The sequence below is a fragment of the Halomonas sp. AOP25-F1-15 genome, assembly GCF_052378675.1.
In the GTDB taxonomy this organism is placed as follows: Bacteria; Pseudomonadota; Gammaproteobacteria; order Pseudomonadales; family Halomonadaceae; genus Vreelandella; species Vreelandella casei.
Map to the genome: position 1 here is coordinate 457,755 of NZ_JBQSXV010000001.1, position 113,837 is coordinate 571,591.

Below are 113,837 nucleotides of genomic sequence, written 5' to 3' on the forward strand. Positions count from 1 at the left end.
CGCTGATTATCTACCGGGGTATTTCCTCCTTCGATGCTGAGTTGAATTATCTGCCGCAGCAGATATGTTTTTTTGTCGGTGAGCGCTTTCTAGTCACACTTCACCCCGGTGAGGCGCTCAGCATTGAGCGGCTATTTAATGAGCACGGCAAGAAACTGCTGGCGCATTCCCCTGAGCATGTCGCGCTGCGAGTGATGTATATTTCAGCCGGCTTTTATATCGATAGTCTGCTCGAATTTGAAACTGAGCTAAGCGATTTGGAGGATGAGCTACTCGAAAATGGCAACGATGCGCTCATGCGCAAGATCATCACCTATCGCTCTCGGCTGGTGAAAATGCGCCGAATCTTTAGCTACCATCAGGGAATTACCCAGGAGCTAACGGCTTACGACTACGAGCATGTGCCCCGCGAAGAAAGCGAGACGCTCCACGCGATTAATGATGTGGCGGATCGTTTCGAACGTCTCTATACCTTGACCCAGATGTACTATGAAATTTGCGGTGACTTAATCGATGGCTATATTTCTATTTCATCTCATCAGCTAAATATCACTATGCGTGTGCTGACGGTGATTACCGCGATCTTTGTGCCGTTGACGTTTATTGCCGGCATTTACGGCATGAACTTTGCCAATATGCCCGAGCTGCGCTACGAGTATGGCTACTTTTTTGTATGGGGAGCCATGTTGGGCATCGCTGGAATACTGGTTTGGTTATTCAAGCGTAAAAACTGGTTTTAACGCCATACAACGGAGTCAATCTATGGCCGACACTGCACACAAGGTACCAACGACGATGGCTGCCATGCTCTTAACCGGGCATGGGGATATCGATAAATTGGAATACCATCAGGATGTCGCTACGCCGCAGCCCAGGCAAGGCGAGGTGTTGGTGCAGGTAACCGCGACGGCCAAGAACAACACCGATCGAAAAGCCCGGGAAGGCCTTTATCCCACCAAAGATAAGGGCGACGTCACTTCCTTTGCCATGGGCGGCACGCCGACGCTTACCTTTCCGCGTATTCAAGGCGCTGATGTGGCAGGCCGCGTGGTAGCCGTCGGTGAAGGTGTTGGCGCTGAGCGTATTGGTGAGCGCGGGCTGCTCGATTTTAATATCTACGCTGACGAGCGTCGCGATATTAATCTAACGCCGGATTATTACGGCCACGGTGCTGACGGTGGGTTTGCTGAATATATCGCCGTGCCAGCCGATCAGTTTTACGCTGTGCCGAATCCTGAGCTGCGCGATGCTGAGCTGGCGTCAATGGGTATGTGCTCGTATCAAACTGCTTACCACATGATGACAGCTGCCAGTATATGTGCCGGTGAGCGGGTACTGGTAAGCGGTGCCAGCGGTGGCGTGGGTACGGCGCTCATTCAGCTGTGCCGAATCGTTGGGGCCATCCCTTACGCCGTCAGCCAGCTAGATAAAGCCGATGCGCTAAGCGCCTTCGGCGCAGAGGCGGTGATTGATCGTGGCGACTTGCCGACGTTTGTTGAGCGAGTGCTGGCTACCACTAACGGCAAACCGATTGATGCAGTGATGGATCTGGTCGGGGGTGAGATGACGAACCTGTTTATCGATACCATGATTGTCGATATGCAGGGCCGTCAGAGCTATCCGCGTCTTTCAATAGCCGGTGCCAGCGGTGGCAATCTCAGCGAAATGATGTGGACCCGTATTTATCTCTACCAGGTGCAGATTTTTGGCGTCTCTCACGGTACTCGTGAAGAGGCTGAGCAGCTTGTCGAATGGATTCGTAGCGGCCTACTCAAACCGGTGCTTCATGCAGCGTTTAAACTTTCTGACCTGCATGCTGCCGAGCGTTATTTTGTTAATCGAGGTGGCAATTATCTGGGCAAAATTGTGCTGGTTCCCGATTCACAGTGGGCTTCCCACGGTGCGTCGTTCGCTCTTGAAAACACCTCTTCCGATGCTCAGGAGCAACGCTAGTGCATAATTTTCATACCATTCAGTTAATGGATACTCACGCCGGTGGTGATGTTAGCCGTATTGTTACGGGTGGTATTGATAGTTTACCCGGTGCCACCGTTCGCGAGCAGATGGAGTACCTGCGCGATGACGCCGACGGATTGCGCCGCCTGCTACTAGAAGAGCCTTACGGCGTGCCGGAAATGTCGGTCGATTTATTGGTGCCAGCCTGCCATCCGGAGGCCGTCGCGGGTTACATCATTATGGAAGTGATGGGTTACCCCATTTACTCTGGTTCCAATACGCTGTGCACGGCCACCGCCGTACTAGAGAGCGGTATTGTGCCTAAGCAAGAAGGTATTCAGCGCTTCAAACTAGAAGCGCCCGCGGGCCTGGTGCAAATTGAAGCGAAGGTGCATAACGGCGTTGTCGAATCGGTCACCTGCAGCGGGTTGCCCAGTTATATCGACACCTATCGCGATACGATTAACGTGCCGAGTATTGGTAATGTGACCTACTCAATCGCTTATAGCGGCGGCTTTTATGCGTTGGTAGATGCGACTGAGCTTGGCTTTAAGCTAGTGCGTGATGAGGAGCGAGCGTTGGCTGAGTGCGCTTATAAAATTGTTGAGGCAATTAAAGCGCAGCGCGGCTTCTCCCATTACACGCTTGGAGATGTGGGGCCATTGCCATTTTTGCACTTTATGGGCCCTGAGGAGAAGGTCGGGGAGGGGTATATACGCTCACGTTCCACCACGTATGTTCACCCTGGTGTTATCTGCCGCAGCACCACAGGCACCGGTACGTCGGCACGCTTAGCGCTAATGAACTATGAAGGGCGGCTGAACGTGGGGGATAAGCTAGAAACCGTTTCGCTGCGTGATACGGGCTTTATCGGCACCTTCACGGGCACGCATCAAGAGGGCGATTATCACGTCGTCGAAAACACCATCACCGGTCGCAGCTACGTGTTGGCTCACTCTGATATTGTTATCAACTGTGATGACCCCATGGTGGCCTGTGGCGAGCTACATCATATATTGCGTGACCGCCATCAGCGTACAGAGTCTGGGACGTAGCCTTCTGCTTCCAGCCGTTCCCATACCGGGGCTTGTTCAGCCTCGGTCATAGCTCCCCAGCAGGCTATTTCATCTAATGTACGTCCGCAGCCTTCGCATACCGATGTTGACGATTCTATTTGGCAGATTTGAACGCAAGGCGAAATAGGCCGCACCTTAGCGGGTGTATGGGCTTTAGTCATGATTGAAAGCTCTTTGGCATTAAGTATCGAGCGATGGCTTATGAAGCAGATACCTTGCCGCGCAGCGATTTGACTTTACCTTTGCGGGTTTTGTGGTCAACCCGGCGGCGTTGTGAGCCTTTAGTGGGCTTAGTGGCACGGCGAATTTTTTGCGGTTTGGTGGCACTCCGTATCAGCTCTCTTAAACGTGCCAGTGCATCTTCTTTATTTAGCTCAAGCTTGCGATGGCTCTGAGCTTTAATAATCACCACGCCTTCTTTGCTAATGCGCTGATCGGACAACGCCATTAGCCTTTCTTTGTACAGTGGTGGCAGCGTGGAGCTCAGAATGTCGAAGCGCAAGTGTACGGCTGAAGCGACCTTGTTGACGTTCTGGCCGCCAGCGCCTTGGGCACGAATCTGGCTAATACCAATCTCCCAATCAGCCAGGGTAACGTCGCTAGAAATGGTGAGCATTCATGTCCTCTGTATTACTCATGAACCTATAAGGCTAGCACAATTGGCACAGAGGCGGGGCTTATTGGCTGAATGATACTAACCAACTCTAGCCAGCTAAATTATTGACTGACTGCCCATTGATATAAGCCAGTAGGTTGCTAAACGCATCGCCAAAGTAGAGCTCATAGCTGTCTTTTTCGACGTAGCCTAGGTGCGGTGTGGCGACTAAGTTGGGCAATTCGAGCAGAGAGCTTGTGACGACAGGCTCCGTATCGAAGACGTCAACCGCGGCTTGGCCTGGGCGTCCGGCGCGCAGCGCCTGTTCAAGCGCCTGTGGTGCCAGTAGCTGAGAACGGCTGGTGTTCACCAGTAGGGACGTTGGCTTCATTTGGGCGAGTAATTCAGCGGTGACGATACCCCGAGTGTCATCGTTTAAACGAAGGTGAAGACTTAATACATCGGCGCGCTGGAAGAAATCCGCCTGGCTTTTGGCCACGTCAAGGCCAGCCTCAATAGCACGCTGGCGGGTGCTTTCTCGCCCCCATGCCAGCACTTTCATGTCAAACGCCTGGCCATAGCGTGCGACTAAACTGCCAATTTTCCCATAGCCAAAAATACCTAGCGTGCGTCCCTTGAGGCCCGTGCCTAGCGTACGCTGCCAGCGGCCTGCTTTTAGGTTTTCAACCTCTGCGGGAATATTGCGCATCGCGGCTAGCACAAGTCCCCAGGTTAATTCCGCGGCGGCGTTAGGCGAGCCGGTGCCCGCCATCACGGTCACACCGTGGCGACGGCAGGCCGCCATATCAACATGTGCCGCGCCACCGCCCGTTTGGCTAATCACTTTGAGGTTGGGCAGGCGCTCAAGTAGGGCCGCCGTGATGGGCGTGCGTTCGCGGATAAGCACGAGTGCCTCTGCGGCCTTCAATCGCGTGCTTAGCGCATCCAGGTCGGTAAGGGTGTCATGATAAATCGCCACATCATGGTCTTCTAACTGCTTGAAGGCGTCTAAGCTGCGTACACAGTCCTGATAATCGTCTGGAATGACAATGTTCATTGCGAGAGCTCCTTGCTTGGCAGAGGGGCGCGGGCGTCATCAGTACTATTTTTATCAGTACTATTTTTATCAGTATTATTTTTATCAGTACTATTTTTATCAGTACTATTTAATCGGTATTGCCACCCAAACAGCCCGACAATCAGTGCAATACCTGCTATATCGGTCATCACTTGACCATTAATCAGCATCAGTGCAGCGGTGAGTAATAATCCACGCTCGAGCCAACTGCATGGGCGTAAAAAGAAGCCAATCGTTGATGCCGCAAGCGCCACTATACCGATAATGCCAGAACCCACGGCAAGGGCAATCTCAAGCACGGTTCCATCGCCTAAAAGAGGTGGATGGTAGATAAACATAAAGGGAATTAAGAAGCCGCCGAGCGATATTTTGGTCGCCGTCAGGGCCGTTTTAAACCAGTGTGAACCCGCGATAGCGCCGCCAATATAGGCCGCTAGCGCAACGGGCGGTGTCACGCCGGAAAGGATTGCAAAGTAGAGAATGAATAGATGCGATGAAAGGCTGGGCAAGCCAGCCTCAATAAACGCAGCCGCTACAACAGACGCAGCCAGCATGTAGGCTGCCACGGTAGGGAGCCCCATGCCGAGAATGATCGCCACTACCATTGCCAACAGTAGTGTGATTAATACATCGCCGCCGCTGACGACGAGAATCACAGATGAGACTTTAAGCCCTAGGCCGGTAAGGCTGATGACGGATGCAATAATCGCAACGCTACCGATGATAACGGCGATCATTGCAGCGGTCATCGCACCCGCTTCTAAGGCAGCGGGAATCGACTTCAAGCGATCCGTAAAGCTGCCGGGGCTGCGCCAGGAGAATAGGTAAATTAGTAGTGCTGTGAAATAAGCGGCGACGGCGGCAGTCGTGGGGGTATAGCGCAGCACCAGCATGGCGATGAGTACAATGATCGGCAGCAGCAGTGTTTCAATGTTGAACAGTCCCTCGCGTAATGTAGGGCGCTGGTCTTTGGGTATAGGGTTTAGCCCAAGGCGCTTAGCTTCGAAGTGAACGCTCATCCAGATGGCTAGATAGAAAAGTAGGGCGGGGATAAGGGCAGCACCGATGATTTCTAGGTAGCTCACCGAAATAACATCAGCCATGACGAAGGCCGCGGCACCCATGATAGGGGGTAATATTTGTCCGCCGGTGGATGCAGAGGCCTCTGTGGCTGCTGCGAAGCGTGGGCTATAACCGCTTTTTTTCATCAGGGGGATGGTGAATACGCCGGTAGTCGCTACGTTGGCAGCGGTGCTGCCGCTGATACTACCAAATAGGGCACTGCATAGAGTGGCCGCTTTAGCGGGGCCTCCGGCCATGCCGCCAGTCAGCGAATTAGATAAACGCATAAATGTATCGCCACCGCCAGTGGTTACCAACAGCGCGCCAAACATAATAAATACCACGATCACCGTTGAGGAAGTGCGCATCAAACTGCCGTAAATCCCGGTTGGGCTCATGTAAAAAGTGGCCACTAAGTCGGCCCAACCAAACCCTCCATGCCCCCATACACCGGGTAGGTAGTTGCCAAAATAGGCATAGGAAAGCGCAATAAGTACCAGGATTGGAAACGCAAGGCCGATGGCACGACGGCAGGCCTCAAGCAAAAGTAAAATGGCCAGAACCCCGAACACCAAATCATAAGTGGTCGGCATGAGGTAACCCAGCTCATAGATAATCCGATCAAACTGCATGATGTAGTAACCGCTAACCGCGATTGCCAGTATCACAGGGATGACATCAAACCAAGGCAGGCGGTGATTGTCTTTCGCACGGCAGGAGTAGCCCAAAAAGATTAGCGGCAGAGCGAACAAGAGGTGTATAGCATTTTGGGTATTAACGGCCCCCGTTATGGCGGCATAAAGGTGAAAAACTGCCATCGCCACTGCCATTGATCGCATCACCAAAAACCAGACACCCGTAAGCTGGCGCTTGCCCGAGTCTTCTGAGTACTTCTCAACGATCTTATTGCTTCCAGGGGTATCCATCGGATGACTCCCACGCTCACGTGTCTTTTAGCAACCACTGCAGGCGTGTATAAATATGAGGATGTTTAAACATCCGCAGGCTATTAATCGCCTGCGGGTGCCAGCAGAAATTAGCGTGCTTCGGGAGGAATAACGTCTTCTGGGATTTCAAGGCCCAGCTCTTGGTAATAGCGCAGCGCACCCGCATGGACCGGGAAGGTGGCATTATCAATGACGTCTTGCGGGGTCATTCCCTTGGCAGGAGCAAAAGAAGCCGCTACCTGTTCGTGGTTGTCCCAATAAGCTTTGGTGATGTTATAAACAATATCATCATCAAGAGAGCTATTGGCCGATACGCCCATATAGATTCCCAAGGATGTTGCCTCATCCATGCCGCGGTAGGTGTCTGCAGGGATAATTGATGGCGATAAGAAAGGAAGCTCGGTTGTGACAGTTTCAAGCTGCTCTTCTGACAGCGAAAGCAGCTGCAAGGGGCGCGAGGAGTGAACTTCTGTAAAAGCCGGTATGGGGGGAATGCCGTTATAACTAAAACCGACCAAGCGACCATCAATGACCCCTTCGGCTGCATCATCAATACGCATGCGCTGAAAGTCAGGCTCTACGCCTAAAATATCAAACACTAGCTCAGTGATGTACTCGCCGCCGCCGCCAATACTGCTGGGATTGAAGCGCTTGCCCGCGAGCTCTTCGAAACTCTTGATGTCGGAGTCTTGACGAACGGCCCAGTGCATTGTGGAGGGAGCAATCCAGTATACGAGGCGTACGTTTTCGTTGGGTGTGCTTTCGAACCGACCAATACCGTTGTACTGCTCGTAGCCTACCAAGGCTTCGGTGAAGGCAAGATCAAGCTCATTGCGGCCTAAGCGAATAGCATTTTCTCGCGTGCCGCCGGTTTCGCGCACGGTAATTTCATAAGGCGTGTTAGCACTGATAACCCGTGCGCCCTCTGAAATACCAAAGAACCAGCCAGTGCCAGTAGGAACCGCGCCCATATTTAAGGCATCTTGTGCTTGAGCAAGAGGGCTAGAAAGCGTGCCTAAGGCCAATATAGATGCAGGAAGGAGTAAGCGTGCTTTCAGCGTGAAAGGAATCATTGTTATTACCTCAAGCATTGAGATGCTTTTATTGTCTTGGAGTGTTCGATTCGGTGATGGCGCGTTAGCGTTCTGAGCTTCAGTCGCTTAGCTTAAGCGCTAAGTGCCACTTTTTAATTGTGCTTGCGAGACAGCCGGCTTTTATTATACATAACCATCCCAAGACTATAATTACCTTTTATCAGTGCGCTTGGATATTGGTGATTGATGAGCCTGCTTTCGTAAAGCGAGAAGGCTGGCGCTGTATGAGTGCTAAATGCCTGGCAGCATCGCATTGTTCTGTCTCTTTTATGCTTGATTTGATGGTTGTGAAAATTTAGCAGATTCAACAAGATGGTCGATAAATAGCCTGGCGGCCATGGATGTTCGTTCTATATTGTTGACATAGATACACAGTGGGCGTTTTGCCCAGTCATCTCGAATAGGCAGTACACGCACCTGTAGCCCGCCAACATATTGGCGAATAGCACCTCGGGGAACTACGCCAATACCTAACCCTGCCTGAACCATCAAACATAGCGCGTCGTAACTGGTAACCTGAATACGTAACCGTAATGGCCTATTAGCTAAACTGGCCGCTTTCAACAGCTGCAAATTGATGGCGCTTGATGAGTGCAGACCTACATAGGCATGCTCAAGGCTATCGCGAAAATCGATGACGTCGCGATCGGCAAGTGGGTGATTTAACGGCGTGACAAGCACTAGCTCATCCGTGTGGTAAGGCAACTCTGCTAAGTCATAGCCATGAGGCAGCTTTGCGCATATGCCAATATCGGCGCCATTTGCCATAATTTCACGGGTAATAACCGGGCTGACTTTCTCTTCGAGCTGCACACCGATATCGGGATGCTTTTCAAAAAATGCCTGCGTCTCGCCAGGTAAGTACTGAGTGATGGCGGACATATTGGCAAAAATGCGAATAATACCCCGTTCACCGCTAGTGTAATCGCGCATCTGAAGCTCTAAGTCTTCAAGGTTATGCAGCACGCCTCGCGATAAATGCAGTAGTGCATTTCCCGCGGGCGTTAACTCTACGCCACGGTTGTTGCGGTGTAGTAGCGGCGTGCTGAAATGTGTCTCTAGTTCGCTTAGGCGTTTGCTTACCGCAGATGTCGCAATGAACTCTGCATCAGCAGCACCCGTAATAGTGCCCGTCTCTGCTACCCGGACAAACAGTCGCAAGGACATTGGGTCGAGTTTCATTTTGAGCTCCTACTTTTTGATATGGCTGCCAATGACCGTGAGCGATGCCGGGATTACTGTATGCAACGAGGCTCGATTTTTGACCAGCGTAGGCCTATATTGGCTTCCGGCTTATTAAATTACACACAAGATGATGAGAACTGCTGGGCAGCAGCTATTTTAGCGACTGAAGAGTGAGCCACAAATGAGCGACTACTTGCTAGATGAATCCCCATTAAGTCCAGGTGTTATATACCGCTTGCTGTCTGGCACTGTTTGCCCACGCCCTATTGCCTGGGTCGCGACTCAAGATAAACACGGCAATGCCAATTTGGCACCGTTTTCCTTTTTTAACGTAGCCAGCGTCAATCCACCTGTGCTGGCATTTTCACCTTTGTTAGACGGTAGTGGCGAACTTAAAGACACGGTTCGCAATTTAAACGACGTCGCGGAATGTGTCGTGCACGTGGGCAGTGAGGCGCTAGTCGAAGCACTCAACGTCACCAGTGCAAGCGTGCCACCAGACGAGGATGAGTTTGCGCTGGCCGGATTAGAAAAAGCTAGTATGCCCGGTGTGAGCGTGCCCCGGATTGCCAACGCGCCGGTTGCTTTTGGCTGCAAGCTGTTCGATATGATTCGATTTGGCGACCAGCCCTTAGCAGGCACCTTAGTGCTTGCCCAGGTGGTCTCGATTCATATTGATGATGCACTGTGGGACGGCCGTCATGTTGATATGGAGCAACTCAAGCCCGTGGGCCGATTAGCCGGCAGCGATTATCTTCGTATCAGCGATCGCTTTGCTATTGAGCGTCCTGCTTAGAAAAGACTTTCTATTGCTATTGGTTAAGTAACGGTAGCTGAAGAAGTTGCCCTGTAGTAGTGGACTACTACCCCTTGCCGGTAAGCGCTTGCTAGTCTCGTTTCACACCCTAGGCGTGTGCTCAATCGCTCGACCAATAACGATAAGGAGTAATAAGATGAGCAGTAAGCGCATTTTAATGATTACCGGCGATTTCACTGAAGATTATGAAACGATGGTGCCTTTTCAGGCGCTCATGGCCATTGGACATCGTGTGGATGCGATCTGCCCTGGAAAAGCCTCGGGCGACACGGTGGCTACCGCGATACATGATTTCGAAGGTGATCAAACCTATTCTGAAAAGCCTGGCCATCGCTTTGCTCTAAATGCCGATTTTGCGAGCACTAACCCCGCCGACTACGATGCGCTTGTGATACCCGGCGGCCGCGCGCCGGAATATCTGCGTTTGAATAAAGACGTGCTGGCGATGGTCCAGCACTTCTTTGAAACCAACAAACCTGTCGCCGCCGTTTGTCATGGTGCACAATTGTTAGCCGCGGCTAACGTGCTAAAAGGGCGTCAGTGCTCTGCTTATCCGGCCTGTCAGCCAGAGGTAGAGCTAGCCGGCGGCCACTTTGTCAATCTAGAGGTAACCGAGGCAGTGACCGATGGTAACTTGGTCACGGCGCCCGCCTGGCCAGCTCATCCGGCCTGGCTCGCCCAGTTTATGGCGTTGCTTAATAAGTAAGCCTGAATGGCAAGATAACGACGTTCGCCCAGCACCGTGCTGGGCGAACTATGCGCTTGCCCGCTATGCTATTAGCAAGTAACCCGCACTCATTAAGCCGCTAAGAGATAACGCCCATGTGTAAGCTCTTTATTAACGCTGACCCCGAGCTATGGCGTAGCGCTACGCGCTCGCTACGCATTGACGGGATGGTGACCAGCGTACGCATGGAGAATTACTTCTGGCAACTTCTTGAAGAAATTGCCCTGCGTGATGACATGAATACGGCCCAGATGATTACTCGGCTTTATCACGAGTCCATCGATGCTGGGCACGATTTGGGCAACTTCACCTCGTTTTTACGCGTTTGTGCGCTGCGCTATCAGGCGCTTCAGTTGACCGGCGATATTCCTACGCGGCACCAGGTGCCCATCGCCACCTTAGACGCTGAGAAAATCCTAGCGCGTGAAGGTGGCCACCGGCTCGACTCAATACATTAAAGCGTTAGTTGAGACGCGCTTTTAATTCATCCAAAAAGGCTTGGATGCGCGCAGCGTTGGTACCCACATCGCTGGCACCTATTCTTGATGCCGAGCGCATATCTACCTGCACAGCGTTCTCGCGTTCCGTTAAGCGAATGACAACGTCATCCTCAAAACCAAACCAAGGTGTCGTTGCCGTGGCCTCTATGTGATCGTCGCTAATCCTGGCGATTCGCCAGCCAGCTTCTTCTGCCTCTGCTTGTGCCGCAGCCAGCACTGCCTGAGGCGTTGCTTTCAAAAGGAGAGGCTTGATCGCCGGATAAGCTGCTTGCTGTTGCCGAGCGGTTGCTTCGCCGGGATAAGCGAGTGCATTAGGCGCTGCTTGGCGAGCGCTTGCTAGTGCTTCAAAAGCAGGCGGATTTTGCATATCGGTGGTGATATCGTGAATGGCGGGTAGAGACTGGGCACGTTGCCAGTGCTGCCAAGGCATATAAAGTAGCGCTGCCGCACTAAAAATAACGAGTGTTGCTATCACGGCTGGCGTGGAGCGGCGTTTGATCGCGCTAACGAGAAGTGCCACAAGGCTTAATGCAACCGCCGCCCCAGCGGCATAAACGCCGTTGCGTAGTAAGATAAACGCCTCACTTAACGAGATATGTTCACCGCGGTATGCTGGGCCTGATCCGGCCATCATCATGGCTGCTACGACGAGCAGTACAATGCTTAACCCTGCTAGCACACCTGGCCAGCGGCTACGGTTGGGGTGAGAGGTTTTTTGGCGTGTTGTCACGTTTTCTCCTTATCACATCGTCTTCAGCTATTGTTAACGCAACTGCGCCATCAATGAGATTTTTATGACCGCTATAAAAACAGCGCTGCGCGAATTGCTCGTGAGCGCACCGCGTGAGGCACTGCCTATGACCTATCAGCAGGTCGCTTCAGCACTATCGCTAACACCGCCTCGCACCATTGGCCAGGTTACTCAGTCACTTGAGCAGCTAATGCGTGAAGACGCTACGCAAGATAAGCCGTTCATGGCCGCATTAGTGGTTAGCCGGCGAGGCGAGGGGTTGCCTGCAGCAGGCTTTTTTGAGCTAGCTGTTGCACTCGGGCGCTTTCCTGCTGATCGTGCGCTGCATGAGGCGGCGTATCACGCTGAGTTTCAGCGAGCGGCCAGCGAACGCAGCCAGCATCAATCTTGACGCTGCCTGGGTCTCTGGCGCAGTGGCTCTAACAGCTCACTAAGGCCATTATGGTCAATTTCCTGCATCAACTGTAGCAGTTGGCCGATCTCACCTGAAGGAAATCCCTCCCGAGCAAACCAGTTTAGGTAAGGGCCAGGTAGGTCGGCAATGAGCCATCCCGCGTGCTTTCCAAAAGGCATGGTGCGTGTCACTAGCTTTTCCAGGTCTTCTGGTTTCATACGCTGAATTCCATCCGTTTTCATTTAAGTGATGCCATATGTTTCTGATGTGGCATATTTTTGTTAGACTTTCGTCGACAAATGATACCTATCTCGATAAAGGGCGACTATCTTTTCGGCACGTTCTTTATGTACCGCCAGGGGCATGACATGCAAAAACGTTTTAACCTTTTACTCTGCTCGCCGCTTTTAGCGCTAGCGGCTATGCCCATTTCAGCCGATGAGCCTGTTGACGTCGTGTTGATTGGTGGCGGTATTATGAGCGCCACGCTCGGCACCTATCTACAAGAGTTAGAGCCTGAGTGGGATATCCAGCTTTTTGAGCGCCTTGATCAAGTGGGTCAAGAAAGCTCAAATGCTTGGAACAACGCCGGCAGCGGCCACTCCGCCTTTATGGAACTGAATTATACGCCGGGCGATGGCGATCACGTCGAAATTGAGCGTGCGATCAACGTAACCGAGCAGTTCGAGCTTTCTCGTCAATTCTGGGCGCATCAGGTAGACCAGGATGTTTTGAGTGATCCGACCGCTTTCATCAACACCGTTCCGCATCATGCGCTTGTTTGGGGTGAAGATGATGTGGCGTTCCTACGCGAGCGTCATGCCAGCATGGTGCAAAATCCGCTTTATGCTGATATGGAATACTCTGAAGATCGTGACGAGATCGCTGGGTGGATGCCCCTCGTGATGGCAGGCCGTGATGACAACACTCCCGTTGCGGCAACGCGAATGCAGATGGGTACAGAAGTTAATTACGGCGCCCAAACAGAGCAGATGATTGAATCGCTGAGCGACAACGAGCATTTCACTTTGTCGTTGAACAGTGAAGTCCGTGGGCTTGAGCGCAATGACGACGATTCATGGCATGTAACAGTTAAAAACTTAGAAAGTGGCGATGAAACCAGCGTTGATGCTCGATTTGTCTTCATTGGTGCCGGTGGCGCCGCGCTGCCGCTTCTCCAGGCATCGGGTATCCCTGAAGCGAGTGCTTATGCAGGCTTCCCGGTAGGTGGTCAATTCCTTTACACCACGAATCCTGACGTTGTCGCTCAACATCAAATTAAAGTGTACGGAAAGGCCGGTGAGGGCTCGCCGCCCATGTCAGTGCCGCATTTAGACTACCGTAATCTTAACGGTGAACCGGCGTTGTTCTTTGGCCCGTTTGCGACGTTCTCAAGCAAGTTCCTCAAAGAGGGCTCCTGGACGGACCTGTTTGGCTCAATGACGTTCAACAATACTTGGCCAATGATGGAAGTCGGCCTGGATAACTTTAACTTGGTGCGCTACTTGGTTGGCCAGGTGCTGATGTCTGATGGCGACCGTATGGAAGCCTTGCAGGCCTTTTATCCAGAAGCCAACCCAGATGATTGGGAGCTGTGGACAGCGGGGCAGCGTGTCCAAATTATCAAGGATGATCCCGAAGACGGTGGCACCCTGCAGTTTGGTACAGAGGTTGTCATCTCTGCTGACGGCACCATGTCAGCCTTAATGGGAGCTTCGCCAGGCGCCTCGACGGCACCTTCTATTATGCTGAATTTGCTGGATACGGCCTTCCCAGCACAGATGGAAAGTAGCGAATGGCAAGATGCTCTGCGCCAGATTGTGCCTTCATACGGCCAGCATCTCGCAGAAAATCCTGACTTGTTGAGTGAGGTGCGTGCTTATACTGCGAGTACCCTAGAGCTGGACGAGCCAGCAAACTTGGCCGCTGCCAATGGCAGCGATGAAGCGTTGGAAGAAGAAGCAAACACCGACGCTGAGCCTCAACCCAACGGCGCCGGAGACGAGATTCAAGGTGACGTTGAAGAGGACGATGCTGAGATGAACGACGCACAGGACGCCGAGCAGCAAGACGTTACGACAGACGCGTAATGCGTGTGCTCTAACGCGTTTAACGTATAGATGCGCCAGCCCTTTTGGGCTGGCGTTTTTTTTAGGTTTTTTTAGCTTAGCCAATCACTGTTAAAGCGCTGTTTACGTCAGGCTTCAGCGCTAGAGAGAGGGCTGCTCGATGATGTGAGCGGTATCGTTAATTAAGTCGGCGAGCGCAGCCGCGGGCGGACTTAAATGCCCGCTAGCCCGGTGGATGAGCCCAATGTCGCGGTGAAACGTCCGCTCGGCTAAATCAATAGCCCGTACTTCTTTAGGCCAGCGTTTAAGTGCTCCCGACTGCGGGGCCAGCGCCACGCCCACCCCATTGGCCACTAATTGCACAATGGCATCTAACTCATCAACCTCGCATACCTCGCGGACATGGCAGTGGTTATCTCTTAAAAAGCGGTCCACCTGGCGGCCGCCAAAAGATGCGCGGTCATAGCGCACAAAAGGGTGAGTAGCCAGCATCTGTTGCCAAGGCTCAATCGGTAGTCGGCGCGGGACTATTAAACGAAAAGGCTCATGGGCAAGCGGCGTCCAGCGTAAATCGCTATGCAGCGAAAATGGCGGGCGAATGATCACCGCCATATCTAGCTCACCGGCATCGACCTGGTTCATTAACGCCATGGAAAGACCGGGGACTACCCGAGTGCAGCATTCAGGAAATCGGCGATGAAAGTTCGCCAAAATGTCGGGTAAAAACGTACGCTGAATAGAGGCAATAGCGCCAATGTTCACGCGAGTGTTCAGCTCTTGACCGGAGGGCGAAACCCCTAAGGTGCCATAAAGCGCAAGCAGCGTGTGGGCCTGCTGCAACGTTTCTTGGCCGCGTTGAGTCAGTATCGCCACGCGGCCTTTGCGTTCGAATAAAGCCACGCCAAGGGCGCTTTCCAAGCGTTTCATCTGAGCGCTGATCGCGGCTTGCGTCAGGCCTATTTTATTACCTGCCGCTGCGAAGGTGCCTTCCTGGGCAACGGCAATCAACGTTTTGAGCTCACGAATCATTCATAAATACTTTTTGTGGGTTGGTTAAAAAACAATTGATTTTATTTTTGCATATCACGTCTTAGGATAATGACACCGTGGCCTTGCAAGACGCTAGCCATTTTACCTAACGTAAAAATTTAGGAGATGCTCATGAGCCTTTCACCTTTTCACCTGGCAATTCCCGTGTACGACGTAGCGCTTGCAAGAGCCTTTTATAATGACGTGTTTGGCTTGGAAGAAGGGCGCTCCAGCGAGCAGTGGGTCGACTTTAATTTCTTTGGCCACCAGCTGGTCATTCATGAGCAGCCCAAAACGGCGGGCCAAGAGAGCGCGCATACCAATCCCGTTGATGGCCACAACGTGCCAGTGCCGCACTTTGGTGTGATCTTAACGTGGAGCGAGTGGGAAACGCTGGCTGAGCGTTTAAAAGCACGCGATACACAGTTTGTAATCGAGCCTTACGTGCGCTTTAAGGGTGAAGTAGGCGAACAGGCCACAATGTTCCTGCTCGACCCGTGCGGCAATGCGCTTGAGTTCAAAGCATTCAAAGATATGAGCCAGGTGTTCGCGAAGTAAGCTCCGAGCGGTATATCAACACTCTGTTCAGTTTTACGCCCGTAAGGCCTGCTCTTGGCGGCGATGCTGCAAGGGCGGTTCGCCAAAGTAGCGCTTATAATCACGGCTAAACTGAGAAACGCTGCGGTATCCAACGGCCGCAGCGGCTTGATTCACATTATGATTATCCTGCACGAGCAGTTGCTGCGCTTTGATCAAGCGAAGTCTTTTTAAGTACTGAGCGGGTGACGAGCGCGTCATCTGCTTGAAGTGCTGGTGAAACGTCGATGCGCTCATATTGGCCTGTTGGGCCAGCTGCTCCACGCTAAACTCACCGGCAACATTAGCATGCAGCTTCGAGAGCACCTGCACGATGCGTGAGTAATGGCCGTGCCCTAATACCAACGCCCTCAGTGCGGGTCCTTGCTCGCCCTTCAGTGCTTCAAACACTACATCGCGAATGCGGGCTTTGCCCATCGTGCTGCGCTCTACCTGTATTGGTAACGAGCGAGCTAAGCGAAGAACGGCATTTTGCATGCCCTCCGTCATGGCGACAGACGCCATTGGCAGCGGCGCCTGGGAATGATGACCAATATCGCCCATGGCAGTCACCATCTCGCTTAATAGTGCAGGATCAAGTCGAACGGATATGCCCAGCAAGGGAGATTCCGGTGAGCCGTAGGTTTCACATTCAAACGGCAGCGGCAGTGTTTGCACTAAGTAATGACCAGGATCGTAGTGGATTTCTCGATCGCCCAGATAGCCCGTTTTACGTCCCTGCGCAATGATGATTAAGCTTGGCTCATAAAGCAGTGGCGTGCGCACTTGATGGCGGCTGAGGCAGAGTAACGACACGCCAGGAAGAGGTGTTGCGGCCATGCCATCGCCCTCAACGAGGGGCTGGATAACATCAGTCAGCGCATTGCCTGCCTTGGCGGTAGAGGGCATGATTGCTTCTCTCTCTTTATGGTGGATTTTGTATAATAATAACGATTTTGGCGTTTTTTTTGTTATTTAATTACGCGCATGCGTAGGAATAGGCAAAAATGGCGTAGCTTTGTTTATCGCTATCCTCTCTGATTAGGCCAATAATAATGGCCGACTTTAAAGACCCTGTCTTGAAGACCCTGTCTTGAAGGCCCGTTCTTGAAGGACAAGTTTTGACGATGAGGAATCCACCGATGAGCCAAGCGCTACCCCAAGTACTTTCCTATGCGGCGTTTGCTGCCGACAAGCCGCTAGCACCTTTCACGTTTGAGCGTCGCCAGCCACGCTCAGACGACGTGGCGATTGAGATTCTTTACTGTGGCGTCTGCCATAGCGACCTGCACTCTGCGCGTAATGATTGGGGCATGAGTCAGTACCCCGTTGTTCCCGGCCATGAAATTGTCGGCCGCGTAACGTCCGTTGGCGACAGCGTCGTGCGCTTCAAAGCCGGCGACTTAGTCGGCGTAGGCTGCATGGTAGATTCATGCCGCACCTGTTCTGCCTGTAAAGATGGCGTAGAGCAGTACTGCCTGGAAGGCTTTACCATGACGTACGGCGGTGAAGATCGCCAAGACGGCACCATGACTCAGGGCGGCTATTCCGACGCTATCGTGGTAAGTGAGCACTTTGTACTGCAAATGCCTGATGGTATTGATCTGGCATCTGCGGCACCGATTCTATGTGCGGGCATCACTACCTATTCTCCGCTCAAGCACCACGGCGTAGGAAAAGGCCATAAAGTCGGCGTGATTGGAATGGGTGGCTTAGGCCATATGGGCGTTAAGCTGGCGAAAGCGCTGGGTGCTGAAGTGACGGTATTTACGCGCTCTGATGCAAAGGTTGAAGAAGCGAAGCGCAACGGTGCGGACCATGTCGTGGTTTCTAGCGATCAGGCGCAGATGGACGCCGTGGCTGAAAGCTTCGACTTCATGCTCGATACCATCCCGGTTCAGCACGATCTAAACCCTTACTTAACGTCGCTGAAGTATGACGGCACGCACATTATCGTTGGTTTACTTGAGCCGATTGAGCCTGCTATTGAAGCGTTCAATCTGGTCTTTAAACGTCGCGTTGTGGCGGGTTCTTTGATTGGCGGTATCGCTGAAACTGAAGAGCTGCTAAAACTTTGCGCCGAGCAAGGCATTACTTGTGATATCGAAATGCTCGATATCCATAAGATTAATGAAGGCTTCGAGCGCATGGAAAAAGGCGATGTACGCTATCGTTTTGTGATCGACATGGCGACGCTGAAAAACAGCCCGGCTTAAATTATTTTTCACCTGCTCGCTAAGGGCAGGCGTAAACGATATGCCCCGAGTCCTTGAGAGGACTCGGGGCATTTTTTTAGTCAGCCTTATTCGGTGCGTTTCTTGTCAGCGTGCTTCTCGGCGCGCATTTCGCGCTGCAAATACACCTGCTAAAAGCATCACACCGGCCAGCAGCCACGCAGGCCAGCTTCCGGTACGTGTAAACGGCGTTAAGCCTTCCATAGCGTAGAACTCGCCCTTGAGCGAGGCTGTTTGAAACTGCGGAGCGCGTTCAACGATACGGCCAGTGGGATCAATAATCGCCGTAATGCCGTTGCTGGTCGCGCGAAGCACGTAGCGGCCATTTTCTAGCGCGCGTAGCCGTGCCATCTGCAGGTGCTGATTAGGGCCGATAGAGGCGCCAAACCAGGTGTCGTTGGAGACAGTTACGATGACGTCGCTACTTTGCGCGCGACGGGCTACTAGCCCTGGGTAAATGATTTCGTAGCAGATTGCGTTACCAATATAGGTTCCCGCTGCCTGCATGGGCGCTTGTTCCGTCGCTCCTTTGGTAAAGGAGGACATGGGCAGGTCAAAAAAGTTAATCGCCCCGCGCAACAAGCTTTCCAGCGGCAAGTACTCACCGAAAGGCACTAAATGCTCTTTCTGATAGCTGCCTTCGACATTGCCAACGCCAATCACGCCATTGAAGTAGCGTTCCTGCTCATCGAGTTGCACGACGCCGGTCATCAGGGCAACGTTGGGCGGTAGATTCGCTTGCACTCGTTCCAATACAGGTCGAGCCTGAGTTTCCGTCATCGGTAGGGCCGTTTCTGGCCAGATGATTAGGTCAACATCATCGGCAACGTCGCGGCTCAGCTGGCTATAGGTATTAGCAGCTAGGCGTTGGCCTTCTGAGGTCCACTTTACAAGCTGCGGTAGATTGCCTTGCAGTAATGCTACCCGCGTTGGCTGGCTGGCTTGCGTGGTCCACAGCGTGGGAAGTGCTAAAGGAATTAACCAAATGGCGGCGAGTGGGGCAAGCGTCCACCACTGACGGCGCAGCAATAGCTCCGCTGCGAGTGCGCCGCTGAGTGCAATTAACAGAGACAGTAAATAGACCCCGCCAACGGGCGCCCAGGAGGCTAGCGGCGAGTCAACGTAGCCAGAGCCCAGCAGTAGCCAAGGAAAGCCAGTAAACAGATAGGTGCGCAGTATCTCGCCCAGTACCCAGGCCCCAGCAAAGCTAATAAACGCGAGGCGAGCGGATGTAAAACGTCTGTAGAGCCAAAACGTGCCGGCAAAAAATAGCGCCAGAACGGTAACAAACAGGGCCGTCAGAAATACTGCCAGTGGAACCCCGGTATAACCGTAGTCATGAATCGATACGTATACCCACGACGTACCGCTGGCGAACAGTGCAACGCCATATAGCCAGCCTTTAAGGGCCGCTTGAGCAGGCGTTAGCGTGTGCAGCCCAGCGTATAGCAGTGCAATCGCAATAGGCCCTAGCCACCATAGTTCGAAAGGGGAGGCGGTTAGCGTAGTGAAGCCGCCTGCCACCAGCGCGGCAAGCAGCTGTAACAAAAACGCGGGGGGTAAGCCCATAGCGATGACCTATCGTCGGTAAAATTTGAGGGAGTGGGTAGAAAGACAATGAAATGGCGTGGACTAGGCCTGCTTGTCTTCTTGATCGTCGTCTTCATCTTCATCACGACGGTGATCACGATACGCCTCAAGCAGGCGAATACGCCGAGTATCGGCGTTGAGAATCACAAACCGCCAGCCACCGAGGATGGTATGTTCGCCGCGCCGGGGCAAATGACCGAACTGTTGCATAACCAGGCCGCCGACGGTATCAAATTCGTCATCGGAGAATTCAGTACCAAAGCGCTCGTTGAAATCTTCGATGGGGGTCAGTGCGCGAATGGCGAAATGGTCATTTTCAATCTCGCGAATATCGTCTTCTTCATCGGTATCGTGCTCATCTTCGATATCGCCGACGATCTGCTCAAGAATATCTTCAATCGTAATGATGCCAGCAGTGCCGCCATATTCGTCTACGACCACCGCCATATGGTTATGCGTATCCCGAAACTCTTTCAGCAAGCTGTTAAGACGCTTTGATTCGGGAATAAACATGGCAGGGCGCAAGATGTCGTCTAACTTAAAAGCGTCGCGCTGGGCCTGCGTCTGCGACAGCAGCGGCAGTAAGTCTTTAACTAGCAGTATGCCCTTGATGTCATCCAAATTTTCGCCGATCACCGGGTAGCGGGAATGGCCAGTTTCTTGGATTAACGGCAAATAGCCGTCGCTTGCTTGATCTAGGGCTATTGCTGACACCTGCGAGCGTGGGATCAGCACTTCACGTACCTGCTGATCGCTAATATCAAGCGCGCCTTCAATGATCATGATGGCATCTTGATCAAGCTTTAATTTGCCTGCGGTATGGCGTAAAAACGTCATCAGCTCATCTCGTGAGCTGGGTTCGTCATTGTCTCCGGAAAGGGCGCCAAAGAGTTTCTCGAGCCAGGATTTTTGACTAGGGGTGCTCGATCGGTCTTCGCTCATGCGTCAAATCTCTTGTTTGCGGACAGACAGTTGCAATGTCAGGTGGCTAATTTATCAATGAAGCTGTTGTATCAGCTGAGCAAGGATAGTACCAGATTCATTGCAGGGTGATTGGACACTCCAATAATTAGGGCAGCCGCTTGTTAACGCTCTGAGCGACTATCGTCATCGCCAGCACCGGTATCCGTCTCATAGGGATCGGGAATATTCAGCTCTGCTAGTAGCTCACGCTCGAACTGCTCCATCTCTTCCGCTTCCTGATCGTCAATATGGTCATAGCCCATCAGGTGCAGGGTGCCATGCACAACCATGTGCGCGTAATGATGCTCCAAAAGTTTGCCTTGCTCGCTGGCTTCCTGCGCTACGACCGCGTGACAAATCACTAGGTCGCCCAGCAGGGGTAGCTCAATGCCCGGCGGGCTTTCAAAGGGAAACGACAGTACGTTAGTGGTTTTGTCTTTGCCGCGATAGTCACGGTTAAGCGTCTGGCCTTCGAGTTCATCCACAAAGCGAATGGTCAGCTCACGTCGCTGATCATCAGGGTGGTGCGCAAAAACACAGCCCACCCATTGGGTGAGCTGTATCAGCGAAGGAAGCAGCGGTTCGTCGATAGCCGCCTGGCGATCAATCACTATCTCGCTTAGTGCGCTTTCGCTCATCGTGAGCGGTCCCATGAATCTTCTCTGGCATGTATACGCGCATCGCGTTCTTGCTGGCGTGCTTCTTGCCGGGCGCGTTCTTCGACTTCCTGCTGGGACTCAAACATATCGTAGGCTTCGATAATGCGTTGAACCAGCGGGTGGCGTACGACATCTTTGGCAGCAAAGTGAGTAACGCCGATGCCCTGGGTATCTTTTAACACGTCGAGTACTTGGATCAGACCGGAGCGCTGGCCTTTGGGCAGATCGACCTGGGTAACGTCGCCCGTTATCACCGCCGTGGAGCCAAAGCCAATCCGGGTTAGGAACATTTTCATCTGTTCCGGCGTGGTGTTCTGGCTCTCATCCAAAATAATATAGGAATTATTGAGCGTGCGGCCGCGCATATAGGCCAGCGGTGCAATCTCAATCACCTGGCGCTCAATCAGCTTTGCAACCTGCTCAAAGCCGATCATTTCGTAGAGGGCATCGTAAAGCGGACGCAGGTAAGGGTCGATTTTCTGGGCCAGATCGCCCGGTAGAAACCCTAGTTTTTCACCGGCTTCAACCGCTGGGCGTACCAGCAATATGCGCCGGACTTCCTGCTGGTTGAGCGCTTCGACCGCCGCGGCTACCGCTAAATATGTTTTACCCGTACCCGCGGGGCCCACGCCAAAATTAATGTCGTGCTCACGGATACTGCTAACGTAGCGCTGCTGATTAAGCCCACGAGGTTTGATCATAGTGCGCGGTGTGCGCATGATCACTTCATCGCTACTGCCGGTGCTTTCCTCTTCGTCTTCCAGTGCTTCAAGCCCTGATTCCTGAAGGAAAAGATGCACGGTATCCGCGTCAAGATCATTGGCTGCTGTTTCGCGATAAAGATGTTCCAGCACGTTGGCCGCGGCCTTAATACGGTTGGCAGCGCCGGCCAGCTGAAACACATTGCCCCGGTTGCGCAGCGTCACGTCCAGGCGGCTTTCAATCAACTTCAAATGCTCGTCCTGCTGGCCGCAAAGGCTAGCAAGGCGCTGCGGATCATTGGGTTCAAGGCTTAAGGTGAGAATGCGATTGGCCTGAGGTGTTGGCTGGCTCAAGAGTGGGGAACCCCTCGTTAGTGTGTGTGGTGTTCAGCTTACTGCCCCGACCGGGATCGGGGCAATTACCTGTGTTAACGATTGTGCTAAGCAAACGCTCAATAGCGCTCGGGCGACGCTAGCTCACCGCGTAGCGAGTTGGGGAAGGCTTCAGTGATTTCAACATCAACAAAGTAGCCGATTAGCTCGGTAGGGTTGGCTGCCCGGAAGTTAACCACGCGGTTATTCTCGGTGCGTCCAGAAAGCTGGCCGGGGTCACGCGGCGAAAAACCATTCACCAGTACACGCTGGGTGGTTCCCATCATGCGGCGGCTGATCTGCGCCGTTTGCTGGAGGATCCGTTCTTGCAAGATGGCCAGGCGCTGCTTTTTAACACTCTCGGGTGTTTCATCGGGTAGGCCTGAGGCGGGCGTGCCTGGGCGTGCCGAATAAACAAAGCTAAACGAGTGATCGAAGCCGATTTGATGAATTAGATTCATCGTGGCTTCGAAATCTTCTTCGGTTTCGCCGGGAAAGCCAATAATGAAGTCAGAGGAGAAGCTAATATCCGGGCGGTTGGCGCGGATACGCTCCATCTTATCAATGTATTCCGCCGCCGTATGGCCACGCTTCATCGCCGTGAGAATACGGTCAGAGCCGGACTGAACCGGTAGGTGCAGGTGGCTCACAAGTTCAGGGATATCCGCGAAAGCATCGATGAGGCTTTCAGTGAATTCAACCGGATGTGAGGTCGTGAAGCGCACGCGGTCAATGCCGTCTACCGCCGCCACGCAGGCAATTAACTCGGCTAGGTCGATCTCATCGCCCAGCTGATTTTCACCGCGGTAGGCGTTAACGTTCTGCCCCAGCATATTGATTTCGCGCACGCCTTGATCGGACAGGTGTATGACTTCATCCATGACCGCTTCAAAGGGGCGAGAAACCTCCTCACCACGTGTGTAGGGCACGACGCAGAAAGTGCAGTACTTTGAGCAGCCTTCCATAATCGATACAAACGCCGAGGCGCCATCAGAGCTTGGCTTAGGCAGGTGATCGAATTTTTCGATTTCTGGAAAGGTAACGTCGACTGCGGCAATTTGATTATTGCTACGAGCATCCAGCATTGAGGGTACGCGGTGCAGCGTTTGCGGCCCAAATACCATGTCTACATGCGGCGCACGTTTGCGAATCGCTTCGCCTTCCTGGCTTGCCACGCAGCCGCCAACGCCAATCACCAGGTCGGGATTCGCATCTTTGAGCTTTTTCCAGCGTCCCAACTGATGGAAAACCTTTTCCTGCGCTTTTTCGCGAATTGAGCAGGTGTTCAACAGAATAACATCCGCCTCGCGCTCATTGTCCGTGAGTTCGAGCTGGTGAGATTCACCGAGTAGATCCGCCATACGGGAGGAATCATACTCGTTCATTTGGCAGCCGTGCGTTTTGATGAAGAGCTTCTTCGCCATCGGTACCTGTCATCTATGAGTCGTCGGGGGACGAGGATGAATGGAAAGTGATCGTGCGGCCCATGTTTGTCATCACCAGGCCGCAATCTTTAATAGCGGCATTATACGGATACAAGAAAGCAGCGGCTAGCGTTCCTCAATAATCGATACTTGACCATCACATTTCTATGGGTATACTACGCACCGTGTTTGAGCAGTTCCTCGATAGCTCAGTTGGTAGAGCAAATGACTGTTAATCATTGGGTCACAGGTTCGAGTCCTGTTCGAGGAGCCAATATTTTGCGTAAAGTATTTGGCAAAAAAGTACTTGGCAAAATTTTTGAAAACGCTGTGTTAAACACGACAACTTATTATGTTCCTCGATAGCTCAGTTGGTAGAGCAAATGACTGTTAATCATTGGGTCACAGGTTCGAGTCCTGTTCGAGGAGCCAAGTTGTACTGCCTTATTTAACTATCGCTGACGGCTTACCGTTAAAGATAGCGCAAGATTCCTCGATAGCTCAGTTGGTAGAGCAAATGACTGTTAATCATTGGGTCACAGGTTCGAGTCCTGTTCGAGGAGCCATCTAGTACGCCTCGCATCATTTACGTCTTTGTAAGCTAGCAACCTTTCCGCTGTACTGTATTCTTACCCCTCATTAACTGCATCGCTATATCTTAGCCCGCTGCCGAATGGCACCAGGGTGTTTTATGCTGTTTAGCAAACGGGTATGTGACGATTGAGTGCTTTAAATAATGTTTTGATGTCGTCAATTTAGCCATTAAAAAACGCCGGCCCGTTGACGGTGCCGACGTTCGTTAGCCCTGATGAATTAGCGTTTAGCGGCTAATCTGCGGTTGTCTTGGAGCTTGGCGTAGTCAAGTAAGATTTCTGCAGATTCAAGCACATGAGCGCGATCGACGGACGTTTTTTCGTCTTCTTCGCCTTCGCTCTCAGTCTCAGCATCTGAGTCCTCTGTCGCACCTTCTGCGCTTTCTGCGCCGTCTACGCCTTCGCTGCGAGCATCCATCCACTCGTCTAGCTCATCAAGACCCAGTGCACGACGGCGCTGGTTTTCCAGAGAGAGTTGCTCGGCTTCTTGCGCTTCCATTTCGCGCTTACGCTGCTCGCGATTTAAGCTCACGCTGGTGTGCTGCTCGCGTAGTTGGCGGGCCAGCGTTGACTGGCGCTCCAGGTAGCGGAAATTCGGATTGTTCTGCGCCCGGGTGTCGTGCTGGGCAATGAGTTTGTCCAGCACGTTTTCTGGCTCACCATAGCGACGATACTGCACGTTTTGTACGGTATCCCACTCTAGCGCGTTATCTAGGCTGCTTTCGCCAATCCGCTCGGGATCAATCAAACTCGGAAAAATAATGTCCGGTTCAACGCCGCGATTTTGCGTGCTGTCGCCAGAAATGCGATAGAACTTGGCGCGCGTTAGCTTAATTTGCCCGTGGCTTAGATCATTAAGCGTTTGCACCGTCCCTTTACCAAACGTTGATGTACCCAGAATCAGGCCGCGGCCATAGTCCTGTATGGCGCCAGCAAAGATTTCAGACGCTGAAGCAGAGAGACGGTTGACGAGAACGCCTAGCGGGCCGTCGTAGTGAGTGCCGGCTTCAGTATCGCCATACAGCTGAATACGGCCTTGAGCATCACGTACTTGCACCGTTGGGCCGCGATCGATAAACAGGCCGATCAGCGAATTAGCCTCTTGCAGTGCACCGCCGCCGTTGTTGCGAAGATCCAGCACAATGCCTTCTATGCCTTCTTCTTTGAGGCGATCGATTTCTCGCGCTACGTCACGCGTAGTGCTGCGATATTCTTCTTCACCAGCTTGGAATGCGTCAAAATCAACGTAAAAGGTAGGTACGTTGATCACCCCAAGGCGATGGGGCTCACCGTCGCGTTCGACCTCAATCACTTCGCCGTGAGCGGCTTGATCTTCAAGGCTAACGGTGTCGCGAGTAATTTCAACGGTTTGTGAGCGCGTCATATCAACTGCCTGAGCCGGCACTACATCCAGGCGAACGACAGAGCCTTTAGGGCCGCGAATGAGATCAACGACGTTGTCCAGGCGCATACCGACGACGTTGACCATCTCACCGTCTTCTTGGCCAACAGCAATGATGCGATCTGCTGGCTCCAAGATGCCTGCGCGTTCTGCGGGACCGCCGGGCACCAGGCTTGCGACTTTGACGTATTCACCGTCAGATTGAAGCAGCGCGCCGATACCCTCCAGTGAAAGACTCATCTGAATATCGAATGACTCGCTTTGACGAGGAGAAAGATAGCCAGTGTGCGGCTCAATGCTGCCAGTGACTGCCGCCATGAGTACGCCGAAAACGTCTTCGGGTTCAGTCTGGTCTATGCGAGTGAGCTGACCTTCGTAGCGTTGACGCAGGTTGCTTTCAATCTGCTCGTTATCCTGATCGGTTAGTGCAAGCGTGAGGGCATCATTTTTGAGGCGTTTGCGCCACAGGTCGTCCAGCTCGCTTTGACGCGTAGCCCACGGAGCGTCTTCACGATCAATCTCTAGACGCTCATTGCTCTCAAAATTAAAGTCTAGCCCTTCATCAAGCTGTGCAAGCAGTGACTCCAAGCGCGAACGCTGCCGCTCACTGAATGCATCGTATAACGCGAAAGCCTCGTCCAAGTCGCCGTTGAAAATAGCGTCTGCCATGTCGGATTCTAAGTGACGGTAGGGCTCAATATCACTACGTAACAGGTAAGCTCGCTGATTATCTAGAATGTCTAAATAGCGCTGGAAGACGTCTTCTGACCACGCTTCATCAAAGTTAATATCAGCATAGTGGCCATAGCGGAGTGAGTCCGCGATTTCCACAGCCGCCTGGCGTTGTTCGTCGGTCGGCTCAAGTTGCGCTAATGCTGCTGGGCTGGTAATAACCAGCATGACAGCTAGGGCGACCGAACGCGAAAGCGTTGCAAACAAGCTCATCAGTCAAGCTCTCCCGGATTTGTGTACACTCATTCTTCCCTAGACTCGCGTATGACCCATGAGTTGCGTAGGGCCGAGGGATATTGTAGCAGGTCGTTTGCACGATGAGACTCAATCATTACTGTTATGAGGATTTCCATGTCCGAGACTTTCAACGCTGATCGTTTAACGCGTCTATGCGATTTTCTGCGCCGATCGCCGACTCCATGGCATGCCGCAGGCAATATGGCGGCACGCTTGGAGCAAGCTGGGTTTCAGCGGCTGGAAGAGAAGGCAAATTGGCAGTTGACGCCGGGCAAGCGCTATTACGTCACCCGCAATGACTCGGCGATTATTGCTTTTCAGCTGCCAGTGTCTGAATTAACCAGCCTGCGCATGATCGGCGCACATACCGATAGCCCTGGGCTGCACTTAAAACCTAACGCGACACAGCGGTCTGCTGGCTGGCTACAGCTGGGCGTGCAGGTGTACGGCGGCGTGTTGTTAGCGCCATGGTTTGACCGGGATTTGGGATTAGCGGGCAGGGTGCATGTACGTCATGCCGATGGGCGCTTAGAAAGCGTGCTGCTTAACGTTGATCAGCCGATTGCTATGGTGCCGAGCCTAGCGATCCACCTTGATCGCGATGTGAACAGCGGACGCGCGTTGAATGCTCAAACGCAAATGGCGCCCGTGCTGATGCAGAGCGAGACGGCCACACTCAGCGAGCTGTTGGCGCAATGGGTAAGCGAGCAGCATGGCTTAAATGATATTGAGATCGTTGATTTTGAACTAAGTTTTTACGATGTACAGCCGCCGTCTTTGGTCGGCGTAAAGCAACAGCTGGTGGCAAGCGCACGCTTAGATAACCTGCTTTCTTGTTTTATTGGTTTGGAAGCGCTGTTGGCCTGCGATGGCGCTCAGGGCACGCTATTGGTCGCCAATGATCACGAAGAAGTTGGTAGCGCTAGCGCCTGCGGCGCCCAAGGCCCATTTTTAGCAGACGTGCTCAAGCGCATTAATGCTCAAGTGGGTGGCCGTGAGGGTGACAAAGGCAATGAGGAATCGCTGATCCAGTTGATTCAGTCGTCTTACATGATTTCGTGTGATAACGCCCACGCACTGCATCCTAACTTCCGCGATAAGCATGACGAGCGGCACGGCCCTGCGATTAACGGTGGCCCGGTGATCAAGGTGAATGCCAGCCAGCGTTACGCCACCAATAGCGTGACAGGGGCGTTGTTTAGAGATGTGTGCCGCGAGGCGAGTGTGCCGGTACAGTCGTTTGTAACGCGAGCGGATATGGGCTGTGGTAGCACGATTGGGCCAATCACCGCCACAGAGTTAGGTGTTCCCACCATTGACGTTGGCATCCCTCAATGGGCAATGCACTCCATCCGGGAAACGGCAGGTACTCACGACGTTGAGCACTTGACTCGCGCGCTGACGCTATTTCTAAATCGAGCGGTCTTGAGCTGACGCAGGTAGCCGAAGCAGGTAAGAGCCTAAACAGATAATAGCAAAGCAAAAAGCCCGCTGATGTGATCAGCGGGCTTTTTTGTACTGCTTAAATGCGTTTGGTGGCTACGCCCTGATTTGAACAGGGGACCCCATCATTATGAGTGATGTGCTCTAACCAGCTGAGCTACGTAGCCTTTCAACGGGGGCGAATGATACCAGAGATATTTCGCTCGTCAACTGCTTCGTGCCAAGAATCATATCGGCAACCTGTCCAGCGTGGTCGATAGTGTTTTTTACTCACTCTTGTTTTGGCTCACTGCTCGAGTGTTTTTCTGGCGTTTCAGCAGTGTGTGAAATATGCGGGCGATCAAGGGCATTGCGCCAGGCGCGATGTAAGCCACGTTGAACATCGTCGAAGACCTGCTGAGAAATTAGCCGGTCTTGTACCATTTCTTCCATGCTCTCAGTACTTCGGCGGAGCGCAAAAAGTCGTAGCATGCGCTGTTCGAGACGATACGCATGGGGGCCAAACTGTGCTTCCGTTTGCTGGATCGCCTGGTCAACCGCGGTAATCCGGACGTCGAGTATCTCATCGAGCAAGGCGCACATGCGCTCACCGAAGAGTGGCGTTAGCCGCTGCGTATTGTAGTGGCGCAGCTCCTCAAGCGCGGCACGACGGCAAATCAGCAGCTCAAAACGGTTGGTCAGCAGCCACGACAGCGGCCAGCGTATGCGTAGGTGGCGGTTGAGCCAGATGCTTGGTTTTAGCCAGAGGCTGGTGGCCAGAATTTTACGTGCTTCTCGGTTGTATCCAATACGGCCGTCTGAGCGGACGGCATCAATAGTTCTGCCACTGTTATGCATCATGGCATCCAGGTTGTGAATGCTGGTGACGCCGCTGCCGTAGCGAGGAATAAGGTCGCGTTCTCGAATTGCCAGCGTGACCAGGGCGATGGTCATTCGGTCACGCTCTGGAAGGGCTTGATCAAGATCGAGCGGTGCCGTTTCAATGGCCATGTCGCGGTGATAGCGCGCAATGACTTCCTCAGTGATTGACGGAGCAATATGAAGATTGTGCGCGGTGCGCTTGACAGCATTTTCGACATCCGTGGTCGATAGACGAATCGCTTGCTGCTGAAGAGCGCTGTCGTGGTGGCTTAACTTATTGAGCTTTAGGCAGCGAATAACGCCGCGCAGGCTGGCGCCGTTAACTAATAGGCTGAATAGCACGAAGCCGGTAGCCAAAATAGCCACGAAGTGGCGGATCTGTTCGGGGAGTGCCGTTTGCTCCGCTATTCCCAGGGCCAGCACGAGCGTCACCGCACCGCGCAATCCCCCCCAAGTAATGGCTAGCTTGTAGCTGGCGCTGATAGGGGCAGAAAGTTTGAGCCGGCTGAGCAGTGGCAAAAAGCCGAATAAAGCCACTAGGCGGGCCAGTAGGGTCGCAACGATAACGACGGCGAGCATTGGTAGCCATGCAAGCGTAATGCCCTCCAGCATTTTCGGCACCTGCAGTGCGGCTAGCAGGAACACGGTGGCACCAGCGAGCGAGGCAATTTGCGCCCAAAGTAGCTGTAAATACGCCCAGTTGGCGGGCGAAGTGCGCGTTCGCCCTAGCCCGCTGAGCACTAGCCCCGTGGCCACCACCGCCACAACGCCCGATACCCCAATGCTTTCGCCAATAAGGTAGACGGGGTAGGGCAACGAAAGCGTTAGCGCCGTTTGTGCTTTGCCATCATTGCCAAAAAATGCCAGTACAGCAGCGCCAATTCTTCCGGCCGCGGCGCCAAACAGTAGGCCTCCACCGAAGTCGGCCGCGAGGGCCCAGGCGCCTGCTTGCCACGTCGCAGCGGCGGCATTGCCGGTGAGCGATGCCACCAGCACGCCAACGATAGCAATGGCGGCAGCATCATTAAGTAGGCTTTCTCCTTCAACTAAGCGTATCAGTCGTGCCGGGGCACCCACGCTGCGAAAAATCGCAATCACTGCCGATGGGTCGGTCGTCGCAATGACCGCTCCCAACAACAGGCCGGTCGAGAGTGCCACGCCGCTCAATAGCCACACCGAGACGCCGACCATACCGGTGGCAATAAAAACAGCGACCACTGCCAGCAGCAAAATAGGTGCCGCATCCGGCATCATTTCGCGGACATCAACACTCAGTGCCGCTTGAAAAAGCAAGGGAGGCAGGAATATCCACAGGTAGATTTCGGCAGGTAGTGATGCGGTCAATAGCGGGTCGAACTGATGGATCTCTGGCCACAGTGTTGACAGGGTGGCGTATGAGAAGCCGAGCGTCATGCCCACTAGCGCCAATAATGTCGCTTCAGGAAAGGCCGTGCGCGCAGAGAACCACTGCACAAACGCAATAATGGAGAGTAGTAAGCTACCCAGGATCAGTAAATTGAACAGTATTTCCATGGATAATACGTTCCAGCCAGATAAAGTCTGGGGCAAGTATCGATGGCTTGAGGCGATGCTTTCTTAAGCACATCGTTTATCAGGCGTGCCGCACGGCCCTGAGCGCATTGATGCGCCTAGGGCCTGCGGCGTCGTGACAATTAGACGTTGAAGCGGAAGTGAACTACGTCGCCATCTTTAACAATGTACTCTTTGCCTTCCAGACGCCATTTACCGGCATCTTTGGCGCCCTGCTCGCCGTTTAGCGAAACAAAGTCGTCGTACGCGACAACTTCGGCGCGGATAAAGCCTTTTTGGAAGTCGGTGTGAATCACGCCGGCGGCCTCAGGAGCGGTGGCGCCTTCTTTAACCGTCCATGCGCGGACTTCTTTTACGCCGGCGGTGAAGTAGGTTTGAAGGCCCAATAATGAGTAGCCTGCACGAATGACGCGATCCAGCCCCGGCTCTTCCATGCCCATTTCGCTTAAGAACATAGAGCGTTCTTCATCGTCCAGCTCGGCGATTTCAGCTTCCAGCTGATTGCACACGGGTACCACGAGCGCGCCTTCCTCAGTGGCGATTTCATTAACAATGTCCAAATAGGGATTGTTCTCGAAGCCGTCTTCGTTGACGTTAGCGATGTACATGGTGGGTTTCAGCGTTAAGAAGCCAAAGCTCTTCACCTGGCGCTGTTCTTCTTCGCTCAAGCCAAAGCTGCGCAAAGGAAACCCTTCCGCTACGTGCGGCTGAATGCGGTCTAGGATTGCCTTGGTAGCAATTGCATCTTTGTCGCCGCCTTTCACCGAGCGAACGAGGCGCTGGCTGGCTTTTTCAACGGTATCGAGATCGGCAAGGGCGAGCTCGAGGTTAATCGTTTCAATATCGGCGCGTGGGTCGACGTGGTTGGCTACGTGAATGACGTTGTCATTATCGAAGCAACGCACAACATGAGCGATGGCTTGGGTTTCACGAATATTGGCCAGGAATTTATTGCCTAAACCTTCGCCCTTGGAGGCGCCCGCGACCAGGCCGGCAATGTCGACAAACTCCATCGTGGTCGGCAGTACTTTTTGCGGCTTGACGATCTCAGCAAGCTTGTCGAGACGCGGGTCCGGCATCGGAACGATACCCACGTTCGGCTCAATGGTGCAGAAGGGGAAGTTCTCTGCATCGATGCCTGACTTTGTCAGTGCATTAAACAGTGTGGACTTGCCGACGTTGGGCAGACCGACGATGCCGCAGTTGAAACCCATAAAATGTTCCTGAAAAGTGTTTGTGTAAATAAGGCGGTGAGGCGTGAAAGTAATCGCTATTCTACGAGATGCGCTAGCCGTCAGCCACCGACTTAACGATGGCCTTTCGAAAGCTTACTCTGGCTTAAGGCTATGTAACTTATTCATGGCTTTTGCCCAGTCACCTGATAGTGCTAATGGCAGGGTGGCGATGCACTCATCCGTGGCGCGAACAATGGCTTCTTGTTCGGCCTTGCCGGGGCGCCCTAGAACATAATTGGTCACCTGGCGTGCTTCACCGGGATGGCCAATGCCAATCCGTACGCGATGAAACTGCTTCTGATCACCTAATGCGCTGATAATGTCGCGCAGCCCGTTATGTCCGCCGTGCCCACCACCCGTTTTGTAGCGTGCTTGGCCGGGAGGCAGGTCGAGCTCATCATGAGCGACCAGTAAGTTTTCAGGCGTAAGCTTAAAAAACTGACACAGTGCTGCCACGGCGGCGCCACTGCGATTCATAAAGGTAGCGGGATTGAGTAGATGTAGCTCATGCTCGCCCATCCGCACTTTTGCATAGTGGCCGAAAAACTTTTTTTCCGGGCGCAGTTCACCGTGGGCACTTTGCGCAATGGCATCGACTAGCCAGAAGCCGGCGTTATGTCGCGTGGCTTCATATTCAGCACCTGGGTTGCCTAGCCCAATAATGGCCTTTACCTGGCTCATCTTCCCACCTCCAAAAAATTTCCAGAAGAAATTTTCGGCGTCGCGTAAGCGGCGGCCCGAAGGGCGGCTACCAGTGGTGGCTTGCCGCAAAAAAAATCAAGCGCCGAGGCGCTTGATTTTAACATCATGTCAGCATCACGAGGGCCATGCAGGCATGGCCCCAATAGAGTGCTTAACAGGGTACTTACTCGGCGCTGGAACCTGCTTCGCCTTCGCTTTCACCGGCTTCGTCTTCTTCTTCAGCACGCTCTTTTACTTTAGAGATGCTTAGTACGGCATTGTCGTGCTCTTCACCGTGAGACAGGTCAACAGAAGTGACGCCGGCCGGCATGGTGAGGTCTGACAAGTGTAGCGTCGTACCCAGCTCAACCGCTGCGATGTCGACTTCGATGAAGTCAGGCAGATCTTTCGGCAAGCAGCTGATCGCAATGTCGTTGGACAGTACGTGGAGTTCGCCACCTTGATCTTTGATACCGACACATTTCTCTTCGCCCGTGACGTGCAGCGGCACGTTCATGGTGATTTCGTGAGTAGCATCAACGCGCAGGAAGTCAGCGTGGGTCAACAACGGCTTGAAAGGGTGGCGCTGCAGATCACGAACAACAACCTGCTCTTCTTTGCCGTCGATCATTAGCTTGATCACTGAAGAGAAGAAAGTCTCGTCTTCGATCGCTTTGTAGAAGGCTGTTTTTTCTACAGAGATAGACTGCGCGCCTTTCTCGCCACCGTATACAACGGCTGGCACTTGCTGGTTCGCACGACGCAGGCGGCGGCTCGCACCTTTCCCCAGGTCGTTACGAACGCTAGCTTTTAGGATGAAATCAGACATGGAATTGCCTCTTAGTTTAAGTAAGGAAGGCGCTGCCGACCGCGACCAGATGACAGCGTTTCCGTGGCCCCAAAAGGGGGCTATATCGTCAGACGATCAGTGGAACATCGCGCTGACGGATTCTTCGTTGCTGACGCGACGAATCGCTTCTGCGATCAGGCCGGCAACGCTCAACTGGCGAATTTTTCCGCTACGACGTGCAATGTCAGAAAGCGGGATAGTGTCGGTCACCACCACTTCATCCAGTACGGAGTTGGTAATGTTGTCGACCGCAGGGCCAGACAAAATTGGATGAGTTGCATAAGCCACAACGCGCTTGGCGCCATGCGCTTTAAGCGCTTCACCGGCTTTGCATAGCGTGCCTGCGGTGTCGATCATATCGTCGACAACGACGCAGGTGCGGCCTTCAATCTCACCAATGATATGCATCACCTGGGCTTGGTTAGCCTGAGGGCGACGCTTATCAATAATGGCAAGATCGGCATTTAGCTGTTTGGCGATGGCGCGAGCGCGAACAACGCCACCTACGTCTGGAGAAACCACGACTAAGTCACTGTAATTCTGACGCTCTATGTCATCCAGCAGGATGGGTGAGCCATACACGTTGTCGACCGGTACGTCGAAGAAGCCTTGGATCTGGTCAGCGTGCAGGTCCATGGTCATCACGCGGTCAACGCCTGCTTTAACCATCATGTCGGCAACGACTTTGGCAGAAATAGGCACGCGAGCGGAGCGTACGCGACGGTCCTGGCGTGCATAGCCAAAGTAGGGGAGTACCGCAGTGATGCGGGCTGCTGAGGCGCGACGAAGAGCATCGACCATCAGAATCAGCTCCATTAAATTATCGTTTGTCGGTGCACAGGTAGACTGCAGAATGAAAACGTCCTTGCCACGTACATTTTCATTGATCTCGACTGCGATTTCGCCGTCGCTAAATTGACCCACCGTGGCGTTACCCATCCGGCTGTCCAAGCTCTCGGCAATTTTTTGAGCGAGCTCGGGATTGGCGTTCCCAGTGAAAACCATCAATTTTGACACGCGCAGCCACCTTTGCAGTATTGGGGATCGGGGGATAAAACGCTGACCAACCCTAGGTTGGCTGGGGTACCAGGATTCGAACCTGGGAATGCCGACACCAAAAACCGATGCCTTATCACTTGGCGATACCCCAACAATAAACGATTGCGATGACAGGGCGCTTTCAGCTGCCCAGAGCTTTTGTGAAATAGCCCAAGTCATCATGTAGGGGGGAGGTGTTGAGTCCGTGCGCTACCCACGTAGGCCAGCGTTTAGCTGACAAATGAGCGATTGCCTGTGCGGCCTGTTGCGTCTGAAACGCAGCAAACAAACAGGCACCCGTGCCGGTTAGGCGACTAGGCGCATACTGTCCGAGCCAGTCGAGCGCTTCCGCAATCGGCGGATAACGCTTCTTTACGACGGCTTCACAGTCGTTGCGCCACTCCGGTGCTCCCCCCTGCAGTGCGCGCGCCATAGTAATGGGGCGGCTGTCACGTGTCAATTGCGGGTCTTGGAAGACGCTGGGAGTAGAGACGCTAATGCCCGGATGAATAATCACGAACCACGGAGCATCAAGCGTGACCGGAGTAAGTTGTTCACCAACGCCTTCTGCCCAAGCGGTGTGCCCATGCACAAAAACCGGTACGTCGGCTCCCAGCTGCAGTCCGAGCTCGGCTAACGCGTTAAGAGACAAGCCTAATTGCCAAATATGATTGAGCCCCACCAAAACAGTCGCTGCGTTGGAGCTGCCGCCGCCCAGCCCACCGCCCATCGGCAGGCGTTTTTCAACGTCTAGAGTAATACCCAGATGCGAGCCGCTATATTGCTGCAGTAGTCGCGCGGCGCGCACGATCAAGTTGTCATCGTGATCAACGCCGCTAACCTCACTGGTGAGGTGGATTTCACCATCATGCCGAGGCGTAAAGGTAATATGGTCGCAGAGGTCAATAATCTGGAATAGCGTTTGCAAGCTGTGATAGCCGTCTTCACGACGGCCCACAATATGCAGCATTCGATTAAGCTTTGCCGGTGCTGGTAGCGTTAGTGATGCGATCATTTAGGCTCTTTTGCATGCGCTTAATTACTCGCCGCTGGCTTGCCATTGATTCACCACTAGGGTGATGCGAACGTCGTCATAGTGCATGACTAGCCGGCGAGGCAGCCATAGTTCATCGACTCTTTCCCAGTCACGGTAATCGATTTCCCAGCCGTCTTGAGTCAGATGGCTTGGAAAGCCGAGTTCGTCGGTTTCGATTTGATAACTGCCATGTTCACCGGGTAGGCCGCGCACCCAGTCGGGCATGGCGCTGACCGGTAGTGCCCAGCCAAGCTGCTCTTCCATGAGCGCTTCGGGCGTTTCAGCTTCAAAACGTCCGTCGCTGTTGGAGAGTGAAAAACGTCCTTCACGGCCTTCAAGCACGTTGCGTCCGCCGCCAAAAGGGCCGCTGATCAGCATGCGGAAATAGTGAGGGTGCTGGTTCCAGTCAAGGTTGGCGCTTATGTTTTCTTCCGGTGTGCGCAGGCCAGCCTTGCCTACCAGTGTCCAAGTATCAAACGCTTCAACGTCGGCCTGTTGGCGCTCCCACTGGCCGGATTGGCGGCCGCTTTCATCGATGGGGCCTTGGGATGCACAGCCAGCGAGTAACAGCAGCGCCATGCCCGTCAGCCAGAGGCGTGAAGAAGGAAGAGAAAGCGGAAGGCGGGATGAAAGGGACGTCATTGTCAGCATAAACAGGCTCCATGTTAAATAAGGGTAAGTGCAAGATGAATTTTTTAGTGTAAGGAGTAGGGTACCATTATTGATCAATACCCTTCTCAGTCAGCACGTTGATTTTAACGTGCCATTGATGATTTTTGTTAAGGCGTTAGCTCCGGGTGACGCTGCAGTAGCTCGTCAATTAGCGGATGCCGATCGGTTCGCTGCATGACTTGCTGGAGAACTCGGCGCGCTTCTTCATCACGCCCTAGCGCCTGGAGTACTTCTGCTAAATGCGCCCCGACCTCTTGGTCCGGTAGTTGCGCGTAGGCGCTTTCTAACCAAGATAATGCTTCTTCTAAATTGCCAAGGCGGTAGTAGGCCCAGCCCATGCTGTCGAGTACGGCAGGATTGCTGGGCTCTGCCTCATAGGCACGTTCAATAAACTCAAAGGCCTCTTCCAGGCGGTCAGGCAGATTTAACTCAATCAGAGTGTAGCCCAGTGCATTAAGCGCTTCGGCATTGTTTGGGTCAGTGACCAGCACTTGGCGTAAGTCGCTTTCCATGCCGGCAATGTCGCCCGTTCCCCAGCGGCGCATTGCTCGCATATAAAGTAGCGCTTCGTCGTCAGGCGTGCGTGTTATTTCTCGATCTAGCAGCGCTGCAGCATCTTCTCGCTGATTCGCTTCATCCAGCAGTTGCACTTCGAGCATTGCCAGCTCAGTGAAATAACGCTCCGAGCGCATTCGTTCAATGCGTAGAAAGGCGCGGGCATCAAGCAGGCGGTCTTCTTCAAGTAGCATTTGGGCCGCTGTCGCACGCGCGGGCATAAATTCATCGCCCTCGCTGACTTGACGGTAATACAACAGGGCGTTGTCGATATCGCCCTGCGCCTGGGTGATGGCGCCCAGCAGGTAATACGCTAAGTTGGGTACGTCGGGTTGGCCGATCAGCGGCTGGAGTAAACGTTGGGCGGGGGCGGGGTGGCCCTCTTCAAAATAAAGCTGGGCGAGGGCTAAACGCAGCTCTTGATTGCCGCCATGGCTTTCTAGCAGCGCATCCGTTTGAACTTCGGCAGCGCTGATATTGCTAAGCCGAATTTCCGCCTGCGCTAATAGCAAAATAAAGCGGACATCGTCAGGGGCCAAGCTAAGGCCCTGCTCGGCAGCTTGCTGAGCCGCTTTAAGATTACCTGTCTCAAAGGCTAGCCGCGCTTTCGCGAGCCATAGCGCGGCGGACTCAGGTTCGAGTGCTTCTACTTGGTCAAGCCGCTGCTGAGCGCTGGCGGTGTCGCCAAGCGCCGCTTCAATCAATGCGGTCGCCAGCACTACATCGCTGTGATGCTCTAATTGCGCGGCATTGGGTTGGGCTAAGTGGTCGCGCAACTGCTGGGCGATTAACGTTAATGGCGCATTTTCAGCGACGGCAATCTCTGCAAAGGCGGTTAAATCGCCGTGGCCGCCTGCTTCAGCAATTGAAAGACGCTGGGCTAGGCTGTCGAGCCAATCACCGCGCTGCAGTGAAAAAGCCGCCAGTAGGCGATTAGGTGTTTCTGCTTGAGGCGCCAGCTCGCGCCAGCGCAGTGCCGAGGCTTCTATTAAAGAGGTTTCATTGCCAAAGCGGGCGGCGAACGTAGCCCGCTCAGCGAGCGCAGGCTCTTGGTAGCGCTGCGCGGCATCCAGATAACCTTGGCTGGCGTAGCGGTAGTCGCCTCGCTGGCCAGCAAGCTCTGCCCCTAGCAGTGCACTGAGCCCTGCCGCATCGAGCCCGCGGGTGATCGGCGGCGCGGTGCGCATTGGATCGTCTGTCCATGGGCCTAGCGGTCCATCCTGCGAGCTGGGTGCCGATTGGCAGGCGCTTAGCAGCAGCGCAGCAGCGGTCATGGATAATAGGGTCGAACCCCTTAAAATAGAGCCCATCGATGTGGTGCCCAGTAATGTAGAGCGAAGTCGCATGCGTCTCTCAATTAAGTGGCCGAATGCTCAGCATAGCGGCTTGCCTGCCTGCGGCAAAGTGGTGTGAGCCAGATGATAGCCTGCTGTGATAGAATGTTCCTCCTTGAAAAAGTGATTAGCCATCTTTATGCATACTGAATGTGCCTCACTTAGACCATAGCTAAGACTTGTTTTAGCAAGCCCCAATTGACGTTACAGCTGCCTGCTTAGATCAGCGGCTGACGAAAAGTCCGACACACTAGCGAAGACGCATAACGCATGACGCTTCTTGCCCTGGGAATAAATCATCGTACCGCCACCGTGGCCGTGCGTGAGCAGGTCGCTTTTACGCCAACGCAGCTTGATGCCGCGCTGGCCGAATTGCGTGGCCTGCCGCAAATTAGTGAAGCGGTCGTGCTATCCACCTGTAATCGCACGGAGCTTTACTGTGTCACGGATGCGGCTGGTGAACAGGCAGTATTGAATTGGCTTGGGCGCTTTCATAATCTTCGCGTCGATGAGCTGACTCGCTGTGCCTATCATTATTTAGACAACGATGCGGCGCGCCATTTGATGCGCGTAGCCGTTGGCCTGGACTCTATGGTGCTGGGCGAGCCGCAGATCCTGGGGCAGTTAAAAGATGCCTATCAGCAGTCACGTCAGTCCAAAGGTTTGGGCGGCGAGCTTGAGCGACTCTTCCAGCATACTTTTGCCGTCGCTAAACAGGTACGCACCGAGACCGGTATTGGCAAAAACCCTGTTTCAGTGGCGTATGCCGCTGTCAGCATGGCCAGCCGTATTTTTGATGATTTCAGCCGTTCGCGGGCGCTATTGATTGGCGCCGGTGAAACCATCGAGCTAGTGGCTCGGCATTTAAATGAGGCGGGCGTTCGTCAGCTGACCGTTGCGAATCGTACTCGTGAGCGCGCCGAGCGTTTGGCAGGGCCCTTGGGTGCGTCGGCGATTACCCTTCAAGAAATTCCTGAAGCGCTTGAACATGCCGATATCGTGATCTCCTCTACCGCATCGCCGCTACCTATTCTGGGCAAAGGTATGGTGGAGCGGGCGCTTAAAAAGCGTCGCCACCGGCCGATTTTTATGGTGGACATTGCTGTACCTAGGGATATCGAACCCGAAGTCGGCGAGCTGGCGGATGTATTTCTCTACACCGTTGATGACTTGGAAGAAGTGATCCAAGAGAATCGTCGTCATCGCCAGGTAGCCGCAGACCAAGCCGAATCATTAATTGAGCACGGCGTCGGGAGTTGGCAGCACGAGCGGCGTATTCGTAACGGCGGTGAGTTGATCCGCGACTATCGCCAGCAGGGTGAGGCGCTGCGTGATCTTACCCGCGACCAGGCCTTGGCGCGGCTGGCAAGTGGTGAAGACCCCGCTAAAGTCATTGAGCGCTTAGCGCACCAATTGACCAACCGCCTGCTTCATCAGCCGACACAGGCAATACGCGATGCTGCGTCTGAAGAGCGCCACGAGCTGCTGAATGCGGCGACGCGCCTACTTTTGCCCGCCAAACCTGCCTTTGAAACCACGCCTGTGCCTAACCGTCAGAAGGATGATACGCCCGCATGAAAGAGACTTTGCGCCAACGCTTAGACAGCTTTACGGAACGCTTTGAAGAGCTGGCGATGCTGCTGTCTGATCCAGAAGTGATCAATAACCAGCAGCGTTTTCGCGACTACTCGCGTGAGTATTCCGAGCTTGAAGAGCTGGTAGCTGCCTGGCAGCAGTATCGTGACGTTGAAGCCAATATGCAGGATGCCGAGCAGCTTAGCGGCGATAGTGATGCGGATATGCGTGAATTGGCCGAGATGGAGCTAAGCGAAGGGCGCGATCGGCTAGCTGAGCTGGACATTGAGTTAAAGCGTTTACTTGTGCCTAAAGATCCTGATGATGGGCGTGGGGTGTTTCTGGAAGTACGCGCGGGGACCGGCGGCGATGAGGCGGCGATTTTTGCCGGCGACCTATTTCGCATGTACTCACGCTATGCCGAAAAGCGCGGTTGGCGAGTGGAAGTGGTCAGCGCCAGTCACGGCGAGCAGGGTGGTTACAAAGAGATTATCTCCCGTGTTAAAGGCGATGGCGTATACGCACAGCTGAAGTTTGAATCCGGTGCTCACCGGGTGCAGCGCGTACCCGCAACCGAATCACAGGGGCGTATTCATACCTCTGCCTGCACGGTCGCGGTGATGCCAGAAGTCGATGAGGTCGGTGATATCACGATTAATCCCGCCGACCTGAGAGTGGATACCTACCGCTCCAGTGGCGCCGGTGGTCAGCACGTTAACACCACCGACTCAGCAATCCGCATTACCCATTTACCTACCGGCGTCGTGGTGGAGTGTCAGGAAGAACGTAGCCAACATAAAAACCGCGCCAAAGCGATGTCGCTGCTGGCGGCGAAATTGAAGCGCAATGCCGTCGATGCTCAGCATCAAACGCAGTCGGATGCGCGGCGTTCGCTGGTAGGCTCTGGGGATCGCAGTGAGCGGATCCGCACCTATAATTTTCCGCAAGGGCGGATTACCGATCACCGGATTAATTTGACGCTTTATAAGCTCAACGAAGTGGTGAGCGGCGAACAGCTTGACGATGTCATCAGCCCGCTGATTCATGAGTATCAGGCGGAACAGCTTTCTGCTCTTCAGGACGCCTAATGCTGTTTGATGCGCTGCTTAAACAGGCCGCTCTGCGCTTGCAGGCGGCGGGCTCGCTTTCACCGCGCGTCGATGCAGACGTGCTGTTAAGCCACGTTACAGGGCGTGATCGAACCTGGCTTTATACCTGGGGCGACCAGCGCTGCCCGGCTTGGGAGCATGCGCGTTTTGATGCCCTCGTGGCGGCACGCGCCCAAGGGACGCCTGTTGCTTACTTAATTGGCGAACGCGAGTTCTGGGGGCTGCGTTTAGCCACCTCGCCCGATACGTTAATTCCCCGGCCCGATACGGAAACCCTAGTAGCGCAGGCGCTTAGCCGAGCGACAGCATCGGCAGGCCGCCTGCTTGATCTTGGTACAGGCACTGGCGCTATCGCGTTAGCGTTTGCCAGTGAGCGGCCAAGTTGGGAAGTGCTCGGCATGGATGTGCGCGTCGAAGCGGTGGCATTGGCCGCCCGTAATGCACAGTCGCTTGCGATTACCAATGCCGCGTTTTGCCAAAGCGACTGGTTTAGTGCTTTAAGTACCGATGAGAAGAGCGTGGCGTCGTTCGATATGATCGTGAGTAACCCTCCTTATATTGCTGCCGATGATCCACATTTAGCGCAGGGCGATGTACGCTTTGAACCTCGCTCTGCACTAGTGGCGAAGGCCGATGGCATGGCCGATTTGCTGCATCTGGTAAATGCCGCTCAGCGCTATTTGGCGCCGTCCGGCTGGTTACTGCTTGAGCATGGCTACACCCAGGCGGATAAAGTACGCATGGCGCTCAGCAGCGCGGGCTATCAAAACGTTGAAAGTGTTTGTGACCTAGGCGGACATGAACGCGTTACTCTTGGGCGCTTAAAATAACGGCCTGATTATTAGCAATGGATTCTGGCATGAAACCTAAAAATAGAACGCTGGACCGTATCGATCTTAAAATTTTGCGCTCCCTGCAAGAGAATGCGCGCATTTCCTACGTTGATTTAGCCTCAGAGGTTGGGTTGTCCACAACGCCTTGTCTTGAACGCGTTAAGCGACTGGAGAAGGCCGGCATTATTCGTGGCTACCAAGCGATTCTTGATCCACGAGCCTTAAAGGCCAATTTATTAGTCTTTGTTGAGATCAGCTTAGAGACACAGTCGCCTGCCGTTTTTGATGAGTTTCGTCGCGCGGTCGAAAAACTCCCCCAGATCCAAGAGTGTCATCTTGTCTCAGGCCAGTTCGACTACATCTTAAAGTGCCGTATCCCCGAAATGGCCGCCTATCGGCAGCTATTGGGAGATGTCGTGTTAACGCTACCGGGTGTAAAAGAATCCAAAAGCTACGTGGTGATGGAAGAGGTAAAAGAAAGCTTTAATTTACACGTTCCCGCCTATGAGGAATTTGAGGATAAGTAAGCCCATGATGGATGACCAGGCGCTGCTGCGCTATAGCCGCCAGATCATGCTGCCCGAGGTTGATATAGAGGGCCAAGAACGCCTGCAGTCGGCCCACGCGCTGATTGTTGGCGCAGGCGGCCTTGGCTCACCGGTTGCGCTCTATTTGGCGGCTGCGGGCGTGGGGAGCATCACCATTGCCGATGCTGATCACGTTGAGCTTTCCAATCTTCAACGCCAAATCGCTCACCAGCAGGCTAGCATCGGTGGCAATAAAGCGCGCTCAGCTCAAGCCAGCATGCAGGCGCTTAATCCGCACTGTCGCGTTATCGCGTTAGATCAGCATATAGCAGGTGGCGCACTTGAACGCTTAGTCGCGTCTGTGGATGTCGTGCTGGACTGCACCGATCGTTTCTCAAGCCGCTATGCAATCAATGCAGCATCACAAATGACCGGTGTGCCGTTGGTTTCTGGCGCCGCCATACGATTTTCTGGGCAACTGGCGGTATTTGACCCCCGCCGAGCTGATTGCCCCTGCTACGCCTGCCTTTATCCGCCGGATGATAGCGGCGACGAAGCGCTCAGTTGCTCAGAAAGCGGCGTCATGGCGCCTCTTGTCGGCTTAATTGGCTGCTTTCAAGCGGTGGAAGCTTTCAAACTACTCAGCGGCGCCGGCACAGCCCATCAAGGGCTATCCACGTTTGATGGTTTGAGCGGCCAATGGCGCCATTTTCAGGTTCCAAGAGACCCTGCTTGCCCGGTATGTGCATCGCTTCGATAAGGACAGTTGTTGGGCTACTTTACGCGCGGGCTGAAACGCGCAGACGAACATAGTCGGCTGTCCAGTTTCCTTGCTCATCACGCAGGCTGTGCTCAAGAAGCATCAAGGTATCCTCTAGTACGGCTTCGCGTACGCTCTCATCCAAACCATGCATAAACGGGCTGGCAAATGTTTTTAACCATCCTGCCATGCCGGTCGGTAGCGGCGTTGGGCGAGGAATCAGAGCGATACTCTCAACCTCAAAGCCGGCACGTTCTAACTGCTTCGTATACTCGGTGGGGGTAGGGAAATACCATGGATGACGGCCTTCTATGCTAATGCCACGCAGGTGCAGCGCAGCGATCAGTGCCGTGCAGATCGCCGCTACATTACCGTGGCCGCCAAATTCGGCTACCAATCGACCGCCGGGTTTTAATGCCCGTTTAACGCCCACTAAAACCGGCTGCGGATCAAGCATCCAGTGCAGAGCCGCATTGCTGAACACTGCGTCAAACTCATGGTCAAAATCCAGCTGGTGGGCGTCAACGATTTGCGCGGAAATGCCACGCTGACGTGTTGCGTTTACCATGTCTTCTGACGCATCGACGCCTAGTACATTGGCGCCAAGCTGCACAAGGCGTTCGGTTAAGGCACCGTCACCGCAGCCAAGGTCCAAAATGCTTTCACCGGCTTGAGGCGACAAAAGCTTAAGTACGTCGCCGCCTAGCTTGGGTACAAAGTCAGCATTCTCGGCATAGCCACTGGCATTCCACTTTTGGCCAGGCGCATTTTGAGGTGTATGAGTCATGTCTGCTTTCTAAGCCTCGTGATTATTTCATCAAGTGTCAGTCAGTATGCAGCATACGCTAGTCCTGCCAGGCTGTGAGATACTGTTGACCCATATCCAGTCGTTATATCGGTAAGTGTTAATCAGAAAAGTGCTATTCAGAGAAGCGAGGTTCCATGAACGACGTTATTGAACTGTTAAAATCCCATCGCTCGGTCCGTAAATTTAGCGATCAACCGATTCCGCGAGAGCTACTGTTAGAGCTGATTCAAGCGGGGCAGGGCGCAGCAACCTCCAGCCATGTTCAAGCCTATACCGTTATTCATGTGAAAAATGCGGCGAACCGCGAACAGATTGCGGAGTTGGCCGGTGGGCAAAGTTATATTACTACCTGCGCAGACTTTCTTGTGTTTTGTGCCGATATGAAGCGGCCCACTGAGGCATCTGAGCTCACGGGTGCCAACGTCATTCGCGGCATGACCGAGCAACTGTTGGTAGCGACGGTAGATACGGCGCTAATGGCGCAAAACGTAGCAGTGGCGGCTGAGTCTGAAGGGCTGGGCATTTGCTATATTGGCGGCATCCGCAATAATCCCCAGGCGATTAGTGATCTGCTGCGACTGCCTGAGCACGTTTATCCCGTGTTCGGAATGTGCCTTGGCTATCCTGATCACGCCCCTGAAGTTAAGCCTCGTTTAGCGGTGGAGGCCATTCTGAAGGAAGACTACTACACTGAAGACAGCGAGCAGGTTCAAGCTTTTGACGCGACTATGCAGGCTTACTATCAAGCGCGTAGCAGCAGTAATAAAGACACTGACTGGTCGCATAATCTTAAGCCACTGTTCGATAACAAGCTGCGTCCTCATATGCGTGATTTCTTGATCAAGCGCGGCTTTGAGATGAAGTAAGCCGTAAGGGTATGTGAGGTGCAGCATCCTGCTGGATAGGCTGTTCGGAAAAGAGAGCGATCAACTGCTTATTGGACGCTCTCTTTTCTCGTTTTTAGGAGCTCTACCGTATGCGTGTATTTTCCAATCCCGTCGGTGCAGGCTCTCTTTGGTTCGACAACCTCGCGACTGCTGATGGTACTCCTGTTGCTTATGATCCCCAGGCAAGGGCCTTTGTACCCATGCCGCCTTTCTGTATCAATCGGGAGATCATCGGCTGTAATTGGATTGCACCTAAAAAAGGTGCTTTTTGCCGCTCTTGTGCGATGACGGCGCTAGCACCAGACCCCAAGCTTCCCGATGCGATGGCTAACTGGGCGAAAACGGAAGCAGCAAAACGCTGGGTGCTGGATAACCTAGGTCGCTGGCACTGGTTTCGCCCTGAAGACGCAGGCGCACCGCCGGTTTTTCATTTGTTAGCCGAAGGGAAGACACCGGTGCCCATGGGGCACATAGAAGGGGTGGTGACCATCAGCGTGGCAGAGGTAGACCCTGTATTGGTCACAACGCGTCGTGAGGCATTAGACGAGCCGTATCGAACCATGATCGGCCACATGCGCCATGAAATATCGCACATGCTCTGGTGGCGGCTTAGTCTGCGAGAAGATTTTCTTGATGCCTTCCGCAAAACCTTCGGTGACGAGCGCCAAGACTATACGGCTGCGCTTCAGCGCCACTACAAGGAAGGCCCTCCCTCGAACTGGAAGGAGAGCTTCCTGACCACCTATGCTTCTGCGCACCCTCATGAAGACTGGGCTGAAACGGCTGCACATCTTCTGCATTTAACCGATATAGCCGATAGCTTTGCTGCATCCAATCTTTCTTCCCCGGAGCTCCCTAGCCATCAGTGGGAGCCATATGCAGAGCCGAATGCTGAGCGTTTGATTTACGTGGCAGCGGGGCTCACTGTCGGCGTTAATCATATAAATCGCTCTATGGGTTTGCCCGATCTTTATCCCTTTGTGCTTTCAGAAGCCGCCCGACATAAGCTTGCTTTCGTCCATGAGTGGCTGCGTCGAGGTGCGCAGGGGCTATAAGCGTATTTTTAGCAGCATTAGCTAGCTTGATTGAAACTGCTGAGCCTTACAGCCAGCAGCTCCTTAAGCTGTGGATCTAAGGCTTGCCTAATGTACGAATAAAATGGCATTAGATCTTTGTGCATTGTTTCTTCAGCTTTAGCGTGATCGATGTAGAAAGCATTGCGCTTACCATGCATTTCGATAGTTTCTCCCACTTTCGTAAACTTAAAGCCAGACATAGAAAGGAGCCGTGGAAGTCGTGGCTCCATCATGGCAAAGACATGTCGCTTGTTCATTAGACCTACAAGCGAGTATGTTGAAAGAAATAACGCAATGACGATTAAGCGAAATGTTTTTCTTTCTGCATTAGTAAATTGATAGTCGATATCATTGAGGTCCAGCGTCTCATATTTAATGGCTTTATGGCGAAACGCCCTGGCAATAGCAAAACGCGATATTTCACAAATACTGTTATAAGGCAGCTTTGCTGGATGTAACGTTTTATGGGGTAAGTGTTGCTCGCCAAAATCTTGTAGAGGGAGCCGTTTTATATTGTCGTCAGTACAGGGGGCGGGGAGCACTAGACGAAGACAGCCAGCCGCTAGCCCTGAACGACGATGCTCTATCAAACAGTGAATTGAATGAGTGTCGTGAATGTCGAGCTCAAGGTTGTTACTCGATGATTCAGGTGCTTGATAGCCAATTTCCTGACAATAAACGTCATGACGAAGTTTGTATATTCGGCGCTTTTCAATGTCCGTAATGGCTATTTTGAAATTAAAATCATTTTTAAAAGAAGCGAAAAAATCATAAGCGGTAGTGCTGCTATTCTCCTTTTGTTGATTTTTTTCCATCAATGATTTTCCTTGGCTAATAGAGTTATTAATATAAATTAAGAAAAGCGCTGGTCTAATTTAAATATTTATCTGATGGTGGCAAGTCAGAGAAAGCATTGCCAATGGCGACTGGCTGACCAAGATAGAATCCCTGACCATAAGTGATGCCATAGGATTTTAATAACGGTAACAAAGCTTCTTGATCGACGAATTCAGCGATAGTTTGCTTTCCAAAACCTTTGGCTATGTCAGCAATAGCACGCACAATCACGCGGCTATCGGGGTTGGTCAGCAAGCTGTGAATAAAAGAGCCATCAATCTTGATGTAATCAATGGGCAACTGCCCTAAATAATGGAGGCTGCTGAAGCCGATGCCAAAGTCATCTAGCGCGATGCGACACCCCAGCTCACGTACGGATTGTAAAACGCCACGTGCCGTCGAGAAATCGGTCACAGCCACTGTTTCAGTTACTTCCAAAATAAGATGATGAGGGTCTGCGCCGCTAGCCGCCAGCTCGTCTGAAAGATACTGCTTTAGTTCCTCGTCGTGTAGTGACTGGCCTGAAAGGTTAACCGCCAAGGTAATGCCTCGTTTCTGCAGTTGACTAAGTGCCTTCAAACTTTGACGTAATACCCAGCGGTCGATGAGAACGATTTGACCGCTTTGTTCGGCAACGGGAATAAAATGTGCTGGTGAAATTAGACTGCCGTCGATATCACGCATACGTAGCAACACCTCATGGTGTTTCACGTCGCTATCTTCTAAGCGCATAATCGGCTGTACCATCAGCTCGAAGCTGTTTTCTTCAAGCGCGTTGCGTATGCGCTCAACCCAGTAAACCCGCTCCTTGAGCTCGTCTTTGGCATTCTCCGCTTGGGAAAGTAAGTGCCAATGCTGAAGGCCATTTTCCTTGGCTTTGTACATCGCGACATCTGCACTGGCCATCATGTCCGCGGGCGTATGGCCATGCGTTGGGAAGAGGGCAATGCCGATACTGGCGGTAACACGATGACGCCGTTCTCCTGCGGTGAAACCGAGATCTTCAAGCAGTTGCACGATATATTGCGCGATCTTGACGCTTTGTTCTGCGTTGGTATCTTCTAGCAGCAGAGCAAACTCATCACCACCTAAGCGGGCAACAACGCCATGTCGACCAAGGTTATGAAAGAGAGTCTTGGCCACTTCGCGTAGCAGCTGGTCGCCCACATGGTGCCCACTAAGCTCGTTAATTTCTTTAAATTGATCTAAGTCCAACAGCAGCACAGCACCGTTAGCGTGCATAGTGCGTTCCATGGCAGCTTGCAGCGAATTTTGGAAATAACGACGATTATACAGCTCGGTGAGAGGATCTCGTTCGGCCAGCCAAGTTAAACGCGCCTCGGCAGCCTTGCGCTTCGTTATATCAAGCCCCACCGATATTCTTGACGGTTGCTCGTTGCTGCCAGCCTGCAATGGAGCGTGATACCACACGATGGTATGCAGGCTCTGGTCTGGCATTAGCAGCGTTTTTTCTTCTTGCTGAGAAACGTTTGGCGTATGGGCTGTTGAACTGCCAGCTTCAAAGATGTCACTAAAATTGCGTCCGAGTAAGGACCGTTCATCGAGTCCTAGCATCAACTGAGAGTATTCATTGACCAAACTGATACGTCCTGTGATGTCCTGAGCCACGATAAACACCTGAGCCGTATTCAACAGGCTGTTAACGAAGTCACGTTCCTTTGCTAGTTCTTCAATACGCTCCGCTAGTTGTTCGCCACGCTCCTGAACTTGCGTCTCTAATGTTTCGAGTTGATGGGAAAGTGCCAGTGTTGTGCTTTCTAGCACGTCAATTTCGTCAGGAAGACGCCGCTGTCTTTCGGGAATGGCGGAACGTATATCGCTGAACTTGCCTCGTGCCAGTGTCGGCAGAAGCCCTGCCACTCGACGTAGCCGAGCCATGGGGCCAAGGAGTATGAATAACAGCAGTAACTCCGCTAAAATCCAACCAAGGACGCCAACGAACAGCAGGGTGCGCGTGTCCTGATTAATCGTATCAATTTGTTCAGTGATATCGGATATCAATAAGAAGTAGCTGTTATTAATAATATCGGCATCTTCTTCCATATTGACGGCACTTAATTCTAAACTTCTCCCATCACTTTCAAAAATGGCCGGCGCTTCTAAAAGGCTAGGTAACGACAAAGTCTGTGCGGCCTGTTGTAAGAGTGCCAAGCTATATTCTTGACGCGTTAGCGCTGTGATACGACCATTCCAGCGTTCTAAATAGCGTTCATCTGCAATATCGCGCTGATCATCCGCCCCTGTGACGACCAGTGCCACTTCACTACCTGAAACCTCGTTGGCCTCCCTGGTCACATCGGCTAATGATCGGGTTAATACGAGCATGCCGACGCTTTCACCCTCGACTAATACAGGCACCGCAGCAAACTGCTGACAACTGGTTGAGCACCGCAATGTGGTGAGCGGTATCTCGGTATTGATCACTCGCCTGACCCAACTCAATATGGGCAACTGGCTTTCGCTTGCCCCCATTCCCCAACTGCCTAGAACTTGACCGTGGGTGTCCATCACCAGAACTTCATCAATGCCCGCTTCAAGTTGTAGCGCGGGCCATTGCGAATTTAATGCTTGCCCGACCGTTTCTGAATCCCCCGCTTGCAGTGGAGGCCCCAGGCTTGAAGAGGCCGCTGTTAACCCTGCTAATTGGCGAAGATTTTCTGATGAGTGCTGTAGGGCTAAACGAATTTCACGCTGTTGGCGTTCATGGTGTTGGTCTCGGCTCTCCTTAAACTGGCGAGTTAAATTGTCGTGGCCTAGGACGGTAAACAACGTCACTAGTGCCAGAAGCAGTAAGCTGCTTAGCGTAATGACACGCCAAGTTAGACTGAATCGATGAGATTTGTGAATAGGAACAGTGGTTTTGATCACATTCAGCTTCCTAACCTAGTGAGCATGACGTCAGAAACGAAGCGATAGTTGGAATAAGAGCATATTCCAACGACGGCTAGTCTGTGATGAGTCAGGGTTATCTCGGATAGGTAGCCAGCCAGTGCCATCGACATGGTGGTACTCGCCTGCCAGCATTATTCTTGGATGCGGGGTCCACTGAAGGCCAAACGTCAGGTCATCTGCAAATTGGGTGTGGGCTGGAATGGCACCACCGGTGCTTTCTTCAAACGACCGCCCTCTACGATCATCGCGATTATTGGTCAAGCTGTCATACCGAGCTAACCATTGCCAGTTACTGGCAAACCGACGCGTGTATTGGATATACCAGCTTTCTCCAATGACATCATTAACCCAGGGGTTTTCTACCCCGCCAAGTTTGGTTGGTCTAAGCGCGAACTCGCCGGTCAAACTCCAAAGCTCTTCGTTGTATTGCAAGGACAAGATAGCGGGGCGGAAGCGGAATGCGACATCAGACTGCAGCGGCGTACCTGAGTCAAAGCGCGCTTTTGCCTGTGCAGCACTCAACGCTGCAACAATACGGCCGCCGTCATGCTCATAACGAATCTGCCCAATAGCAGACTGTTTAGCGTCCAAACTACCTGGCACATTTTCTAGTCGCAGGGCGCTTTGTAAATCGTCACCCGCTTGAGCCTGGCCAATCCCTACTTGAGTACGTATCACGCCAGCAGATAATCGTGCCTCGTGATAAAGGCTTATGCCATCACCGGAAAGCGCTAACGACCGCGTACGATCAAAATAAATGGATTGGGGCAATAATATACTTGGGCGAGTAAAGGCTACGTCGCGTGTCTGATTATAAAATCCTAACGGGTTTTTAAAGCGTCCTACCTGAACACCCAGCGTGTGTTTTTGGTCGGAGATTAGCTGGTAATCAATGAGACCGTAATCGAGCACGGGGCTTGCATCGCCACTATCGCCACCTGCTCGTCGGCTGAGTACCTGGGCAGCCATCAGCACATTTTGATGCGGGCGTAATGATGCATTCAGGCCTACTTCAGTAAATTCCAGGCTGCCTTCATTATGGCTACTAGGGCCAAAGAAGTTGTTATCGTCAGTCACGATCAGCGCTTGGCTAAGAAAACCATGCACCTGGAAAGTATCCAGAATGTCCTCGTTGCTCTGGCTTGGAGAGGGAAATACCAAGGCCAGTACAGCGACTAGTGCCGCGGTTGTGCGGTACTCATTCCATCGAAATGACTTGGACACTATCATCCAGATACTCCCTTTCAAGATAGCCAATGGCGCCGGGCGTTGTTGCAATGCGCTGGCGCATCTCCTCCTGATCGCGTACAGAGTTAGGAGCCTGTCCGGTGCCTGAAAATACCATTCGGTCCCAGGCCAGCTGTAGCTGATGTGGGTAAACGGCCAAATGTTCTTTAGCAAAGCGGGCATGCACAGGGTCGTTATTATTCAACACAAAGACTCGCACAGCTTGTCCGCTTGGCCATGTACGTTGACGCATGGCGAAAATGGCGCGGGTGGCATCAGTATTGAGTCCGCGAGTAGCAACATCTGGGTGTGCAACCAGAAAAATAGGCGCTTCCCGCGCCATGGCAGTAGTGCTCATAAACGTGATGCACGCCATTACAACGGTGGTAATCACCGTTAATAACGCTACCCGCGCTATGAAGCGTGTCAAGAAAGATGATGGCATTGGTATACTGGCGGCTTGAGAAACGCCAGGATCATGCACCATACAGGTTCTGACTGCACTTTATATGAGTATGGTTGTATGGCGATCTCCCTTTTTAGCTTTTTTGAAATATCGTTTTTTATGTCGCGCGCTTAGGGTATAACGAAATGATAAGCCTCAGAAAAATACCGCTGTGTCGTTGTTACGGAATATACGCAAACACTACATCAATTCAAGAAAAATAACAGGAAGTTATGTCAATGATAGACGATCATACATGGTGGAGGCTGTGGGGTTGACTCAACGGATAGCCAAAGCTCATTCACGCACATAACCGATTGAAATTTTTAGAATTACACTTGTAGGCACTGCTCTGACCCGCTATTGCATTTTGCCTGCGGCAGTATCTACCTAAAATGCTTTTAGTTCGCGGTTAACTGTCTATGTGACACTGCGATAAAGCCCCTCTAAATAGGACGATCCACCATGTTCACCGGCCTAAGTGCGTTTCCGCTAACCCCTATGAATGAAAAGGGTATCAAAGAGCGTGAGCTAATATGTTTAGTGGAGCACTTAGCCAACGCTGGGGTGGACTCCATTGGCGTGCTGGGATCGACCGGCAGCTACGCTTATTTAAGCCAAGAAGAGCGAGCGCGTGTGGCCCAGCTTAGCGTGGAAAGCGCAGCCAGTGTGCCTGTTGTGGTGGGTATTGGTGCACTACGTACCCGCGATGTGTTGGCCAATGCAGAAAACGCCCAGAAAGCAGGTGCCAGTGGGGTGCTGCTAGCCCCTGTTTCCTACCAAAAGCTTACCGATAATGAGGTGTTTGATCTTTATGAAACGGTTTGTCGTTCGCTGAGTGTGCCGCTTTGCGTTTATGACAACCCTGGCACTACCCATTTTGAATTTAGCGATGAACTGCATGGCCGTATTGCTCAGCTATCGCAGGTACATTCAATAAAAATTCCGCCCGTTGCGGATGAGGTAGAAGTAGCTCGCGCCCGCGTCGAGCGGCTGCGTAAGTTGATTCCTGACGGTGTCACCATAGGCATCAGCGGTGATGCGGTGGCAGGAGTAGGATTACGGGCAGGCTGTGATGCCTGGTACTCCGTTTTTGGCGGGTTGTTTCCCCAACAGGCGCTGGCCATTACAGGTGCCGCTCAAAAAGGGGACATGCAGCTTATTCAAACGCTTTCGGAAGCTCTTGAACTGCTATGGGCACTTTACCGCGACTATGGAGGCAGTTTGCGAGTGGCGGCGACCATTGCTGAGATAACCGGCAAAGCGAGCCAGCCCTGTTTGCCGCAGCCACTTAAAACGCTGCAAGGCGACGATCGGAAAAGAGTGGAGCACGTGTTGGAGCAGCTTGGCTTAGCATAAACCTGCGTAACAAAAACGCCCGGTCAATACCGGGCGTCATGACAACGAATGGAACGCTTAGTCCACAAGCTCAAGCAGGCGATCAGGATAGTTAGTGAACAGACCGTTCACGCCCATTTCCATTAAGCGCTCCATCTCATCGGTTTCATTGATGGTATAAACATGCACCTGTAGATCGTTTTCATTGGCTTGACGAATAAAGTCAGCGTCAATGACTTGCTCACCTTCGTAAATGAAGTTAGTGCCAATACCCGCTGCGTAATCCGCGATATTCTGGAAATCTTCATCAGTGATTTCTTGTGGCCCCGGCGTTACGCCGGTCCATTCCACAAGGCGCGTATTATCGTCGTCGCTGGGGTAGTACCACACCAGTTGAATGAGCGACACGTTCTCGTTTAATGCGTGTACTTTCAGCAAGCTATCTTGCTCGAAAGACTGTATCAACACGCGACCACTTTCAATCATGTCGTGCTCTTCAAGCGTGGCGACCAAGGCTTCTTCTAAGCCCGGATTCAACTGAGGCGACTTGGTTTCCAGGTAGTAGCGGGCATCGTGGCCAAAGCGTTCAAACACCTCATCAAGCGTGAGTATTTGAGTGCCTTCAAACGCTTCATCGGCTTGATCTGGATAGGCGTCGTTAAACCATGAGCCGGTGTCCAATGCCTTAAGTTCTGCCAGGGTGTGCTCGTTAATACCGCCTTCGCCGTTGCTGGCGCGGCTGATATCGTCATCGTGAAAGGCCACCAATTCGCCATCGGATGTGATTTGGACATCGAATTCTAAATAATCAGCACCCCATTCGTGGGCGAGTTCCAGCGCCGCCATGCTGCTCTCCGGCGCATGTCCGCTGGCGCCACGGTGAGCAATCACTTGAAATGTCTCAAGATCCTTTAGCTGCTGCTCCAGTGGCGCGGTATCGGCTAGGGCGCTACCTGAGGCAAGCGTGACTGCTAAGAGGCCCAGGGGGAGCGAGGCAGTTAATGGATGGTGTTGCATAGAAGCTCCTAAGTTGAATGTTTGTTCAGTAACCTTACACGGGTGCAGCGAATCAAGCCAAGAGAGGGCCGTGCTGAGCCTTGTGTTGAAAGTTGAATAAAAGGCTCTTTGGGTTCAATGATTAAAGTCCGTTTACGCACAAAGAACCGCTAGGCTTTATAGTCGCTACGCGTATTTAAAACCTAGCGCTGAGACGCAGTAATGATCACAACACCAGGATGGTTATCGACGAGCATCAGTTTTCTAATAGCACTGCTGGTAGGTGTATTACTGGGCAGCGTAGTCCAAACCCAGATCAACCTTGCCGCGCTTCAGGGCATGGGAGTACAGATACCTGCAATGCTTGACACCACCGTTAATGATTTACTCACCTTTGCACCCCTCTACGCGCTGTTGTTCTCCGTAGGCTTTATATTTTCTCAAACAGCAGCAGTGCGGCTCTCACGCTGGTTAGGTGGCAGGTTCCAGGCGTTACTAAGCGCTGGCGCCGCAGCGGTACTGATGACGCCGCTCAAGGCGTACCCAGGCACCGTGTCACCTTGTCACCGGTGCTGGCGTGGACGCCCTCTATCGCCCCGTCCGGTATGGCGCTTTACACCGGCGAGCTGTTTCCCGAGTGGCAAGGTGATCTGTTAGTCGGTGCTCTTGTTAATCAAGAAGTGCGCCGGGTGCGCCTATCTGATAACGGTTCAAACGCGGAGGATATAGAAGGTCTTTTTGGCGAACGGGAAGAATGCATTAGAGATGTGCGAGTTGGCCCAGAAGGCGCAATTTATCTACTGACCGACAGTCCGGAAGGCCGGTTGTTACGCGTCACGCCAGTGGAGTAGAAGGCCGGCCAGCCGTCAATTTTTAAGCGCTATCACGTGTCTCTTATAACGTTGAATTACTGCGTCCAGAGGCATCGATCACCGCATAATGTACGCCTTGCTGTTGTTCGGTTGAGAGGTTCTGGTATGAACAGCTAAATAGTCGCCGTGCGTACTGCTCAAAAAGGTCGGCAATGCTCGGCGGTGTGCTTTTAATTTGCTTAGCCGTCGCCAATCCCGTCACGCTTGTTAAGTTTCTATACTTAGCCATAAGCTGGTTGCGCATTGCATAGCAGTGCTCCGCTGCTTCAAGCGAGTTGATTCGACCTACTGAAAGGTCCACTTTAGCGGCTGAGGAAACACGCTGAATATCGGCTATATAACATGCTCGGGTATGAGCATCGTTAATAGCTGCAACATTGGTATGGCGTTTTGCCTTAATCATCGTTGTCTCCAGGTGCTTGATCATTATGGCGTTACCATCTCAAGCTCTCGCTTAAGCCATGTCGCAAGTGATTCGCTGTGGCGATGGTGGATGTTGTGAGCATTGGTTGGCACAGGTAGCCATAGGCAGAGCCTGGCGGGAGTTTCGATACCTCCCCAGGGCGCCACAAGCCTGCCACTTCTCAAGTCATCTTCCACTAATAGCCGCGGCGCAATAGCGATACCCAGTCCGGCCACTGCTGCTTCCATTAAGTAGTACAGATGATCAAATCCTTGGCCTTTGCTTAGCGCCTGCTCAAGCTGCGCCAGCTCAAGCCCATGAGCGTTGGCCCATTGTGGCCAGGCTTGGGGGCGAGAGGCGGTGTACAGCAGCTTGGTTGAGAAGAGCGTCTCGGGCCGTTTTGCATCAAGCTGGGCTGCTAACTCTGGGCTTGCCACGGCGCAGATATGTTCCGCCATGAGCTCGATAATCTCAATATCTGCGGGCCAAGGCGGTGTGGAAAATGCCAGCGTGGCACTGGCGTTTGCCTGCTTGCCAGGCTGCTCGGTTTCACTCACAACCACTTGAAGCTTCAACTGAGGGAGTGCTTCGTGAAGCCGATCCAAGCGGGGTATGAGCCACCGCGCCAGCAAGCTGCCTGGGCAGGCGAGTGTGAAGGGCTGTTGTTCCACTTCATTCTTGAGCGCTGCACAACTATCGCGAAGGCGAGAAAATGCTTCACCAACACCGCTTTGTAGCCGCTCGCCATGCTGAGTAAGCACAATGCCACGGCCTGCTTTGACGAAAAGCGAGACGCCAAAATGTTCATCTAAACTTTTTAACTGGCGACTAACTGCGCCGTGGGTAACGCTTAGTTCCTCAGCAGCGGCCGTCACACTACCCAGCCGGGCCGTGGCTTCAAAGGCGCGCAGGGCGCTAAGCGGTGGCATGCTATGTTGCATGGTATGTCCTGCTGACAGTTGACCTGAGATCACGTATTGCTGATATCTTATCGATTTTTATCTCCCCCTGCCTGCGTTACTTTCACTGCACTGTTTTTACTGAACGGTTTTCACTGAACTGTTTTTACTGAACTGTTTGATAACGCATTCAGAGGTCGTGATGAATCAACCTGTAGACTTATCCAAGAGCCTGCCCGATGCCAACGGCCTGTTTGGCAGCTTCGGCGGCCGTTTTGTCGCCGAAACACTAATGCCGCTGATTTTAGAGCTGCAAGATGAATATTCCACCGCTAAAAATGATCCTGAATTCCAGCGCCAGCTGGCCTATTTTCAGAGCGATTATGTGGGGCGGCCAAGCCCGCTCTACTTCGCTGAGCGGCTGACCGAGCACTTCGGCGGCGCCAGCATTTATCTTAAGCGTGAAGAGCTTAACCATACCGGCGCGCACAAGATCAACAACTGCATCGGCCAGGTGCTGCTTGCCAAGCAGATGGGCAAAAAGCGCATTATTGCCGAAACTGGCGCTGGCATGCATGGCGTGGCCACGGCCACGGTGGCGGCGCGTTTTGGCCTTTCATGCGTGATTTACATGGGTACCACCGACATCGAACGCCAGCAGCCTAACGTTTTCCGCATGAAGCTATTGGGGGCCGAGGTAATACCGGTGACTTCTGGCACCGGCACGTTAAAAGACGCCATGAACGAGGCACTGCGCGACTGGGTCACCAACGTTGACGATACCTTCTACATTATTGGCACCGTTGCTGGGCCCCATCCATACCCTGCCATGGTGCGCGACTTCCAAGCCGTGATTGGCCACGAAACCCGCACGCAAATGCTCGAGAAGCAGGGTCGTCTACCCGATTCGCTGGTGGCCTGTATTGGCGGTGGTTCAAACGCGATGGGCCTGTTTCACCCGTTCCTTGATGACCCTGGCGTAAAGATGATTGGTGTAGAAGCCGGTGGCAAGGGCGTTAAGAGCGGCCTGCATGCGGCTAGCCTCAACGGCGGCACTCCCGGCGTGCTTCACGGCAACCGTACCTATCTGCTGCAAAACGAAGATGGCCAGATTAGCGATGCCCACTCGATTTCCGCCGGGTTGGACTACCCCGGCATTGGGCCAGAGCACGCCTGGCTGCACGAGCAGGGGCGCGTAGAGTACGTTTCTGCCACCGATGATGAAGCGCTGGAAGCCTTTCAGGTTTGCTGCCGCCAGGAGGGCATCATTCCCGCCCTGGAAACCGCCCACGCCTTAGCAGAAGTGGCCAAGCGCGCACCCACGCTGCCCCGTGATCACTTAATGGTGGTGAATTTAAGCGGCCGTGGCGACAAAGACATGATGAGCGTGGCCCACTATTTAGGAGATAAGTTCAAATGAGCGCAGCACAGGACAATGCGATGAGCGATGCCACGCACAAGGTTTCACGTCTTGAAGGCTGCTTCGCTAAGCTCAAGCAAGCCAACCGCCCCGCGTTGGTGAGCTATCTTACGGCCGGTGACCCGGACGCCGACACCTCGCGCCGCCTGCTACACGGTTTGCCAGCCGCTGGGGTGGATGTAATCGAACTGGGGATGCCGTTCAGCGACCCCATGGCCGATGGCCCCGCGATTCAAAAAGCCGCGCTGCGTGCCCTGAATAACGGCCAAACCCAAGTCAAAACACTGGAAATGGTGCGCCGCTTTCGGGAAGAAAACAGCACCACACCGATTGTATTGATGGGCTACTACAACCCTATTTATTGCTACGGCGTTGAGCGCTTTCTTGCCGATGCCGTACGCGCCGGGGTGGATGGCCTGATTGTGGTTGACCTGCCCCCAGAGCATGATGACGAACTCTGCCAGCCAGCGGCTAAGCACGGCATTGATTTTATCCGCTTGGCCACGCCGACCACCGATGCCAAGCGGCTACCCAACGTGCTGGCTAACGCGTCAGGATTTATCTACTACGTCTCAGTGGCGGGCGTGACCGGCGGCAGTGCCCCCACGCCGGAGCGTTTAGAGCGCGCCGTTGCCGACCTGCGCGAACACACTGAGCTTCCTATTGCCGTTGGCTTTGGCATTCGCACGCCAGCGCAGGCCGCCGCCATTGGCCGCTACAGCGATGCGGTGGTGGTGGGCTCCGCGCTGGTCGACTGTATCGAACACGCTAATACGCCCGACGAAGCTGTTCAGCGGGTACACGACCTAGTGAGTGAACTGGCCGCAAGCACCAGGGCGTGCCGGATGGTCAATGAGCTGCTGAGTGATTAAACGATGCCGCCATTAGCGCGCAGCGTTTGACCGTTGACCCAGCCACCCTCAGGAGAGGCAAGGAACGCCACCACATGGGCGATATCGTCAGGCGTGGCGAGGCGCTCAAGTGGTGGCATCTTGGACATACGCTCAATCAATTCGTCAGATTTTCCATCCAGGAATAAAGAGGTGGCGGTGGGGCCGGGGGCAACCGCATTAACGGTAATTGAACGGCCACGCAGCTCTTTGGCGAGAATCGCGGTCAATGTTTCGACAGCCGCTTTGGTCGCAGCGTAAATACCGTAAGTTTCAAGCTTTAAGCCCACCACGCTGGTCGAAAGGTTGATGATTCGCCCACTGTCTCTCAGGCGGTTAGCTGCTTCTCGCATGGTGTTGATCGAGCCTTTCAGGTTGGTATCGATCTGCTTATCAATCCAGCTATCGTCCGTCTGTGCCAACGGCGCAAGCTTCATGATACCGGCATTGTTCACCAGTACGTCGATATGGCCGAAATCAGCCTCTATGCGTTCAAACATCTGGCGTACCGCTTCGGAATCTGCAATGTCTGCTTGTAGCGCTAGTGCTTTGCCTCCCGTGGACTCGATATCATTCACCACACTTTCTGCGGCAGCGGTATTACCGGCATAGTTAACGATGACCGCGAAGCCATCTTGAGCCAGGCGTGTTGAAATGGCGGCACCAATGCCACGAGAGCCACCTGTTACCAGCGCTACTTTTGGGTCAGCCATTATTTTTCTCCATCTTTATTTAAGTAAAAATTAGTGCCTCGTGGATGACGCGCGGATAAGTACAGAAAGCTTGGTATGGCATGCGGTCATGCTAAATTAGTCGTCATTGCTTGCTGATAGATTAATAATAGTACGCCCATGAAAAGGATTCGGGCATTCGAATAAGATTAGCCAGGGTTTAAATAGCCGATTTATCTCCAGCGGCTTAAGAGTCTGGTTTTCTAGTAGCGAGGTACAAACAAGTGGCTTTTTCAGATTTAGAAAGAGATGCTCTTTTGAGCGTGAAGGGTGTTGGCCCCACCGTCATTAAACGTTTTGAAGAGATTGGTATCGATTCATTCAGTGATCTTGCCGTCCACCGTGCCGACGAGATAGCCGAAATGGTTGCATCCATGCTGCAAACAACTTGCTGGAAAAATAGCCCACAAGCAAAGTCAGCTATTGCCGCCGCCATTGCAAGAGCGCAGCAAGGGTTATAAGTCCAGCCATGTGAAGAGTGATTTCTGATTTACAGCGAGTCGCCTTGTCGGTGATAACTGAATGCTTTGTTGATGAATTGATCACATGCTTGCATGTGAGGCATGTCGACATGAAGCCCCGAGGTGCCATTAATATCATTGCACCCTGAAGAATGAAAAAACAAAGGAGCAGGCAATGAATCAACACGAGAAGCTCAATTACGTCGAGTTTGCTGCGCAAGACTTGGCCGCGACAAAAGCTTTTTTCTCAGCGGCATTTGGTTGGGCGTTTGTCGATTACGGCCCTGAATACACCGCGTTTTCCAACCAAGGGCTCGATGGCGGTTTCTATCAAGCGCAGGCCTGTAACCAAACCTCAAGCGGCGGTGCACTGCTGGTTTTCTATAGCACGGATATTGACGCAACGCTCAACAACGTTGAGAAGAGCGGCGGTGAGATCACGCGGCCTGTTTTCGAGTTTCCCGGCGGCTGTCGTTTTCACTTTCAGGAACCCAGTGGCAACGAGTTTGCGGTTTGGTCAGAGGCACGCAACTAGCGCATAGCTAAAAGTTGATTGTTACGGGCCAATGGATATTGAACATGGTGAACTCGATAGCAACCAGCCAAGTTAGGTCGCCGTAAAAGTGATAGAAGTGATAGGGGTGAGAAGCGTCCACACATCCCATGGCGCTAATCAAAAGATAACAGCGAGAAGCGCCCCAGCCAGGGCGCTTTTTTTATAGCTGTTTGGAACCTCGCGACAATACTTACGCAGCGATATTAATCCCATATATTCAAAATAAGAATATTAAATATTTTTTTTATTCTTTTTTGAAACTCCATATTGCACTAAAATGGTGCTCTTTCTGAGCCGGGCCGCTGGGTGCCTGCTGCCTCGTTAGGCTACCAATAGGAATGTCACCATGAGTGAGCAAGCAAGTGATCAGGAGGGCGTGCACTTCAAACGCAGTATGCAGACGCGCCATTTGGTGATGCTCTCTTTGGGGGGTGTGATTGGCACCGGGCTATTTTTAAGTTCCGGTTATACCGTGCAGCAGGCAGGGCCTATCGGTGCGGTATTGGCCTACTTGGTGGGCGGTATTATTGCGTGGCTGGTGATGATGTGTCTCGGCGAACTGGCCGTGCATATGCCGGAGTCGGGGGCTTTCAGCGCCCATGCCAGCCGTTATATCGGCCCCGGCACCGGCTATATGGTGGCTTGGATGTACTGGCTTACCTGGACGGTGGCGTTGGGGTCAGAGTTTACCGCCGCGGCGGTTTTTATGGGGCGCTGGTTTCCCGATATCCCCGGTTGGTACTGGAGTGGCCTATTTGCGGCGATCGTCTTTGGCGTCAATGCGTTTACCACTCGCTTCTTTGCCGAGTCTGAATTCTGGCTCTCATTGATCAAAGTGATTGCAGTAGTGGTATTTGTATTGGTGGGCGCGATAGCGATTATTGGCTGGGTGCCGTTGCATAATGAAGCGGGTGTTGAGGTCGCCTCACCGGGCCTCTCGGCACTATGGGGAGAAGGCGCCATGCCGCCCAGCCTGATGGCCATTGGCACCACTTTGCTAGCGGTGATGTTTGCCTTTTCCGGCACCGAGCTAATTGGGATTGCCGCCGGGGAAACCGTCGACCCGGCTCGCAATGTGCCCAAAGCCATTCGCGCGACCCTATGGCGATTGATCCTGTTTTTCGTGGGCACCATCGTCGTGATTGCAGCGCTATTACCTCAGGATCAGGCTGGGCTCAGTCAAAGCCCTTTTGTGGCCGTCTTTCAGCGGCTCGGTGTGCCGGGCGCAGCCGATATTATGAATTTTGTGATCATTACCGCGCTGCTGTCAGCGGCCAACTCTGGGCTTTATGCCTCCTCACGCATGCTATGGACGCTCTCGGATCAAGGCACCTTGCCAAAATCGCTAAGCCGACTCAATAAGCGCGGCATTCCGATGAATGCCGTATTACTCAGCATGGTCGGTGGCCTGGGGGCGCTGTTTTCCAGCATTTATGCCGCTGAGAGCGTTTATCTGGTGTTAGTTTCGATTTCCGGTTTGGCCGTGGTGGTAGTGTGGATGGCCATTGCCCTTAGCCAGTTTAATTTCCGCCGCCATTACCTGCGTGAAGGCGGGCGGCTGGAAGATTTGTTGTATCGCACGCCGTTCTACCCCTGGGTGCCGTTAATCGCATTTGCGGCCTGTTTGGCAGCGTGCATTGGCATCGCCTTTGACCCACAGCAGCGCGTGGCGCTCTATTTCGGTGTGCCCTTTATTGCCCTGTGCTATCTGGTGCATTTTGTGCGCCACCGTGGAGCTGCTGATCGTTCCGCGACGTCAAACAGCGCTGTGAAGTCACGCCCTTAAGGAAACGTCCCTATGAGTGAATTGAATCCGATCAACGCCCTGTTGGCAGAAGTGCCCTTTATAGTCATCGACGGAGCCTTGGCCACTGAGCTGGAAGCGCTAGGCTGTGATTTAAATGACACGCTCTGGTCAGCGCGCTTGCTGGCCCAGGCTCCGGAGAAAATCCGTCAGGTTCATCAGGCGTATTTTGAAGCCGGGGCCGACTGTGCCATCACCGCCAGCTATCAGGCCACAGTGCCGGGTTTTATGCAGGCGGGGATGACGGAAGAAAAGGCGCGAGCGTTGATTCAGCTATCGGTCACGCTGGCGCAAGAAGCGCGAGATGCGGTCTGGCAACCCGGTCAAACTGACCGGCCCAAGCCATTGGTGGCGGCCTCCGTCGGACCGTATGGCGCCTATCTAGCCGACGGCAGTGAATATCGAGGCGGCTATGACCTCAATCGCGCCGAGCTGGTTGAGTTTCATCGCGAGCGTTTTACGCTGCTGTTAGACGCGGGCGCTGATCTATTGGCCGCTGAAACCTTGCCCTCCCTGGAAGAAGCGTTGGCCATTACCGATTTGCTGACCGAGCACCCCGGCGCCCAGGCCTGGATCACGTTCTCAGCGAAGGATGGTCAACACATCAGTGACGGCACGCCAATAGCCGAGTGTGCGGCCGCTCTCGCCAACTGCCCCGGCGTGGCGGCCATCGGTGTGAACTGCACTGCGTTGGCCCACATCGAATCGCTGATTAAAGAAATCCGCCGTGCGTGTGATCTACCAATAATGGTGTATCCCAACTCGGGGGAAGTGTACGACGCGGTGACCAAAACCTGGCACGCCGCCGCCTGCGAGCATGCCTCAAGCAGCCCTTCTGGCTTGGCGCAAGGGGTTGAGCGCTGGCTAGCCGCCGGGGCATCAGGCATTGGCGGATGCTGCCGAACAGCGCCCAAGGATATTCAAGCGCTGGCGCAGTGGCGGCGCGCGCGCTCAATCACCGTATGAGTCAGCGTAAGGCGTGGCTTTTCTTATGACCGCTGTGAGGGCGAAATGAGCAATAGCACTATCACTATTGGCTTGGCGCAACTGCCGGTAGCAAAAGGCGCAGTGGCTGAGAACCTTGAAACTCACCTTGCCTATATAGACCGCGCGGCCAAACAAGGCGCCGATGTGGTGGTCTTCCCTGAGCTTTCGCTGACTGGCTACGAGCTTGAACTGCTGGAGCGGCTTGCGTTACCCAAAACGTCAGGGGTATTCAGCACATTAGGCAAGGCGGCCGCCCGTCATAACATCGTGGTTATTGTGGGCTGCCCGCTGGTAAACCCAGGCCACAAACCCTACATCGGCGCCGTGATCGGTTTCCCCAGCGGAGAGTGTGAGTTTTACGCCAAGCAGCACCTGCACGACGGCGAAGATGCTTACTGCTCGGCGGGCAATGAAAGCTATCTATTCAGCGTCAACGATGCGCGCATTGCTCTGGCAGTGTGCGCCGACTTCGCCCACCCCGCGCATAGTGACGCGGCCGCCGCCCAGCATGTGGATCTCTATATCGCCAGCGCGCTGATTTCAGAGGCGGGTTATAAAGCAGATGCTGAGCTGCTTTCAGGTATCGCCCAACGCCACCAATTTCCCGTACTACTTTCCAACCACATATCCATCACGGGCGGCTGGCAAACCTGCGGTAACAGTGGCGGTTGGAACGCACAGGGCGAGCGCGTTGTCGTCGCTAACGGCTGTGAGCACGGCATAGTGCTGTGCCATCTTCTGCAAGGGAAGCTAACCAGTAGTTAAGTAGTCTCGGCGAGTGTATGAAATCGTCGATGATGAGCGTGTCGTTTACGCTGTTATTCAGTTTTCATTAATACATAATTCGCAGGCTATCCTGTCACTCATCAACAGCTAACCGCTGAGCACGTTTTGACGCCCGATTAAGAGAGCTAGCATGCACTACCGCACCATGACCATTGAAGACTACGATGCTGCCGTAACCTTATGGCGCAACACTGAAGGCGTGCGCTTGCGCGATGCGGATTCCCGTGAGGGCATCGATAAATACCTGCGGCGTAACCCCGGCCTGAGTCTTGTGGCTGAGCAGGGGGGCGATGTGGTGGGTACTATCATGGCGGGCCACGATGGCCACCGCGGCTTTATTCAGCACCTGGCAGTGGCGGCAGGCTGCCGTCAGCAGGGCATTGGGTCTGAACTAGTTAACCGCTGCCTGGATGCGTTACGAGCCGAGGGCATCCAGAAGTCGCACCTGATGCTATTGGTGGGGAACGACGCTGGTAAACGCTTTTGGAAGAACCTGGGCTGGGAGTTTAGAACCGATATTGAACTCTACTCGTTTATCCTCAGCGGCGGCCCCAATGCTTAACACTCGTGCAGGCTGCGCATCAGTCAATTTATGCACAGCCAGATTGGGCATCGTCAGCCCGTACAACAGTGCTACGCTTATTTAATAAAGAATTCCAAGGAGCGGTATGCGCCACGCTGAGCTAAACGATCACGGCACGTCAAACGACCACGATGTGCCACGCTTTACCACTCCCGCCGGTGAGATCATCGGTTGGCGGGACCGCGGCGTTATCCGTGCCACGGGCATTCGCTATGCCCGTACCCAGCGCTTTTGCGCCCCAAAAGATGAGCTGCCATCAACCGCGCCCATCCAGGCCACCGAGTGGTCGCCTTGCTCGCCGCAAAACATCATTCCCGAACTAAACGCTGTGCTGGGGATTAGCGCCCAAGAGTTCTCCGCCTGCGAAGGCGCGCTACATTTGTCGGTTACTTTGCCGGAAAGCCCCTCGGCTACGCCGCGCCCCGTGATGGTCTGGATACACGGTGGTTCTTACGTGTTTGGTGCCGGGGATCTAGCGGTGTTTGACGTACGCCCGCTTGCACTTGAGCAGGACGTGATTGTGGTATCTGTAACCTACCGGCTTGGCCTGTTAGGTTTTCTGGGCGGCTACGCTAACCGGCCCGCGAACCTGGGCTTGCTCGATATGATCTCAGCCCTACGCTGGATAAACACCAACATCGCGGCCATGGGCGGTGACCCCGCCAATATCACCCTGTTCGGACAGTCCGCCGGGGGCGACGCAGCGGCGCATCTGATGATTGCCGAAGGCACCAAGGGATTGTTCCAGCGCGCCATTATTCAAAGCGCGCCGCTGGGCATTAGCCGTGGCCGGGCAAACATGTACGCCAAGATGAGCCAACAGGCGGCCACGGTAAACGACGATGTACCGCTTGATGAGATTTTGCGCCTACAGACGCAAATAATGGAATCCGTCCGTGGTTTTGGCCTGAAAGCGGCCATGCCGTTTGGTACCCAGTACGGCCACTACCCGCTGCCTACTGAAGCCGAGGCCGGTGCGGCCTGGCGTCGCGCGGCCGCAAAGATTGACCTGTTTATGGGCTACACCGCGGAAGAGAACGCGCTGTTTGTGGTGATATCGCCCAGCCTAATGCGGCTTCGCAACACGCCCTTGGTGGGGGAGGCGCTCAGCAAGGCGATGGTGGCCGTCACCACACGCAAGGTCTACATACGCGATGCGCACACGTTTGCCCGCCGCCATGTGCAGGCGGGTGGGCGCGCTTACCTGTATCGGCTGGATTGGTGCAAGGGCCGCTACCCGTTTGGCGCCGCCCACACGATCGACCTGCCGCTGCTACTGGGCGAGCCATCCAGCTGGCAACATGCCGATTTGGTAAAAGGCGTGGACGAGGCCACCCTGCTTGAACACGGCCAGCGCATGCGTGCGCTATGGGCCGCCTTCGCCCGTAACGGCGAACTTCCGGCTACCGGCCACATTGAACCGCAGGTGCTTGAGTGGTGGGAGGTGACCTAGGCTCTGTCTGAAAAGTGCCTGCGTTCAAGAACGCATTTGCCGACTGGCACCCGGCGGCTGGCCGGTGACGCGCTTAAAAGCACGACTGAATGCCGCTTGAGAGGTATAGCCGAGTCGCTGGGCGACAACATCGATGGGCACTCTTTCGTGGGTTAACCATTGACTGGCAAGACGCATCCGCAGCTCCGTGGCATAGCGCAGGGGCGGCATGCCGATGGTGGTTTGAAAGCGTTGTGCGAAGACGGAGCGAGAGACATGAGATTCCGCCGCCAACTCTGCAACAGTCCATTCACGGCCAGGCTGGCGGTGCAGCGCCAGTATGGCGCGCGCAAGACGCGGATCACGCAATGCGGCAACCAGACCAGAGGCGTTTTCACAGCCGGACTCAATCCACCCGCGCACGATCATCGCGGCCGCCACCTCCGCGAGCCGCGCCAGAATGCCTGCAAAGCCGATTCGACCGGCGCAGATTTCGCGTTTCATTGAATCGAGAATAGGCAGTAAGCCGGGGTAGCGATCTGTCTGCGTGTCAGCCACCATGAAGGTTGGCATCAATTTACCCAGCCCCTGCATTCCGCCCAGATCGAACTCCATGCAACCGTAAAAGATAACGGCGCTGGGCGTAGAGTGCGTACTGGGGCAGGTATTGACCCCGCTAACGGCTTCGCCAAGGGGCGCGGCATCGAACTTATCGATGCTCTGAAATGACGCCTCCGCATCCGATAGAAGCTGATGTCTCCCACCTTGAGGTATAAACACAGCGCTTCCCGCGGGCAGCTCATGCAACTCACCATCACCCGTACGCAAGAAGGCTGTACCAACAGCCTGGAAGTGGAAGTAGGCGTATCCTGGCTTTGCTTCGAAGCCTAGGCCGAAAACGGGGCCTGTCTGAATGCGACGGTATTGAACGCCACGCAGGCGCATACCTGTCAGCAGTTCGCTGATCAGATCAGACGATAGGGCAAATTGGTCTTTCTCTGTCATGTTAGGCGTTTCGATCAAAAAGTTGAGGTTTATGATCATAGATCATCCAGGGTTTGAGCTCTAGACTTCCCGCTACCGTTTTTTTCAGGGATTTTTCGAGATGACCAATGAGGTTTGTGATGCCGGGCAAACGCCCAATGCTAGCAATGCGTCTGTTTTAGAGCCTGCAGCACCCGCGTGGATGGCCGTGTTTTCACTGGCAATGGGGGTATTCGGGTTACTGACGGCGGAGTACCTGCCCGCTAGCCTGTTGACGCCGATGGCCGCCGATCTTGGTATATCGGAGGGACTGGCGGGTCAGGCCGTGACGGTGACGGCAGTGGCGGCCTTGTTCGCCGGGCTGCTGGTACCCAGGTTAACGCGGAGATTTGATCGGCGCGTTGTCTTGCTGGCGTTTACCCTACTGATGATCGCTTCCAACCTGCTGGTGGCGTTGTCCTCCAGCCTGACCGTATTGCTGGCGATGCGCATTCTGCTGGGCGTCGCATTAGGCGGCTTTTGGAGCATGGCGGCAGCCGTGGCTATGCGGCTGGTGCCAGCAAATTTGGTGCCGCGAGCACTCTCTATAATATTCAGTGGCATCGCTATCGGGACGGTGGTTTCGGTGCCGTTGGGCAGCTACTTGGGTGGGCTATATGGCTGGCGCAGTGCATTTTTAGCCGCAGCGGCGGTTGGAGGGCTAACACTTGTCTTCCAGTGGTTCACGCTGCCCCGTATGGCACCACGCACCATGACGCACACGGCGTCGGTTCTGGAATTGCTTCGTCGCCCAGGGATAGGGGTCGGGATGATGGGCTGCGTACTCGCCCATACAGGCCAATTTGCATTGTTCACCTATATTCGCCCTGCGCTGGAAAGCGTCGCCGATATTGATGTTGACGGTCTGTCTCTGCTGCTCTTGGGTTTCGGTGTCGCCAACTTCATCGGTACGCTGCTGGCTGGCTGGATGATGGAGCGTAGCCTGCGTGCTACTTTGGTGCTCATGCCTGCGTTAGTCGGCTTGGCGGCCTTCGGTATGATCTGGCTACCCATCAATGGAACAGGGCTGATGCTGTTAGTGGCCCTGTGGGGCTTGGCCTTCGGCGGCGTGCCAGTTGCCTGGTCAAACTGGGTAGCCCGTGCCGTCCCTGATCAAGCGGAGACAGCAGGAGGCATGGTGGTCGCTGCGGTGCAATCTTCAATCGCTACCGGTGCCGCATTGGGGGGGATCGTGTTCGGTTTTAATGGGATCACAGGCGTTTTCATGACGGCAGGCGCGGTGATGCTACTCGCTGCACTCGTGATCTTTCTGCGCGTTCGCGTCGAGATGCCGCAGCATGGTGCGACCGCAGGCGCTGGAATAAATGTTTGAATGACTTTTTAGGCTAGGTTTGCTCCGGTTTGGGTCTAGGCATTACCGGCACGACTCGGAGCAATACATTAAATGTTGAAGTACGGCCAACGCCTGAACGCCCTATGGGCTGGCTTCGCCGCATGCGGCCGTGAGAGCGCTGGCCCTCGCTTTCTTAAGAGAAGATGCGAAGCCAGAATGTTCTCCCGTTCAGCTTCCTCAAAGGGCTGGCATTAGTTCCCTGACCCTGTCCCGGAGCATTCGCCAAGGTCACACAGGCTCGGTATCATAAGCAGCCAACCAAGCCACAGCAGCCTTTATTAATGTCATGCCCACCTTGCCCAAACTGCCAATCTCAATTTGTCTATCAAGATCAAAGCCTGTTCATCTGCCCAGAGTGTGCCCACGAATGGAACCCCTCTGAAGCTGAAGCGGAAGATGCCGTAACGGTAAAAGATGCCAACGGAACGCTGTTAGCGGAAGGCGATAAGGTAACGATGATCAAAGACCTCAAAGTTAAAGGCAGCTCGTTGGTACTCAAGGTAGGTACCAAAGCCGTTATCAAGCGGCTCAAAGAGGGCAAGGATCACCAGTTGGACTGCAAGGTCGATGGTGTGGGTGACATGATGGTGACCGCCCATTTTGTGAAAAAGGCCTGAACTGTTAGCCCAACGCGATAGTATCGTTCTTATACAGGCAAAAAAAAGGATTACCTACTCGATGAAAGCATTTCAAATTGGCGAACAACACAGCACCAACACCTTAAGTGCCACCACACGACCAGAACCTATCGCAGGCCCTGGAGAAGCCATCATTGCGCCACGATTAGTCAGCCTAATCAGCCGAGACATACAAATACTCACCGGCACCTACGGCCCATTACAAGACCCTCAGCGCGTACCTGGCACAGAAGGCGTGGGCGATGTGATTGCCGTTGGCGAAGGCGTAACAGAGGTCAGCGTTGGCGACCGCGTGGTGTGTGGTCACTTTGCTAACTGGCGCGAAGGCCCTTTCAGTGCCAATATTTTCTCCCACGACATTGGCATCACCCACGACGGCTGGCTAGCTGAAAAAATCCTGCTGCCTGCCGCGTCACTAATTCGCTTACCTGACAGCATCCCAGATCAAGACGCAGCGGTTCTCGCATCCGCAGGGCTAACTGCTTGGAACGCACTGGTAGAAACCTCCAACATAAACGCGGGCGACCTCGTCCTTTGCCTTGGTACAGGCGGCGTGTCTTTAGCGGCGCTAAAAGTGGCGAAAATGCACGGTGCGCGCGTAGCGATCACCTCATCAAGCGACGAGAAACTAAGCATTGCTCGTGAACTGGGTGCCGACATCACCATCAACTACAAACAATACCCAGATTGGCCTGCCGAGCTAATGAAGCAAACTAACAACCAAGGCGCCGACATCATCGTCGAAACCGGCGGGCAAGACACCCTAGGCCATTCCGTTGCCGCGGCGGCCGTTAATGGTCGAATCGTTATCATCGGCGTTACCCCAGGAAAGAACTCACCAATCCCCAACTACATCACCTTCATCACCAAAAACATCACCATCAAAGGCATCGCCAACGGCAGCCGCGCCATGTTCGTCAGCTACATCAACGCACTGGCAGCCAACGACAGCACCGCCCTCATCAGCAAAACCTTTGACTTTGACGACGCCCCAGAAGCCTACCGCTTCCAAGCTGCCGCCAAACACATCGGCAAAGTACTGATCAAATTCTAATATTGCGCTAACAAGCTTCAAAAACAAAAAAAATTGAGTTAGCTTTTTTATTTACGACATCAACCAGATCAAATTGACGTTCTCGCCGTCCTACACGCATCTATGAACCGACTGTAAAGCGAATAGGACAACGCCATAGCGTAGTGTCGGCACCCATCTCAAGACGCAGTCAGCTGAGGCTCATCTACTACCGCGTCACGCACCGTTTCAGCGAAGCTTGCCAGGGCGGGTGTCCAGGTCTCCGGGTCGGGGGCGACAAAAAAGGTATCGATATTGGCGATAGACGTGGGCAGTGCCAGCGTGTGAATTGCGAACCGGTGTTGGTGGGCTTCAACCGTCCCACGGGGCAGCACCGTGTAACCCATTCCCGCCGCGACACAGCCAAGCATCGCGTCCAATGACCCGAACTCAAATATCCGCCCCGCATTAACGCCATGGGAGGCCAGCAATAGCTCGATACGCTGGCGGTAGCTACACCCCTGACGAAATGCCATAAAGGCAGAGGTCAGCAGCGCTTGTGAAGAGGGCATCGTCGACATCGGCGTTGAGCCGACCAGCACAAGCTGCTCGCTGAACGCTTTGAGCAAGTGATAGCGACTATGCTCAAGCCGCCCGGCCACGAACACACAGTCCACCTGCCCGTTTAGCAACAACTCGACCAATTCTGCCGTTGGCCCGGTCTTTAGCTGGATATCAACGTCAGGCTGCGCTGCGTGGTACGCCGCCAGTATCGGCGGCAGGCGCAGGGCGGTCGTGGTCTCCATGGCGCCTATGCGCAATCGGCCACAGGCTTTTTCCGGGCCCTTAAACAGCGAAACCGCGTCATCGTGGGCCGTCAGTATGCGCTCGGCGTACTCCACCAGCGCCAAGCCCGCATTCGTAGGCCGCACTCGCCCCGCACGCTGAATAAGCTGTACGCCTAACTCCTCCTCAAGTTTTTTGATGTGGGCTGTCACGTTAGATTGCACCGTGTGCAGCTGATTAGCAGCCGCCACGAAGCTGCCTGTTTCGGCCACTGCCATAAACAGCCGCAGCGATTTAAGTTGCATGGCCTACCTCCCCGTCGATAATCGTCAAGCTATGACTATCTCAAAATAAGATAGCAGTGATCAATTATAATCGTTTTTAGAAAACGCGCCTGCGCGGGTAGTCTGTACCTACACAACCGAGCTGACGACTTTGCCCGAATGGCGGCACGCGAAGGACACGACATGATCAACAGAAAAGACTGGCCCGCCCTGATGATAGGGGTAATGGCAACCTTGGCGGGAATTGGCATTGCGCGTTTTGCCTACACACCTTTATTGCCGGCGATTATTCAGGAAGGCTGGTTCACCGCCAGCCAAGGCGCCTACCTCGGGGCCGCTAACCTGCTGGGTTACTTTATCGGCGCGCTCTGCGCCCACGCCCTGAGCGAGCGTTTTTCTTCCCGCTTAGTCATCGGCGCAAGCTTCGCAGCTATCGCGCTCAGCTTTATGCTCTGCGCTGGGGCGGGTAGTTTCTTCTGGTTCTTCTTATGGCGATTAGTCTCCGGTATTGCCGGGGCCATCTTGATGGTAGTTGGCCCTTCGCTGGCGCTGGCGGCGACACCGCCTGAGAGGCGAGCCAGTGTGGGGGCAATGGTGTTTACCGGCATTGGCTTGGGTGCACTGCTTTCGGCCTCCGTCGTACCCGTACTTCTTGAGTTAAGCCTAACGGCGACTTGGGCAACGCTGGGGCTACTGTGTATCGCAGCGGGCCTGGTAAGCGACGCTTTTTTACGACAAGGCGTGACGCCCTTAGCACCACCTTTGGCAGCAAGCCCAACGGCTAATAGCCAGAAGGGCTATGCGGGAATAAAACTAGTGGTGTTGCTGGTTATTGGCGCTTATGCCCTGGATGCGATTGGGTTTGTGCCCCATACCGTGTTTTGGGTGGATTATCTCGCCAGGGAAAACGCACTGGGTAATCACGCCGCTTCATTGCAGTGGGGAATCTTCGGGTTGGGCGCCTTGTGTGGGCCATTCATGGTAGGCGCGCTGGCGCAGCGATTGGGCTGGCAGAGTGGCTTGATGATCGCCTTTGCGGCGAAGGCCGCCGCCGTCTTGCTGCCAGTGTTCTCGCTCGCACTGCTCAGCCAGTCAGTTTCCTCGTTCATGGTGGGGGCGATGATCCCCGGTATTGTCGCCCTCACCTCGGGCCGCCTTGCAGAGTTGGTAGGGCCAACCGCTCACAAGAAACTCTGGGGGCAAGCCACCGCCGCTTTTGCCGCCGCCCAGGCAGTGGCAGGCTATGCCATGTCGGCGCTTTATGGCACCTGGGGCAGCTATACGCCACTGTTCGCCATCAGCGGCCTCATCCTCGTTGTTGGCTTTTTGCTGGTGCTGCTTAGCCGCGGTGTACAGCAGCGCCAAGCGCAACTTACTGCCCAACAACCTACACAGCACTCTTCAAGGCACTTTACACACCACGGGAAGCAATAATGGAACTCTACCTGAACGCAACCTCGCCTTATGCGCGCCTGGTGCGCATCGTTTTAATGGAAAAAGGCTTGGCGGACGCCGTGACGCTGAAGTGGTGCGATCCCTGGGCAGACGATGCCGATCTGTTAAAAGCCAACTCCGCCGGGCGCATTCCCGCACTGGTAACGGAGGAGGGCACCACGTTAAGCGAGTCCATGCTGATTGCTGTTTACCTGGATGGCGTCAGCCCCAACAAGCCGATGATTCCCCAAGCCAGTTCGGGTGAGGTACTTCACCTGGCGGGGCTGGGCCAAAACCTGATGGATGCCGCGTTTACCACCGTGATTGCCAGAAAGCATTATGGAAATGAGATTGACGAGAGCGAGTTGGGCCAACGGCGTTCGCGGGCCATTCAGCGGTTGTTGAATCAGTTGAACGGTGAGCTTAGAGAAAAACAGCAGGCCTCACCCATCAATTTGGGCGACATTGCCATTGCGGTGGCGCTGGAGTACTTGGCTTTCAGGCTGCCAGAGGTGAACTGGAAAGAAGAGTATTCGCAGCTTCTGGCATGGCATTCTGGTGTGACTGCACGTGATAGTTTTCAGGAGACTGCATTCGTTTAGCAGAGCCTATGCCAATACCATGACTGCCAGTATAACCTCGCTACTGCGGGGTTTTATCTTCTGGTCAAACATTACCCAGCCACTTTTTTTTGGCCGAGAAGCGTTACTTACGTTCTTGTATGGCAAAAGCCCTATAAAGGCACAGTGGGCGGTGGCTTTAGCCCGCGACCTTTTACAGCACCTAGCCAGCTAAGCGATAAAAAATGGCCATCACCACAGCAGCCCCATCGCCATTGCCCTCGCCCAACTGCCTGTAATCAAAGCAGCGGTAGACGAAAACCTACACACGCATCTGAACTACATAGAATGCGCCGCCGCGCTAGGGGCCAACGTGGTGGCTTTTCCCGAACTCTCGCTGACCGGCTACGAGCTGGCGCTACTCAACAAACTGGCAATGCCCCGCAACGATAAAACCTTTGCTGCGCTCACTGCCGCTGCCGTGGCCACTAGCACGGTGGTGATTGCAGGCTGCCCGCTGCATAACCCAAACGGTAAACCCTACATTGCAGCGTTGATCTGCTTCCCAAATGGCGAACACAGCTTCTACTTAAAACAGCATCTTCATGAAGGGGAAGATGTTTATTGTGCACCCGGCCATTAAAGCGGCCTGATCAACGTAAACGGCACCCGCATTGCCCTGGCCGTTTGCGCCGACTTCACCAACCCCAACCATTCAGCCACTGCCGCCGCTCAACAAGCGGACGTTTACCTAGCCAGCGCGCTGATCTCCCCAGGCGGCTACGCCAACGATGCCGAGCTGCTCGCCGCCATCGCTAAGCGCCACCAACTGCCGGTACTGCTCGCCAATCACGTTTCCACCACGGGCGGCTGGAAATTCTGCGGTAACAGCGGCGGCTGGATCGTAGCAGGGGAGCTAAACGTGAAAGCTAATGGCACGCAGTCTAGTTTAGTGTTGTGTCACGTTAACCAAGGTGCCATAAGCAGCATGGAAGCGATGACTGACCCAAGTCACGAAGTGTCCACTATCGACTAAAAACTAAGTATTCAAAGTAGGCTTAATCTAAGTGAACTGCTACGCTCGAAGTATTAGAGCGAAAAACGCCGCAGGGACAATACGATGCAGAATGCCCGCATAACGCTTCAACCAAGCAAGCAGCGCATGCAAGTGCAGGTTGATGGCATTCTGCTAGCCGACGCCACCAATACCCTTGAGCTTCGCGAACACGGCTACCCGCCACGCCATTACTTTCCACGCGAAGACGTGCGGATGGACTTACTCACCGCTTCGGAAACGACCTCTCATTGTCCGTTTAAAGGGTATGCGGTGTATTTTTCGCTGGATGAAAGTCGGGATATTGCTTGGATTTATGAGGAGCCGATTGAGGGGATGGAGTCTCTAGCGGGTAGGGTGGCTTTTTATGAAGAAATTCGCGAATGACTCTTTTCGGCCCTGAGCGGCCATGCTGGGAAATGCAGCAGGCGCGCGAATTTTGGATATACGGCCTAATGAAAATTAATGTCAAGAAGGGTCATTGGCTTAGGAGAATCTGGCAGGCTGCATTTGCCGGGGAAAAGTGCCAGCACGTTCATTCAATCATAGAACGCGCCGTCTAATACGCTGTTAGCTGAGAAAGGAAGCCATGTACGAGAAGACGCGGAAAGACTTGCTGGCGATGATAGAGCTGCTTGAAAACGATGACAGTAGATGGTCGCAGTTCTTCCAGAAAGCCTTGGCCGCATTCGATCAAGGCGAATATCTGCGCTGCAGTGAAATTATTTTGTCCGGCAGCGAAGGTATGGGCAGTCTCAATGATTTGGTATTGGGTCAAACCACAGATCGGGGCGGAAAATTTCAATGGAAACCGGGATATGAGGAAATGAACAACTCATACCAAGAATTGCTGTCGTCGCTCTATGCCTTTGCCCAAGGCATACGCCGAGCAGCTAACAAATAGTTCCAGTTCGTTCCGGGCCGAAGGCCCTCCACCGGACAGCCTTGTCGCCGCTTCGCTCTGCCAAGGCTGCCGCTGAACAAAAGCGTTAAGCCTTACAACCCTCAAGGAGGAAGAAATGGCTGCTAATCATCAAGTTAAGTGTATCAATAAGACTAACCGGCAAAGTGCTCACGAGCGGATCAGCAGCATCGGCGGTGTAAACGGCGATGGTACTCGATGGAAACTCAGCCTCGACCGAGCCATTGAAGGCATTGAGGCTGGAAAGTGGAAATTTTACGTCAGCGTTCGTGGCGAGTCAGTCTGGGTAGTTGTTGCGAAAAGCGCAAGCGGCAGAAAATACCTGAAAACTCAAAATGATGGGGAGCAGCCAAACAATCTCCTCAGCTTGCCTGAGTGCCCATAGGCTTAACAAGGCGCTTAAGTTTGTTCCGGCCTTTGGCCTCCACCAGACGGCCCGCCGCTAAGCTTGGCGTTAAATGCCCTATCAGGTAAATCGCACCTGAAAGTATATAGATCGTTATTTTACTGAATTAAGGACTTATTATAAATGACACCAGTGGAAAACATTGCTGATTGGATCAAGGATAAACCGCTATGGTGGCGACATTCAGTGAAATTGTCATTAAGTGAGGGCGCGTTATCTCCTATACATTTTGATGAAATCTATAAAGTATCTTTAGTAGAGCATGATATTATTTCTGATGAGGAAATATCAAAGCTGTTGAGCCTGCCACTAGATACCTCAGGCTTCAATGAAGAAGCTGGCAAGGTAACATTGAAGCAGATTGACACCGTCGTAAATGTCGGAGCTTTGTCTGAAGATCAGTTGTTATCTTTTCCAAAAAGTGGAATGACTATAATTTACGGTGATAATGGTGCGGGAAAATCATCTTACTCAAGAATAATTAAACATGCTTGTTTATCTAGAGGTGGTACACCTAAAATTCTAGGAAATGTATTTGAAAAATCCGATAAGCCCACTTCAGCAAACATTTCAATCAATGTTAATGAAGATGCTCATGAACATAATTGGAATTTAAGTTTTAAGAGTAATGAGAACTTAAAATCAATAAGGGTTTTTGATAGTGATGCAGCTGCACATTTTGTAACGAACGAAGATGAATTAGGTTATAAACCCAGTGGATTGCATCTTTTAGAAGATTTAGCTGAAGCTGTTGATTATGTTAATCGGCAAGTGGCCGAAGAAACAATGGCTGGGAATGGCTTTGTTGGCTTGCCTATTTTTTCAGATACAAAAACAGGTTTGTTTATTAACCAATTATCTGCTTCTACGGGAATCGAAGAACTAGACTTCTACGCAATTGATGATAATCATATTTTAAAAATTGAAGAACTGAAGAAAGAAATAGATTTATATAAGGCGAAGTCACCAAAACAAATAAAGACGGAGTTATCAGGTTCAATTAGACAGTTAACACCTCTTTATCAATACCTTATTGGATCTAAATCGGTAGTTGATGATGGTAAATTCGATAGCTTAAAGGAAAAAGAGCGCGACTTTATAAAGAAAAAGCAGTTGGCAGATGAAGTAAAGGATAGGACATTCTCTGGATTACCTATTTCTGGGGTTGGTGATGAAAAGTGGAAAGTTATGTGGGGCTCGGCAGAAATATTTATAAAGTCCTTACCTTCAACCACCTTATTCCCCCCTAAAGAAAAGGATAATTGCCCGCTATGCTTGCAAGAAATTGGGGATGTTTCATCTAAGAGAATGGCCACTTTTATCGATTTTTTGGCAGATAATACAGTAACGATTTCTTCAAAAAGTAAAGCGATATTAGATAGCGCAAAGAAAGATATTAAGGACTATAGGTTTGATTTAACGCCATATGAAAGTGCTATAGCTTTAGCTGATGAAAACATTGTTGATTTCAGAGTTGATATAGAAAGCTTTTTAAGTGAATTGAAGTTAAGGAAGTCGAGCTTTACTACAGACACCTTGCCTGAAAATACTGATGCTCTTGATTTAGTCCCTTTGGAAAGGCTGAAAGAATTAATAGGTAATATCAGTGCTAAGCTAGAATCGATTCCAGAAGATGAAAGTTCAGGCTCAATGATAGAAAAAAAAGAACAAGAATATAAGGAATTAGTAGATAAGGAGTTGTTTAGAGATAACTTTGAAAATATTAAATATAACTTGCTTCGTCATAAGCTAGTTGCTAAATATAATCTTTTGAAAGAACAATGTAAATCAAGACCAATTACAGACAAAAATTCAGAAATATGCAAAGAAGAAGTAATTACCCCTTTGGTTGATGCTTTTAACAAGGAGCTAAAAAAAATTGGTTTTAGCCGATTCAATGTATCACCAAAAACCAGAGGAAGGTCTGGCGCTCAATTGTTAAAGCTAGCGATATTAGATGGTAATGAGCCCTTAGTTTCAAAGGTTGCAAGTGAAGGAGAGCAAAGGTGTATCAGTATTGCTTGCTTTCTTGCTGAAATGTTAGCCGATAAAAGAAAATCAGCTGTAGTATTTGATGATCCAGTTAATTCTCTTAGTCATCAATGGAGCCATAAGGTGGCAAAGAGGCTTGTTGAAGAATCCCTTGAAAGACAAGTGATAGTCTTAACACATGATATAGTTTTCTATAAGCTTTTACTTGAGGAAATAGAAAATACGGGCGCTACAGAATTAAATGAGATTTGCCTTGAAAGAAGTAGGAAACGAGCTGGCCTAGTTCGAAAAAACCCACCATGGGATGCATTAACAACCAGTAAAAGAATTAAGCAGCTTAATGTGCAGCTTCGAGATCTTCGAAATATTGATACGGATGGTACCGAACGAGAATTTAGAGAAGCCGCGTATAACTTTTATGGTTATTTACGAGAAGCTTGGGAAAGGCTAGTTGAAGAGAAGTTGTTAAATCAAGTTGTTACTAGATTTGGTCGAGCAGTTCAAACCAATAGGTTAAGGAAAATAATCGATGATATTACTCAATCGGATTTCGATAGAATAGAGAAAGGTATGAGTCGCTGTAGTACGTATTTTAGAGGTCATGATAGTGCTCCAGCAATTGGCGACCCATTTCCAACGATTGAAGAAGTTCAAGAGGATTTGGATAGCCTCGCCACTTTCAATGATGAATTGCAAAATCAACGGAAGCGAAGCTAGAGGTGGAGCATTTAACTTGTTGCTGTATGCGGAAAATTCACTCGCTTCGCTCCTGATTTTTTGGTGAGCAAAGCATTATATTTTTTAGGAAAATTTATGGATATATCAACAATTACGAGCGCGCTTAAGCTACCAAAGAAAGCATACTTTTCGGGTGGCATTATTTCAGGGATCCTACTGTTTTCTAAGGACGACTTCCTCAAGCAGCTTTCATTACTTTACTTTAAGGAAAGCTACACTCTTTAGATTGGAATTGCATGCTTACTATAGATAGGAATGTCAATTATTGCAGCCTTCGAATTCCTTATGGAAAAGTACAAAGCATACAGCCATAAAAAGAAGAGGCTGCTAATAAAAAACAGACTGAGCTAGAAAACGAACAACGTAAAGCTGCAATGATTTCTGAAACTTAGCGTTATGTTTACAATCGAGAAAGGAGTTTTCAGTGAAGTTGGATACGTTCGATGACGTAGTTAAGTCGATAAAAAATAACTCAGATAGGGAGTTTCATCTTCTTCTAGGCAATGGTTTTAGCATGGCATATGACCAGAAGATATTCTCATATAATGCCCTCCATGACTTTATCGAAAAGCTCAAAGATAAAGACCTTTTGAAGGTTCTATCTGTTATCGAAACAAAGAATTTTGAGTTAATTATGCAGCAACTAGATAATCTATTGTCTTTGATTGATGCGTTCGAAGGTGGAGGTTTTTTGAGGCAGAATATTGAATCTGCATACGAAAAACTGAAGAACAGCTTGTTGGATGCTGTGCAATCACTTCATCCCGAGCATGTTTTTAAGGTTCCTGACAAAGAAAGTAAAGCTTGCGCACAGTTTATCAATATCTTCTTAGGTAGTGGAGGCAGTGTTTTTTCAACTAATTATGATTTGCTCCTCTATTGGATTTTAATGCGTAATAAATCCGTCAGGCACATAGATGGATTTGGAAGGGAAGCTCTTAATTATGAGCCAGGAATCGATCCGGATGACATAGAATGGTCCGATTTAAAATGGGGCCCAAATAAAAAAGATCAAAATATATACTATGTTCATGGAGCATTGCCATTCTTTGATGCGGGCTCACAAATTGTCAAAGAAGAATATGATCATGATTCGTATTTACTCGAGAAGATTAGTGCGCGGATGGATGATGGGGAGTATCCAATATTTGTTACTGCGGGTAATGGTGAGCAAAAACTAGCTCATATAATGCACAATCATTACTTGTCATATTGCTATGACTCGCTGTCAGAAATCACAGGAACTCTAGTTGTATTTGGATTTAATTTTGGAAAATATGATCATCATATTATTGAAGCGATTAACCGAGCAGCGAAAAGCGGTAGGAAAGAATTTCCTAAGCTCTTGAGTATCTATATAGGTGTATATTCAGATGAAGATTTAAAGCACATTGAACAAATCGAGTCTAAGTTCAAAACAAAGGTTAAAGTCTTTGATGTCAAAACTGCAAATGTATGGGGTAGAACATAACAAGTCAATGCATCGGAGCCTCAAAGCTACGTTTTGCAATTTATGCATTCGCTACCGCTCCACTAGCATAAATTACAACTACGCTTCGTGTCCCGGTGATTGAGGCGTTGAAGCGCTATATCAGTGTCGCCTAAAAGACCGCTTCTGGCTGAAAACCGACACCACCACCGGTAATGTCTGTTTTGACTACAACATCCCAACCCCACTAACCCTCATAACCTCCCTAGTCACTGCATCATTCAATATCCCGCGTTTGGCTTCGATCAGCGTAAGCCAGTCGCGGGCGCGGGTGATGCCAGTGTAGACCAGCTCGCGGGTGAGGATGGGGTTGGGCATTTGCGGTAGCAGCAGGGCGGTGTGCTGAAACTCAGAGCCTTGGGATTTGTGTACTGTCATCGCGAATACGGTTTCTACCGCGTGCAGGCGTGAAGGCAGCACCCAGTGGATGGGGTTTTCTGCGTCGCTGGTCGGAAAGGCTACGCGTAAAAGAGACCTTCCGGGCGTGCGGGGATCTGGCACTGCCATTGTGATGCCGATATCGCCGTTCATCAGTTTTAGGCCGTAGTCGTTTTGGGTGACCAGTACCGGGCGGCCTTCGAACCAGCCTTTTTCTAGCGTGTGGTCGTTGCCGAACAGCAGCTTTTCGCTGCGTAATGTTTTGGCGATGCGCAGGTTTAAGCCTTCTACTCCCCATGGGCCTTTGCGTAGTGCGCATAGCAGCTGAAAGCGGCTGTAGGCGGTTAGCACTTGTTTTGCCCAGGCATCGTAAACGTCGCCGTTCTCTTCAAATTTTAGGGCCGTATCAGGCCGCTCACTCGCTAAGGTATTCAGGTAATAACGGTAGCCAGTGGGCGGTGCAATTGGCTCGCCCTTGAAATTGGTACGGCCTTCGCCTGCGCTGGGAAAACGTTCCGGGCTGCCGGTGATCACCAGGCGCTCCAGGGCGCTGTCTTCGTTTTGCGCGTCAGGCTTCAATACTAAATGGTGCAGGTCGGCGTAGCCGTTATTCAGTACACCATGCACCGCTTGATGTTTATCCCGTTCCTGCAATGCCTCACTTAGCGGTTGATTAATCGCCTGGGCGAGCTGGCCGATGCCGCTTGTTTCAGTAAAGCGGTGGCTTACCCGCAGCATGGTAATGGCTTGATCCAGCGGCTGGCCGTCCGGGTCGATTAATTCACCCGGCAGCGGGTGGCCGGTGAGTTCGGCTAGCCACTGCGCCGTGGCGGGTGTGTAGTGGGCAGCGTCGGCGCGGCGGCACAGGTCGCCCAGTACGGCGCCTGCTTCTACCGATGCCAGCTGGTCTTTATCCCCCAGCAGCACCAGCTTGGCTCTGGCGGGCAGGGCGCTGAGCAGCGCCGTCATCATTTCGATATCCACCATCGAGGCTTCATCCACCACCAGCACATCCAGCGCCAGCGGGTTGGCGGCGTTGTGGCGGAAGTGGCGGGTGTCGGCGCGTGCGCCAAGTAGCCTGTGGATTGTGGTCACTTCCGTCGGAATGTCTATTGCGTTCGATGAGAAGGTGGCTGACTGCTCAGCTAATAGAGATTCCAACCCGCTAAGGGGTAGGTCTTTCACCTGCCCGGCGATGGATTCATTTAGCCGTGCGGCGGCTTTGCCGGTGGGGGCTGCTAGGCGGATGCGCAGCGGATGGGCGTTGGGTTCTGCCAGTTGCAGCGTTTGCAGCAGGGCTAGCAGGCGCACCACGGTGGTGGTTTTGCCAGTGCCGGGGCCGCCGGTGATGATGGCGAACGGGCTACGGGCGGCGAGGGCACAGGCGTTTTTTTGCCAATCCAGGCTGTCGCTGGCGGGAAATAGCGTATTCAGCGCGCTTTTCAGTAACGGGCTATCCGGTTCGTTGCTCGTGCTAACGCGGTTGGCAATTTCCTGATGCAGGGTTTGCTCGAACTGCCAGTAGCGGCGCAGGTAGAGTTTGCTGGTGTTGCCGCTGTGGCTCACCACCAGCGGCGTATTGCCGGGGCCGTCGCTGATCAGCGTGGGGTGACTAAGTGCGGCCTGCCATTCGGGCAGCGTTAGCGTGGCCAGCACATGGCTGGGCAGCGGCGGCGGGTCGTTTAGGTCGTCGCCTTCTGGCGGTAGCGAAAGGGCAAAATCCGGGGCTTCCAGGGTGGCGGCTAAATCCAGGCACACGTGGCCGCGGCCAAGCTGGTGGCTTGCTAGCGCCGCCCCTAGCAGCAATAACGGCGGGGCGTTCTGGCTTTCGCGCTCAAAAAAGCGTACCAGCGCCAGGTCTAAATCCCGCAACCAGCCACGGGAAACCCAGCGCTCACACAGCTGTAGCAGCGCGGCGGTATCGCTTAGCGCGGGATGTGGCAACTCGGCACTGGTGACTGATTCTTTCGATGCTGCTGCCGGTGCCGTTGAGTCAGCCGGAACGGGCGGTGCGTCATCGGCAAACAGGTCGAAATTCATAGAGTCCGTCTCGCGCTTACTCATACGACCGCCTCCTGATGGGTGGCTGCGGTATCTGCCGCTGTGCCTGCAAATAAGTGGTCCAGCGCTTCAATCATCGCGACCGGGGCGGGCACGGCGTGTACCCCGCGGGCGGCGGTACGGCTGCCGCGCAGAAACACTGTCATTGACCCGCCCAAATGTTGGTGCGGGTCGTAGTTGGGCAGGCGCGCTTTGAGCAGGCGGTGCAGCGCGAGCAGGTAGAGTGCCGCTTGCAGGTCGTAGCGCTTTTCGAGCATGGCGTTGCGCAGGGCATCAAAGGTGTAGGCGCTGTCGTCGCTGCCCAGGTAGTTGGACTTCCAGTCGAGCACATAGAAGCGACCTTCATGCTCAAACGTGAGATCGATGAAGCCTTTCAGCATGCCGTTGAGCGTGTCGGCATCCAGCGCGGGGCGTGATACTCCGGGCAGTAAATGATTGCTTACCAGTTCATCCAATTTGCGCGTTCCCACCTGATGGGCGGCAAACCAGAACTCCAGCTCTACCTGATAGCTGCCTAGTTCGCTTAGTGCTACTTGGCCGCCTTCGCCGGGCTCTGGCTGGGATTGTAAGAGCGGCTGTGGCAGGGGAAGAGGCGTAGCGAGCAGCTCTTCAAACCAACCCGCCAGGGTGTCGTGCCATGCCTGCCAGCCGCGTAGCTGCACGCGGCGGCGCAGCATGTCTTCCCGTGCGGCGGGGTCTGCCAAGGCGTGTTGAAAGCCTAGCTGACCCGCCCACTCTAAAAGCCCGTGCAGAAAGGTGCCGGGGCCGGGGCCGCGGGGAAAGCGGTGTAAGTGAAACGCTTCGGTGTTGATGGCATTGTCGTGGGGCTCGTCCAGCACTTCCAGGGTGGTGGCTTCCTGGGGCGTGGTGGGTTCTGGCGTGGGCGTTGGCAGCGGGGTGGTGCTAGATCCAGAGACGGCCCCAGAAGTACGCAGCGCCGAGTAGCTGGCGATCCACCACTGTTCACGGGCGGGGCGCAGCGGCGTGCGGGCGTGGCCTAGTGCCTGTTGCTCCGGCGCTGGAGTGAAGCGCAGCGCGGTGGGTTCCGGGGCGGCGCTTAGCTTGATTTCGCTGCCTGCCACCAGTTCGCCTAGCGCTTGAGTAAACGCGCTGGGGGCGATGCCCTTGCCGCCGTTGATGAGATGGCCGATGGCGCTGTTCTCACTGCCTTTAAGCGGCGCCAGCCCCAGCCAGGTTGCGTGGCGGGCGCGGGTGAGCGCGACGTAGAGCTTGCGCAGGTCTTCGCCGAGGCGTTCGCGGTCGGCGGTGGCCAGGGTTGCTTCATCGGCGCTTAGGCTGAGTTGCAGCTTGCCTTCGCTGTCGTGCCAGCGCAGCGGCAGGTCGCTGTCGCTGACCGGGCGGTGATTAGAAATGAACGGCAGAAACACCAGCGGGTACTCAAGCCCCTTGGATTTGTGAATGGTCACGACCTTGACCAGATCGGCGTCGCTCTCCAGGCGCAGCTTGTGGCTGTCGCCGTGGCTATCCGGGTCGGCAATCGCCTCAGCGAGAAAGCGAATCAGCGCGTGTTCGCCATCCAGCTCTTGGCTGGCGTGCTGCAGCATTTCGCCCAGGTGGAGCAGGTCGGTTAGCAAACGCTCACCCTCGGCAAACTCGCTCAACAGCCGTGCAGCGATATCAAAATCCACCATCAAGCGGCGTACCAGCGGCAGCACGCCCTGGCGCTGCCACAGGCGGTGGTAGCCGCTGAACTGCTCAACCTTTACTTCCCAGGCCAGTTCGCTCTGGTTGAGATGGTCGAGTGCTTCAAGGCTTAGCCCGATCACTGGCGTTGCCAGGGCGGCGCGCAGTTTGGCCTCCGCTTGGCGGGAGTTGGCCTGGGGCTCGGCGCAGGCGCGTAGCCAAATGGCTAGCTGCGGGGCGATGGGGGAGCTAAACACCTTGTCGTGATCGGAAAGGTAAACACTCTTGATGCCCCGGCTGGCCATGGCCAAACGAATCGCCCGCGCTTCCTGCAGGCCGTTGACCAGCACGGCCATGTCCGAGGGGGTCAGCGGAGTGAGTGATTGCTCTCCGCTTCTCACACTGCTATCGCCCGTCGCACTGTTGTCGATCGCTTTCGCAAAGCCCGCCTGCTGTTGGCGGCCTGCTTCCAGTAGCGCGGCCATGTGCGAGGCGCAGCGCTCGGCCATCTCGGTTTGATAGGCGGTTTTGGAGAGCGGCTCGTCGCTTTCAAGGGGCCACAGGGTCATCGCGGGTAGCGGCTGGCCGTTGAGCACCAGCGTGTCCTTGGTGCCTTTGGCGTTGACGGGGTTAAACGGCAGCGGGTTGTTGCCACCATCAGCGCGGAATAAAAAGGCCCCGGCGTGATGTTGATCAGCGTAACTAAAGCAGTGATTGACCGCAGCGACCATGGCCAGGCTGGAGCGGAAGTTGGTGCCTAGCGTTACATGGCGGCCATCGGTGTCGTGGCGGGCCTGCAGGTAGGTGAAAATATCCGCGCCGCGAAAGGCGTAGATGGCCTGCTTGGGGTCGCCAATCAGCAGAATGGCGCTGTCACGGCGGGGCGTTGCGACGTCATATACGGCGTTGAAGATGCGGTACTGAATTGGGTCGGTGTCCTGGAACTCGTCGATCAGCGCCACGGGGAACTGGCGCTTGATCTGTGCGGCTAACGCTTCTTTGTTGGGGCCTTGCAGGGCGCGGTCTAAATGGGTAAGCAGGTCGTTGGGGCCCATCTCGGCGCGGCGTTCCTGTTCGCGCTCCAGGCGGGCGCGGCACCACTGCACGGCGTGAATCAGCAGGTCGTTGCGCGGCTCGGGCAGGGCGTCTAACGCTGCCGGTAGTTGTGCCAGTGCGTCCCACACCTGGGGGCAAGGCGGTGCGCCGTCTTTCCAGATATCGGCCATGCCCTCGGGTGTCATGCGTTTCCAGGCGGCGTCGGTAAGCGCAGGGCGGTCCAGGTCGCTTTCGCTCCACTCGCGCAGTGCGCCTAGCCAGTTGGTGCGGCTTTTGGCATTGAAGCTTTGGCCTTTGAAGGCTTTGCTTTTGGCGGCGTCTTCCAGAGCGGGCACCAGTTCATCCAGCCAGGCAGGCCAGGGGGCTTTGAGTTCGTTGAGCTGGGCGGCGCGTTCGGCCTGGGTGGCGGCCAGGGTCTTGCTGGGTTCGGGCTTTTCGTCGCCCAGTGCTTCGCTTTCTGGCAGCAGCCGTTGCAGCGGGGCGTGAAGGTCGTCCGGTGATTTCCAGTAGCGGGTGACAATGCCCAGTGCGTCGCTGTCCAGCGGGTAGTAGAAGCTGCGCCAGTAGTCGCGCACCACTTCTTGTTCCAGCTCGCGCTGGTCGTTCTCTAAATTGAGCGAGAATAGGCTGCCGCTATCAAAGGCATGCTCGCGCAGCATGCGGTAGCACCAGCTGTGGATGGTGGAAACCGCGGCTTCGTCCATCCATTCGGCGGCCAGCGCCAGGCGCCGCGAACAGGCGGGCCAGGTGGCGGGGGCGTATTGGTCACGGAGTTCTAGCAGAAGCTCATCGCTTGCCTGCCCATCATCGCGAAACACTTCAGCAGCTTCTACCAGCCGGTTGCGGATACGTTCGCGTAGCTCTTGGGTGGCAGCGTTGGTGAAGGTGACTACCAGGATTTCCGGCGGGGTGAGCGGGCGGATAAAGGCGGTGTCGTCGTCAACGCTGTGGCCGCCGAGCACCAGCCGCACGTAAAGCAGCGCGATGGTGAACGTTTTGCCGGTGCCTGCGCTGGCTTCTATCAGCCGGCTGCCGTGAAGCGGGAGCGTAAGCGGGTTAAGCGGTGTAACGCTGTTGGTTGACGGCAGTTGGCTCATGCGGCACCTCCTTTAATGGATCGATGCAGTGGCGCATAAAGCATCTCAGTCAGTGTCGCGAAGCCGTGGCCGCTATTGTTCTCGTTAAACAGTCTTTCGAAGCTTGGCCATTGGTGGGCGAGGTAGGCGCTTTGGGCAACTTCGCCGGCCTGAAAACGCCCGCCTTCATAGGCCGTTTCAGCGGCGGCGTAGGCATCGCTTGCGGGGTCAGATTCTGGCGTGCCCTGTTTGGCTAGCCAGGCAAACGCGGCCTGCGGGGCGAGCGGTAGCGGAGCCTGCATGCCATCGCGCCAGGCGTTGAGCATGTTGTGTAGTTGGTAGCGGGCATTCTCGGCCTCTAAAGGCTCCAGCCGCACATGGCCGGCTTTGGAGAGCAGCTGCGTGGTCATCGGGCGCTCGGCATTACCCGCTAGGTGGGCGACCCAGGGCCGTAGCAGGTGCTGCCAGCGGTACTGAGCCCGCCCGCGCCCTTGGCTGACCAGGCTGCTGCTGAGCAGTAATAGGCGGCAGCGGTTGCCTTCGCTATCTTCTCGTAACTCGCCTAGCCAGTCTTCCAGCGTTACCTTGCCTTCAACGCTTTCAATAACTTGTTCTTCAACTGCTTGTTCTTCAACTGCTTGTTCTTCAACAACATGCACGGCCTGGGGTGCCGTCACTATGTGGGGCCACTCTTGTAGGGCTTCTTCGTAGGCGCTAAACAGTGCCTCCATAGGCTCCGCCAGCGCTTCGCGCATGCGCTCCCCAAACGCACCCACCGCCAGTACGCCTTGGCCTTTGAAGCGTTCAAGCGCCGCGTGCAGTGCTTCGATACGCGGCAGGCCGTTGTCGACTGCATGGCGCTGGGCGGCGATCAGCTGATCCTGCAACTGCCAGTTCTGTAGCCCGTCTAGGGTGAAGGGTTCCACATCGAGCTGGGCGAGTTCTTCCTGTTCGAAGTAAACACCTAGACGGGTATTGAAAAAAGCTTTCGCCGGTTCACGTAGAAAGCTGCCTAGTTGGGCTAGATTTATGGAAGCCGGTTGTTCGCTATCGGCCTCAAGCCGTGATGGTTTTACGCTTGATTCGACCTTCCGTGGAGCGTGTAACGCGTGCCACTCATGGGCGTATGTGAAGAGCCGTGCCTGAGCGGGTGAGTCGTTGGTTTGCGCGGAGAAATAGCGACGGCTGAACGGCTGAAGCGGGTGCTCGGTGGTTAAGGCATCGAGCAGCGGTTCACCGCTTTGCGTGTGCCAGCCTGCTGCAAGGTGGTCGCGCAGTTGGCCGACCAGCACCGAGGGTGGCATCGGGTTGTTATCGATCAGGCTGCGGCCTACCCAGCTAATGTAGAGCTGCTGGCGGGCAGAGAGCAGCGCTTCCAAAAACAGGTAGCGATCGTCTTCCCGGCGTGAGCGGTCGCCGGGGCGGTAGTCGCTGCCCATCAGGTCAAAATCCAGCGGTGGCTGCGAACGCGGGTATTCGCCGTCGTTCATGCCCAGTAAGCAGACGTGCTTGAACGGTATCGCGCGCATCGGCATTAGCGTTGCGAAGTTGACCGCCCCGGCTAAAAAGCGCTGAGACAGGCTATGTTCGTCGATTTGCCCCAGCCAGTGTTCGCGCACCATGGAAAGCGGCAGGGGGTCAAAAAGCTGGGCCTCGTCGGTACTGTCTAACAGCTGCTGCAGCGCGGTTTCCAGCTTGGTGAGCATCACGCTCTCTTGAGCGTCGTCGGTCACAAAGTAAGTTTCCAACAGCTCGCGCAGCCGCGCCACCCAGGTGGCGGTGTCGGTGGGTTGGCAGAACGTTTCCCAGGTGTTTTCCAGGCGCTCTAGCAGCGTGGCCAGCGGGCCCGCTAGCGACGCTTCTAGCCCGCCAATGTCGTCAAACGGCTCAATGCCTTGCCAGGCGTCGGCGTCACCAATGGCGTAGCCCAGCAGCAGGCGGCGCAGGCCAAATGCCCAGGTGTTCTGGGTCAGCCCTTCAGGTAAATCCAGCCGAGTGCGCTGCTCGGCATTGAGCCCCCAGCGAATGCCCGCGCCTTCAATCCAGCGGCTCAGCGTAGGCAGGTCGTGCTCATCGATACCAAAGCGGGTGCGCAGCGCGGGGACTTCTAAAAGATCTAAAAGATCGCTTACCGAGAGGCGCAGCTCGGGCAGGCGCAGCAGTTTTTCCAGCGCGATCATCAATGGCAGCCGATGGCGGCTGGCCTGATCCGACAGCGTGTAGGGAATGTAGCGCGGGTCGTCACTTTGTAGCTGGCCAAACACGGCTGCAATGTGCGGCGCGTAGCGGTCGATGTCTGGCACCATCACGATGATGTCGCGTGGGCGAAGGTCGGGATCGGCGCTGAACGCGGCAAGCAGCTGGTCGTGAAGAATCTCTACTTCACGCTGGGGGCCGTGGGCGATATGAAACACGATGGAGTCGTCGCCGGCAGCGTCTAGCGCGGGCCAGTGAGTTTGGGTTTCGGCGACGGGGCGCAGCTCGCGGATGTCGTCCTGCAGTTGGCTGAGCAGGCAGTTGCGTTCTTCGCCGCTAAACGGCTCAAACATGTCGATTCGTAGCGCCTGCTGCTCGAACAGCGTTTGGTAGTTGCCTGAATCGTCGTGCTCATCAAGCAGGCGTAAGTAGTCGCGGCCCTGTTTGCCCCAGGCGGCCAGCAGCGGTTGGGCGTGAAGATGCAGGGCATCAATGCCATCACCGGTACCCAGTACATCCAGCGCGTCGGGCATGCCCGCCTTACGCTGCTGGCGATAGCGGCTGGCGCGCAGCAGGTCTTTGTGCTCGATGATATCCGCCCAGTAGTACTGGCAGGGGTTGTGCACGCAGAGCACAATTTGGCAGCAGCGTGACAGTGCCGCCAACGCTTCCAAGGTCTGTTGCGGCAGCGATGAAATGCCAAAAATGATCAGCCGCCGGGGTAGGCCGGGCGGGCATGGCTGGCCTTCTAGCTGCTCAGCGGCGATTAAAAACCGGCTATGCACCTGGGCGCGGCTGCTGTTAAGGCCCGCAGCGCCTTGTGTGTTGGCCACATCGTCGCGTAGCGCTCGCCATAGTGCCGGCTGCCACTGCTGATGCGCTTCCAGCGGGCGCGCCTCACCGCGGGCGGTAATCAATACATCGTTGCCCTTCGCCCAGGCGTCCAGCCAATCTGCGCGATAGACCTGATACTGATCAAATAGATCGGCCAGCCGCTCGGCCAGCTGGTAGTGCTTGCGCTGGTCGCGATCGACCTCTAAAAAACGTGCCAGCGGCGCAAAGGTTTCTTGCTCGGCAAGGCTGGGTAGCAGGCGCAGTAAGCGCCAAATCAAGCGCGACTTATCAAACGGCGATGTTTCGGGAACGGCCTGTTCGTCTTCGGTTAGATGCGTCAGCACCGTGCGGTAGGCTTGCCATAAAAAACGCGCGGGCAGGGTGACATTAAGCGCGGCGGCAATACCTGCGCCACCTTGCGCGGGGTCTTCAGCGAGCGCCAGTTTTAGCCATTGCCCGATACCGTTGCTCTGTACCAAGATGGTTTCATTTTCCAACGGCGCTAACGGGTGCCTGCGCATCCACTCCACCGCCAAGCCACGCAGGTCTTCAAGACGATTGGCATGCACCACCATAAAGCCTGGCGCTAACGGCGTTTGTGAGAGCAGAGGGTTTACAGGCATGCACGATAGTCCTTAATGAATGATTCCTTGACGGCAGTGGCGATGGGCATAGCGCTATGGTGCCATATGTTAATCATCTTGCGGGATACGAAATATATCGCCAAGCTATACGGATACCGTGAGCAAAGCTAAGAGAGATCAATAATGACTGAGTCATCCCAACATTCCCGTCGCCACTCTTCTCTAGTGGTCGATGGTCCAGGTAAAGCTGCTAGCCGCGCCATGCTGCGGGCGGTGGGCTTTAATGATGATGATTTTAAGAAACCCCAAGTAGGTATTGCCTCCACCTGGAGCATGGTGACCCCGTGTAACAGCCATATTGGTGAGTTGGCCGACTTCGCCCGCGATGGCGCTGATGCCGGCGGTGGTAAAGGCGTGATTTTCAATACCATCACTATCTCTGATGGCATTGCGAATGGCACTGAAGGTATGAAGTACTCGCTGGTATCCCGTGAAGTCATTGCGGATTCCATCGAAACGGTGGCTGGCTGTGAAGGCTTTGATGGCCTGGTGGCAATTGGCGGCTGCGATAAAAACATGCCGGGCTGCATGATGGGCTTGGCGCGTTTGAATCGCCCCAGCGTATTTGTTTACGGCGGCACCATCATGCCGGGCAAAGGCCACACCGATATCGTCTCAGTGTTCGAGGCTATGGGTGCGCACTCCCGCGGTGATATCGACCTGATCGAATTAAAGAATATCGAAGAAACCGCTATTCCTGGCCCCGGCTCCTGTGGCGGTATGTACACCGCTAACACCATGGCCTCCGCGATTGAAGCACTAGGCATGAGCCTGCCGGGCAGCTCAGCGCAGAACGCTATCTCTCAAGAGAAGCGTGATGACTGTAAAGCGGCGGGTGAAGCGGTGCTGGCGCTGCTAGAAGCCGATATTAAGCCTTCCGATATCATGACTCGCGAGGCGTTCGAGAACGCCATTACGGTCACTATCGCGTTGGGTGGTTCTACCAATGCGGTGCTGCACTTGATTGGTATGGCGCGCACCATTGGTGTTGAACTGACGCTTTCTGACTTTACCGAGATTGGTAAGCGCGTGCCGGTACTGGCTGATCTGCGCCCTAGCGGCCATTACATGATGAGCGAGCTGGTGGCGATTGGTGGCATTCAGCCAATGATGAAAGTATTGCTGGACGCAGGCTTGCTGCACGGTAACTGCATGACCGTCACCGGCAAAACTCTGGCAGAGAACTTGGCAAATATTGCGCCTTACCCCGCTGAGCCGCCGATCATCGCGTCGCTTGATAAGCCGGTTAAAGCAGAAAGCCATTTGCGTATGCTTTACGGCAACTTGGCGCCAGAAGGGGCCGTTGCGAAAATCACTGGTAAGGAAGGTACGCGCTTTTCTGGCTCCGCGCGGGTATTTGGCTCTGAGGAAGAAGCTCAGGCACGCATTAATGACGGCACCGTCGTGGCTGGCGACGTTGTGGTTATTCGCTACGAAGGCCCGAGAGGTGGCCCGGGTATGCGCGAAATGCTCACGCCTACATCGGCCATTATGGGCCGCGGCCTGGGTAACGACGTTGCGCTAATTACAGACGGACGCTTCTCGGGTGGCAGCCACGGCTTTGTGGTTGGGCATGTGTCGCCGGAAGCGTTCGACGGTGGCCCGCTGGCGCTGGTGGAAAATGGCGACACCATCACCATTGATGCCCAGGCGGACACCATTGACGTTGATTTGTCAGACGAAGAGCTGGCTCGCCGTCGCGCGGGGTGGCAGCAGCCTGAACCCCGCTATACCCGTGGCGTGCTGGCGAAATATGCGCGTTTGGTTAGCTCGGCCAGCACCGGTGCGGTAACCGACCAAGAGTAAATCGACGTAATAATCGCGTTGTCATGAAGCGGTAAAGCGCAAGGCTGAATATCAAAGCCTTGCGCTTTTTTATGGGTATAAAGTAGAAAAAAATCATGGCAGGTATGCGAATCGGTGCAGCTATTGAGTTGGTTTTTAAATGCGAGAGGATAAATATTTGATCAGACCGCCGGGAGGCGGCCTGTGGAAGAAAGCGCGATGAGAAAGCAGAAGAATACTGCTAAGGCGCCTCCAGCTCTAAGGTGCGACGCAGGGCGAGGAGTTCATCCACGCACAGATGCTCAAGCCTTCCGGCGAGCAAGTCGCTAATTTTTTGAACGGGAAGTCCTGCCCGACGGGCAATGTCTCGACTTCCTAGGTCTGATACTGCGATCAGACGCGTTATGATACGCATTAAACGCGTACGTTTTTCTAGTTCCCTGACATCGAGGTCAGGGCTGCTTCGCGGGGGATCAACCTGTTCCGCTGTGGCAGTTGCGCGTGCCGTGCTCATGTGGCTCCATTAGTCTGAAATGACAAACACACAATGCCGCCAACCGGTGCGCTTTTCAATGCCTTTTTTGATGAAAATTTCACGATGCAGGCAAAGCCCGCAAACGGGCTAGCTCTGGTAAACTATCCGCCTTCCTATTTTTCAGTGCGCCAGGCTTGGTGCGCGCCATTTTTTCAATTTAGTTTTGCTTTTATAGGCCGTTGGGCCGAGGAGTTTTGCATGTCGTCGAACAGCACACCCAAGGTGGGCGTGATCATGGGGTCTAAGTCTGACTGGCCCGTCATGGAGCACGCAGTGGCGATGCTGGAACAGTTGGGCGTGGCGTATGAAACGCGCGTGGTATCGGCTCATCGCACGCCTGACCTGCTGTTCGACTATGCCAAGAGCGCGGCTGAGCGCGGCCTACAGGTGATTGTGGCTGGCGCGGGTGGCGCGGCCCACTTGCCGGGTATGGTTGCTTCACAAACGCCGCTGCCCGTGCTGGGCGTGCCGGTAGAGTCCAAAGCCTTGAAGGGCTTGGATTCACTGCTTTCGATTGCGCAGATGCCAGGTGGTATTGCGGTAGGAACACTCGCAATTGGTAAAGCGGGGGCGACCAACGCCGGGCTACTGGCGGCACAAATCGTCGGCCTGCAAGATGCTGCGGTGCGCAGTGCGGTAGAAGCCTTTCGCGCTGAGCAGACTCAGAAAGTACTCGACAACCCAGATCCGCGCCCCGAGCCGGACGTTGAATAAGGAAGCTCGGTTATGACGTCTGGTATTACCAAGCATTCAGGCATGACCCAACGTATTGGCATTTTAGGCGCCGGTCAGCTTGGCCGTATGTTAGCGCTGGCAGGATATCCGCTGGGCAATCGCTTCACCTTCCTGGATACCACGGGCAACCCCAGTGCAGGCATCGGTGAGGTGATCATCGACCCCGATAACCAGCGCTTGGCCGAGTTCCTGGCTAACGTCGATGTGGTGACCTACGAGTTTGAACACTTGCCCGTTCAATTGGTGCGCGACATTGAACAGCACAAGCCGGTATATCCCAGCAGCCGGGCAATTGAAGTGTGCCAGAACCGTGTCGAAGAAAAGACGCTGTTTGATCGCTTGGGCATCCCCACGCCCGCCTACCGGGTCGTCGAGAGTGCCGAGCAGCTTGAAGCTGCCGCTCGTGAGCTTGGCTGCCCCGTGGTGGCCAAATCAGTCACTGAGGGCTACGACGGCAAAGGCCAGGCGGTGCTGAAGCATCCTGAGCAGGCGCAGGACGCATGGGCGGCTATCGGCCACTCGCAGCTGGTGGTTGAGGCCTTCGTTGATTTCGTGCGCGAAGTGTCAATGATTGCTGTACGGGGTCGCGATGGCGAGGTGGTGTTCTATCCCATGGCGGAAAACCAGCACGTCGACGGCATTTTGCGCTACTCGGTCGCGCCGCTGCCTGACTTGGATGCCAGCGTTCAGCAAACCGCCGATAGCTATATTCGTGCGCTGTTAGATGAGCTGGATTATGTGGGTGTACTGGCGCTGGAGTTGTTTCAAACCCGTGACGGCAGCCTGCTAGCCAATGAAATGGCGCCTCGCGTGCATAATTCTGGCCATTGGACCATGGATGGGGCGGTCACCAGCCAGTTTGAAAACCATCTGCGTGCGATACAGGGCCTGCCTTTAGGCGATACGCAAGCGATTGCGCCCACCTGCATGATTAACGTTATTGGACGCGAAGGTGATAACGCGGCCATGCTGGCGCTTGCTAACACGCATCTGCACCGTTATGACAAAGCTGAGCGCGCCGGTCGTAAGCTTGCCCACGTCAATATCCTAGCGGCCAACCACGCCGCACTGCTTGAAAAAGTGCGCACATGTAGCGCGCTGCTGCCAGAAGCGCCGCCCCCAGCGCTAAGCTTTACTGACAAGCTCTGATAGCAAACTGTAATAGCAAAAAGCCGCCTGCTAGCAACAGGCGGCTTTTTAGTGCTGGCGATTGAGCACTACTGATTGAGCACTACTGATTAAGCACTAATGATTGAGCGCTGCTGATCACTAATGCATTTAGCTCAACTGGCCACTCAGTAGTACCCACAGCGCAATTAATGCGAAGTGACCGGGATACCAGGCTAGCCATAAACGGCGCGGCATCTCCACGATGACGGTGGGAATATAGCGGGCCGCACCGGCAGCTAAAATCAGTACGATGACGCAGGTGCCAACGGTGAATGATTTGGCCATATCCGAAGCATTCATTTGCCCTGCGATCCAGAGCACTGGAAAGGCCGCTAGCCCCGCCCATAGGCGCGCTTGGAAATGGTTGCCTGCCTGATGTAATGCGTGCATCGCAAACATTAATAGCGGAATCAGCAGCAGCCCGTTATGACCGTATTCCACCCAAAACCCGAGTAAATACCAAACCGTCACACCGACCGCTGAACCGGCTAATAGCCAAGGTAACCCTAGCGTTTGCTGCTGATAGTGCTGCCAGCCTTGGCGGACTAACGTACCCAGCACTAGGCCACTGGCCAGGGTAAAGCAGACGTTTAAGATAAACGCGTCGGATGCGCGGGGCATGACCATATAGGGCAGCTGAGCAACCAGGCCAATCACTAAAATGCGGCGTGAATAGCGTAGCGGGTTACGCGTATTAAACAGCCCGTGCCAGGCCACCATCGCAGCGAAGAGTGGGAAAGCAATGCGGCCAATGGATGAACCTGCCCAACCTAAATCCCAATCACCCGGCAATACATAGCGCGTTAGATGATCGACGGTCATTGTGAACAGTGCTAACCATTGCCCCCAGCCAGTCCAATGGGATGACGGGCGCGAGCGAGTGTCTGGGTGAGTACCCGGTGAAAGAGCCATAGAACCTCCGTGTTGATCAACTGCAATGATACACAGACTCAGGCAGTTCTACCTAGTTCACTGAATTTGCTGCGTTTGAAAGGAGTGGGAATGGGCGGTAGCTGAGCGAGAATGTGCCGGCATTGTACTGCTTTAAAACACGTCACCCCGGCATAGGCCGGGGTGACGATAGCACTTATTACTCGTTAAGCAGGAGACTACCTACTGAGTGCTGCGATTACTCTTCGCCGAAGTAGCGCGTAAAGATTTCGTCGTAGGTGCCGTCTTCTTGTACTTCAGCCAGCGCTTCGTTGAATTTCTCGGCTAGCGCTTCATCGCGCTGACGGAAGGCGATACCAAAGCCATCGCCGAAGTATTCCTTGGGTTCGCTAATGCGCTCACCGATCACCACATAGTCAGCGTCGTCGCTTTCAAGCAGCGTTGTTTTGCCAATCGGGAAGTCGAGGAAAACGATGTCCAGACGCTCGGCTTCCATGTCCAGCACCATGTCGTCAGCCGTAGAGTAGCGGCTGATTTCGGCGACGCTGCTAAAGTTGTCCGTGACGTAGTTATCTTGCAAGGTACCGCGCTGAACGCCGATGGTCATGCCTTCCAGCGTTTCTTCATTCGCTTCGCTGATGTCCAGGTCGCTGGCGGCGAACCAGGCTGACGGCATAGTGATGTAGGCGTCAGAAAACAGCACCTGCTCACGACGCTCATCGTTGATGGTCATCGACGACATGATGGCGTCATAGTTGCGTGACATTAAGCCTGGAATAATGCCATCCCACTCTTGCTCGACCCATTCGCAGGTAACGCCCATGCGATCACACAGCTCGTTGCCAAGGTCGATATCAAAGCCGGTAAGCTCGCCTTCAGCGGTGCGAAATTCCATCGGCTCATAGGGAACGTCTACGCCAATACGCACGTTATCGTAATCACGTGCTTGGGCGGAGGAGGCTGCGGCGATGGCTACGCCCAGAAGAGAAACCGTTACTAGTTTTTTCATTTTTCTACTCCGTAGAAAACAGGTTTACTAATTATCATCCCCTTTAACGTACCCCAGCTGGTGGCAGACGAAAAGAGGCAATTACTGCTATAAACCAACGCTTGTTTGACGGTGGTAGATTTAGGTTTGCTACTGCCACAAACTTATCAGGCCCAGGGGCTAGCATTGATTGATTACGGCGTTTGCGGCTGTAAGTGCGCCAATAGGCGTTTTTCTAAGAAACGGAAAAAGTACAAAATTCCGAACGTTAAGCACAGGTAGATAGCGGCGACAAACAGAAACGCATCGAACGGCGCGTAAAAACGCGCGTACACAAATCGAGCGGCACCGGTTAAATCCATCAGGGTTACTACGCTGGCAATCGCACTGGCATGCAGCATAAAGATAACTTCGTTGCCGTAGGCAGGTAGGGCACGACGAAAGGCGCTGGGCAAAATGATTCGCCGCATCATTAGGCTTTGTGACATGCCATAGGCGCGGGCGGCTTCAATTTCACCTTGCGACGTCGCTTTGATCGCACCGCGAAAAATCTCGGTGGTATATGCCGCAGTGTTCAGCGTGAAGGCAATCAACGCAGGGTAAAAAGCGCCGCGCAGTATGGGCCATAAAAAAGACTCTTGAATGCCGTCGATAAACACCACGCCGTAATAAATGATGTAAAGCTGAATCAGCAGCGGCGTGCCGCGAAATACGTAGGTAAACAGGTAAGTCGGCAAACTAATCCATTTGTGCTTTGAGCTGCGCATAATCGCCAGCGGCACGGCAATAATCAGCCCCGCAATCAGTGATAAAAAGACCAGTTGTGTGGTGGTGACCAAGCCTTCCCAGTAGTAGCCCAGCGTATTCGCGGTAAAAATGGTGTTGTCAGCGAGCAGGTCATTAAACCAAGTAGAAATATCAAGCATCTCACTGACCTCCAAAGCCGATGTCATAGCGTTTCTGCAAGCGCGCAAAAATCCATTCAGATACGCTGGCAATTAGCAGATAAACCACTGCGACGGGAATCAAAAAGGTAAACGGTTCGTGAGTGGCGCGGGAGGCTTCGGCGGCTACGCGAACCATATCGGTCAGGCCAATAACGGACACCAGCGCAGTGGTTTTCAGCAGTACCATCCAGTTATTCGATAGCCCTGGCAGCGCATGGCGCATCATTTGCGGGAAACGAATGCGTCTAAATACTAGGCTGCTACTCATGCCGTAGGCTTTACCCGCTTCAATCTGGCCGTTGTCGACCGCCATAAAGGCACCGCGAAAGGTCTCGCCCATATAGGCGCCAAAGATAAAGCCAATGGTCAGCACGCCGGCGGCGAAGGCATTGAAGTTAATATAAAGATCGATCTCGTAGTTGTAATAAAGCATGTCGCTAATAGCATTCACGCCAATTTGGCCGCCAAAAAAGAGCAGCATCATAAGCACGAGATCAGGCACGCCACGAATTAACGTAGTGTAAACAGTAGCCGTTCGCCTTAAAAACCAATTACGCGACATCTTTGCGGTGGCGGTTAGCAGCCCCAAAATAATCGACAGGAGTAACGATAGCACCGCCAACTGAATAGTGACGCCAGCCCCTTCGATCAGCCGGGGACCATAACCTTGTAAATCAAGCATGGTAAGCCTCGCAGATCAGTATTTGGGTGCTAAAAATTGTTTCAGACGCGCAGACTGCGGATTGCCAAGCACCTGATCCGGTGGCCCCGCTTCTTCCACTAAGCCCTGATGAAGATAAATAACCTGACTGGATACATCGCGAGCAAAGCTCATCTCGTGTGTCACCACGACCATCGTTCGGCCTTCTTCAGCCAAACCGTGCATGACTTTGAGTACGTCGCCGACAAGCTCAGGGTCAAGTGCAGAGGTGGGCTCGTCAAACAGCATGACTTCTGGGTCCATCGCCAGGGCACGGGCAATCGCGCCACGCTGCTGCTGACCACCTGACATTTGCGCGGGGTAAGCATTGGCGCGCGCCGTTAAGCCAACCCGATCGAGCAAGGCGTGGGCATGCTCTAGGGCTTCTTTTTTGGGTTTTTTCAGCACATGGATTGGCGCTTCTATAATATTTTCCAGCAGCGTCATGTGTGCCCACAGGTTGAAACTTTGGAACACCATCGAAAGCTTGGCCCGCATCTGCACGACCTGCTTCCAATCTTCCGGCTCGCGGCCGTGTTTAGTTGTCTTAAAGCGGATTGACTCGCCGTGAACAATGAGTTCGCCATCGTCGGGCTGCTCAAGCAGGTTCATGCAGCGTAAAAAGGTACTTTTACCTGACCCAGAGGCGCCAATCAGTGTGATGACATCGCCCTTTTGGGCTTGCAGTGAAAGGCCTTTTAGGACTTCCGTATCGCCAAAGCGCTTTTTAATATTACGCACTTCAAGGGGCGTAGGCGTAGCGGCCATAACATTGGCTCCAGTACTGAGTTGCCGCAGCAACAGTAGGTTGTTTGGTGCGGCTGGCGCGAAAAAGGGGGCGATTCTATCAGGCTGGGCACGCTGCGCGCGCCCTAATTATGACATTAAGCATTCGACGTTAGTCCCTTTGCTTAATGGCCTGTGATCTTCTCGCCATTATTATTGTCAACATCGCTGACTTTCATACGGTTTTAAAGCCCATTTTTTCTCAGTTCTTTCGTGATGCTCTTAGAATTGTACTGATTTAAGATTGTGCTGAAATGGGTGCTACTAATAATGCTGCCCTAGCGCCCACTTCAACGTTGGCGTTAGGAAACACCACGCAAAGAGGCGTATCGCCTACTCGAAAATCACCCGCAGTGCCGTCTTGCGACAACAGCGTGCCGGGTTCGAAGCGGCTGAAATTGAGCGTGTCGTCGGAAAAACACAGTTGGAAATCGTCAGAGTGGCGCATGAGTTCGTGGTGAACTTGAAAAAACACCATCTGTGACGCTGGCTTACCTGCTGGCTGATGACCTTCACTCAGTGATGTAAGCAGCGCACGCATGGGTGCCAGCGATGCCATGTCGTTTTGGCCAAAAGGTGCGACACGCCCCAGCTCAATAGTAAACGCCTGGGCTGCGTGATAATGCTTGCTGTAGTGAGAGAATGTCCAGCTGTGCTGATGTTGATGCAGCACTGCCTGCATGTCCGCCGCGGCGAACCAGCTCCACTGCGAAGGGGCGGTCGCTGATTGCGCAAAGGGTTCCACGACAAAGCGTGGGTAGCGACTGCCTCGAATGGCGGTATGCAGGTCGTAATGCAGCTTGGGGCGATCGGTATGGCGGGTATAAAAATGATCGACCGCGTCCATTAGTTCACGGGCGCGATCAGGTTCTGGGCCTTCAACGGTTAGCTCGCGGTTGAACAGGCGGTTTAAATTGGTGCTGAAAAAGCGCTGCTGAGCCTTAAGCGCAGGCAAGTTGCCTAGAATGACTAACACGGGCGCGCCCAGCGTCGCGGTGCCTGCTTCCAAAGCGCTTAGCCACTCACCGATCAGCTCAACCGGCGCCGTTTCGTTGCCGTGGATCGCTGCTGAAAAGATGCAAGCGTGGGCATCAGCGCTTGGCTGATGAGGGGTGAGCTCCATAATGCCAGGCGCGTGTAAAGAATACGTTCCGCTTCTAAAAGCGCCGCTGCGAGAGGCGGGGGGCTGCCCGTCAAGCGACCAATCGAGCCAGTGGCCTAGCATTGTTGGTTCCTTCATCCGTGTGGTTGTCAGCATAACCGTGAGCCTAGGTTTAGCACGTTGAGCGAGTGTGACAAACCCATAGGTCGTTCGCGTGAAAAAGCCCAGTTTAATCATGAAACAATGAAAAAGCGCCCATGCTAGGCATGAGCGCTTTTTTTGCAGAAGGAATGTCAGGTTAGGCTGAACGCTGGCGCTTCATCTCTTGCTGATACTCGCTGGCGAGAGAGGTTTTTTGTTTGTCTTCAAGCCCACGCCCAGCCAGCTGGAAAACTTCTTGCTCTTCTTCATCCAGGTGATGGGTCACTAAATGCTGCAGCTGTTTAGCATGGGTCAGCCAGTGAGTCGCGCTATATTCAGTTTCATCAAGCAGCTCTAATAGCTCGTCAATCTCATGGTGCTCAGCCACGCTGTGGCGCGCTTTTTCTTGGGTGAGATCAATGGCCATCATGGGGATATACAGCGCCCGCTCTTCCGCCGCCGCATGGCCGTGCAATTCAGCCCGCACCTGCTGATACAGGTTAGCGCGCTCGTCACTATCGCCGTGAGTCTCAACTAACTGGGCGAGCAGGTCGCGCTGGATATCATGGTCCTTGCGCAGGGCTTCAAAAATCGTCATTCCTAGCTCCTTGGAAACGTTTCAGGGGTTGGCATGACAAAGCTAGTGGTGGATGACGTAAAGTGCAAGGTGACGCCGCTCGCTGGCGTCGTGGTTCTTGAGCAAGTGGCGCAGTTGGCTATCGACAATTTGTTGATTGCGTTGAAGCGTAAACCCCCTCCTAATATGGTAAACCCCAACGCGTGGACGAAGACCCAATAGGAAATGGTGTGAAGCAACTAAAAAAAATCGGCAACCTGCAGGACTTTGAACGCGTAGCTCATAAACACTTACCTAGGCCGCTGTTTGGCTATGTGGCTAACAGTGCAGAAGAGGGTAAAACGCAGTTAGCCAATCGGCAGGCGTTTGATCGCTATGCCTTGCGGCCTAGAGCCCTAGTTGATGTGTCTGCAATCTCGATTGAAACTGAGCTTTTAGGCCAGCGCTATAGCGCGCCCTTTGGCATTGCTCCCATGGGGATTAGCGCCTTAACGGCTTACCGCGGTGATCTTGTGCAGGCGCGCGCGGCGGCTAAAGCCAAGCTTCCGATGATACTTAGCGGAAGCTCGCTTATCCCTCTTGAAACTGTTCAGAAGGATGGGCCCACCGACTGGTTCCAGGCTTATTTGCCCGGCACGCTTGATGAGATTGAAGCATTGCTTGCTCGCGTCGAGCGGGCGGGCTACCGCAACTTAGTGATTACGGTGGATTATGCCATGCCACCTAATGGTGACAATAATCGCCGCAGCGGTTTTTCATCGCCGCTTCGGCCGAGTTTGCGGCTGGCCTGGGATGGCATTATTCGACCACGCTGGCTCTTCGGTACTTTTCTACGCACGCTCTATCATCACGGCATACCGCATTTTGAGAATAACTATGCCCAGCGGGGCATTGCGGTTATCTCCAAGAATGTCACTCGCGATTTCTCTGGCCGCACTCATCTCGACTGGAGCTACCTTGAGCGGGTGAGGGCGCTATGGCCAGGCAAGTTGATCGTCAAAGGGATTCTGCATCCTGAGGACGCACGGCGAGTTGAAGCGCTGGGAGGCGACGCTGTCATTGTGTCCAATCACGGTGGTCGGCAGCTCGATAGTGGTGTTGCGGCACTCGATGCGCTGCCTGATATTGTCCAGGCTGTGGAGCATATCCCGGTGATGGTCGATAGCGGTTTTAGACGCGGCACGGACATTATTAAAGCATTAGCGTTAGGGGCAGACTTTGTATTCATTGGCAGGCCGATTAACTACGCGGCAGCTTATGCAGGTGAGGCGGGCGTGACGCATGCATTGAATCTACTGCGTGAAGAGGTTGTCCGCGATTTGGCATTAATGGGGGTGACGGATATTGGCCAGCTTGCACCTGAGCATTTGGTGGCCCGACCCTAAAATAGCGCGTGGGCCTATAGGCGCACGCGCTTAGCGTCATTGCTCAGTCGTTCAGGCTCAGATCTTAAACCTATGTATTTAAAGCAAAGTATTTACAATATAAGTATTTAAAAATAAGTATTTAAAGCCTGAGCGCCGCGTTCAGTTTTAGACCGCAAGCTTATCGGCAATTGCCCGGCCCAGGCTTGCGGTGGTGCCTTGCCCGCCCACGTCGCGAGTAAGTACTTGGCTATCGCCTTCGCTGAGTACTTCCTCAATCGCCGTTACTATAGCGTCGGCGGCTTCCTTGTAGCCTAAGTGTTCAAGCATCATGGCACCTGACCATATCTGGCCAATAGGGTTGGCGACACCTTTGCCGGCGATATCAGGTGCGCTGCCATGAACTGGCTCGAACAGGCTCGGGAATTTGCCTTCTGGGTTAATGTTGGCCGACGGTGCAATGCCGATAGTGCCGGTACAGGCGGGACCTAAGTCAGAAAGTATATCGCCAAACAGGTTGCTGCCCACCACCACGTCAAACCAGTCCGGATGAAGTACAAAGTTAGCGGTCAGAATGTCGATATGAAATTTATCCACGGCAATCTCTGGGTAGCCTTTCGACATTTCGACTACGCGCTCATCCCAATAGGGCATAGTGATTGAGATACCGTTGGACTTGGTCGCCGAGGTCAGCTTTTTGCGTGGGCGTGTTTGGGCCAGCTCAAACGCATATTTCAGCACGCGATCGACGCCGGTGCGGGTCATGATGGTTTCTTGAATGACGACTTCACGATCAGTGCCTTCAAACATCTTTCCGCCAACGCTTGAGTACTCGCCTTCGGTGTTCTCGCGAACTACATAAAAGTCGATATCACCCGCTTCGCGACCTGTTAGCGGGCTCTTAATGCCGGGCATCAGTTTGCAAGGACGCAGGTTAATGTATTGATCGAACTGGCGGCGGAATTGGAGCAATGAACCCCACAGTGATATGTGGTCAGGCACTTTTTCAGGCCAGCCAACGGCACCATAGAAGAGCGCATCGAAATCTTTTAGCTGCTCGAACCAGTCATCCGGCAGCATCTTGCCGTGTTCTAAATAGTAGTCGCAGCTACCAAATTCAAAGACGCTAAATTCAAGATCAATATTGAAACGCTTGGCAGCAGCTTCAAGCGCGCGAATGCCCTCAGGCATTACTTCGGTGCCAATGCCATCGCCAGCAATGACCGCAATCGTATGAGCCATGGTAACTCCTTACATTGTTTGTTATTCAATATCAGTTCAGAGGTATGAATACTGAAACATAAAGCACTATCAGAACTGAGTGTAGCGGCTATTTGTTAAGAGATAATCAGGCTATTATTCAAGTTATTGTTGCTTGAAAGTAGAGAATAGCCGGGGTGTTAGATGGCTCAGTTGGATGATTTGGCTTTTTTTCAGCATTTAGCCCGTGCCGGGAGTTTAACGGCGACGGCACGCGAGCTTGGCCTTTCGCTGTCAGCGGTGAGCAAGCGATTAAAAATGCTTGAAGGGCGTTTAGGCGTCGAGTTGGCTGCCCGTACCACAAGGCGCTTAACGCTGACGGCCGAGGGCGAACGCTATTTTGCACGTGGGGCACTGATTTTAGACGAGCTTGATGAACTGGAAAATTCATTGGGCGAGAGTATCAACCAGGCGCTTAGCGGCAGGCTACGCATTAACGCCACCTTTGGCTTTGGCCGTCGCCACATTGCTCCTTTGCTGTCACGTTTCTGTGCCCAGCATCCAGACGTAGAAGGGTGGCTCGAGCTCACTAACTTTCCGCTTAATTTGAGCGATCACGGTTTTGATATTGGCATTCGCATTGGCGAGCCTCCAGAGTCGCGCTTGGTCGCCCGGCGAATTTTAATGAATCGGCGCGTGCTCTGCGCATCACCTGCGTATATCGCCCAGGCGCCAACGCTTCAAACGCCCGCAGACCTGCAGCAGCATGCTTGCTTAGTGATCCGTGAGAACGACAGCGATTTTCCAGTGTGGCGCTTTGAGCAATGCGGTCAGCCTGCCAAGGTACAGTCGGTCAAAGTCAGCGGCCGGTTGGCAAGCAATGATGCGGAGGTGACCACCCGGTTAGCGCTGGATGGGCACGGTGTCATGTTGCGTTCGTGGTGGGATGTTAATGAGCACCTTGCCAGCGGCGAATTAATGGCGTTACTGCCTAGCTGGCAAGGCGTACGAGCAGACTTTTACGCGGTGTTTGAGCAGCGCCGCCACGTGCCCGCCAGGCTGCGCGCCTTTATTGATTTTGCGCAACGGGAAATGGTCGGGCGAGTGTCGGCACTGCCAGAAGAAACGAATAGCGGCCCGGGCACGAATCGCCCTGAGTAACCTCGATGAGGTCATCGGCCGGGAAGTCTAGCTCTGCCGCACGCTGTTGTAGACGCGCTTCTGTCGCACTATCCATTTGCGGTGTGCGTGACAAAATCCACGTCTAAGATGTTGTAACCGCCGTAAATTAGTCGCAGGTAACAGTTGAATGATCGCTATTGCGGGCGAGCACGCGAAGGCGTGAAGCCAGCATATCGCGGTCGAGGTAGGTGCCCTGCAAATGGCGTGCGCCGCTGTTGGGGTCGAACTCACGACGACCATGAAGCACACGGCGATTATCAAACGCCACCATCTGCCCCGGGCGAAGCGTGAACTCTAACTGATGTGCTTCGCTGTGAAACAGCTTCCACAGTAGAGCGTAAGCGCTGTACCAAGCTTCCATTTGCTCCACGGGTAGATGAAGGGCGTCGCGAATCCAGTTATTTAGGCGCATCTCAACAAGGTTGCCGGCGCAATCCAGTGTGATCACTGGCGCCCGCATAGAAATATCGTGGGTTTCATCCTGGAAGCGGAAATCAATCGGTGTCCCGCTGAGAATGGCTAACGCCGCCGGGTCTTTCTGGCGTAGGGCTTCGACGACGCGGGCACCATCCGCAAACAGTGATTCGCCACCGTTGGCGTCGTTTTGCAGGCAGTAGAGCAACTGAATATCCGGCGGTTGGCGCCAGTTGGGCAAATCGATATGCAGGGGTAACCCGACCGCAGTATAAGCCGCGTTGTTGGGGTTGGGTTTTGAGCGCACATCGAAGCGAGCGCCAAAGTTGGTGGCACGCAGCGGCCCAATACGCTCAGCTAAACGGCTCACTTCCTCTTCTACCAAGGGGCCATCCGTCATTAGTGCCAGCCCATCGCGTAGCATGGCGGTGAGCCAGGCTTTCTCACCTTGAGGCGTTAAAAAATCGCTGTGACTGATACGCTCAGGCGCAAAGTTATCATTCCACGCGATGCTGCTGGGTACCGCTGAGCTCAGGCTTGCTTCTGGGCGGCGTTGATATAGCCAGCCGCAATGAAACGCGCTGGCATGCCCATCCGGCCAGTTCAGGTGCAGGTGGCCATCCCGTAGCGCAACGCTTGGCGGCTCAGAAATCGCTTCAAGTGGCAGATAGAGCCTTTCGCGTGTCTGCGGATGACGGCAGGCATGGCAGGCGCAGTGATCGCGCAACCAGAGTAAGGGCAGGGTGGTTTGCTGGCCATCTTGCCACTCAAGTGAGATGCCATATTGGACGAGTGTCGCCTGGGTGAGTGCAGGCCCGGCTTGGTAGGGGGTTAATTCGCCCATGTCTGGGGCGTGAACATTGCTCGTTATTGTCGAAGGTATCGTTTGTATTGCGCTGTTCATTAAAACTCCAGATGACTCCCTTGACGGAAATGTCTAGGGGGCGGTGCATTACTGTTATTTAGGATGAAGGAGTAGCCGCGTCAGTGACAAACGATTAATCTGACCCCTAAGACATCGTTTTACTTATAGGTAGCTTTTTCATGGGTCAATTACCGCCGTTGTTATGGCTGCAGGCCTTTGAGTCTGCGGCACGTACATTGAGTTTTACCGCCGCAGGTAACGAGCTAGGCGTCACTCAGGCTGCCATCAGCCAGCGTGTTAGGCTGTTGGAGGATCGCGTAGGTCAAAAATTGTTTGTGCGCCATGCCCGTAGTTTGACGTTAACGCCCGCCGGGCAGGCATGGATGCCGAGTATTCATGATGCTTTCATGCGCATTAGTGAAGGCACGCTAGAAGTCTTTGGCAGCACCACTGAGCAGCCGGTCACGATACGCACGACACCGGTGATTCAGCAGTCCTGGCTGGCTCCGCGCTTAATTGCTTTCCACCGTGCCTATCCGCAGGTCGCCGTTCGCTTGGTAAGTGCGATCTGGCCGGATGATTTCGGCCCCGAAGGCGCTGACATTGAAATTCGTTACGGCAAAGGGGAATGGGCCGGTGTTGATATGCAGTCGCTAGGTGAGGATCAACTGCAGCCGGTTTGTTCGCCTGCGCTGGCTAAAACACTGGCGTCACCAAGCGATTTGGCTGGGCATACATTGCTTCATGCAGCAGGGTTTGGCATTGGCTGGTCAGGTTGGCTTCAGGCCGCAAACGTAGCGGATATGGAAGCACGGTGTTGGTCAATAACCTGCGATAACCAGGTGATGACGCTGGTATTAGCTAGCCAGGGTGGAGGTGTCGCGCTTACCCATCGACGTTTAATGGAACGGCGCACGGACCTGGTCGCTCCCTTTGCGCTTAGCGTAGTGAGTGATGAGCGTTTTTGGTTAGTGCGCCCTAATCGTCGTCACGTAGATGAGGATGCTGCCTTGGTTTGGGCGTGGCTAGTTGAGTCACGTTAAGCTGCTTTTAACGCTGGATTGGTGAGCTTGTGGCCGGCATCATTTTTCCAATGCGCTTGCCATTTTGGTGCAACCGTGAAGAATGATGCGTTTTCAATGCTAAAAAAGGCGTCTGATATATGGAATTTTCTCTTGCAGCGCTAGTGGATCGTGGCAATGGACTGCTGTGGGGCAGCGTACTGGTTTACTTATTGATTGGTGCTGGCATCTACTTCACCGTTATGACCCGCGGTGTTCAAGTTCGTTATTTTGGCCATATGTTTAAGCTGCTGCGCAGCTCCCGCGAATCAAACGGCGGTATCTCTTCGTTTCAAGCACTTTCAACCAGCTTAGCGGCGCGAGTCGGTACGGGTAACCTTGCTGGCGTGGCCGTCGCGATCTATTTTGGTGGCCCCGGCGCCATTTTCTGGATGTGGATGACCGCGATGGTCGGCATGGCAACCAGCTTTGTAGAGTCGACGCTGGCTCAGGCGTATAAAACCGACCATGGCGATAATACCTTTCGCGGTGGCCCGGCCCGCTATATTGAAAAAGGGCTTGGCTTACGCTGGTTGGCGATGCTGTTTTCGATTTGTTTGATTATTGCGTTTGGATTGGCGTTTAACAGTGTTCAGGCCAACTCCATCGCCCAGGCGATGGAACAGGCATTTGCCATTCCCACCTGGGCCATGGGGTTAGTCTTGATGGCGGTGGTCGCACCGATCATTTTTGGTGGTTTAAAGTCGATCGCCAAAGTAGCTGAACTGGTTGTACCGCTGATGGCGTTGCTTTATCTGGTGCTGGCGCTGGTCGTGGTGGGGTTGAATATCAGTGAATTTCCCGCCGCGATCATGACGATTTTGCGCAGTGCTTTTGGTCTTGAGCAAGCAGCCGGCGGTGCCGTTGGTTACGCCGTTTCTCAGGCGATAATGAACGGTATTCAGCGCGGACTCTTCTCTAATGAGGCGGGTATGGGCTCTGCTCCCAACGCGGCGGCAACGGCCTCTACGCGCCCCGACCATCCTGCCGCGCAGGGTTTTATCCAAATGCTGGGGGTGTTTTTAGATACCCTCGTCATCTGTACGGCAACGGCGGCGATCATCATTATGGCCGGGCCAGAGCTAATGTCAGGTGATGAGAATAATGGCATTCAGCTAACCCAAATGGCGCTATCCAGCCACGTAGGCGACTGGGGCGGTATGTTTGTCGCGGTGGCGATTCTGCTGTTTGCGTTTACGTCGGTTATTGCCAACTACTCTTACGGTGAGTCTAATATTGAGTATTTAGCCGGACGCCGTGCCCCTATGGCCATTATGATTTATCGCTTTGCAGTGCTGGCGATGATTATGGTGGGTTCGGTGGCCAGTCTTGGCGCCATCTGGAACTTCGCTGACCTCTCAATGGGGATGATGGCGATTATTAACTTGGTGGCCATTTTGATGCTGTCGCCGGTGGCTTTCTCACTTTTCCGTGACTACGAAGTGCAGCTGAAAGCGGGTAAAGAGCCGGTATTTGACCCAAGCCGTTTCCCTAAGCTGGTCAATAAAGTTGATCCAAAGGCTTGGCCGAAAAAGTAAAAAGGAGGTTGTCGTCATGGCTCGGCCTGAACTACTCGAACAGATTTATACGATCGTTGATCAGATTCCGCCGGGCCGTGTCACCACCTATGGCCGCATTGCTAAAATGACGGAAGGCGCGACCCCGCGCATGGTAGGCTCGGCGATGCGGCATCTGCCGGATGGCCATCAGTTGCCTTGGCATCGCGTGATTGCGGCGTCGTTAAAGCTTGCTGATCATGGTGGGGCTGAGCGTCAGCATCAGAAACTACGCGATGAAGGTGTGTTATTTGATGCTAAGGGGCGGGTGCCTGCCCATCTCGTTTGGCCTGATTGAGAGCAACCGTGCCGCTCACTAACAACAACGCCGCCCAATGGGGCGGCGTTGTTGTATTCGGCTTAGCGATCAAGGCGTGGTGCGGTCATTCACTCTTCTCATTCACTCTTCTGACTTACCGCCGGATTTCCACGACCAGTCACGCCAGCGTAGATCGAACAAATCTTTACGACGGTCTTTCAAATTCGTCACTGAGCCTTCAGCGCGCACGACCGTGAGGCGTGTAAGATCCAAATCAGAGAAGAAAATCATCTCTGTATTGGGCGTCGTTTCCGCCAGCACGGCATCGTGCGGGAAGGCGAAATCGGAAGGCGAGAAAACCGCTGACTGAGCGTATTGAATGTCGAGGTTTTCAATCGAAGGCAGGTTGCCAACGCTGCCGCAGAGCACCACGTAGCACTCGTTTTCAATCGCCCTTGCCTGGGCACAGTGACGCACGCGCAGGTAGCCGTTTTTAGTGTCGGTCCAGAAGGGCACGAACAGGATGTCCATGTCTTGATCGGCCAGCAGGCGACCCAACTCTGGGAACTCCACGTCATAGCAAATCAAGATGCCTACGCGGCCTGCGTCCGTATCAAACACCTGAAGCTCATCACCACCCTCTATCACCCAGTCGCGGCGCTCTTGAGGGGTAATATGCAGTTTGGCCTGACGCTCAACGCTACCATCACGGTGGAACAGGTAAGCGATGTTATAGAGCCTGTCATCGTCACCGACTTCTATCATCGAGCCGCCAACAATGTTGATGTTGTACGAGACCGCCATACGCGATAGCTCGAGCTTAAATCGCTCGGTGAAACCGGCCAAAAAGCGAATAGCGCCCATTTGATCCTTCTGGGCATCGCGGTCTTGAAGGCCCATCAGCGGTGCATAGAACAGCTCGGGGAAGACCGCAAAATCACTCTGATAATCGGAGAGGGCATCAACAAAGTATTCGATCTGCTGAAGGGCGGCTTCTACCGAGGAGAACTCACGCATCTGCCACTGCACGGCACCTACACGCACTTGAGTCGGCTTGTTGTCGAGCACGCTGTCGGCGGGCTCAAATAAGATATTATTCCACTCCAGCAAGGTAGCGTAGCCGCGAGACTGCTCATCTTCCGGTAGGTATTTACGCAGCAAGCGCTTTACCTGGAAATCATTTGCCTGTTGGAAAGACAAAATCGGGTCATAAATCTCTTTGCGTGAGACTTTATCAATATATTGAGCGGGCGTAAGTTCATCGGCATGCTGGTGGTAGCCTGGGATACGTCCACCGGCAAGAATTGACCGCAGGTTCATCGAACGGCACAGCTCTTTACGTGCTTCGTAAAGACGTCGTCCTAGGCGATAACCCCGGTAGTCGGGATGAATCAGCACGTCTAGCCCGTACATAGCATCGCCATCCTCGTCGTTGAGGATAATTTCGCGATGACCAATAAGATCGTCATACTTGTGCGGGTTCGAAAACTCGTCGTAATCGACCTGAACCGTTAGGGCTACACCGACCAGAATACCATCATCTTCAATGGCGATTTGGCCATCAGGAAACTCCTGAATGAGCTTATCGATCGTGCGCTTTGGCCAAGCACCGCCAATATCGTGATAGACCGCGTCCATCAAGGTCTTGAGCTGATCGTAGTCATCGCTCATTAGGTTGCGCAGATTAAGATGCAGCTCTTCCAGGGACATATTAGGGCTTCCCAGCGTCAGAAATAAACGACCATTCTAGCATTATCGAGCGCGGCTCGACTTATCGGAGGTTAAATCACGTGTGAACGGACGGGTCAGCGTTTGCGCCATGATCACGCCCGCCAGAATCAGCAGCCCTCCCGTCAGATGGAAACTGGCCACCTGCTCGCCTAAAAAAACCATCGCAATCAGAGCGCTAAATAGCGGCATTAAATTGATGAAAATACTTGATTGATTGGCGCCGATTTGACGCACCGCACGCATCCATAAAAAGGTGGTAATTACGGAAGCAGGAATACCCGCATAGAGTATTAGCCCAATGTTTTGCCCATCGATGGGCGTCATTGGACCCATCAAGTACGGTGGTAGCAAGAACAAAACGGCAAAACAAACCTGCGCATAGAGCATTACCCAGGGCGGTAAGTTCATCGACCAGCGTTTGAGCATAACGCCATACAGTGCGTAGCAGGTGGCCGCCACGACCATTAGCGCATCGCCTAGCGCGACCTGTAAATGCAGCAGTGACAGCGGATTGCCACGCCCCAGCAGTACCGTAACGCCGACAAATGCCAGCAGGCCGCCGATGATGCCCCCAAGGGTGGGTGGCTCGCGAAGAATTAGTGCACTTAGCAGCACCGTTAACAGCGGCACCATTGCAGCTAGGATGCCCATATTAGTCGCGGTAGTCGTTTCTGCCGCGATATAGGCAAGCCCTTGCCATAGCCCCATACCGAGCAGCCCTAGCAGTGCAAGCTTAGGCCATTGGCGGCTAATCTCCGCGCGGTGTCGCAGCACTGTTGGTAGTACAAAGGGCGTCATTACCGCCAGTGCTAATAACCAGCGTAAAAAAGCGATGCTGCTCGGTGCAATGGCACCTACGCTAAGCTGATTAATGGTCATGTTGCCCGACCAGATGAGCACGGTAGCGAGCGGCGGTAAAAAGTAAATCAAGGGCATAGCAACGTTTCCTTATCGTTAGCCGGGTAATGTGCCGTGAATTCATACGCTGGGCAAGCGATTGGCAGACGTTAGCGGGACTATACGTGATGATCAGGATGTCATACGCTTGTTTGAATAATGTCGTCTAATAATATCTGGAGAAACCTGATGACCCGTGAACCCGCCTATCCGCATCTTTTTCGCCCGCTAACCATTGGCCATTTAACGTTGCCCAATCGCGTATTAATGGGCTCAATGCATACCAATTTGGAAGAAGCGCCTGACGGCTTTTCACGCTTAGCGGCGTTTTATGCGGAGCGGGCGCGGGAAGGGGTTAGCCTCATTGTGACGGGAGGGATTGCTCCCAACGCTGAAGGCGCGGTATTTCAGGGTGCACACGCGCTGATCCATGACGCGCAGCTGTCGGAACATCGTCAGGTAGTGGATGCGGTGCACGCAGAGGGCAGCCATTTATGCATGCAAATTCTTCACGCCGGGCGCTATGCCTATTCGCCGGATTTAGTCGCTCCTTCGGCTATTCAGGCACCGATTAATCCTTTTATGCCCCGGGCGCTGAGCAGCGACGAGGTCGAACAGCAGATAGCCGATTACGTTCGTTGCGCCCAGCTTGCACAACGGGCGGGCTACGATGGCGTTGAAGTGATGGGCTCGGAAGGCTATCTGATTAATCAATTTATCTGCCAGCGGACCAATCAGCGTGACGATGAATGGGGCGGGCCATTTGCGAACCGGATGCGCTTTGCCGTTGAAATTGTCCGTCGCGTACGTGCTGCGGTGGGGAAACGCTTTGTGATTATCTTCCGTCTCTCGATGATTGATTTGGTTGAAGACGGCAGTACCTGGGAAGAAATCGTCACCCTGGGGCAGGCGATTGAAGCTGCCGGAGCCGATGTGATCAATACCGGTATCGGCTGGCATGAAGCAAGGGTGCCAACCATTGTGACGAGCGTTCCGCGGGCGGCCTTTACCGAGGTCACCCGGCGCATTAAGTCGGCGCTAACGATTCCGCTCATTACCACCAACCGGATCAACATGCCGGACGTTGCCGAGCAGGTGCTGGCGCAAGGCCATGCCGACATGGTGTCTATGGCGCGGCCCTTTCTGGCGGATGCGGCCTGGGTGAGTAAGGCGCAGGCAGGCCAGGCCGAGCAGATTAATACCTGCATTGCCTGTAACCAAGCCTGTTTGGACCATACCTTTGCAGGAAAGCTGACATCCTGCTTGGTTAATCCTCGTGCCTGCCATGAAACGGAGCTAATCATTGCACCGGCACATGCGCCCAAGCACATCGCCGTTGTGGGTGGTGGGCCTGCGGGGCTTGCCACTGCGGTGACGGCGGCCAGTCGCGGCCACCACGTGGTGCTGTTTGAGCGGCGTAGTGAACTAGGCGGTCAGTTTAACTATGCGCGCAAAATTCCTGGTAAAGAGGAATTCAACGAAACGCTACGTTATTACCGGGTCATGCTAAACAAATATGCCGTAGAGGTGCGCTTGAACACCACGGCCACGGCGCAAGCGCTAGCGGGCTTTGACGAGGTGGTGCTGGCTACGGGGGTTCAGCCTCGCGAGCTAAGCTTGCCAGGTTACGACCATGCCTCGGTGCTTAGCTACGCTGAGGCAATTGAGTCTCCTGGTCGGGTAGGGCGTAGAGTGGCGGTGATTGGCGCAGGAGGCATTGGCTTTGATGTCGCTGAGCTGTTAGCACATCAGGGGCACGCTGCGCTGGATATCGATGCCTGGTGCGACGAGTGGGGCGTTGATTTAGCCGTCGGCGAGCGAGGTGGATTAAAGGCTCCCACGCCGCCAGAGGTTCCCCGCGACATTGTGATGTTGCAGCGTAAAACGTCTAAACCGGGTAAGTACTTGGGTAAAACAACGGGCTGGGTGCATCGCGCTTCGCTTAAACAGCGTGGCGTGAAGATACTAACCGGCTGTGAGTATCTCAATATCGACGATGCTGGTTTGCATATCCGGCGAGACGGCGTTGATCAACTGCTTGCGGTGGATAGCGTGGTGGTGTGCGCCGGTCAGGAGTCCGTGCGTGATTTATTGACTCCCCTAGAGCAGGCAGGAGTGTCGGTGCATATTATCGGCGGTGCTGATGAAGCCAGCGAGCTGGACGCCAAACGCGCTATTGAACAGGGCACTCGCTTAGCGGCGCTGTTATAGCAATACAAGTATGAGGGCGTATTTATAAGAAAGTGCTTAAAAAGCGCGGGTGACGTTAGCCTATAAATGGCGATAGACTAAATGATCCGTTAATAAGGGATTTCTTGGCCTATTTATTAAGCGTAACTAGGCATTAAAGGCGCTGGTGGCACCCAGCCTGCGCCGTAAGATCGCCAGATATAAGGACAAGCGTCATGACCTCGGAGTGTAGCCCGCGTTTTTTAGCCAGTGATAACACCTCAGGTATTTGCCCAGAGGCGATGGAATATTTGCTTGAAGCCAACCGTAGTGACGATCTGGCCTATGGTAACGATCTTTGGACGGCCCGTGCCGCAGACCGTTTCCGCGAGATGTTTGACTATGACTGTGACGTTTTCTTTGTTTTCAACGGCACGGCCGCCAACTCGCTGGCGCTTTCGGCAATGGGGCGCAGCTATCACAGCGTTATTTGTCATGAGCTGGCCCATATCGAAACGGATGAGTGCGGCGGCCCTGAATTTTTCTCCAACGGTGCGAAGCTGCTGACCTCGCCAGGTGCTAACGGCAAGCTAACGCCTGAAGGTATCGAGGCGCTGGTCACTAAGCGAAGCGATATTCACTATCCAAAGCCAAAAGTCGTATCGCTGACCCAGGCAACCGAGGTGGGAACGCTGTACTCCCGCGAAGAACTCATGGCCATTCGTGCCATTGCCGATAAACACGACCTGCGCCTGCATATGGATGGGGCACGCTTTGCCAATGCCTGTGCAAGTCTCAATGCCTCGCCAGCAGAGCTAACGTGGCAGGTCGGCGTAGACGCGCTGTGTTTCTCGGGGACTAAAAATGGCTTGGCATTTGGCGAAGCCATTTTGTTTTTTAATCGTGAGCTTGCCGAAGATTTCTCTTACCGTTGTAAGCAGGCTGGCCAATTGGCTTCTAAGATGCGCTTCGTATCGGCGCCGTGGCTAGGGCTGCTAGAAAGCGGCGCCTGGTTAACCAATGCCCAGCATGCGAATGCCATGGCGCGCTATTTGTCGGAAGGGCTGCAGGCGCTGCCAGGCGTATCGCTGATGTTTCCGACCGAGGCTAACAGCGTGTTCGTTGAGTTGCCACCCCCGGCGATTGAAGCGTTGAAAGCCAAGGGATGGACCTTCTATACCTTTATTGGCGCAGGCGGCGCCCGCTTTGTCTGTGCTTGGAACACCACCGTCGAACTGCTTGATCAGCTGTTAGCCGACGTGAACGAGGTAATCGCTTAGCTCGCATTGTATGGTTTTAGCCGCTGGGCGCCGAACCGATTAGGGCGTGATCTGCTGAATGGCGCTGGTAAAGCCCATCAGTGACATGTCCATGTCAAGGCGCTGGCCGTCTGGATCGATGGCGCTTACGGTCGCGGTTGAGCCGCCGCGCAGTTGCTGCAACATGCTCGGTTCAAGCGGCAGATCGGCGCGACAGCCCTGTTCTTGGCAGAACTGGTAGGGGAAGCCGACCGGCTCGTTGTTATCCATCTGCAGCTGCATGCCTGCCGCTAGGTTCACCCCTAGCGGCAATACAAAGGCCATCACCGGGCCATCTATCTGAGCCGAGTGGCCGACCATCGCCCGCATCAGGGGTTCATTGCTGTTTGGGTTGTTGATGATTTGGCTCATAGTGCAGCCCTGCTGCTGACTGGCTTCGGTGGGGCAGTTCACTTCCCAGTCCTGAAAGCGCTGTGTGTCGACGTTCTGGGCGTTCTGCTGGGCCAGGGCCGTTGACGTGGCGGTAGCGGCGAACAGTGGTAATAAAGCGGTCATCAGCGCGCGACGAATTTGCATGAATTCTTATCTCCTAGGATTGAACGGGCCTTCAAAAAGGGCGGCTCAAAGTGGTTGCCGTCAAGTGATTAAAGGTTACCTATATTCGAACATGTTACAAGCTCAGGGTTCCAGCGTCGCGTTTAGACGTTGGCCGCTACGTCTCGGCTGCTTTTAATCTTTTCGACCCTCTAGCGTTGAAGGTTTTAGTCA

Annotated in this window: 102 protein-coding genes and 5 tRNA genes (1 of these 107 only partly in view); 54 read left to right on the forward strand and 53 right to left on the reverse strand. The window is 53.8% G+C overall.

What is annotated here, in order from left to right; genetic code table 11:
- The 3 genes in view from corA to ACT3TF_RS02010 are tightly spaced (at most 22 nt apart) and all read left to right on the forward strand, a layout consistent with a single transcriptional unit that may run on beyond the window.
- Positions 1-740 carry the 3' portion of a magnesium/cobalt transporter CorA gene (gene corA, locus ACT3TF_RS02000; protein ID WP_444671470.1) on the forward strand. 229 nt of this gene lie to the left of the window's left edge, so only the last 740 of its 969 coding nucleotides appear in the window; its start codon lies off the left edge, out of view; its stop codon occupies positions 738-740.
- A 22-nt stretch (positions 741-762) separates the two neighbouring features.
- On the forward strand, positions 763-1,953 hold the full coding sequence (locus ACT3TF_RS02005) for a zinc-binding dehydrogenase (protein ID WP_096278775.1): 1,191 nt from the start codon (positions 763-765) through the stop codon (positions 1,951-1,953).
- Entirely contained in the window at positions 1,953-3,011 is a 1,059-nt protein-coding gene (locus ACT3TF_RS02010; RefSeq protein ID WP_444671471.1) for a proline racemase family protein, read from the forward strand. Before ACT3TF_RS02005 ends, ACT3TF_RS02010 begins: the two co-directional genes overlap by 1 nt.
- On the opposite strand, the gene ACT3TF_RS02015 is transcribed toward ACT3TF_RS02010, so the two are convergent.
- From ACT3TF_RS02015 to ACT3TF_RS02040, 6 genes are all read right to left on the reverse strand, one after another.
- Complete coding sequence (locus ACT3TF_RS02015; protein WP_444625253.1) at positions 2,987-3,193, reverse strand: DUF1289 domain-containing protein; 207 nt, start codon at positions 3,191-3,193, stop codon at positions 2,987-2,989. The two genes, ACT3TF_RS02010 and ACT3TF_RS02015, sit on opposite strands and share 25 nt — an antisense overlap.
- 38 nt (positions 3,194-3,231) lie before the next feature.
- A complete protein-coding gene (arfB, locus tag ACT3TF_RS02020) occupies positions 3,232-3,648 on the reverse strand; it encodes an alternative ribosome rescue aminoacyl-tRNA hydrolase ArfB (RefSeq protein ID WP_096278779.1) in 417 nt (138 codons plus the stop codon).
- An 88-nt stretch (positions 3,649-3,736) separates the two neighbouring features.
- On the reverse strand, positions 3,737-4,684 hold the full coding sequence (locus ACT3TF_RS02025) for a D-2-hydroxyacid dehydrogenase family protein (protein WP_444671472.1): 948 nt from the start codon (positions 4,682-4,684) through the stop codon (positions 3,737-3,739).
- Positions 4,681-6,693 carry a TRAP transporter permease gene (locus tag ACT3TF_RS02030; RefSeq protein ID WP_444671473.1) on the reverse strand — a complete coding sequence of 671 codons (2,013 nt, stop codon included), beginning with the start codon at positions 6,691-6,693 and terminating at the stop codon, positions 4,681-4,683. The genes ACT3TF_RS02025 and ACT3TF_RS02030 overlap by 4 nt, the downstream gene beginning before the upstream one ends.
- Positions 6,694-6,803: 110 nt before the next feature.
- Positions 6,804-7,787, reverse strand: a complete 984-nt coding sequence (locus ACT3TF_RS02035; RefSeq protein ID WP_444671474.1) for a TAXI family TRAP transporter solute-binding subunit — start codon at positions 7,785-7,787, stop codon at positions 6,804-6,806.
- Between the two features lie 288 nt (positions 7,788-8,075).
- Positions 8,076-8,990 carry a LysR family transcriptional regulator gene (locus ACT3TF_RS02040; protein ID WP_096278787.1) on the reverse strand — a complete coding sequence of 305 codons (915 nt, stop codon included), beginning with the start codon at positions 8,988-8,990 and terminating at the stop codon, positions 8,076-8,078.
- A 184-nt stretch (positions 8,991-9,174) separates the two neighbouring features.
- Here ACT3TF_RS02040 and ACT3TF_RS02045 point away from each other — a divergent pair, with 184 nt between their 5' ends.
- The 3 genes from ACT3TF_RS02045 to ACT3TF_RS02055 all read left to right on the forward strand — a co-directional run bounded on the left by ACT3TF_RS02045 (position 9,175) and on the right by ACT3TF_RS02055 (position 10,995).
- On the forward strand, positions 9,175-9,789 hold the full coding sequence (locus ACT3TF_RS02045) for a flavin reductase family protein (protein WP_096278789.1): 615 nt from the start codon (positions 9,175-9,177) through the stop codon (positions 9,787-9,789).
- A gap of 157 nt (positions 9,790-9,946) precedes the next feature.
- The gene (locus ACT3TF_RS02050; protein ID WP_444671475.1) at positions 9,947-10,516 is read left to right on the forward strand and encodes a DJ-1/PfpI family protein; all 570 of its coding nucleotides are present in this window, start codon (positions 9,947-9,949) and stop codon (positions 10,514-10,516) included.
- Positions 10,517-10,632: 116 nt separating this feature from the next.
- Positions 10,633-10,995, forward strand: coding sequence for a ribbon-helix-helix domain-containing protein (locus ACT3TF_RS02055; RefSeq protein WP_441684683.1), 363 nt, complete (start codon positions 10,633-10,635; stop codon positions 10,993-10,995).
- Between the two features lie 4 nt (positions 10,996-10,999).
- On the opposite strand, the gene ACT3TF_RS02060 is transcribed toward ACT3TF_RS02055, so the two are convergent.
- Complete coding sequence (locus ACT3TF_RS02060) at positions 11,000-11,767, reverse strand: DUF1499 domain-containing protein (protein WP_444671476.1); 768 nt, start codon at positions 11,765-11,767, stop codon at positions 11,000-11,002.
- A 64-nt stretch (positions 11,768-11,831) separates the two neighbouring features.
- On the opposite strand from ACT3TF_RS02060, the gene ACT3TF_RS02065 reads away from it, so the two are divergent.
- Positions 11,832-12,179: a hypothetical protein gene (locus ACT3TF_RS02065; protein ID WP_444671477.1), complete on the forward strand. Its 348-nt coding sequence runs from the start codon at positions 11,832-11,834 to the stop codon at positions 12,177-12,179.
- On the opposite strand, the gene ACT3TF_RS02070 is transcribed toward ACT3TF_RS02065, so the two are convergent.
- A complete protein-coding gene (locus ACT3TF_RS02070; RefSeq protein ID WP_096282316.1) occupies positions 12,170-12,400 on the reverse strand; it encodes a DUF3820 family protein in 231 nt (76 codons plus the stop codon). The genes ACT3TF_RS02065 and ACT3TF_RS02070 overlap by 10 nt on opposite strands.
- A 150-nt stretch (positions 12,401-12,550) precedes the next feature.
- Here ACT3TF_RS02070 and mqo point away from each other — a divergent pair, with 150 nt between their 5' ends.
- A complete protein-coding gene (gene mqo, locus ACT3TF_RS02075; protein WP_096278793.1) occupies positions 12,551-14,272 on the forward strand; it encodes a malate dehydrogenase (quinone) in 1,722 nt (573 codons plus the stop codon).
- 120 nt (positions 14,273-14,392) lie between these two features.
- Here mqo and ACT3TF_RS02080 read toward each other — a convergent pair whose 3' ends face one another.
- Positions 14,393-15,280 carry a LysR family transcriptional regulator gene (locus tag ACT3TF_RS02080; RefSeq protein ID WP_096278795.1) on the reverse strand — a complete coding sequence of 296 codons (888 nt, stop codon included), beginning with the start codon at positions 15,278-15,280 and terminating at the stop codon, positions 14,393-14,395.
- 132 nt (positions 15,281-15,412) lie between these two features.
- Between ACT3TF_RS02080 and ACT3TF_RS02085 the strand changes: the two genes are divergently transcribed.
- On the forward strand, positions 15,413-15,838 hold the full coding sequence (locus ACT3TF_RS02085) for a VOC family protein (protein ID WP_096278797.1): 426 nt from the start codon (positions 15,413-15,415) through the stop codon (positions 15,836-15,838).
- Between the two features lie 33 nt (positions 15,839-15,871).
- Here ACT3TF_RS02085 and ACT3TF_RS02090 read toward each other — a convergent pair whose 3' ends face one another.
- On the reverse strand, positions 15,872-16,765 hold the full coding sequence (locus ACT3TF_RS02090) for an AraC family transcriptional regulator N-terminal domain-containing protein (RefSeq protein WP_444671478.1): 894 nt from the start codon (positions 16,763-16,765) through the stop codon (positions 15,872-15,874).
- Positions 16,766-16,998: 233 nt separating this feature from the next.
- On the opposite strand from ACT3TF_RS02090, the gene ACT3TF_RS02095 reads away from it, so the two are divergent.
- The gene (locus ACT3TF_RS02095) at positions 16,999-18,072 is read left to right on the forward strand and encodes an NAD(P)-dependent alcohol dehydrogenase (protein ID WP_444671479.1); all 1,074 of its coding nucleotides are present in this window, start codon (positions 16,999-17,001) and stop codon (positions 18,070-18,072) included.
- A 105-nt stretch (positions 18,073-18,177) separates the two neighbouring features.
- Here the strand turns inward: ACT3TF_RS02095 and lnt are convergent, their stop codons facing one another.
- The 5 genes from lnt to miaB form a co-directional block, all read right to left on the reverse strand.
- Positions 18,178-19,659 carry an apolipoprotein N-acyltransferase gene (gene lnt / locus ACT3TF_RS02100; RefSeq protein WP_444671480.1) on the reverse strand — a complete coding sequence of 494 codons (1,482 nt, stop codon included), beginning with the start codon at positions 19,657-19,659 and terminating at the stop codon, positions 18,178-18,180.
- 63 nt (positions 19,660-19,722) lie between these two features.
- Positions 19,723-20,622 carry an HlyC/CorC family transporter gene (locus tag ACT3TF_RS02105; protein ID WP_096278805.1) on the reverse strand — a complete coding sequence of 300 codons (900 nt, stop codon included), beginning with the start codon at positions 20,620-20,622 and terminating at the stop codon, positions 19,723-19,725.
- A 143-nt stretch (positions 20,623-20,765) separates the two neighbouring features.
- Positions 20,766-21,296, reverse strand: a complete 531-nt coding sequence (gene ybeY, locus ACT3TF_RS02110; protein WP_444671481.1) for an rRNA maturation RNase YbeY — start codon at positions 21,294-21,296, stop codon at positions 20,766-20,768.
- Positions 21,278-22,357, reverse strand: a complete 1,080-nt coding sequence (locus ACT3TF_RS02115) for a PhoH family protein (protein WP_096278809.1) — start codon at positions 22,355-22,357, stop codon at positions 21,278-21,280. The genes ybeY and ACT3TF_RS02115 overlap by 19 nt, the downstream gene beginning before the upstream one ends.
- A 98-nt stretch (positions 22,358-22,455) precedes the next feature.
- Positions 22,456-23,799: a tRNA (N6-isopentenyl adenosine(37)-C2)-methylthiotransferase MiaB gene (gene miaB / locus ACT3TF_RS02120; RefSeq protein ID WP_096278811.1), complete on the reverse strand. Its 1,344-nt coding sequence runs from the start codon at positions 23,797-23,799 to the stop codon at positions 22,456-22,458.
- A gap of 198 nt (positions 23,800-23,997) precedes the next feature.
- Between miaB and ACT3TF_RS02125 the strand changes: the two genes are divergently transcribed.
- The 3 genes from ACT3TF_RS02125 (at position 23,998) to ACT3TF_RS02135 (ending at position 24,365) form a co-directional block, all read left to right on the forward strand.
- Positions 23,998-24,073, forward strand: a tRNA-Asn gene (locus ACT3TF_RS02125).
- Positions 24,074-24,155: 82 nt separating this feature from the next.
- A tRNA-Asn gene (locus ACT3TF_RS02130) sits at positions 24,156-24,231 on the forward strand.
- A gap of 58 nt (positions 24,232-24,289) precedes the next feature.
- Positions 24,290-24,365: transfer RNA gene (locus tag ACT3TF_RS02135), tRNA-Asn, on the forward strand.
- A gap of 247 nt (positions 24,366-24,612) precedes the next feature.
- Here ACT3TF_RS02135 and ACT3TF_RS02140 read toward each other — a convergent pair.
- Positions 24,613-26,739: a carboxy terminal-processing peptidase gene (locus ACT3TF_RS02140; protein ID WP_444671482.1), complete on the reverse strand. Its 2,127-nt coding sequence runs from the start codon at positions 26,737-26,739 to the stop codon at positions 24,613-24,615.
- A gap of 138 nt (positions 26,740-26,877) precedes the next feature.
- On the opposite strand from ACT3TF_RS02140, the gene ACT3TF_RS02145 reads away from it, so the two are divergent.
- Positions 26,878-28,197 carry a M18 family aminopeptidase gene (locus ACT3TF_RS02145; RefSeq protein ID WP_444671483.1) on the forward strand — a complete coding sequence of 440 codons (1,320 nt, stop codon included), beginning with the start codon at positions 26,878-26,880 and terminating at the stop codon, positions 28,195-28,197.
- Between the two features lie 99 nt (positions 28,198-28,296).
- Here the strand turns inward: ACT3TF_RS02145 and ACT3TF_RS02150 are convergent.
- From ACT3TF_RS02150 to ACT3TF_RS02195, 10 genes are all read right to left on the reverse strand, one after another.
- A tRNA-Met gene (locus ACT3TF_RS02150) sits at positions 28,297-28,373 on the reverse strand.
- 103 nt (positions 28,374-28,476) lie between these two features.
- A complete protein-coding gene (locus ACT3TF_RS02155) occupies positions 28,477-30,600 on the reverse strand; it encodes a cation:proton antiporter (protein WP_096278817.1) in 2,124 nt (707 codons plus the stop codon).
- 140 nt (positions 30,601-30,740) lie between these two features.
- Positions 30,741-31,832 carry a redox-regulated ATPase YchF gene (gene ychF / locus ACT3TF_RS02160; protein ID WP_444671484.1) on the reverse strand — a complete coding sequence of 364 codons (1,092 nt, stop codon included), beginning with the start codon at positions 31,830-31,832 and terminating at the stop codon, positions 30,741-30,743.
- A 114-nt stretch (positions 31,833-31,946) separates the two neighbouring features.
- A complete protein-coding gene (pth, locus tag ACT3TF_RS02165; RefSeq protein WP_441685174.1) occupies positions 31,947-32,534 on the reverse strand; it encodes an aminoacyl-tRNA hydrolase in 588 nt (195 codons plus the stop codon).
- A gap of 184 nt (positions 32,535-32,718) precedes the next feature.
- Complete coding sequence (locus ACT3TF_RS02170; RefSeq protein WP_096278824.1) at positions 32,719-33,363, reverse strand: 50S ribosomal protein L25/general stress protein Ctc; 645 nt, start codon at positions 33,361-33,363, stop codon at positions 32,719-32,721.
- Between the two features lie 96 nt (positions 33,364-33,459).
- Entirely contained in the window at positions 33,460-34,401 is a 942-nt protein-coding gene (locus tag ACT3TF_RS02175) for a ribose-phosphate pyrophosphokinase (protein ID WP_176483380.1), read from the reverse strand.
- Between the two features lie 58 nt (positions 34,402-34,459).
- Positions 34,460-34,534, reverse strand: a tRNA-Gln gene (locus tag ACT3TF_RS02180).
- 30 nt (positions 34,535-34,564) lie between these two features.
- Complete coding sequence (gene ispE, locus ACT3TF_RS02185) at positions 34,565-35,437, reverse strand: 4-(cytidine 5'-diphospho)-2-C-methyl-D-erythritol kinase (protein ID WP_441685177.1); 873 nt, start codon at positions 35,435-35,437, stop codon at positions 34,565-34,567.
- 24 nt (positions 35,438-35,461) lie between these two features.
- Positions 35,462-36,109, reverse strand: a complete 648-nt coding sequence (gene lolB / locus ACT3TF_RS02190; protein WP_096278828.1) for a lipoprotein insertase outer membrane protein LolB — start codon at positions 36,107-36,109, stop codon at positions 35,462-35,464.
- Between the two features lie 128 nt (positions 36,110-36,237).
- Entirely contained in the window at positions 36,238-38,031 is a 1,794-nt protein-coding gene (locus tag ACT3TF_RS02195) for a tetratricopeptide repeat protein (RefSeq protein ID WP_096278831.1), read from the reverse strand.
- A gap of 258 nt (positions 38,032-38,289) precedes the next feature.
- On the opposite strand from ACT3TF_RS02195, the gene hemA reads away from it, so the two are divergent.
- Genes hemA through ACT3TF_RS02220 form a run of 5 tightly spaced genes read left to right on the forward strand, consistent with a single transcriptional unit; the run spans position 38,290 to position 42,823 of the window.
- Complete coding sequence (gene hemA, locus ACT3TF_RS02200; protein WP_096278833.1) at positions 38,290-39,597, forward strand: glutamyl-tRNA reductase; 1,308 nt, start codon at positions 38,290-38,292, stop codon at positions 39,595-39,597.
- Complete coding sequence (gene prfA, locus ACT3TF_RS02205; RefSeq protein WP_096278835.1) at positions 39,594-40,682, forward strand: peptide chain release factor 1; 1,089 nt, start codon at positions 39,594-39,596, stop codon at positions 40,680-40,682. The genes hemA and prfA overlap by 4 nt, the downstream gene beginning before the upstream one ends.
- Positions 40,682-41,533: a peptide chain release factor N(5)-glutamine methyltransferase gene (gene prmC, locus ACT3TF_RS02210; protein WP_444671485.1), complete on the forward strand. Its 852-nt coding sequence runs from the start codon at positions 40,682-40,684 to the stop codon at positions 41,531-41,533. Before prfA ends, prmC begins: the two co-directional genes overlap by 1 nt.
- A 29-nt stretch (positions 41,534-41,562) precedes the next feature.
- Positions 41,563-42,063 carry an Lrp/AsnC ligand binding domain-containing protein gene (locus ACT3TF_RS02215; protein ID WP_096278839.1) on the forward strand — a complete coding sequence of 167 codons (501 nt, stop codon included), beginning with the start codon at positions 41,563-41,565 and terminating at the stop codon, positions 42,061-42,063.
- Between the two features lie 4 nt (positions 42,064-42,067).
- Entirely contained in the window at positions 42,068-42,823 is a 756-nt protein-coding gene (locus ACT3TF_RS02220) for a HesA/MoeB/ThiF family protein (protein WP_096278841.1), read from the forward strand.
- Between the two features lie 19 nt (positions 42,824-42,842).
- On the opposite strand, the gene ACT3TF_RS02225 is transcribed toward ACT3TF_RS02220, so the two are convergent.
- Entirely contained in the window at positions 42,843-43,610 is a 768-nt protein-coding gene (locus ACT3TF_RS02225) for a class I SAM-dependent methyltransferase (RefSeq protein WP_441685185.1), read from the reverse strand.
- Positions 43,611-43,765: 155 nt separating this feature from the next.
- Between ACT3TF_RS02225 and nfsA the strand changes: the two genes are divergently transcribed.
- Both nfsA and ACT3TF_RS02235 read left to right on the forward strand, forming a co-directional pair.
- Positions 43,766-44,497, forward strand: coding sequence for an oxygen-insensitive NADPH nitroreductase (nfsA, locus tag ACT3TF_RS02230; protein ID WP_096278845.1), 732 nt, complete (start codon positions 43,766-43,768; stop codon positions 44,495-44,497).
- Between the two features lie 110 nt (positions 44,498-44,607).
- A complete protein-coding gene (locus ACT3TF_RS02235; protein ID WP_096278847.1) occupies positions 44,608-45,573 on the forward strand; it encodes a zinc-binding metallopeptidase family protein in 966 nt (321 codons plus the stop codon).
- Positions 45,574-45,590: 17 nt separating this feature from the next.
- On the opposite strand, the gene ACT3TF_RS02240 is transcribed toward ACT3TF_RS02235, so the two are convergent.
- Genes ACT3TF_RS02240 through ACT3TF_RS02255 form a run of 4 tightly spaced genes read right to left on the reverse strand, consistent with a single transcriptional unit; the run spans position 45,591 to position 50,929 of the window.
- On the reverse strand, positions 45,591-46,409 hold the full coding sequence (locus ACT3TF_RS02240) for a PEP-CTERM/exosortase system-associated acyltransferase (protein WP_441685187.1): 819 nt from the start codon (positions 46,407-46,409) through the stop codon (positions 45,591-45,593).
- Between the two features lie 55 nt (positions 46,410-46,464).
- Positions 46,465-49,320 carry an EAL domain-containing protein gene (locus ACT3TF_RS02245; protein WP_444671486.1) on the reverse strand — a complete coding sequence of 952 codons (2,856 nt, stop codon included), beginning with the start codon at positions 49,318-49,320 and terminating at the stop codon, positions 46,465-46,467.
- Between the two features lie 30 nt (positions 49,321-49,350).
- A complete protein-coding gene (locus tag ACT3TF_RS02250; RefSeq protein ID WP_444671487.1) occupies positions 49,351-50,574 on the reverse strand; it encodes a hypothetical protein in 1,224 nt (407 codons plus the stop codon).
- Positions 50,543-50,929 carry a hypothetical protein gene (locus tag ACT3TF_RS02255; RefSeq protein WP_441685193.1) on the reverse strand — a complete coding sequence of 129 codons (387 nt, stop codon included), beginning with the start codon at positions 50,927-50,929 and terminating at the stop codon, positions 50,543-50,545. Before ACT3TF_RS02255 ends, ACT3TF_RS02250 begins: the two co-directional genes overlap by 32 nt.
- Positions 50,930-51,481: 552 nt before the next feature.
- Here ACT3TF_RS02255 and ACT3TF_RS02260 point away from each other — a divergent pair.
- A complete protein-coding gene (locus ACT3TF_RS02260) occupies positions 51,482-52,375 on the forward strand; it encodes a dihydrodipicolinate synthase family protein (RefSeq protein ID WP_441685195.1) in 894 nt (297 codons plus the stop codon).
- Between the two features lie 57 nt (positions 52,376-52,432).
- Here the strand turns inward: ACT3TF_RS02260 and ACT3TF_RS02265 are convergent, their stop codons facing one another.
- Positions 52,433-53,371 carry a glycerophosphodiester phosphodiesterase family protein gene (locus ACT3TF_RS02265; RefSeq protein ID WP_444671488.1) on the reverse strand — a complete coding sequence of 313 codons (939 nt, stop codon included), beginning with the start codon at positions 53,369-53,371 and terminating at the stop codon, positions 52,433-52,435.
- Between the two features lie 548 nt (positions 53,372-53,919).
- On the opposite strand from ACT3TF_RS02265, the gene ACT3TF_RS02270 reads away from it, so the two are divergent.
- The gene (locus ACT3TF_RS02270) at positions 53,920-54,201 is read left to right on the forward strand and encodes a PQQ-dependent sugar dehydrogenase (RefSeq protein ID WP_444671569.1); all 282 of its coding nucleotides are present in this window, start codon (positions 53,920-53,922) and stop codon (positions 54,199-54,201) included.
- A gap of 43 nt (positions 54,202-54,244) precedes the next feature.
- Here the strand turns inward: ACT3TF_RS02270 and ACT3TF_RS02275 are convergent, their stop codons facing one another.
- Complete coding sequence (locus ACT3TF_RS02275; RefSeq protein WP_444625276.1) at positions 54,245-54,625, reverse strand: hypothetical protein; 381 nt, start codon at positions 54,623-54,625, stop codon at positions 54,245-54,247.
- 23 nt (positions 54,626-54,648) lie between these two features.
- Positions 54,649-55,566: a LysR family transcriptional regulator gene (locus tag ACT3TF_RS02280; RefSeq protein ID WP_444671489.1), complete on the reverse strand. Its 918-nt coding sequence runs from the start codon at positions 55,564-55,566 to the stop codon at positions 54,649-54,651.
- A 160-nt stretch (positions 55,567-55,726) separates the two neighbouring features.
- On the opposite strand from ACT3TF_RS02280, the gene trpB reads away from it, so the two are divergent.
- Both trpB and trpA read left to right on the forward strand, forming a co-directional pair.
- Positions 55,727-56,944 (forward strand): tryptophan synthase subunit beta, encoded by a 1,218-nt coding sequence (trpB, locus tag ACT3TF_RS02285; protein ID WP_441685203.1) that lies wholly within the window; start codon positions 55,727-55,729, stop codon positions 56,942-56,944.
- Positions 56,941-57,816, forward strand: coding sequence for a tryptophan synthase subunit alpha (gene trpA / locus ACT3TF_RS02290; RefSeq protein ID WP_444625279.1), 876 nt, complete (start codon positions 56,941-56,943; stop codon positions 57,814-57,816). The genes trpB and trpA overlap by 4 nt, the downstream gene beginning before the upstream one ends.
- Here the strand turns inward: trpA and ACT3TF_RS02295 are convergent.
- Entirely contained in the window at positions 57,813-58,547 is a 735-nt protein-coding gene (locus ACT3TF_RS02295; protein ID WP_096278864.1) for an SDR family oxidoreductase, read from the reverse strand. The genes trpA and ACT3TF_RS02295 overlap by 4 nt on opposite strands.
- A gap of 242 nt (positions 58,548-58,789) precedes the next feature.
- On the opposite strand from ACT3TF_RS02295, the gene ACT3TF_RS02300 reads away from it, so the two are divergent.
- The 7 genes from ACT3TF_RS02300 (at position 58,790) to ACT3TF_RS02330 (ending at position 65,195) form a co-directional block, all read left to right on the forward strand.
- The gene (locus ACT3TF_RS02300) at positions 58,790-59,026 is read left to right on the forward strand and encodes a helix-hairpin-helix domain-containing protein (protein ID WP_444625280.1); all 237 of its coding nucleotides are present in this window, start codon (positions 58,790-58,792) and stop codon (positions 59,024-59,026) included.
- Positions 59,027-59,201: 175 nt separating this feature from the next.
- Positions 59,202-59,561, forward strand: a complete 360-nt coding sequence (locus tag ACT3TF_RS02305; RefSeq protein ID WP_444671490.1) for a VOC family protein — start codon at positions 59,202-59,204, stop codon at positions 59,559-59,561.
- Between the two features lie 367 nt (positions 59,562-59,928).
- A complete protein-coding gene (locus ACT3TF_RS02310; RefSeq protein ID WP_444625281.1) occupies positions 59,929-61,368 on the forward strand; it encodes an amino acid permease in 1,440 nt (479 codons plus the stop codon).
- A gap of 12 nt (positions 61,369-61,380) precedes the next feature.
- Positions 61,381-62,352: a homocysteine S-methyltransferase gene (gene mmuM / locus ACT3TF_RS02315; RefSeq protein ID WP_444671491.1), complete on the forward strand. Its 972-nt coding sequence runs from the start codon at positions 61,381-61,383 to the stop codon at positions 62,350-62,352.
- Positions 62,353-62,397: 45 nt separating this feature from the next.
- Positions 62,398-63,138 carry a carbon-nitrogen hydrolase family protein gene (locus tag ACT3TF_RS02320; RefSeq protein WP_444625283.1) on the forward strand — a complete coding sequence of 247 codons (741 nt, stop codon included), beginning with the start codon at positions 62,398-62,400 and terminating at the stop codon, positions 63,136-63,138.
- 151 nt (positions 63,139-63,289) lie between these two features.
- The gene (locus tag ACT3TF_RS02325) at positions 63,290-63,721 is read left to right on the forward strand and encodes a GNAT family N-acetyltransferase (RefSeq protein WP_444625284.1); all 432 of its coding nucleotides are present in this window, start codon (positions 63,290-63,292) and stop codon (positions 63,719-63,721) included.
- 106 nt (positions 63,722-63,827) lie between these two features.
- On the forward strand, positions 63,828-65,195 hold the full coding sequence (locus ACT3TF_RS02330; protein ID WP_444625285.1) for a carboxylesterase family protein: 1,368 nt from the start codon (positions 63,828-63,830) through the stop codon (positions 65,193-65,195).
- 24 nt (positions 65,196-65,219) lie between these two features.
- On the opposite strand, the gene ACT3TF_RS02335 is transcribed toward ACT3TF_RS02330, so the two are convergent.
- A complete protein-coding gene (locus ACT3TF_RS02335; RefSeq protein WP_444625286.1) occupies positions 65,220-66,218 on the reverse strand; it encodes an AraC family transcriptional regulator in 999 nt (332 codons plus the stop codon).
- 61 nt (positions 66,219-66,279) lie between these two features.
- Here ACT3TF_RS02335 and ACT3TF_RS02340 point away from each other — a divergent pair, with 61 nt between their 5' ends.
- The 3 genes from ACT3TF_RS02340 (at position 66,280) to ACT3TF_RS02350 (ending at position 69,243) form a co-directional block, all read left to right on the forward strand.
- The gene (locus ACT3TF_RS02340; protein ID WP_444671492.1) at positions 66,280-67,530 is read left to right on the forward strand and encodes an MFS transporter; all 1,251 of its coding nucleotides are present in this window, start codon (positions 66,280-66,282) and stop codon (positions 67,528-67,530) included.
- Positions 67,531-67,832: 302 nt separating this feature from the next.
- Positions 67,833-68,168, forward strand: a complete 336-nt coding sequence (locus ACT3TF_RS02345; protein ID WP_096278877.1) for a zinc ribbon domain-containing protein YjdM — start codon at positions 67,833-67,835, stop codon at positions 68,166-68,168.
- A 61-nt stretch (positions 68,169-68,229) separates the two neighbouring features.
- On the forward strand, positions 68,230-69,243 hold the full coding sequence (locus tag ACT3TF_RS02350; RefSeq protein WP_444671493.1) for a zinc-dependent alcohol dehydrogenase family protein: 1,014 nt from the start codon (positions 68,230-68,232) through the stop codon (positions 69,241-69,243).
- Between the two features lie 158 nt (positions 69,244-69,401).
- On the opposite strand, the gene ACT3TF_RS02355 is transcribed toward ACT3TF_RS02350, so the two are convergent.
- Positions 69,402-70,292: a LysR substrate-binding domain-containing protein gene (locus ACT3TF_RS02355; protein WP_444671494.1), complete on the reverse strand. Its 891-nt coding sequence runs from the start codon at positions 70,290-70,292 to the stop codon at positions 69,402-69,404.
- A gap of 162 nt (positions 70,293-70,454) precedes the next feature.
- On the opposite strand from ACT3TF_RS02355, the gene ACT3TF_RS02360 reads away from it, so the two are divergent.
- The 8 genes from ACT3TF_RS02360 to ACT3TF_RS02395 all read left to right on the forward strand — a co-directional run bounded on the left by ACT3TF_RS02360 (position 70,455) and on the right by ACT3TF_RS02395 (position 78,848).
- Positions 70,455-71,705 (forward strand): YbfB/YjiJ family MFS transporter, encoded by a 1,251-nt coding sequence (locus tag ACT3TF_RS02360; protein WP_444671495.1) that lies wholly within the window; start codon positions 70,455-70,457, stop codon positions 71,703-71,705.
- Positions 71,705-72,307, forward strand: coding sequence for a glutathione S-transferase N-terminal domain-containing protein (locus ACT3TF_RS02365; RefSeq protein ID WP_444671496.1), 603 nt, complete (start codon positions 71,705-71,707; stop codon positions 72,305-72,307). The genes ACT3TF_RS02360 and ACT3TF_RS02365 overlap by 1 nt, the downstream gene beginning before the upstream one ends.
- A gap of 232 nt (positions 72,308-72,539) precedes the next feature.
- Complete coding sequence (locus ACT3TF_RS02370; RefSeq protein ID WP_444671570.1) at positions 72,540-72,908, forward strand: nitrilase-related carbon-nitrogen hydrolase; 369 nt, start codon at positions 72,540-72,542, stop codon at positions 72,906-72,908.
- Positions 72,909-73,385: 477 nt separating this feature from the next.
- Positions 73,386-73,706, forward strand: a complete 321-nt coding sequence (locus ACT3TF_RS02375; RefSeq protein WP_444671497.1) for a DUF427 domain-containing protein — start codon at positions 73,386-73,388, stop codon at positions 73,704-73,706.
- 202 nt (positions 73,707-73,908) lie between these two features.
- Entirely contained in the window at positions 73,909-74,223 is a 315-nt protein-coding gene (locus ACT3TF_RS02380) for a DUF6966 domain-containing protein (protein ID WP_444671498.1), read from the forward strand.
- A 115-nt stretch (positions 74,224-74,338) separates the two neighbouring features.
- Positions 74,339-74,626: a DUF3892 domain-containing protein gene (locus ACT3TF_RS02385; RefSeq protein WP_444671499.1), complete on the forward strand. Its 288-nt coding sequence runs from the start codon at positions 74,339-74,341 to the stop codon at positions 74,624-74,626.
- A gap of 144 nt (positions 74,627-74,770) precedes the next feature.
- Positions 74,771-77,356, forward strand: a complete 2,586-nt coding sequence (locus ACT3TF_RS02390) for an AAA family ATPase (RefSeq protein ID WP_444671500.1) — start codon at positions 74,771-74,773, stop codon at positions 77,354-77,356.
- Between the two features lie 445 nt (positions 77,357-77,801).
- Entirely contained in the window at positions 77,802-78,848 is a 1,047-nt protein-coding gene (locus tag ACT3TF_RS02395) for a DUF4917 family protein (RefSeq protein ID WP_444671501.1), read from the forward strand.
- A gap of 186 nt (positions 78,849-79,034) precedes the next feature.
- Here the strand turns inward: ACT3TF_RS02395 and recD are convergent, their stop codons facing one another.
- The 3 genes from recD to recC are packed head-to-tail and all read right to left on the reverse strand — an operon-like array spanning position 79,035 to position 88,734.
- A complete protein-coding gene (recD, locus tag ACT3TF_RS02400) occupies positions 79,035-81,308 on the reverse strand; it encodes an exodeoxyribonuclease V subunit alpha (RefSeq protein ID WP_444671502.1) in 2,274 nt (757 codons plus the stop codon).
- Positions 81,305-85,102: an exodeoxyribonuclease V subunit beta gene (recB, locus tag ACT3TF_RS02405; RefSeq protein WP_444671503.1), complete on the reverse strand. Its 3,798-nt coding sequence runs from the start codon at positions 85,100-85,102 to the stop codon at positions 81,305-81,307. The genes recD and recB overlap by 4 nt, the downstream gene beginning before the upstream one ends.
- The gene (recC, locus tag ACT3TF_RS02410) at positions 85,099-88,734 is read right to left on the reverse strand and encodes an exodeoxyribonuclease V subunit gamma (protein ID WP_444671504.1); all 3,636 of its coding nucleotides are present in this window, start codon (positions 88,732-88,734) and stop codon (positions 85,099-85,101) included. Before recC ends, recB begins: the two co-directional genes overlap by 4 nt.
- A 144-nt stretch (positions 88,735-88,878) precedes the next feature.
- Here recC and ilvD point away from each other — a divergent pair, with 144 nt between their 5' ends.
- Positions 88,879-90,561, forward strand: coding sequence for a dihydroxy-acid dehydratase (ilvD, locus tag ACT3TF_RS02415; protein WP_444671505.1), 1,683 nt, complete (start codon positions 88,879-88,881; stop codon positions 90,559-90,561).
- Between the two features lie 220 nt (positions 90,562-90,781).
- On the opposite strand, the gene ACT3TF_RS02420 is transcribed toward ilvD, so the two are convergent.
- On the reverse strand, positions 90,782-91,054 hold the full coding sequence (locus ACT3TF_RS02420) for an XRE family transcriptional regulator (protein WP_096278901.1): 273 nt from the start codon (positions 91,052-91,054) through the stop codon (positions 90,782-90,784).
- A gap of 219 nt (positions 91,055-91,273) precedes the next feature.
- Here ACT3TF_RS02420 and purE point away from each other — a divergent pair, with 219 nt between their 5' ends.
- Complete coding sequence (purE, locus tag ACT3TF_RS02425) at positions 91,274-91,789, forward strand: 5-(carboxyamino)imidazole ribonucleotide mutase (RefSeq protein WP_096278903.1); 516 nt, start codon at positions 91,274-91,276, stop codon at positions 91,787-91,789.
- A 12-nt stretch (positions 91,790-91,801) separates the two neighbouring features.
- Entirely contained in the window at positions 91,802-92,959 is a 1,158-nt protein-coding gene (locus ACT3TF_RS02430; protein ID WP_444671506.1) for a 5-(carboxyamino)imidazole ribonucleotide synthase, read from the forward strand.
- Between the two features lie 129 nt (positions 92,960-93,088).
- Here the strand turns inward: ACT3TF_RS02430 and ACT3TF_RS02435 are convergent, their stop codons facing one another.
- From ACT3TF_RS02435 to ACT3TF_RS02465, 7 genes are all read right to left on the reverse strand, one after another.
- On the reverse strand, positions 93,089-93,892 hold the full coding sequence (locus ACT3TF_RS02435; RefSeq protein ID WP_441684709.1) for a TraX family protein: 804 nt from the start codon (positions 93,890-93,892) through the stop codon (positions 93,089-93,091).
- Positions 93,893-94,109: 217 nt separating this feature from the next.
- Entirely contained in the window at positions 94,110-94,880 is a 771-nt protein-coding gene (locus ACT3TF_RS02440; RefSeq protein WP_441684711.1) for a transporter substrate-binding domain-containing protein, read from the reverse strand.
- Between the two features lie 173 nt (positions 94,881-95,053).
- A complete protein-coding gene (locus tag ACT3TF_RS02445) occupies positions 95,054-95,785 on the reverse strand; it encodes an ABC transporter permease (protein WP_441684713.1) in 732 nt (243 codons plus the stop codon).
- Between the two features lies 1 nt (position 95,786).
- Positions 95,787-96,488, reverse strand: coding sequence for an ABC transporter permease (locus ACT3TF_RS02450; protein WP_441684715.1), 702 nt, complete (start codon positions 96,486-96,488; stop codon positions 95,787-95,789).
- Between the two features lie 15 nt (positions 96,489-96,503).
- A complete protein-coding gene (locus tag ACT3TF_RS02455) occupies positions 96,504-97,274 on the reverse strand; it encodes an ABC transporter ATP-binding protein (protein WP_441684717.1) in 771 nt (256 codons plus the stop codon).
- A gap of 256 nt (positions 97,275-97,530) precedes the next feature.
- Positions 97,531-98,517: a succinylglutamate desuccinylase gene (locus tag ACT3TF_RS02460; protein ID WP_444671571.1), complete on the reverse strand. Its 987-nt coding sequence runs from the start codon at positions 98,515-98,517 to the stop codon at positions 97,531-97,533.
- Between the two features lie 175 nt (positions 98,518-98,692).
- Positions 98,693-99,133 (reverse strand): hemerythrin domain-containing protein, encoded by a 441-nt coding sequence (locus ACT3TF_RS02465; RefSeq protein WP_444671507.1) that lies wholly within the window; start codon positions 99,131-99,133, stop codon positions 98,693-98,695.
- A gap of 33 nt (positions 99,134-99,166) precedes the next feature.
- Between ACT3TF_RS02465 and ACT3TF_RS02470 the strand changes: the two genes are divergently transcribed.
- A complete protein-coding gene (locus tag ACT3TF_RS02470; protein ID WP_444671508.1) occupies positions 99,167-99,334 on the forward strand; it encodes a hypothetical protein in 168 nt (55 codons plus the stop codon).
- A gap of 8 nt (positions 99,335-99,342) precedes the next feature.
- On the forward strand, positions 99,343-100,497 hold the full coding sequence (locus tag ACT3TF_RS02475; RefSeq protein ID WP_444671509.1) for an alpha-hydroxy acid oxidase: 1,155 nt from the start codon (positions 99,343-99,345) through the stop codon (positions 100,495-100,497).
- Between the two features lie 147 nt (positions 100,498-100,644).
- On the opposite strand, the gene ACT3TF_RS02480 is transcribed toward ACT3TF_RS02475, so the two are convergent.
- Complete coding sequence (locus ACT3TF_RS02480) at positions 100,645-101,718, reverse strand: tartrate dehydrogenase (protein ID WP_441684726.1); 1,074 nt, start codon at positions 101,716-101,718, stop codon at positions 100,645-100,647.
- A gap of 162 nt (positions 101,719-101,880) precedes the next feature.
- Between ACT3TF_RS02480 and ACT3TF_RS02485 the strand changes: the two genes are divergently transcribed.
- Positions 101,881-102,837, forward strand: coding sequence for a LysR family transcriptional regulator (locus ACT3TF_RS02485; protein ID WP_441684728.1), 957 nt, complete (start codon positions 101,881-101,883; stop codon positions 102,835-102,837).
- A gap of 127 nt (positions 102,838-102,964) precedes the next feature.
- Here the strand turns inward: ACT3TF_RS02485 and ACT3TF_RS02490 are convergent, their stop codons facing one another.
- Positions 102,965-104,176, reverse strand: a complete 1,212-nt coding sequence (locus tag ACT3TF_RS02490; protein WP_444671510.1) for a TauD/TfdA family dioxygenase — start codon at positions 104,174-104,176, stop codon at positions 102,965-102,967.
- A gap of 140 nt (positions 104,177-104,316) precedes the next feature.
- Between ACT3TF_RS02490 and ACT3TF_RS02495 the strand changes: the two genes are divergently transcribed.
- From ACT3TF_RS02495 to ACT3TF_RS02505, 3 genes are all read left to right on the forward strand, one after another.
- The gene (locus ACT3TF_RS02495) at positions 104,317-105,180 is read left to right on the forward strand and encodes a LysR substrate-binding domain-containing protein (RefSeq protein ID WP_441684731.1); all 864 of its coding nucleotides are present in this window, start codon (positions 104,317-104,319) and stop codon (positions 105,178-105,180) included.
- Positions 105,181-105,299: 119 nt separating this feature from the next.
- The gene (locus tag ACT3TF_RS02500; protein WP_441684733.1) at positions 105,300-106,736 is read left to right on the forward strand and encodes an alanine/glycine:cation symporter family protein; all 1,437 of its coding nucleotides are present in this window, start codon (positions 105,300-105,302) and stop codon (positions 106,734-106,736) included.
- Positions 106,737-106,752: 16 nt separating this feature from the next.
- A complete protein-coding gene (locus ACT3TF_RS02505; RefSeq protein WP_444671511.1) occupies positions 106,753-107,052 on the forward strand; it encodes an MGMT family protein in 300 nt (99 codons plus the stop codon).
- A gap of 102 nt (positions 107,053-107,154) precedes the next feature.
- Here ACT3TF_RS02505 and ACT3TF_RS02510 read toward each other — a convergent pair whose 3' ends face one another.
- Together ACT3TF_RS02510 and ACT3TF_RS02515 are read right to left on the reverse strand one after the other, a co-directional pair.
- The gene (locus ACT3TF_RS02510; protein WP_096278934.1) at positions 107,155-108,723 is read right to left on the reverse strand and encodes a bifunctional GNAT family N-acetyltransferase/carbon-nitrogen hydrolase family protein; all 1,569 of its coding nucleotides are present in this window, start codon (positions 108,721-108,723) and stop codon (positions 107,155-107,157) included.
- Positions 108,724-108,765: 42 nt separating this feature from the next.
- Entirely contained in the window at positions 108,766-109,680 is a 915-nt protein-coding gene (locus ACT3TF_RS02515; protein WP_444671512.1) for a DMT family transporter, read from the reverse strand.
- Positions 109,681-109,830: 150 nt separating this feature from the next.
- On the opposite strand from ACT3TF_RS02515, the gene ACT3TF_RS02520 reads away from it, so the two are divergent.
- On the forward strand, positions 109,831-111,852 hold the full coding sequence (locus ACT3TF_RS02520; protein ID WP_444671513.1) for an FAD-dependent oxidoreductase: 2,022 nt from the start codon (positions 109,831-109,833) through the stop codon (positions 111,850-111,852).
- 194 nt (positions 111,853-112,046) lie between these two features.
- Entirely contained in the window at positions 112,047-113,090 is a 1,044-nt protein-coding gene (locus ACT3TF_RS02525) for a threonine aldolase family protein (protein ID WP_441684742.1), read from the forward strand.
- Positions 113,091-113,129: 39 nt separating this feature from the next.
- Here the strand turns inward: ACT3TF_RS02525 and ACT3TF_RS02530 are convergent, their stop codons facing one another.
- Positions 113,130-113,645 carry an invasion associated locus B family protein gene (locus tag ACT3TF_RS02530; protein WP_444625330.1) on the reverse strand — a complete coding sequence of 172 codons (516 nt, stop codon included), beginning with the start codon at positions 113,643-113,645 and terminating at the stop codon, positions 113,130-113,132.
- Positions 113,646-113,837 lie beyond the last annotated feature (192 nt).

What these genes read in the sequence shown, in the direction of transcription:
- pth (WP_441685174.1), bottom strand. Translation starts at nt 32,534, where the DNA reads ATGAGCCAGGTAAAGGCCATTATTGGGCTAGGCAACCCAGGTGCTGAA.
- ACT3TF_RS02145 (WP_444671483.1), top strand. Translation starts at nt 26,878, where the DNA reads ATGTCCGAGACTTTCAACGCTGATCGTTTAACGCGTCTATGCGATTTT.
- ACT3TF_RS02365 (WP_444671496.1), top strand. Translation starts at nt 71,705, where the DNA reads ATGGAACTCTACCTGAACGCAACCTCGCCTTATGCGCGCCTGGTGCGC.
- ACT3TF_RS02030 (WP_444671473.1), bottom strand. Translation starts at nt 6,693, where the DNA reads ATGGATACCCCTGGAAGCAATAAGATCGTTGAGAAGTACTCAGAAGAC.
- ACT3TF_RS02170 (WP_096278824.1), bottom strand. Translation starts at nt 33,363, where the DNA reads ATGTCTGATTTCATCCTAAAAGCTAGCGTTCGTAACGACCTGGGGAAA.
- ACT3TF_RS02225 (WP_441685185.1), bottom strand. Translation starts at nt 43,610, where the DNA reads ATGACTCATACACCTCAAAATGCGCCTGGCCAAAAGTGGAATGCCAGT.
- ACT3TF_RS02495 (WP_441684731.1), top strand. Translation starts at nt 104,317, where the DNA reads ATGGGTCAATTACCGCCGTTGTTATGGCTGCAGGCCTTTGAGTCTGCG.
- ACT3TF_RS02445 (WP_441684713.1), bottom strand. Translation starts at nt 95,785, where the DNA reads ATGCTTGATATTTCTACTTGGTTTAATGACCTGCTCGCTGACAACACC.
- ACT3TF_RS02435 (WP_441684709.1), bottom strand. Translation starts at nt 93,892, where the DNA reads ATGGCTCTTTCACCGGGTACTCACCCAGACACTCGCTCGCGCCCGTCA.
- ACT3TF_RS02470 (WP_444671508.1), top strand. Translation starts at nt 99,167, where the DNA reads ATGACAAAGCTAGTGGTGGATGACGTAAAGTGCAAGGTGACGCCGCTC.
- ACT3TF_RS02080 (WP_096278795.1), bottom strand. Translation starts at nt 15,280, where the DNA reads ATGATTCGTGAGCTCAAAACGTTGATTGCCGTTGCCCAGGAAGGCACC.
- recB (WP_444671503.1), bottom strand. Translation starts at nt 85,102, where the DNA reads ATGAGCCAACTGCCGTCAACCAACAGCGTTACACCGCTTAACCCGCTT.
- ACT3TF_RS02510 (WP_096278934.1), bottom strand. Translation starts at nt 108,723, where the DNA reads ATGTCCCTGGAAGAGCTGCATCTTAATCTGCGCAACCTAATGAGCGAT.
- ACT3TF_RS02515 (WP_444671512.1), bottom strand. Translation starts at nt 109,680, where the DNA reads ATGCCCTTGATTTACTTTTTACCGCCGCTCGCTACCGTGCTCATCTGG.
- ACT3TF_RS02360 (WP_444671495.1), top strand. Translation starts at nt 70,455, where the DNA reads ATGATCAACAGAAAAGACTGGCCCGCCCTGATGATAGGGGTAATGGCA.
- ACT3TF_RS02505 (WP_444671511.1), top strand. Translation starts at nt 106,753, where the DNA reads ATGGCTCGGCCTGAACTACTCGAACAGATTTATACGATCGTTGATCAG.
- ACT3TF_RS02195 (WP_096278831.1), bottom strand. Translation starts at nt 38,031, where the DNA reads ATGCGACTTCGCTCTACATTACTGGGCACCACATCGATGGGCTCTATT.
- ACT3TF_RS02235 (WP_096278847.1), top strand. Translation starts at nt 44,608, where the DNA reads ATGCGTGTATTTTCCAATCCCGTCGGTGCAGGCTCTCTTTGGTTCGAC.
- ACT3TF_RS02430 (WP_444671506.1), top strand. Translation starts at nt 91,802, where the DNA reads ATGACGTCTGGTATTACCAAGCATTCAGGCATGACCCAACGTATTGGC.
- ACT3TF_RS02045 (WP_096278789.1), top strand. Translation starts at nt 9,175, where the DNA reads ATGAGCGACTACTTGCTAGATGAATCCCCATTAAGTCCAGGTGTTATA.
- arfB (WP_096278779.1), bottom strand. Translation starts at nt 3,648, where the DNA reads ATGCTCACCATTTCTAGCGACGTTACCCTGGCTGATTGGGAGATTGGT.
- ACT3TF_RS02255 (WP_441685193.1), bottom strand. Translation starts at nt 50,929, where the DNA reads ATGAGCACTACTGCCATGGCGCGGGAAGCGCCTATTTTTCTGGTTGCA.
- ACT3TF_RS02035 (WP_444671474.1), bottom strand. Translation starts at nt 7,787, where the DNA reads ATGATTCCTTTCACGCTGAAAGCACGCTTACTCCTTCCTGCATCTATA.
- trpA (WP_444625279.1), top strand. Translation starts at nt 56,941, where the DNA reads ATGAGCGCAGCACAGGACAATGCGATGAGCGATGCCACGCACAAGGTT.
- ychF (WP_444671484.1), bottom strand. Translation starts at nt 31,832, where the DNA reads ATGGGTTTCAACTGCGGCATCGTCGGTCTGCCCAACGTCGGCAAGTCC.
- ACT3TF_RS02460 (WP_444671571.1), bottom strand. Translation starts at nt 98,517, where the DNA reads ATGCTAGGCCACTGGCTCGATTGGTCGCTTGACGGGCAGCCCCCCGCC.
- ACT3TF_RS02320 (WP_444625283.1), top strand. Translation starts at nt 62,398, where the DNA reads ATGAGCAATAGCACTATCACTATTGGCTTGGCGCAACTGCCGGTAGCA.
- ilvD (WP_444671505.1), top strand. Translation starts at nt 88,879, where the DNA reads ATGACTGAGTCATCCCAACATTCCCGTCGCCACTCTTCTCTAGTGGTC.
- ACT3TF_RS02485 (WP_441684728.1), top strand. Translation starts at nt 101,881, where the DNA reads ATGGCTCAGTTGGATGATTTGGCTTTTTTTCAGCATTTAGCCCGTGCC.
- ACT3TF_RS02155 (WP_096278817.1), bottom strand. Translation starts at nt 30,600, where the DNA reads ATGGAAATACTGTTCAATTTACTGATCCTGGGTAGCTTACTACTCTCC.
- ACT3TF_RS02530 (WP_444625330.1), bottom strand. Translation starts at nt 113,645, where the DNA reads ATGCAAATTCGTCGCGCGCTGATGACCGCTTTATTACCACTGTTCGCC.
- mmuM (WP_444671491.1), top strand. Translation starts at nt 61,381, where the DNA reads ATGAGTGAATTGAATCCGATCAACGCCCTGTTGGCAGAAGTGCCCTTT.
- ACT3TF_RS02375 (WP_444671497.1), top strand. Translation starts at nt 73,386, where the DNA reads ATGCAGAATGCCCGCATAACGCTTCAACCAAGCAAGCAGCGCATGCAA.
- ACT3TF_RS02465 (WP_444671507.1), bottom strand. Translation starts at nt 99,133, where the DNA reads ATGACGATTTTTGAAGCCCTGCGCAAGGACCATGATATCCAGCGCGAC.
- recD (WP_444671502.1), bottom strand. Translation starts at nt 81,308, where the DNA reads ATGAGTAAGCGCGAGACGGACTCTATGAATTTCGACCTGTTTGCCGAT.
- ACT3TF_RS02340 (WP_444671492.1), top strand. Translation starts at nt 66,280, where the DNA reads ATGACCAATGAGGTTTGTGATGCCGGGCAAACGCCCAATGCTAGCAAT.
- ACT3TF_RS02380 (WP_444671498.1), top strand. Translation starts at nt 73,909, where the DNA reads ATGTACGAGAAGACGCGGAAAGACTTGCTGGCGATGATAGAGCTGCTT.
- ACT3TF_RS02140 (WP_444671482.1), bottom strand. Translation starts at nt 26,739, where the DNA reads ATGAGCTTGTTTGCAACGCTTTCGCGTTCGGTCGCCCTAGCTGTCATG.
- ACT3TF_RS02480 (WP_441684726.1), bottom strand. Translation starts at nt 101,718, where the DNA reads ATGGCTCATACGATTGCGGTCATTGCTGGCGATGGCATTGGCACCGAA.
- ACT3TF_RS02025 (WP_444671472.1), bottom strand. Translation starts at nt 4,684, where the DNA reads ATGAACATTGTCATTCCAGACGATTATCAGGACTGTGTACGCAGCTTA.
- ACT3TF_RS02330 (WP_444625285.1), top strand. Translation starts at nt 63,828, where the DNA reads ATGCGCCACGCTGAGCTAAACGATCACGGCACGTCAAACGACCACGAT.
- ACT3TF_RS02305 (WP_444671490.1), top strand. Translation starts at nt 59,202, where the DNA reads ATGAATCAACACGAGAAGCTCAATTACGTCGAGTTTGCTGCGCAAGAC.
- ACT3TF_RS02500 (WP_441684733.1), top strand. Translation starts at nt 105,300, where the DNA reads ATGGAATTTTCTCTTGCAGCGCTAGTGGATCGTGGCAATGGACTGCTG.
- ACT3TF_RS02250 (WP_444671487.1), bottom strand. Translation starts at nt 50,574, where the DNA reads ATGATAGTGTCCAAGTCATTTCGATGGAATGAGTACCGCACAACCGCG.
- ACT3TF_RS02325 (WP_444625284.1), top strand. Translation starts at nt 63,290, where the DNA reads ATGCACTACCGCACCATGACCATTGAAGACTACGATGCTGCCGTAACC.
- ACT3TF_RS02310 (WP_444625281.1), top strand. Translation starts at nt 59,929, where the DNA reads ATGAGTGAGCAAGCAAGTGATCAGGAGGGCGTGCACTTCAAACGCAGT.
- ACT3TF_RS02455 (WP_441684717.1), bottom strand. Translation starts at nt 97,274, where the DNA reads ATGGCCGCTACGCCTACGCCCCTTGAAGTGCGTAATATTAAAAAGCGC.
- recC (WP_444671504.1), bottom strand. Translation starts at nt 88,734, where the DNA reads ATGCCTGTAAACCCTCTGCTCTCACAAACGCCGTTAGCGCCAGGCTTT.
- ACT3TF_RS02385 (WP_444671499.1), top strand. Translation starts at nt 74,339, where the DNA reads ATGGCTGCTAATCATCAAGTTAAGTGTATCAATAAGACTAACCGGCAA.
- ACT3TF_RS02070 (WP_096282316.1), bottom strand. Translation starts at nt 12,400, where the DNA reads ATGAAACCAGAAGACCTGGAAAAGCTAGTGACACGCACCATGCCTTTT.
- ACT3TF_RS02520 (WP_444671513.1), top strand. Translation starts at nt 109,831, where the DNA reads ATGACCCGTGAACCCGCCTATCCGCATCTTTTTCGCCCGCTAACCATT.
- miaB (WP_096278811.1), bottom strand. Translation starts at nt 23,799, where the DNA reads ATGGCGAAGAAGCTCTTCATCAAAACGCACGGCTGCCAAATGAACGAG.
- mqo (WP_096278793.1), top strand. Translation starts at nt 12,551, where the DNA reads ATGCAAAAACGTTTTAACCTTTTACTCTGCTCGCCGCTTTTAGCGCTA.
- ACT3TF_RS02275 (WP_444625276.1), bottom strand. Translation starts at nt 54,625, where the DNA reads ATGATTAAGGCAAAACGCCATACCAATGTTGCAGCTATTAACGATGCT.
- ACT3TF_RS02090 (WP_444671478.1), bottom strand. Translation starts at nt 16,765, where the DNA reads ATGCCCTCTACCGCCAAGGCAGGCAATGCGCTGACTGATGTTATCCAG.
- ACT3TF_RS02335 (WP_444625286.1), bottom strand. Translation starts at nt 66,218, where the DNA reads ATGATCATAAACCTCAACTTTTTGATCGAAACGCCTAACATGACAGAG.
- prfA (WP_096278835.1), top strand. Translation starts at nt 39,594, where the DNA reads ATGAAAGAGACTTTGCGCCAACGCTTAGACAGCTTTACGGAACGCTTT.
- prmC (WP_444671485.1), top strand. Translation starts at nt 40,682, where the DNA reads ATGCTGTTTGATGCGCTGCTTAAACAGGCCGCTCTGCGCTTGCAGGCG.
- ACT3TF_RS02220 (WP_096278841.1), top strand. Translation starts at nt 42,068, where the DNA reads ATGATGGATGACCAGGCGCTGCTGCGCTATAGCCGCCAGATCATGCTG.
- ACT3TF_RS02345 (WP_096278877.1), top strand. Translation starts at nt 67,833, where the DNA reads ATGTCATGCCCACCTTGCCCAAACTGCCAATCTCAATTTGTCTATCAA.
- ACT3TF_RS02280 (WP_444671489.1), bottom strand. Translation starts at nt 55,566, where the DNA reads ATGCAACATAGCATGCCACCGCTTAGCGCCCTGCGCGCCTTTGAAGCC.
- ACT3TF_RS02065 (WP_444671477.1), top strand. Translation starts at nt 11,832, where the DNA reads ATGACCGCTATAAAAACAGCGCTGCGCGAATTGCTCGTGAGCGCACCG.
- ACT3TF_RS02450 (WP_441684715.1), bottom strand. Translation starts at nt 96,488, where the DNA reads ATGCTTGATTTACAAGGTTATGGTCCCCGGCTGATCGAAGGGGCTGGC.
- ACT3TF_RS02420 (WP_096278901.1), bottom strand. Translation starts at nt 91,054, where the DNA reads ATGAGCACGGCACGCGCAACTGCCACAGCGGAACAGGTTGATCCCCCG.
- ACT3TF_RS02390 (WP_444671500.1), top strand. Translation starts at nt 74,771, where the DNA reads ATGACACCAGTGGAAAACATTGCTGATTGGATCAAGGATAAACCGCTA.
- ACT3TF_RS02525 (WP_441684742.1), top strand. Translation starts at nt 112,047, where the DNA reads ATGACCTCGGAGTGTAGCCCGCGTTTTTTAGCCAGTGATAACACCTCA.
- ispE (WP_441685177.1), bottom strand. Translation starts at nt 35,437, where the DNA reads ATGATCGCATCACTAACGCTACCAGCACCGGCAAAGCTTAATCGAATG.
- ACT3TF_RS02040 (WP_096278787.1), bottom strand. Translation starts at nt 8,990, where the DNA reads ATGAAACTCGACCCAATGTCCTTGCGACTGTTTGTCCGGGTAGCAGAG.
- hemA (WP_096278833.1), top strand. Translation starts at nt 38,290, where the DNA reads ATGACGCTTCTTGCCCTGGGAATAAATCATCGTACCGCCACCGTGGCC.
- ACT3TF_RS02240 (WP_441685187.1), bottom strand. Translation starts at nt 46,409, where the DNA reads ATGGAAAAAAATCAACAAAAGGAGAATAGCAGCACTACCGCTTATGAT.
- ACT3TF_RS02095 (WP_444671479.1), top strand. Translation starts at nt 16,999, where the DNA reads ATGAGCCAAGCGCTACCCCAAGTACTTTCCTATGCGGCGTTTGCTGCC.
- ACT3TF_RS02055 (WP_441684683.1), top strand. Translation starts at nt 10,633, where the DNA reads ATGTGTAAGCTCTTTATTAACGCTGACCCCGAGCTATGGCGTAGCGCT.
- ACT3TF_RS02440 (WP_441684711.1), bottom strand. Translation starts at nt 94,880, where the DNA reads ATGAAAAAACTAGTAACGGTTTCTCTTCTGGGCGTAGCCATCGCCGCA.
- ACT3TF_RS02355 (WP_444671494.1), bottom strand. Translation starts at nt 70,292, where the DNA reads ATGCAACTTAAATCGCTGCGGCTGTTTATGGCAGTGGCCGAAACAGGC.
- ACT3TF_RS02050 (WP_444671475.1), top strand. Translation starts at nt 9,947, where the DNA reads ATGAGCAGTAAGCGCATTTTAATGATTACCGGCGATTTCACTGAAGAT.
- ACT3TF_RS02260 (WP_441685195.1), top strand. Translation starts at nt 51,482, where the DNA reads ATGTTCACCGGCCTAAGTGCGTTTCCGCTAACCCCTATGAATGAAAAG.
- lnt (WP_444671480.1), bottom strand. Translation starts at nt 19,659, where the DNA reads ATGGGCTTACCCCCCGCGTTTTTGTTACAGCTGCTTGCCGCGCTGGTG.
- lolB (WP_096278828.1), bottom strand. Translation starts at nt 36,109, where the DNA reads ATGCTGACAATGACGTCCCTTTCATCCCGCCTTCCGCTTTCTCTTCCT.
- ybeY (WP_444671481.1), bottom strand. Translation starts at nt 21,296, where the DNA reads ATGGGACCGCTCACGATGAGCGAAAGCGCACTAAGCGAGATAGTGATT.
- ACT3TF_RS02490 (WP_444671510.1), bottom strand. Translation starts at nt 104,176, where the DNA reads ATGAACAGCGCAATACAAACGATACCTTCGACAATAACGAGCAATGTT.
- ACT3TF_RS02005 (WP_096278775.1), top strand. Translation starts at nt 763, where the DNA reads ATGGCCGACACTGCACACAAGGTACCAACGACGATGGCTGCCATGCTC.
- nfsA (WP_096278845.1), top strand. Translation starts at nt 43,766, where the DNA reads ATGAACGACGTTATTGAACTGTTAAAATCCCATCGCTCGGTCCGTAAA.
- ACT3TF_RS02015 (WP_444625253.1), bottom strand. Translation starts at nt 3,193, where the DNA reads ATGACTAAAGCCCATACACCCGCTAAGGTGCGGCCTATTTCGCCTTGC.
- ACT3TF_RS02265 (WP_444671488.1), bottom strand. Translation starts at nt 53,371, where the DNA reads ATGCAACACCATCCATTAACTGCCTCGCTCCCCCTGGGCCTCTTAGCA.
- ACT3TF_RS02105 (WP_096278805.1), bottom strand. Translation starts at nt 20,622, where the DNA reads ATGAGCGAAGACCGATCGAGCACCCCTAGTCAAAAATCCTGGCTCGAG.
- ACT3TF_RS02295 (WP_096278864.1), bottom strand. Translation starts at nt 58,547, where the DNA reads ATGGCTGACCCAAAAGTAGCGCTGGTAACAGGTGGCTCTCGTGGCATT.
- ACT3TF_RS02085 (WP_096278797.1), top strand. Translation starts at nt 15,413, where the DNA reads ATGAGCCTTTCACCTTTTCACCTGGCAATTCCCGTGTACGACGTAGCG.
- trpB (WP_441685203.1), top strand. Translation starts at nt 55,727, where the DNA reads ATGAATCAACCTGTAGACTTATCCAAGAGCCTGCCCGATGCCAACGGC.
- ACT3TF_RS02350 (WP_444671493.1), top strand. Translation starts at nt 68,230, where the DNA reads ATGAAAGCATTTCAAATTGGCGAACAACACAGCACCAACACCTTAAGT.
- ACT3TF_RS02215 (WP_096278839.1), top strand. Translation starts at nt 41,563, where the DNA reads ATGAAACCTAAAAATAGAACGCTGGACCGTATCGATCTTAAAATTTTG.
- purE (WP_096278903.1), top strand. Translation starts at nt 91,274, where the DNA reads ATGTCGTCGAACAGCACACCCAAGGTGGGCGTGATCATGGGGTCTAAG.